The organism is Serratia sp. CY32780 (genome assembly GCF_052169135.1).
Classification (GTDB): domain Bacteria; phylum Pseudomonadota; class Gammaproteobacteria; order Enterobacterales; family Enterobacteriaceae; genus Serratia; species Serratia sarumanii.
The window spans coordinates 1010218-1120883 of record NZ_JBJNLI010000001.1; the positions used below are offsets into that span (position 1 = coordinate 1010218).

The following is a 110666-nucleotide window of genomic DNA, read 5'->3' on the forward strand; positions in this document are numbered from 1 at the left end:
CGTACATGGCGGCTTTGCCGCCACGGTATTGGACTCGGTGACCGGTTGCGCGGTGCACAGTACGCTGGGCGCAGGCGTAGGTTACGGCACCGTCGATCTGCAGGTAAAAATGCTGCGCCCTGTGCCGAAGGAGAGTGACCTGATCGCCGAGGGGCGTCTGGTCTATGCGGCGAAGAACGTCGCTTTCGCTGAAGGCACGCTCAAAACGGCGGAAGGGAAGCTGCTGGCTTCGGCAACCGCCACTTGTTTTATCATTCGCCCCACCGAACAAGCACCGCAATAACCTGCTCGTTATCGGGCTTCGGGCTATCAACCCGGGGCCCGATGCATTTCTCTTCGGCTGCATAGATTGCTACGCTACGATGACAGGCGCGATACGCCATTGTGGTCTAGTATTCTTGGGTAAAAATTTATCGGAGTGATTATGCAGCCGTATAAAGAGGTTGAGTTTGATCATGAGCTTTGTCTGGCGATCGGCAAAGCCGTATTAGACGTGGTGTCGCAGGGGGAGGAAACCAGCGCTCCGGCGGTGATGAACGCGATTGAGCGATCGGTGGAACAGGGGTTGAATGACGACGAAACGGCCATCGCCGACGACGCCCTGGATTTGATGGCTCGTCTCGTCCACGGCTTCAGCTTCATAAATCTAGCGGATGAAGAGGATACTTCCCATGCATTGGTTGAATTTCAAACGCTACAAGAGTGACGTTGCCAAACAGGCCGTGCCGCCGCATTTGAATGCGGCTGAATTTGCGCGGCATTACGCCGACAAGCCGCAAGCCGATACGGAAGAGTATCTTTCGCTGAGCGGGGAGATGTGCTGGGATGCGGTGGTGCTGTGCGCCCACCGTTCAGGCGCGCTTAGCAAGGCGAAATACAAGCAGCTGTGGCAGACGGTATTCGATAAGCAATACAAACATTTCGTCAGCCCTGACGATACCGAGATCCGCACCATGGCCGATATGTTGCGCGCGCCGCAGGGATGTTTTATCGGCATATTTTCCCTGCGTGACGCGACGGCGCCCCGTTTGCTGCATGCCATGATCGGCACCGGTGCAGGCTTTGCCGCCGGCAATAAAAATCTTTGCATCGGCGTGGGGGGCGCGGTCGGCTGGGAAAATCTCAATCTGGCGCGCGATCTGCGCTGGCAGCCGGAAGGCGGTTTTTTACGCCAGGGCGACAACGAAGTGCTGCGCATTTTTTACCGGCCTTTCCCCGCCTGAGCCGGTTCGCCCGCTTTTAGAGTAAAAAAAACCGCCGTCTGGCGGTTTTTTGTTGGCGGGTATCCCCCTTATTTGAACCCGCCGTTGCGAATGAATTCGAGACCGGCGGCAGTGATCCGCGTTTGATGCGGGTCGATATCATAGTTGTTCTCGTCGATGTCGCTCATCACATAGGCCTGTATCAGGCCCTTGGTTTTGAGATAGGCGAAGGGATCGGCGAAGGCGTGCGGGCTGGTGGCGTCTTGTTTCCACAGTTCATAGGTTTTTTCATCCAGCGTGCCGGGGTGATTGGCGGCCAGCCGGGTCAGGATCTGATTGTAGAACGCATAGTCGGTCATGATGCGGTCCTCTTTATCGCGAGCGACAGTCTCGGAAAATGGCGGTAAGGCCTTTCAATCATAGCCGATGTTTTCCGCCGTCGGCATGGGGTTAGCCGCGTTGGCTTTCAATCCAGTGGAACAGACGTGAAATGCTCAAGGTGATATCACCGATGTTGAAGAGTGCGCCAAGCCACAGGGCGAGCATAACCAGGATGCCGATGATGATGGAAAGGTCCATCGTGCTCATGATTATGTTCTTCATTAATAAAGGTGTGCGGCAAAGCGTGCCACCAATCCCGCTTGCCATAAAATGCGCTGCGCATTATTCCTTTTGAAATCAAAGTAAAAAAGCCACCCAAACGGGTGGCTTTTGTGTTTTCGCGCCGATCAATCCAGCTTGGGATGCTGGTCGATCAGGATCTGCTTTTTCTTTTCCAATTCGGCGATCTGCGCGTTGATGTCCTCGACTTTCTGTTCGATGTTGTCGTAGGTCTCCTGCAGCAGCTCTTTCGCTTCTGAGCGGTCCGAAGCGGCCGGCGTCGCGCCGCGCAGCGGCTTGTTGGCGGTTTCTTTCATGTACAGACCTGTGATAAGACCGATCACCGCCACAACCATCAGGTAGTAGGCCGGCATGTACAGGTTGCCGGTCGCTTCGACCAGCCAGGCGGCGGCGGTCGGCGTCGCACCGGCGATCAGCACCGAAATGTTGAACGAAATCGCCAGCGCGCTGTAACGGATGTGCGTCGGGAACATCGCCGGCAAAATCGAGGCCATCACCCCGGTGAAGGAGTTGAGCAGCACCGCCAGCACCAGCAGACCGACGAAGATCAGGCCAATCACGTTGCTGTTGATCAGAATGAAGCACGGGATCGCCAGCGCCAACAGGCCGATGCTGCCGCCGATAATGAACGGCTTACGGCCGATGCGGTCGCTGGTCAGGCCGATTACCGGCTGTACGAACAGCATGCCGATCATGATGGCGATGATGATCAGAACGCCGTGATCTTCCGAGTAGTGCAGGTTATGCGACAGGTAGCTCGGCATGTAGGTCAGCAGCATGTAATAGGTCACGTTGGTGGAGATGACGATACCGACGCACACCAGCAAACTTTTCCAGTGTTTGGCCGCGATCTCTTTGAACGAGGTTTTCGGCGGATTTTCGATGGCGTTGCGGTCATCTTTTTCCATCTTGTCCACGTGCTGCTGGAACGCCGGGGTTTCTTCCAGCGCATGGCGCAGATAGAGACCGATCAGGCCCAGCGGTGCGGCGATGAAGAACGGGATACGCCAGCCCCAGTCGAGGAAGTTGGCTTCGCCGACGATGCTGGAGATCAGCACCACCACGCCTGCGCCCATCACAAAGCCGGCGATGGAGCCGAAGTCCAGCCAGCTGCCCATAAAGCCGCGTTTGCGGTCCGGCGAGTATTCGGCGACGAAGATCGCCGCACCGGAATATTCACCGCCGACGGAGAAGCCCTGCGCCAGCTTGGCCAGCAGCAGCAGGATCGGTGCCCAGATACCGATCGACGCATAGGACGGGATCAGGCCGATACAGAAGGTGCTGACCGCCATGATGATAATGGTCACCGAGAGCACCTTTTGGCGACCGAACTTATCGCCCATGGCGCCGAAGAACAGGCCGCCGAGCGGACGCACCAGGAAGGGTACGGAGAAGGTCGCCAGCGCGGCGATCATTTGCACGCCGGGAGAGGCGCCGGGGAAGAAGACCTGGCCAAGCGCATAGGCGACAAAGCCGTATACGCCGAAGTCGAACCACTCCATCGCGTTGCCCAGGGCTGCTGCGGTGATCGCCTTCTTGAGTTTGCTGTCATCGATGATGGTGATGTCGCTAATGTGCATCGGTTTATGTCGTTTTTTTCTTAACTTCATATAATCATCCCTTAATGAATTATTCGTTGTTCGTGAAAGCGTAATCTCCGTTCACTGTTGTTTTCGAGTTATCAAATCGGCTAATCGAATCGCGGTTCAAGACGATTCATTATCCACATTTAAGATGGGATGTGGATCACAAAATATCGTCGTTTATGCCAAGGTTATGTCATTTAGGTGACTAATTATTTTGCATCTATAGCTTAACGTTATATCTTGCGCCGATCAAATCCAGCAGTTTAACTTAAGTGTTTGCACTGATTTGGTGCGAGAATGGTCTAATAATTGTGCAATTTGACGGTTTTTCGTCTGATTGACCATGTTTGAAGTATAGAGAGTGCGGGAGATAAAACAGGAAAAATTGATGTGTTTGCCGCTTAAAATCTACCTGGCCGGATGGCCAGGCAGTTTGGATTAGGGGGCCGATGAACCGCCGAATTCCAGATAGATTTTCGCCAGGTTCTGGTACTGCGCGAAGCGGTTTTCGTCCACCGCCAGCTCCGCCTGACGGCGCTGCTCCTGAGCATTCAGCCAATCGGTAATGGTGACAGCGCCCTGCCGGTAACGCACCTCGTTCAGCCGCTCCGATTTGCGCGCCAGCGCCAGCGAGGCCTGCAGCTGCGTCTCTTGCGCCAGCAGCTGCGCACGCAGCGACAGGGCGTTATTCACATCGCCCATCGCCTTGTACAGCGCCTGCCTGAATTCCAGCACCTGCTGTTCGTAGTCGTTACGGGCGATCTTGATATCCACCCCCATTTGCCGCCACTGCAGGAACGGCAGCGTCAGGCCGGCACCGAGGCTGCCCGTCGGGTTGCGCAGGAACTCCAGCAGTGCGCTGCTGCTGGCGCCCAGCGAGCCGGTCAGGCTGAACGCGGGATAGTACTGCAGACGTTTCTCGTCGACGTTGGCCAGGGCGGCGCGCAACCGCAGCTCTTTGGCGCTGAGATCCGGGCGCCGGCTCAAGACGCTGGCGGGAATGCCGGTGTTGATCTGCGGCATCGCCGTCGTCGGCAGGCGTGCGGGCGCGATAGTGGCCTGGCCTGTAGGCGCGCCCAGCAGCACCGCCTGTTCATTCAGCGCCTGTTGACGATCGTGTTGCAACGCCAGTAGCCGGCTTTCCTGCGTCAGCACGTTTTGTTCCGCGTTCACCACGTCCAGCGCCGAGATGCTGCCGGCCCGGTAGCGGGCGTTGGCCAGCCGCAGCGTCTGTTTGGCGTAGGCGATGCTCGCCTGGCTGACGCCGATCTGCTGATTGAGGAAGCCGATGCGCCAGTAATTCGTGGCGGCGTTGGCCAGCAGCGTCAGGCGCGCCGTCTGCAGATCCTGCTCGGAAGTCTGGCTGGCCCACTCGGCGGCATCGCGCTGGCGCGCCAGTTTGCCCCAAAGGTCGACTTCATAGCTCGTAGAGAGCGTCGCGCTGCTGGTTTTATTCCAGGCGGAGGACTCCGACAGCGGGCGATTGATGCCGCTGTTCAACGAGGCGTTGACGTCGGGCGCGGTGCTGATGCCGACGCGTTCCGCCTCGAGCCGCGCACGGTAGACGCGCAGCACGGCGACGGCTAGATCGTTGTTGCTGGCCATCACCTGTTGCAGCCAGCGATCGAGCTCGGGATCGTGGAAATCGCGCCAGTCGAACGGCGTCGGCGCGGCGTTGTTGGCGGCGTGCTGCCAGCTCGTCGGATAGTTGACCTGCGGCGCCCGGTAGTCGCTTTTCAGGGCATTGCCGCAGCCGGCGGTGAGCAGGGCGGCGAGGCTTAACGCCAGGGGAGATAAAATTTTCATGGGTTACTCGCTGGCCAATGAAACGACCGGATCCATCCTTGCCGCTTTGCGGGCGGGGAGATAACCGAAGATCATGCCGATTAAGGTTGAACAGAAAAACGCCGTCGCGGCGGCTTGCCAGGAATAGATGGCGGTGAACATGCCGCCCGCCAGCGAGGTGAACAGCGACCCGGCGGCGAACGACAGTGCGATGCCCAATGCGCCGCCGATCAAACAGACCAGCACCGCCTCGATCATGAACTGTTGCATGATGTCGCCGCGCCTTGCGCCGACCGCCATGCGCACGCCGATCTCATGGGTGCGCTCGGTCACCGAGACCAGCATGATGTTCATCACGCCCAGGCTGCCGATCACCAGCGAGATCGAGGCCACCATCAGGATCAGCAAACTGAGCGTCATCGAGGTGCGCTCGATCGATTTACGGAACTGATCGCGGTTGAACGTCATGAAATCTTTTACGCCATGGCGCTGAGTCAGCAACTGCGTGATGGCGCTGACGGCGGCTTCGCTGGCGACGTCATCCTTCAAGCGCACGGTGATGCCGCTGAGCGTGGTTTTGCCGACCATACGGTACATCACCGTGCTGTAGGGCATCCAGACGCTGATGCGGTTGGGCGCGTAGCTGTGTTCGCTTTTGGCGACGCCGACCACCCGTGCCGGCACCGAGCCGAGAAACACGATCTGTCCGAGCGGCTCGACGCCGAAATCGCCGAACAGCGCCTGGCGCGCATTGTCGTCGATGATCACTTCCTGCAGCGCGTTGCGATCGTCGCGGAAGGTGGCGCCTTGCACCAGCGTGATGCCGTTGACGCGGAAATAGTCGCGGCCGACGCCGGTGATTGACGCAGTGGCGGATTTGCTGCGAAAACGGATGCTGTCGGACGCGCTGACCTCCGGGCTGACGCTGTCGACGAAGCTTTGCTGCGCCAGCGCGTCGGCATCGGCCGGCACCAGGGTGCGGATGCTGTCGATGGCGTCGTCGAAGAAGTCACGCCCCGGATAGATGCTCACCACGTTGGTGCCGAGCCCCTTGATATTCTCCAGCGTGCGCTGTTTGGCGCCTTCGCCCAGCGCGACTACCGTGACCACGGCGGCGATGCCGAAGATAATGCCGGTCATGGTCAACGCGGTGCGCAGGCGGTGGGCGTTCATCGCCTTCAGCGCCATGTGCAGCGACTCGCGGGTGCGGTCGATAAGACTTTGCCAGCCGCTTTGCCGGCTGCGGTTCGGCGGCGGTAGCGCGACGGCGGGTGCCGATTGGCGGCCGCTGTCAGCGATGATTTTGCCGTCTTGCAGTTCGATGACGCGCTGCGCATGTTGCGCCACTTTCATATCGTGGGTGACGATCACCACGGTGTGGCCGCGTTGGTTCAGCTCGCTGAGGATCGCCAGCACTTCCTGGCCGGATTGGGTGTCCAGCGCGCCGGTCGGTTCGTCCGCCAGGATAATTTCGCCGCCGTTGATCAGCGAGCGCGCGATGCTGACGCGCTGCTGCTGGCCGCCGGAAAGCTGGCCGGGCTTGTGGTCTTCGCGCCCCTCCAGGCCCAACCGCGCCAGCAGTTGCGCCGCTCGCTGCCGCCGCTGATCGCGCCGGGCGTTGGCGTAGATGGCCGGAATTTCAACGTTGCCCAGCGCGCTGAGATCGGGCATCAGGTGGTAACGCTGGAAGATAAAGCCGATATGCTCGCGGCGCAGGCGGGCCAGTTCGTCCGGCGACAGGTGGGCGGCGTTCTGGCCGCTGATGTAGTAGTCGCCGCGATCCGGCACATCGAGGCAGCCCATGATGTTCATCAGCGTCGATTTGCCGGAACCGGAGGCGCCGATGATCGCCACCAGTTCGCCGGCGGCGATGGTCAAATCGATGTCTTTCAACACCGTCAGCGCCTGGCCGCCGTTGGTGTAGGTTCGGCTGATGCCTTTTAGCTCGATGATCGCGTTCACAGGAAGATGCCATCCTCAGCCGGCTTGGCGGCGGGCTGCGACAGCACCACGGTTTCACCGGCTTTCAGGCCGCTGAGGATCTGAATGTCGACGTTGTTGGTGATGCCGGTGGTCACTTTGCGCGTTTCCAGCCGCTGGTCTTGGGTCAGCACCTGCACCTGCTGCTCTTTGCCATCGATTTTATGCACTGCCTGGATCGGCACCAGCAGGGTGTGCTTCGCTTCGCCGAGCAGCAAGGACACCTGCGCGGTCATGGCGATGCGCAGGCGGTTTTCCGGGTTGGGCACGTCCAGCAGCGCGTTGTAATAGACCGACGCGTTCGAGGTGCCGGAACCGGAGGCGGAGCTGGTGCCGGCGAGCGAGTCGTCTTTCATTACCGATTCCGGTGCCAGTTCGATGGTGCGCAGCGTGGCGTCGTAGCGTTTATCCGGGTCGGAGAAAATGGTGAAGTACGCCTTTTGCCCCGGTGAAATGCGGGTGATGTCGGCTTCGGAGATCTGCGCCTTGATGGTCATCATATCCAGCCGCGCCAGCTTGACGATGGTCGGCGCGCTTTGGCTGGAGTTGACCGTTTGCCCCTGCTGCGTAACCACGGCGATTACGATTCCGTCCATCGGCGCGACCACGCGGGTATAGCCCAGATCGATTTTTTTCTTGTCGACTTCAATCTGCGCCTGCACCAGGCGGGCATTGAGCGAAAGCTGCTCGGCGCGGGTGGTGGCGAGCGTGGCTTCGGCGGTTTCGAAGTCCTCCCGCGAGCTGGCTTCGTCGTTCAGCATGCGGCGCTGGCGTTTGAAACGCGACTCGGCCTGTTTCAGCTGCGCCTGTTTGGCCTGCAGTTCGGCCTTGATGACGTTCAGCGCCGCCTCGGCGTTGCGCAGATCGTTGCGCTGTTGCAGATCGTCGATGTCGGCGATCGGTTGCCCTTTGGTGACGCGATCGCCCAGTTTGACCTTCAGCGATTTCACTTCACCGGAGACCCGCGCCCCGACGTTAACGCGTTCGACGGCATCCAGTCGCCCGGTGGCCAGCACGGCGTTCTCGATATCGCCCAGGCGGGCCGTTGCGGTAACGTAATCCTGCTGCGGCGGGCGTTGCCAATAGAGGGCCAGCGCGATGGCGACGCAGATGAAAATGATGACGGCGATCAGCGTCAGACGACGGGGTGTGAGTTTCAGTGAAGTCATGCCCAGGTTTTCCATAACGATAAAAGCGGCGGTTCCAGTCTGCCATCATGGCAGCGCCAGCTTGAACTGGCGCTAAACGTGAGGCGCTTTCCCGCTGGAAAGGGGATAGTAAAGGCTTTCCCGCTAAAGATCACGAGATCACGGCGAGTTATTATCCTTCGGGGTGCAACCGGCTGTGTGGCGCGTTATACTGGCTAAAAAACCAGTATTCATTCATCAGCAGGATAACGCCGCCGCCATGATGCCAAACCGCCTCGAGCCGGAACTCGACATTTACCAATACCCGGAGCACCTGCGCGCCTGTCTGGCGCCGTTGCCCAAGGGGCCGGGCGTCTATCTGTTCCACGGCGAGAGCGAAAGCCTGCCGCTTTACATCGGTAAAAGCGTCAACGTACGCAGCCGGGTGATGGCGCATTTTCGCGCGCAGGACGAGGCGAAAATGCTGCGCCAAACCCGGCGCATCAGCTTTATCGAGACCGCCGGCGAGTTGGGCGCATTGCTGCTGGAGGCGCAGTTGATCAAGCAGCAACAACCGTTGTTCAACAAACGCCTGCGGCGCTCGAAACAGCTGTGTGCGCTGCGTCTGCAGGCGGATACGGTGACGATTGCCCACGCCAAAGAGATCGATTTCGCCGTCACTCCCCACCTCTACGGGCTGTTTGCCAATCGCCATGCCGCGCTGGAAAAACTGCGCGCCATCGCCGACGAGCATCGTTTATGTTATGGCAAGCTGGGGATCGACAAGCTGCCCGCGGGGCGAGCCTGCTTCCGCTACAGCCTGCGCAAGTGCGCCGGCGCCTGCTGCGGCGTGGAGTCGGCGCAGGAACATGCGCAGCGGCTCGGTGCGGCGCTTGAACAGCTGCGCATCGCCTGTTGGCCATTCGCCGGGCGCGTGGCGTTGGAAGAACAGGGCGAGACGCTGCGTCAGTACCATGTGATTCACAATTGGTTTTATCTGGGCTCGGTCAGCAGCCTGGCGCAGGCGCAGCGGCTGCAGAGTGCGGCCAGCCATTTTGACAGCGATGGCTACAAGATTTTGTGCAAGCCGCTCATGGCCGGCGATTATCGGATTATTGAGCTGCCGTAATGCCATAACGCTGGCGATAGCCTAAGACTTATCTGTAAATTCAGCGCATTATGCTAAAAAAGCTTGAGTCCATAATGTTGTTATGGATAATGGCGCCCCGAAGCGAAGGAACGCGCTATTAACTCAGTTGGCAGAGTGATTGGTTTTATAATGGCTTGTTTTGGCTTGAAAATTGATAGACGCGGGTTCGAGTCCTGCATAGCGCGCCAGCTTTCTTCCCTTCATCTCACCGCGCTTACCGTAAAGCGCACCCGGGTTGATTTGCACTATCGGCTCCTCGTTGGGATTTTCGGGTGTGCTTTACCGTAACCGCTGGCTTTCCTTCCTCTTTCTCTTTCGATCCTTTGCTAAACTGTAATCAGGCAGGCTTGCTGCCCGGCAACAGGAGGTCGATATGTCTCACTCCGAGCAACTGCAGGAACTCTTGCACCGCGTCGCCGCCCTCGAGGCGAGAGAGAAAGCGCTGAGCGCCGCGTCCAACGCTTATCAGGCGATTATCACCACCATGTTGGGCAATATGGAGAAGACCGAACGCGATCGGATCATCGCGATGATCGATCAGGCCCATGAAATCGCCTACGCCCGCGCCATTCAACGCAGCAACGAACCGCAAAAGCAGAAAATCAAACAGGCCGACGATGTGGCCCAGCGCATGTTCATGTTTGCGCAAGGCAAGGCTGCCCAGCCGCGCTGAAACCGAACTATAACAGTTGCAGCCATTAAGTTGGCTAACTGATCTACCTGGCGAAACTGTACTTGTGTTACTTTTAGCGGTGAGATTTGATGGCAATGCTGTTTCCAGCATAAGGTTGTAACGATGGACGCGATTAAAAGCATCTTGGTTAAAGAGATTGAACAGATCAATCGGCGCGAAGGGCGTGACGGCAAGCCGCGCTTCAACAGCGAATTCGCTCGCACTCACCGCTATCTGTGCCTTGCCATGTTCGCCGGTTATTTCGCGGTGATCGCCGTGATGTACCAGGTGCCGTACATGGGGATATATGCTTTCCTGGGCTTCACCGCTTTTGTGCTGTTCATGTTCGCCATGCTGCTGATCGAGATCCGGCCGGTATACCGCTTCGAGGACATCGGGGTGCTCGATCTGCGGGTTTGCTACAACGGCGAGTGGTACTTTACCCGCGCGCTGTCGCCCTATGCGGTGCAGCAACTGCTGGAGGAGCCGTCCATCGGCGCCGCGCTGAAACAGAAGATGCGCGTGATCATCGGCAACAAGGGCGAAATCGACTTCTACGACGTGTACGACATGGCCTACGGAAAAAAGCCGCAGGATGAGCAGCCGCAGCTGGCGGCGGCAAACTGAAAGGTTTCCGGCCGGCGGCTTGTCGATTATACTCAGCGTTTGAACGCGAAGCAGAATGAGGATCAAGCGATGAGTGATGATATTTTCGATTTTGATATCGATGCCGAACTGGCGAAAGCCGAAGAAAAAGCGGCGCAGAAGGTAAAAGAGGTCCCTGAGTTCCTCGAAGACGAAGCGGACTGCGAAGGTTGCAAGATCTGATCGCCTGCCCCATAAAAAAAACCGCCGCGGCGGTTTTTTTTATGTCTGAGCGTCGTGGGGCGTCAATCCAGCACGAATCCCCAGATCAGCAACGTCGCCACCAGAATCAGGCAAAGCGCGGACACCGTCACCAGTATTTTCCCCAGAATGTCTTTTTCTTGTTCCTGCTGCGTCACGTTGAAATTATCCAATTAAAAGTCTATGGACCAAACCGGCGATGCTGAGATCGAGCGCCGCTACGCCCAGCGCCATAAGCATCATTACCGAAAGAAATCGAGTCTTGCCGTTCACGTCCTTAATCCCTGTGGACGCCGCTGTTAAGTTTTTATATCAAAGGGATATAATTCAGCGACGCCCTATTTCATGCATCATGATAGTGATTAAGAACGTTCTTAAGGCCAGAAGTTCCCTCGTCTGATAACGCAGCCGGTGCGGCAGCGTCAGTCGGTTACGATCCGCACGCCTATCTTGCTGACTTGATTGCCGTCCATTTCGGCGATGGTCCAGGTCAGGCCGTCCCATTCCACCTGGTCGCCGATCACCGGTTCGCCGCCGATCAGCTGAATGACGAACTGGCCCAGCGTCTGCTGCTCGTCCACGTCGTCTTGCAGATTGAGGCCATAAAGCTGCGAGATGTCGCTTAAACGGGCATCCGACTGCAGGATAAAGTCGCCGAAGAAGCGCTCGTCGAGCGTCACGGCCGGCGCCTGGCTGAACAGTTTGCCGAGGATGGGCAGGTCGTGCTCATGGCCGATAACGCACAGAATATCGTTCTCCCGCAGGCGGGTACTGCCGCTTGGGTGCAGCAGTTCTTTGCCGCGGAACAGGGCGGCGATGCGGGTATTGGGTGGCATTTTCAGCTCCCGCAGCGCCGCACCGACGCACCAGTTTTCCGCCGAAAGCTGATACACGAACTGTTCCCACTGGTTTTCCGGATGTACGTCCAGCCCAACGCGGGAGATCGGCGTCAGCGCCGGCGGCACGATCACCTTGGCTTTTTTGGCGGCAAACGACAGCGTGGTGCCTTGCAGCAGCAGGGAGACCAGCACCACGAAAAACGCCACGTTGAAAAACAGCTGGGCGTTGGGCAGCCCGGCCATCATCGGGAACACCGCCAGGATCACCGGCACCGCGCCGCGCAGGCCGACCCAAGAAATAAAGCCGCGCTCGCGCAGGGTAAAGCTGCGGAACGGCAGCAGGCCGATAAACACCGACAGCGGACGGGCGAACAGGATCATCCACAGCGACAGCAGCAGGGCAGGGATGGCGATCGGCAGCAGCTCGTGCGGGTTGAGCAGCAGGCCAAGCACCAGGAACATGCCGATCTGGCTGAGCCACGCCAGGCCGTCGAAGGTTTGTACGATGCCGTGCCGGTTGCGGATCGGCCGGTTGCCCAGCAGCAGGCCGCACAGATACACCGCCAGAATGCCGCTGCCGTCCAGCGCGGTGGTCAGCGCAAAAATAAGAATGCCGCCGCTCACCGCCAGCAGCGGATAGAGGCCGTCCGCCAGTTTGATGTGGTTGATCAGCGTCAGCAGCAGCCAGCCGCCGCCCAGACCGAAGACGATGCCCATGCCGAACTGCTGCATCAGATGCAGCGGGAAGGTCCAGCTCAGCGCGGTTTCTCCGGCGGCGATCATCGCAATCAGCGTGATGGTGAGAAACACCGCCATCGGATCGTTGCTGCCGGATTCTATCTCCAGCGTGGCGCTGACGCGTTCGTTCAACCCTTTGCCGCCCAGCAGCGAGAAGACCGCGGCGGCGTCGGTGGAACCGATGATGGCGCCGATCAGCAGCCCCTGTAGCAGATCGAGGTTGAACAGCCAGGCGGCTGCCATGCCGGTCAGACCGGCGGTGATCACCACGCCGATGGTGGCGAGAGACAGCGCCGGCCACAGGGCGACGCGGAAAGAGCTGACCCGGGTACGCATGCCGCCGTCGAGCAGGATCACCGCCAACGCGAGGTTGCTGACCAGATAAGCGACGGGGTAATTGCTGAAGACGATGCCGCCGGGGCCATCGACGCCGGCCAACATGCCGATCGCCAGGAAGATCACCAGGATCGGAATGCCGAGCCGGGAAGAAAATGAGCTGAGCAGAATGCTTGCCCCCACCAGCACGGCACCGATGACGAACAAACTGTTAATGGTGCTGGCATCCAAAATATCGCTCTCCTGAGGCTGGGGGATAGGGGGCACTGCGAGTGTGTCGATGATAACGTGTTTAGTGGGTAAAACGCCAAGGCTGATTGCGAAAACAACCGATCAATTATTGCCCTTTGGTGTGATTAAACGAAGAAAGTGAGGAGAAGAGGGAGACTCCTGCCTTTTATCCAACATTATCAGGCTGCTGTATTTCTGCTTCGGCAACAATGTTCGATCGTGGCTGAGGGAAAAACCATTAAGCCCGCGCAGGCAGGCTTAATGGTTTGCAGGCGCGGTAGGATTAATGATCGAGCGATTCCAGCGCCCGTTTGATCAGCTCGGAGGCCAGCTTGCTTTCCGCTTCGGAAATGCCGTCGAGATTGAAGTTGGAGAGCTCAGCGACCAGAATGCTGCGTTCTTTGCCGCTGATCGAAGCGTCCAGCGCGGACAGCAGCCTGCCGAGGATCTTCAGCAGGGTGGCGTTTTCCGCTATGGCTTCCTGAGCCGGGGTGTTCTTGTCGGTCATTCAAAATCCTCTCTGTCGTGACGGAAGGGAGATGCAGCTAACGCCATCGAATGAATTAAACGATCGCGCAGCCCTTCGGGGGTGTTGAGCCCAATCACTACCGTAAGGCAGGGATCCGGATTTCTACTTATGCATTGCAGTTATAACGGCTAGGTTATCTATGCAGCCGTATCACTTTGCCCTAACGGGCGACGTCAGGCTGAGCAATGTGTGCTCTGCATGGCAAGAGAGATGGCGCAACCGCAAGGTTGCGCCATCAAGTATAGCGTCGGGAGGAAAATGTGAAGGCGGCGGAACCGCCCTCAGGAGATTTTTTCTTTTCGCAGACGGTTATTGAAGCGAGGACGATCCAAGAGAAAAGTAAGGTGCAGACGCTGTATCAGCGCATAGGCGATAACAGGGGCGATCAGCCCGAATAGCGTGCCGGCGATCGCTTGTGTTGGCCAATGGCTGATATGCATAAATTTGGTCAGTATGATGCGTAAGCCGCTGGCCGCGAGGATATGCATCAAATAGATGACCATGCTCAATTCGCCGAGTCGTCTCAGCCAGGAAAGATTCGTCTTGGCCAGCAGAACCGACAGGCTGACGATCAAGAAGATGGCTTCAACCGCCAGTAACAGGGAGAAACTGCCGGTATCGGTATACAGCAAGCCAGAATAGCCGTGGAATCCCCACTGCAGCGCGATGAACGCGATCAAGGAGGCCAGCAGCGAACCGAAACCCAGATTGGCGATGAGGGAAGCGTAGCGAATGGCAAAAGCGCCAAGCAGGAAGAAGATCAAGAATCGGGTAATGTAATCAAAATGGAAGGCTTTGGTTAGGCTGTCTTGGTAGAGATACAGCCCCGCGCTGATAACGATCAATACCGGCAGGAGATAACGGTATTTTTCTTTGCTGTACAGCAAGGTGGCCAAAACAAAGACCATGAACAAGGCGTACAGGAACCAAAACTGCGCGCGTGGATGCGTAAACAGCGACAGGACATCGCCCAGGCTGGAAGGGTTATTGGTATAGCGCGACAACAGTACTTCCACCATGCCTTGCAGTAGCGACCAGACAACATAGGGATAAACGATGGTGTCTATCTTGCTGATCAAAAAGCTGGTTTTTCCCTTTTTATCCAAGGATTGCGTAAAAAATAGACCGGAAAGGAAGAAAAACAGCGGCATATGAAAACTGTAGATAATGCTGTCCGTCAGTAGATAGGATGAACCGGAAAGCTGAATGCCCGCGCTGTATAGACCCCGATTAACGTGGCCAAAAACCACGAGAATGATGCCGATTCCCTTGGCATAATCGACCCATGCTTCTCTCATATGTGTACCTAGCCCAGAAGTAACGCAACTGATTTATAAGTATGAATATGAGCGTAACAGGCAGTTGCCGTTTTGCAATGTATCCCGGGGATTAGGAATAATATTAGGAAAATGCTCAGGGCAGCTACCGCCGCGCCGAGGTAGTGAGGCGTATTATCATTGATGAGGTTAATTTCTGGATGAAAAATCATCACCCAGAAATGGGGTGGGAAGCCTAACGCGGCTTGCCGGAGAACAGGAAGCGCAGCAGCGGAACGCGTTTGTGCAGTTCATATAACGCGAAGGCCAGCGAGAACACAAACAGCAGGCCCAGCAAGAATCCCAACAGGTTGTTGCCGATATAAGGCGTCACGAAAGCGCCATATATCAGGGTCAACGGATGGTGCACCAGATATATAAACAGCGAAGCGTTGACCAGATAGGTGATGCGCGGCGAGTGATAATTCAGCAGGTTATGCCCGAAAGAGAACGCCACGTTGGTCATCAGGATCCCCATTAGGGTTTTGATCACCACTTCCAGCTCGAACATATAGCTGCTGTGCGCCAGCAGCTTTTGGTTCAGCATATATGCGATAAACAGCAGCAGCGAACCGAGCAGCGCCAGCGGTGAGCGGCGCAGAAAAATCTCCTTAAGCCACACATACTTAAACGCATAAGCGCCGAGGATGAAGAACGGCAGGTAGAACATCGTCTCCATCACCACGAAATTGAACAGGCCGTTGGATAATAGCTGCGGTACAAAAATTAAAATAATGCGGTGCGCGGCCGAATAGCATATCGCATAAATAAAGAAATACAGTGAGATGTTTCCTAATCCACGCATTCTGTTTATTAATGCAGGAATATGTTCACGGGGTTGACGCTTGATGTTGCGGAACAGATAAAAGCAGGCGCAGGTTAACAATGACAGGGTCAATAAGAACCAAAGATGAGACACCAATTCCCAAACTGTTACATTTATTTTCTGATAGAGAGAAAACTCATCCCAGCCGTTTAATTTATCGGTGAAATATTTCAGCATGAAAAACTGCGGCACCGTGATTAGCGGGATGGAACTCAACAGCGGGATCGCCACCCGCTCCAGCCTGACCTTCAGCCACTGGTGGCGCTCGTAGCGCTCGTAAAGCATGTAGGAGAAGTAGCCGGAGATCACGAAGAACACCTGCATGCGGAAGGCGTGGATGAAGTCGTTCAGCACCGTGAGCGAGAAAGAGGGCGACGGGCTGTTCACCGCCCAGGCGTGGCTGGAATAGATCAGTGAGAGGTGAAACGGGATGCCGAGCAACATCAAATAGGCTCTGATGGAGTCGAGAAAAAACTCGCGCTGTTTGCTGCCTTTAGTCATAGATTACCGCTGGTGATTTAATCGAGAGTTCATTAACACGCTTAACACGCTTAATAAGTCGTCAAACGTTAAATTGTTATCCGGAACCCTACTATAGCCCCCCGCATTTTTCCATAGCGTCTTGTTGCGCGGCTTGCTACGCTGGTGTTCCATCAGCTGCTTAAACAATGAGCCGTAAACATGAACCATCCATTTATCATGTTGTCGGAAAGCTGAGTAATCCATTAATATGGATTTAAATGATTTGAGCACACGAATAGGGGGGGATGTGCTAGTTAATATATTATCCGGACAACCACGCGCCGCGAGCGTTCGTTGGTTAGGTGCTACCGTATTGTTCACGCTGTTCAGTTCGCCGGCATGGGCCTTTTCTATTGATGATGTGGCCAAGCAGGCGCAGGACCTGGCGGCGAAAGGTTTCGAAGCCCCGAAGAGCAACCTTCCTTCTCAGTTCCGCGAGATGAAGTTCGCAGACTATCAGCAGATTCAGTTCAATCACGATAAAGCCTATTGGAGCAAGCTGAAAACCCCTTTCAAGCTTGAGTTTTATCATCAGGGGATGTACTTCGACACGCCGGTGAAAATCAATGAAGTCACCTCCACCAGCGTAAAACAGATCAAGTACAGCCCGGATTACTTCAACTTCGGTTCGGTCAAACACGACCCTGAATCGGTGAAAAATCTCGGTTTTGCCGGCTTTAAGGTGCTCTACCCGGTCAACAGCGCCGACAAAAACGATGAGATCATGAGCCTGCTTGGCGCGAGCTATTTCCGCGTGGTGGGTAAAGGGCAGGTTTACGGGCTTTCCGCTCGCGGCCTGGCCATCGATACCGCTTTGCCGTCCGGCGAAGAGTTCCCGCGTTTCCGCGAATTCTGGGTTGAGCGTCCGAAGCAGGGCGACAAGCACCTGGTGATCTATGCGCTGCTGGATTCCCCGCGCGCCACCGGCGCTTACCGTTTCACGGTGATCCCGGGCCGCGACACCACCGTGGACGTCGAGTCCAAAGTGTTCCTGCGCGACAAGGTGGGCAAACTGGGCCTGGCGCCGCTGACCAGCATGTTCCTGTTCGGGCCGAACCAGCCGTCGCCGACGTTGAACTACCGTCCGGCGTTGCACGACTCCAACGGCCTGTCTATCCATGCCGGCAACGGCGAGTGGATCTGGCGCCCGCTGAACAATCCTAAACACCTGTCCGTCAGCACCTATACCGTCGAGAATCCGAAAGGCTTCGGTCTGCTGCAGCGCGGCCGCAACTTCAAAGAATATGAAGATCTGGACGATCGTTACGATCTGCGCCCGAGCGCCTGGATTGAACCGAAGGGCGACTGGGGCAAAGGCAAGGTTGAGCTGGTGGAGATCCCGACGGCGGATGAAACCAACGACAACATCGTCGCGTTCTGGACGCCGGATACGCTGCCGGAAGCCAAAAAGCCGCTGACGCTGAGCTACCGGCTGAACTTCACCCGCGATGAAGACAAACTGCATTCGCAGGACATCGCCTATGTGGCCCGCACCATGCGTTCGACCGGTGACGTGAAGCAGTCCAACCTGATTCGCGAGCCAGACGGCAGCGTGGCCTTCCTGGTCGACTTCGTCGGCCCGGTGCTGAAAGGGCTGGACGCCAATACCCCGGTCGCCTCTCAGATCAGCATCGGCGACAACGGTGAAATGGTAGAAAACAACGTCCGCTATAACCCAGTGACCAAAGGCTGGCGCCTGACGGTGCGTCTGAAAGTGAAAGACGACAAGAAGCCGGTAGAAATGCGCGCGGCGCTGGTCAATGGCGATAAGACTCTGTCGGAAACCTGGAGCTATCAGCTACCTGCCAATGAATAAGCCTACTCAACCCGCCCAGGATTATCTTGCGGCGCTGCCTCTGACCGCCGAGCGGTCGGAGGCGCTCAACCCTCAAACGGCGGATGACGCTCAGGCACTGGAGGCGCTCCATCGGCAGATGGGCGCCGCCGACGCCAACGTCAATAGCCTGTCGGCGGATGACGTGGCGCTGGCCTCGGTCAAACCGCGTATCGAAAACGCCTGGCCGGATGCGGTCAGCGATGACGACTTCGATACCGACGCCGAAGGGCGCGCCATTCTGAAGGCGACGCCGCCGATCAAACGAACCACCATGTTCCCGGAAGCCTGGCGCACCAACCCGGTGGCGCGCTTCTGGGATTCTCTGCTGGGGCGTTCGCCGCACAACCGGCACGCCACCAAAGAGGAGGCCGAGGCCGAGAACCGCTGGCGTACCGTCGGCTCCATGCGCCGTTATGTGCTGCTGGTGCTGATGCTGGTGCAAACCGGCATCGCCACCTGGTACATGAAAACCATCTTGCCTTATCAGGGCTGGGCGCTGATCGATCCTATCGCCATGCTGGATCAGGATCTGATGCAGTCGGTGCTGCAGCTGCTGCCATATGTGCTGCAAACCGGCATTCTGATCCTGTTCGCCGTACTGTTCTGCTGGGTCTCGGCCGGTTTCTGGACCGCGCTGATGGGCTTCCTGCAGCTGCTGATCGGCAAGGACAAATACAGCATTTCCTCCACCATCAAGGGCGATGAGCCGATCAATCCGGCGCACCGCACCGCGCTGATCATGCCGATCTGCAACGAAGACGTCGAACGCGTTTTCGCCGGCCTGCGTGCGACCTATGAGTCCGTCGCCGCGACCGGTCAGCTGGAACACTTCGATATCTACGTCTTGAGCGACAGCTACGATCCGGACATCTGCGTGGCGGAGCAAAAGGCGTGGATGGAGCTGTGCCGCGATGTCGACGGCCACGGCCGCATCTTCTATCGCCGTCGCCGCCGCCGCGTCAAACGCAAGAGCGGCAACATCGACGACTTCTGCCGTCGTTGGGGCGGTGAGTACAGCTACATGGTGATCCTGGATGCCGACAGCGTGATGAGCGGCGAATGCCTCACCGGGCTGGTGCGTCTGATGGAAGCCAACCCGAACGCCGGCATCATCCAGTCCGCGCCGAAGGCGTCCGGCATGGATACCCTGTATGCGCGCGTGCAGCAGTTCGCTACCCGCGTTTACGGGCCGCTGTTTACCGCCGGCCTGCATTTCTGGCAGTTGGGCGAGTCGCACTACTGGGGCCATAACGCCATCATCCGCGTGAAGCCGTTTATCGAGCACTGTGCGCTGGCGCCGCTGCCGGGCGAGGGCTCCTTCGCCGGTTCAATCTTGTCGCATGACTTCGTTGAAGCGGCACTGATGCGCCGCGCTGGCTGGGGCGTGTGGATCGCTTACGATCTGCCGGGCAGTTACGAAGAGCTGCCGCCAAACCTGCTGGACGAGCTGAAACGCGACCGTCGCTGGTGCCACGGCAACCTGATGAACTTCCGCCTGTTCCTGGTGAAGGGCATGCACCCGGTGCACCGCGCGGTGTTCCTCACCGGCGTGATGTCCTACCTGTCGGCGCCGCTGTGGTTCATGTTCCTGGCGCTCTCCACCGCGTTGCAGGTGGTGCACACCCTGATGGAACCGCAATACTTCCTGCAGCCGCGGCAGTTGTTCCCGGTCTGGCCGCAGTGGCGGCCCGAGCTGGCGATAGCGCTGTTCTCCACCACGCTGGTGCTGTTGTTCCTGCCGAAGCTGCTCAGCATCGTGCTGATCTGGGCCAAGGGCGCGAAAGAGTACGGCGGGGCGTTCCGGCTGTTCATTTCGATGCTGATGGAAATGCTGTTCTCGGTGCTGCTGGCACCGGTGCGCATGCTGTTCCATACCGTGTTCGTGGTGAGCGCCTTCCTCGGTTGGGAAGTGGTGTGGAATTCGCCGCAGCGTGACGACGACGATACGCCGTGGGGCGAAGCCTTCCGCCGCCATGGCTCGCAGATGTTGCTGGGCCTGGTGTGGGCCGGCGGCATGGCGTGGTTGGATCTGCGCTTCCTGTGGTGGTTGGCGCCGATCGTGTTCTCGCTGATCCTGTCGCCGTTCGTGTCGGTGCTGTCGAGCCGCGCGACGCTGGGCATGAAGAGCAAACGCGCCAAGCTGTTCCTGATCCCGGAAGAGTACAACCCGCCGCGTGAGCTGTTGGCGACGGAAGAATACCTGCATCTCAACCGCAATCGCGCGCTGACCAACGGCTTTATGCATGCGGTGGTCAACCCGTCCTTCAACGCGCTGGCGACGGCGTTGGCGACGGCGCGTCACCATCTGCGCGCGACGCTCGATCGCAACCGCGAGGAGCGGGTGAACGAAGCGCTGCAGCTGGGGCCGGAGAAGCTGGCGAAGGGCAAACGTCTGGAGCTACTGAGCGATCCGGTCACGCTGGCTCGTTTGCACCAGCGCGTCTGGCTGTTGCCGGAAGGCGCCGCCTGGCGTGAGCACTATCAGCAGTTGCCGCACAACCCGCTGGCGCACCCAACGGGCCGGCGTTAATCGCTGAACGGCAACGCCCAGACGGGGAATGCGCATGGCGCATTCCCCGTTTTTTTTACCTTTTGCTTACGTGCGTCGGTGCCGGCGGAGAAAGGGAACTGTGGTAGACTGCGGCCGATGCGTTGTTCACTCGCGAAACAACCCCCTTGCTCAGAGTCAATGTCGTGAATCTCTCTTCCTACCTTCGGCTGGCCTGCGTGGCGGCCGGCGTGATGGCCCTGACCGGCTGCGGCAGCATTATCAGCCGCACCGTGCCCGGCGCGGGGCATGGCCACCAGTACTATCCCGGCGTGCAGTGGGATCTGCGCGATACGCCCTGGCGTTACGTCACGGTGATAGACGTGCCGCTGTCGATGGTGGTGGACACCTTTATGCTGCCGCTCGATGCCCAGCACGGCCCCTATGAATAAACCCGCTCAGCGGGTGGTGAACACCACCAACTGATAGCCTTTCTGCCCGCAATGGAAAGGCGCCAGCGCCGTCATGCCCAGCCCTTGCACGTGAGCGGCCAACGAATGCGGATTGTCGTCGTCGATAAACAGCGCGCCCACGTCGTAGTCATGGCTGGTGTGCGCTTTGACCGCGGCGTAAAGGCGCTTCAGCACGCCTTTGCCGCGCCAGGCGGCGGCGAGGCAGACCGGGCCGTAGAGAAACACCTGTAGTTCATTCAGCGCGCGTCCGGCGAAGGATTGCGTGGCGAGCGTCGCCAGCATCGCGTCCACCACCGGCGGGTGCGGTTGCACGTTGGCGGGCATCAGGCAAACAAAGCCTGCCAGTTGGTTTTCCTGTTCAGCCACTAGTATGCCGATGCCGCGGTTGATCGCCGCCAGCTGCGCCTCATTCATGCGCGATACGATAAATCCCTGCCGTTTTTGGCGCTCGTCGAGCGCTTCCGGCACGTTTTCCCCCTGCAGCTGCAAAATGGCGGGGTAGTCGGTGGGGCGAGCCCGGCGAATATTCATGCTGCCTCCTTGGCGATGAGTGCGTAGTGCGGGTTAACGTTCATCCCATTCATCGGCCGCGGCCTGGCCTTCTTCGGTATCCAGCGGCGGCTCGAGTTGGAAGTCGCCTTCTTCCCATTCGTACAGGGTGTTTTCATCTATCCACTCGGCGGTGATCTCCACCTCGTCGTAGTCACCGTCGAAGATTGCCTGCGCCGCCGCACCGCTGCGCAGCGGCAGGCACTCCACCGCTTCGCCTTCTTCCTCGAAGAACTCGGCCTGCCACATCGTGTCGCCATCCTGCATCACGTACTTTTGCAGATTGAACTGCTGCGGCACCGGCGGTTCGTCATCGCCGCCGCCTTCGGCGGTGTCGATAAACTCTTCGCGTGCGGCCTCGATGGCTTCTTCCAGGGTTGCATACAGGCTCATGTTCGCCTCCGTTGACAATGAGAGTAGAGCGCCCGGCGGCACTGCCGGTGCGGTGGGGGAAACGTCAAACCTAATTGTTGTCTCACTGGCGCAGGATGCAAATTTTTTTGTTGTCCGCATTGCGACGATGGTTGTCCGCAAAGCGGGAGAAGAGGCGGCGAGGGCGGGAAATAATGGCGTTATCGTTCATTCAGGCGTCAGGAGAAGCCCATGTTAATCGACCCTTCAAGCAAATATCGACCCTTCCCGCCGGTGGCGTTGCCGGACCGCCAATGGCCTGCGCGTACGCTGCGGCAGGCGCCGCGCTGGTGCTCCAGCGATCTGCGCGACGGTAACCAGGCGCTGGCGGAGCCGATGGATAACGCGCGCAAGCGCGAGTTCTATCAATTGCTGTTGCAGTGTGGTTTCAAAGAAATTGAAGTGGCTTTCCCTTCGGCGTCGCAAACGGATTTCGATTTTGTGCGCACGCTGATTGACGAGCAGCTGATCCCGGACGACGTCACGATTCAGGTGCTGACGCAGTCGCGCGACGATCTGATCGACCGCACCTTCGAGGCGCTGCAGGGGGCGCCACGGGCTATCGTGCATCTGTACAACGCCACGGCGCCGATGTTTCGCGACATCGTGTTCCGCCAGGATAAGGCCGCCACCGTGGCGCTGGCGGTGAACGGCGCGCGGCGCATTCGCCGGCAGTGCGAGGCACAGCCCGATACCGCCTGGTGCTTCGAGTATTCGCCGGAAACCTTCTGTTTTACTGAATTGGCGTTCGCGCTGGAGATCTGCGAAGCGGTGGCGGCGGTGTGGCAACCGGGGCCGCAGCGGCCGATGATCATCAATCTGCCGGCGACGGTGGAAGTGAGCACGCCCAACGTGTATGCCGATCAGATTGAATGGTTCTGTCGCCACTTCAGCCGCCGCGCCGATGTAACGATCAGCGTGCATCCGCATAACGATCGCGGCACCGGCGTGGCCTGCGCGGAGCTGGCGCTGTTGGCCGGCGCCGATCGGGTCGAAGGCTGCCTGTTCGGCAACGGAGAGCGCACCGGCAATGTCGATCTGGTTACGCTGGCGTTGAATCTCTATACCCAGGGCGTGGCGCCAGGCCTGGACTTCAGCCGCCTGAAGCAGGTGGTGGAGGTGGTGGAGCTGTGCAATCAGCTGCCGGTGCACCCTCGCCATCCTTATGCCGGCGAGTTGGTGTTTACCGCCTTCTCCGGTTCGCATCAGGATGCGATTAAAAAAGGCTTCGCCGCCCAGCGCCAGCGCCAGGATGGCTGGTGGCAGGTGCCTTACCTGCCGCTCGATCCCGCCGATGTCGGCTGCAGCTATGAGGCGGTGATCCGGGTCAACAGCCAGTCCGGCAAAAGCGGGGCCGCCTGGCTGTTGGAACAAAATCACGGGCTGGCGTTGCCGCGCGGTTTGCAGATTGATTTCAGCCAGGTGGTGCAGCGCGCGACCGACGGCAGCGGCAAGGAAATGAGCGGCGCGCAGCTGTGGCGCTTATTCCGCGACACCTACGGGCTGGTGGAGCAACCGCACTTGCAGCTGCTGAGCTACCAGACGGAAAGCCACGGCGTAGAGGCCTACAGCTTCAATGCGCGGGTTGCCTGTGAGGGAGAGCCGCTGCGGCTGCAGGGCGCCGGCAATGGCCTGCTTTCCAGCGCGGTGGATGCGCTGCGCCAGCGCTTCGGCTTGCCGCTGGCGATCGAGGATTACCACGAACATACGCTGGGGCACCAGAGCGACAGCCGGGCGGTGGCCTATATTCGCTGCTCGTTGCCGCAGGGTGAGGCGACCTACGGCGTTGGCATCGACGTCGACTCCGCCAGCGCCTCGCTGCAGGCGCTGCTCAACGTCGCCGGGCGCTATCTGGCGTCAACGTCGGCGCGGCCGGGCTGAAATAGTCGCTGGGCGCGACCCCCAGCACCCGGCGAAACATGGCGCTGAACGCGCTGGGGCTGTCATAGCCGAGATCCAGCGCCACTTCCAACACCGAGCGGCCGGTCGCCAGCGCGTTCAGCGCCGCCAGCAAACGGGCGCGTCGCACCCAATCGCTAAAATGCAGCCCGGTTTCGCGCTGGAAGCGCCGCGACAGGGTGCGTCCGCTGACGCTGAGATGAGCGGCCGCCTGTTCCAGCGTCCAGGGCTGCGCCAGCGTAGCCTGGATATGGTGGCACAGGGCGAGCAGCGATGCCTCACGCGGTTCAGGCAGGTGCAGCGGCAGGATCGGCAGCATCCGCAACTCATCCAGAATCAGTTCCATGACGCGCTCATCGCGTCCGCCGCTCGGGTAATCGGGCGCAATCTCCATCGCACAGATAATCAACTCGCGCAGCAGCGGAGAAACCTGCACCACCAGGCACTGGGCCGGCAGATCGGCGCGCGCCAGCGGATCGACGAACAGCGTCCTGGCCGCCACCTGGCCGGTAATGCGCAGACTGTGCACCACCTTAGCCGGCACCCAGACGCCGCGGCCGGGCGGCACCACCCAACTGCCGAGCCGGGTCGTGACCTGCACCACGCCGCTCAGGCTGTGAATCAGCTGCGCGCAGTGATGGTAGTGATCCGGCTCGCTGTCGCCGTGGCGATAATCCTTGGCCAACGGCCGGACAGGCTGGTCGGGCGGCAGAACGTCGTGAAACAACAGCATCGTAAGCAGGCTCCGCGCGGCAAAAGGGGGAAGACAGCATGCCATGCGGCGCTGTTTCACACCAGTCTGTGGCGCGGTACGGCGAAATGGTTTATAAAATAATATTATATAATTTTATAAATTGATGGGGGGCAATGGATATTGACGCGATGCGCAAGGCGGCGGCGCAGGCCGGTGCGATGCTGCGTACCTTGGGCAATGAAGATCGGCTGCTGCTGCTGTGCCGGCTCAGCCAGGGCGAGATGGCGGTGAGCGAGCTGGCGCAGGCACTGGATATCCGCCAGCCGACGCTGTCCCAGCAGCTTGGCGTGCTGCGCGAGGAGGGATTGGTCTCCACCCGACGCGCCGGCAAGCAGATTTACTATGCGGTGGCCGATGCCAAAGCGCTGGCGCTGCTCCATACCCTATATCAACTCTATTGCCCACAGCCGGAGAACCGCGATGACCATTGACTGGCAACACTTCACGCCGTATTCCGCGCTGGCGGGCGGAGCCATTATCGGCGCAGCGGTGGCGCTGCTGCTGCTGTTCAACGGCCGAATCGCCGGCATCAGCGGCATTACCGGCGGTTTATTGAGCGCGGGTGGCCGCGAGCGGGGCTGGCGCGCCGCATTTCTTGGCGGGTTACTGATTTCCCCCTGGCTGTATGCTGCCGCAGCGGCTTTGCCGTCTGCTGAGATCGCGGCCGGCAGCGGCGGGCTGGCGGTAGCTGGGCTGTTGGTGGGGGTGGGGACACGATTGGGCAGCGGTTGCACCAGCGGGCACGGCGTGTGCGGCGTCGCGCGGCTGGCGCCGCGTTCGCTGGCCGCCACGGCGGTGTTTATGCTGCTGGGTTTTATGACCGTGTGGCTGATGCGCCACCTGCTGGGAGGGTGAGATGTTTAAATCCCTGTTGGCGCTGCTGAGCGGCGTGATTTTCGGTCTGGGGCTGATCGTCGCCGGTATGGCCAATCCGGCCAAAGTGTTGGCGTTTCTCGACGTTACCGGCCAGTGGGATCCTTCGCTGGCGCTGGTGATGGTTGGGGCGATCGCGGTGGCGGCGCCGGCCTTCTTGTGGGCGCGGCGACGCGAGCGGAGCCTGTTGGGCGAACCGCTGCAGATCCCGGCCGCCGGGCGTGCGGATCGCCGTTTGCTGGCGGGCAGCGCGCTGTTCGGCGTCGGTTGGGGCATCGCGGGCATTTGCCCTGGCCCCGCCTGGGTGTTGGCGGGGGCGGAGATACAGCGGGTATGGCCGTTCCTGCTGGCGATGCTGGCGGGCATGGCGCTGTATGAGATTATCATGAGGCGGAGGCGTACATGTCGATAGCCAAGGCGGTGTTGCGCATCGCGCGCCCGACCGATCGGTTGCAAGAGATTGCCGCGCTGTATTGTCGCGGGCTGGGGTTCGAAAAGCTGAGCGAGTTTGTCGATCATCAGGGCTTTGACGGCATAATGATCGGCCATCCGCAGCATGCCTACCATCTGGAGTTCACGCAGCATCGCGGGGTGCGGGTCGGGCAGGCGCCGACGCAGGATCATCTGCTGGTGTTTTATCTGCCGGATGAGAACGCATGGCGAGCCGCGTGCGAGCGGATGCGGGCGGCGGGATTCCTGGCGGTCACCGCCTATAACCCCTATTGGGATAGGGTGGGGCAAACCTTTGAAGATCCTGACGGCTACCGGGTGGTCCTGCAACATCAGGCCTGGCAAGGATAAAAAAAACCGGCGCCTTGAGCGCCGGTTTGCGAGATAAAAAAGGGGTATCCGTCAGGCGCTGGTCGCCGGTTTCTGCGCGCTCTTGGTCTGGGTATTTTCCAGCATGCGGCGAATCGGCACGATCAGCACGATAAGCACGGCGGCGCAGATCAGCAGCGCGACTGAGCAGCGAGCGAACAGATCCGGCAGCATATCCAGTTGGTCGGCCTTGACGTGACCGCCGATCAGACCGGCCGCCAGGTTGCCCAGCGCGCTGGCGCAGAACCACAGCCCCATCATTTGCCCGCGCATTCTCTCCGGCGCCAGCAGCGTCATGGTGGCAAGGCCGATCGGGCTCAGGCACAGCTCACCCAGCGTCAGCATCAGGATACTGCCCACCAGCCACATCGGCGATACGCCGGCGCCGCCGTTGCTCAGCACATTTTGCGCGGCCAGCATCATCAGGCCGAAACCGCCGGCGGCGCACAGGATACCGATCACGAACTTGGTAATGCTGCTCGGGCGCACGTTATTGCGCGCCAGCGCAGGCCAGGCCCAGCTGAACACCGGCGCCAGCAGGATGATGAACAGGGCGTTGATCGACTGGAACCACACCGCCGGGATCTCGAAGCCGCCGACCATGCGATTGGTGTAATCGTTGGCGAACAGGTTGAACGAGGTCGGTTTCTGTTCAAACGCCGACCAGAAGAACGCGGCGGAGATCAGCAGGATAAAGCACACCAGCAGGCGAGCGCGCTCTTTGCGGCTCAGGCCGGCAAAGGCGAACAGATAGATGAAGTACAGGGTGACCGACGCGGCGATCACGTACACCAGCACGCTGGCTACTTCGACCGGGTTGATGACGATGGTGCCCTGAGCGATCAGCACGATGACCGCAGCCAGGCCTACCGCCAATGCCAGCAGCCAGGCGCCGACGCCTTTTTTCTTCGCGACCGGGCTGTTCCAGGTGGAATCCAGGCCCACTTCGCGGTCATAGCGTTTCATCGCCGGGACGGCGAACACGCGGAAGATCACCAGCGCCACCAGCATCCCGATACCGCCGATGCCGAAGCCCCAGTGCCAGCCGTGTGACTTGATCAGCCAGCCGGAGATCAACGGGGCGATGAACGAACCGATGTTGATGCCCATGTAGAACAGCGAGAAACCGCCGTCGCGGCGCGCATCGCCTTTCTTGTACAGCGTGCCGACCATCACCGAGATACAGGTCTTGAACAGGCCGGAACCGAGCACGATGAACATCAGGCCGATGAAGAACAGGTTGGTGCCCATCACCGCGGACAGGGCGATCGACAGGTGGCCGAGGGCGATCAGAATCGAACCGTACCAAACGGCCTTGCGTTGGCCGAGCCAGTTGTCCGCCAGCCAGCCGCCCGGCAGCGCCGCCAGGTACATGCTGCCGGCGAAGATGCCGACGATCGCCGACGCGTTCTCGCGCGCCAGACCCAGACCGCCGTCGTATACGGTGGCGGCCATAAACAGGATCAGCAGCGGACGGATGCCGTAGAACGAAAAGCGCTCCCACATTTCGGTGAAGAACAGAGAACCCAGCGGATAGGGATGGCCGAAGAAGGTCCGGCTTTCTGACTTATTGACAGAGGATTGCATAACGATTTCCCAATAAAAAGGCGCTGCATGGCTGCAGCCCGTACTGTGGTTGTATGTGTATTTAATGAAGGCGATCCGCCCAATGCGGATTACCTGACAAAACCGCGGCTGCAACGCTGATAAACCGTGGAAAGCGTGCTGACCTTTTCTTCACTTGGCCGATGGTTCACATCTGGCGTGATATTATTTAACCATTTGATAACTGGTCGTTGGTTTTGTCTAGTACCTGTATCCCATTTTTTAGACGAAAAGTCGACAAGCATCTCCTTTTCTGGTTTTTCTGTTGGTTGTGGCAGGAATATGATTGACAGCGGGTTTTATGCGCTGAAGGTTAATTAATTGTTGATAAACAAGATGTTGAAGTAAGAATGTTCCGAGTGGGGCGAAAATTCGCCGGCCCGCAGGAAGCATTATTAAAAGTAGGGGAAACGCGAGGTTGATCCGGCCAATCGCGGAAATTGGCGATAAATGCAGCTATTGCTCTTCCTGCAGGGTGTCTTCCCGCATGTAGCCCGGCCGCCGCCGCAGACACCACCAGGAATAACCGGCGTTGAACAGCACCACCAAAGCGGTGACGGCGAAGACCGCGCGAAAACCGTAGCCGGCGGAGACCGCGGCGCCGAGCAGCGGGCCGCTGACGTTGCCGACGTCGCGGAACGACTGGTTGTAGCTGAAAATTCGGCCGGCGACCTGATTGGTGCAGTTATAAATCAACAGCGTCTGTACCGCCGGCAGCAGCGCGCCGTCGGCTGCCCCCAGCAGAAAGCGCAGTACGCCGAGCTGCCACGGCGTTTGCACGAACGCCATCGGGATCAGCAGCAGCACCGAGACGATCAGCATAAAGACCAGAATGCGTTCCGGGCCGATGCGATCGCCCAGTTTGCCCAGCCGTGGGGCGCTCATCAATGCCGCGACGCCGGGCACCGAGGCGATCAGCCCGCTGATAAACGCCAGATTATGGGTCGCGCCGGCCAGATCGCGCACATACAGCGTCAGGATCGGGGCAATTGAGCCGGTGGCGATCTGGATGATCATGGTGGTGACGAACAGGCTGAGCACCAGCTTCGGGTTCTTCAGCGAGGCGAACACCTGTTTTGCGTGCAACATGTCGCGCTTTTGCACCGGGGTGAATTGCTCTTTGACATACAGCAGCGTCAGCACGAAGCAGACGAACAGCACCGCGGCGGTGATATAAAACACCGGACGCAGGCCGTACAGATCGGCCAGCAGGCCGCCGATCAGCGGGCCGACCAGCGCACCGCCGACGCCGCCGGTAGACAGGGTGCCGAGCGCCCAGCCGCTGCGGTTGCGCGGCACCTGGGTGGCGATCAGCGCGTTGGCGTTGGGTATGAACCCGCCAAGCAACCCCAGCACCGCCCGCAGCGCGAGAAACTGCCAGACCGTTTGCGCCATGCCCATCAGCACCATGACGATCGCCATGCCCAACGCCGAGCGCAGCAGCATCAGTTTACGGCCGCGTCGGTCGGCCAGGGCGCCCCAGAACGGCGCGGCGATAGCGGAAAACAGGAAGGTAATGCTGAACAGTAGACCGGACCATATGTTGAGCGCCTGATGGCCGGTTACGCCCAGGGTCTCGACGTACAGCGGCAGAAACGGCATCACCAGGCTGAAGGCGGCGCCGGTGAGAAAGCACCCTACCCAGGCGACGAAAAGGTTGCGTTTCCAGTTAACGGGTTCTGCTGCCGAAGCCATAAATGTCCATTGCCGAAAGGTGACGCGTTTTGCCGGCGGCAAAAAGATGAGGGGCAAAACGTGAAAGTTAGCCTGATAAGTATGCGCCGCCGGCGCGGCGACGGCAAACCAGAGGACGGGAATAGGGCAAAAAATGAAATAAAGTTTTAAAAATGACGCTTAAACCTTATTCCGCGCTTGGCGCGCGGAATTTTCAGCGTTTTATAGGCCGGCCAGCGCCTCGAAACCGGCGGCGGTGGTGGTGGCGCTAAAGTCAGTGACCTCGTAGTGAGCCACGGCGTTGAACGGATCTTCGGCCAGGATGGCGTCCAGCCGCGCGCGCTCAATGCCCTTGGCCAGGATCACGCCGCCGGTGCGGGGATTCTTGCGGCCGGAGGCGATGAAGGTGCCGTCCTGAAAATATTTCTTAAGCCAGGCGATGTGCCCGTCAAGGTGGCTGTCGACGTCGGCGATCGAGCGATGGTAGGTCAGGCTGACAATGTACATGGCGGCTCCGGGGTTGGTGGCAAAGGCTTTACCATCCCACCCTCGCCGTCGATTCTCAAGAGGCGCGCAATAAAAAACCCGCCGGCGGCGGGTTTGCTTTATCAGTAGAGCGAAGGCTCGCTTTCCGGGCGGGTCTTGAAGCGGCGATGCAGCCACATGTATTGATCCGGCGCCATCAGGATCTCTTTTTCCACCACTTTATTCATAAAGGCGGCGGCATCGAGTTCGTTATCCAGCGGGAAGTTTTCCACCGCCGGCTGCATGATCAGCTCATAGCCTTTGCCGTCCGGCAGGCGGCGCGGGGTGAACGGAATGATCGCCGGTTTGCCCATCCGCACCAGCACGTAACTACCGGTGGTGGTGGCGGCTTTGTCTACCGCGAACAGCGGCACGAATACGCTGCTGCGCGGGCCGTAGTCGTGATCCGGCGCATACCAGATGATATCGCCCTGTTTCAGGGCGCGGATCATGCCTTTGATGTCTTTGCGATCCAGCATCGATTTGTTGGAACGCATGCGGCCCCAGGTTTGCAGCCAGTCCATCAGCTTGTTGTCGTGCGGGCGGTAAACGCCGATGCCCGGGTTGTGAATGCCGAAGATGCGCGCGCCCAGCTCCAGCGTCAAAAAGTGCAGGCCAATCAGCAACACGCCCTGCTGGTTGTCACGCGCCTTTTGGATGTGCTCCAGGCCGCTGACCTTGAACCAGCGCTCGATGCGCCAGTTGGGCCAGAACCACGCCATGCCGGTTTCAAACAGCCCCATGCCGACCGATTCGAAATTCTTTACCACCAGCGCATCGCGTTCGGCCTGCGGCATGTCGGGAAAACAGAGCTCGAGGTTACGCTGGGCGATAGCGACGCGTCGCTTGAGAAAGCGCATGGAAAATCGCCCAATCGAGGTGCCGAGCCAGTAGATGACGGGATAAGGCAGCAACACCAGCAGATACAGCAAGCCGATGCCGACCCAGGTCAGCCAGTAGCGCGGGTGCAATAAGGAACGATTGAAAGTAGGAACTTGAGTCATGGGTTCTCTGTTTGAATACGGTTGTTTAAGTGTAATGACAGAGTCATAGCATGGTCTGGCAGCCGGGTGAGCTCGGCGGCAAGGTTCGTTTCTGCCGTTTGTTTGCGACTATTGTGGCATTTTTCTGGCGATCCGGGGAAACACAACGCATTAAAATCCCTTTTTGGGCGTTAAACATGCATCGAATGCCGAATTTTTCCACAATCTTTCCTGCCAAAGATAATGGCGATATTATTGCTGGTAATTATTCAGAGGGTAAATATGTTGGCACCATGGATCAGTGCGGGGCTGCTGGTTTTGGGCGCGGCGGTCGGCAGCGTCGGCGCGCATCTGCAGGTGAACGCGATATTGGCGCTCGCCGGCGTGATGATGGCGCTCGGTATGCTGGCTTCCGCGTTTACCGAAGGCGGCGGACGCTGAACGGGGCGTTTGCGCCAGGGCTGCGCGGCGGCGGTTTTTCGGGTATGATGTGCGCCGCGCGCGGGCCGGCAGGCTGCGCGCGATGATCAGTCACCTCCCGAAAGACAGGAAAGTACACCATGCCAGTGTTACATAACCGAATTTCTAATGAGGAACTGAAGGCGCGCATGCTGGCGGAAACCGAGCCGCGCACCACAGTTTCTTTTTACAAATATTTCTCCATCGACGATCCCAAAGCGTTTCGCGACAGCCTGTACGTTCAGTTCGAAAAATTGAAGGTGTTCGGCCGCATCTACGTGGCGAAAGAGGGCATCAACGCGCAGATCAGCGTGCCGCAGCATAACTTCGACGCGTTCAAAGCCGCGCTGTTCGCCTCGCACCCGGCGCTGGATCAGGTTCGCCTGAATATCGCGCTCGAAGACGACGGCAAATCCTTCTGGGTGCTGCGCCTCAAGGTGCGCGAGCGCATCGTGGCCGACGGCATCGATGACGAGAGCTTTGACCCAAGCAACGTCGGCGAATATCTGCAGGCCGATCGCGTCAATCAGATGATCGACGATCCGAATACGGTGTTCGTCGATATGCGCAACCACTATGAGTACGAAGTCGGTCACTTCGAAAACGCCATCGAGGTGCCGTCGGATACCTTCCGCGATCAGCTGCCGATGGCGGTGGAGATGCTGCAGGACAGCAAAGACAAAAACATCGTCATGTACTGCACCGGCGGCATTCGCTGTGAAAAAGCCAGCGCCTATATGCTGCACAACGGCTTTAAAAACATCTACCACGTGGAAGGCGGGATCATCGAGTACGCCCGCAAAGCGAAAGAGCAGGGGCTGCCGCTGAAGTTTATCGGCAAAAACTTCGTGTTCGATGAGCGCATGGGCGAGCGCATTTCCGACGATGTGATCGCCAACTGCCACCAGTGCGGGGCGCCGTGCGACACCCACACCAACTGCAAAAACGACGGCTGCCACCTGCTGTTCATTCAGTGCCCGAGCTGCGCCGCCAAGTTTGAAGGGTGCTGCAGTGAAATTTGCCGCGAAGAGCTGAAGCTGCCGCGCGAAGAGCAGCGCGCGCGCCGTGCCGGCCGTGAAAACGGCGTCAAGATCTTCAATAAGTCGAAAGGCCTGTTGCAGACTACGATGCACATTCCGGCACCGGAAGAAGAAGGCCCAGCCCGTTGAGCCGGAGGAAATGAGAAGCCCGGCCGCCAAGCCGGGCTTTTTTACTTATTTCTCGCGCACGCCTTCTACGGAGATGATCAGCTCAACGTCTTGCGATGCCGGGCCCAGATCGGTGGTGATGCCGAAATCTTTCAGCTTGATCTTGCCGTTGGCTTCAAAGCCGGCGCGGTAGCCGCCCCACGGATCGTTGCCCTGGCCAATCAGTTTGGCGTCCAGCGTAACCGGTTTGGTCACGCCGTTCAGCGTCAGGTTGCCGACCACTGCATAACCGTCGCCGCTTTTCTTCACTTCGGTGGATTCAAACTTGGCCTGCTTGTTCTTCTCCACGTTGAGGAACTCGGCGCTGCGCAGGTGCTTGTCGCGCTCGGCGTGGTTGGTGTCGACGCTGGCGGTATTGATGGTCACGTTGACTTTGTCCTTGGACGGATCTTTTTCGTCGAAGGTGAAGCCGCCGTCGAAGTCTTTAAAACTGCCGTACAGCCAGCTGTAACCCAGGTGCTGGATGCGGAACTCGATAAAGGCGTGCTGGCCCTGTTTGTCGATCTTGTAGTCCGCCGCCAGTGCGGAACCGGCGCTCAGCAGCAGGGCGCCTGCGGTCAGGCCCAATACGGTCTTTTTCAACATAGCAATCTCCATAAATCCAAAGGTTAATCGGCGCTGCTACCCAGCATCCGTTTCAAAGTGACATCACGATCGATAAAGTGATGTTTAAGCGCGGCCAGCCCGTGCAGTACCGAGAGCACTACCACGGCCCAGGCCAGGTAAAGGTGTATGGCGCCGGCGGTGTCGGCCTGTTCCGCCATGCCGGTCACGGTGGCGGGCACGTCGAACCAGCCGAATACGCTGATCGGTTGGCCGTCGGCGGTCGAGATCAGATAGCCGCTGATCAGAATGCCGAACAGCACGGCATACAGCGCCAGATGCGCGAGAATGGCGCTGACGCGAGTGAGGCGGCCATAGCTGGCCAGAGGCTTGGGCGGCGGCGAGACAAAGCGCCAGATCACGCGGATCACCATCACGATGAACAGCAGCGTGCCGATGCTTTTGTGGATCTCCGGCGCCTGGTGGTACCAGACGTCGTAATAGCCCAGCGTGACCATCCACAGGCCGAGGGCGAACATGCCGTACACCGTCAGCGCCACCAGCCAGTGGATCAACACTGACACATGGCCGAAACGATCGGCGGTATTTTTCCAGAGCATCCTGTTTCCTTCGATTACCGATTGGCTGGCTGCAATAATTAAACTTTAGGAAACATAAAATCAATAATAAATTTAACTATGTTACTTCTTAGAAATATTAGTCAGTGAATTTGTTTGAGATGTTCGGAGTTCATCAGATAAATCGTTGAAGATGATATGATTTCTTTCACGTGGCGATTATGCTAGTTGTTGAAAATTAGGCTTATTATCTATTAATGTCAGCTTTTGTTATTTTACGTAAACCGTTTATGGATTGCTGGGCGGGATTATTGGTTGGCAAAGGTTATGCCTATTTCTTGCGGCGAAGAGCAGGGCGGAAAGATTAAATTATTCGAACGGTTACGCTAAATCCTCTGCGGCGTGACGGCCGACTTTGCTACCATTAGCGCCAAGAGTCGGCTCTTTGTGGCCGGTTAACCCAGTGAAATAACAAGGAAACGTCATGGGCCGAACCCGAGTAACCGACAGCAGCCTGCGTTTGGCCGTCCTGTTGGCGATGTTGGTGATCATTTTGGCCGGGGTGAAAGCCGCCGCCGACATCGTGGTGCCGTTTCTACTGGCGGTATTCCTCGCCATGGTGCTGAACCCGCTGGTGACGATGCTGGAACGCCGCCGGGTGCCGCGCATCCTTGGGGTGACGCTGCTGGTGACGGCGGTGATCGTGGTCGTGATGCTGTTTATCGGCATGCTGGGCGCTTCGCTGAACGAGTTCGCCCGCTCGCTGCCGCAGTACCGCGGCATGATGATCGAGAAACTGCGCGAGCTGCAGCATTACGCCGATCGCTTCAATATCAGCCTCTCCAGCGAAGCGATGCTGCAGTATGTCGATCCCAGCGCGGCGATGAATCTGGTTACCCGCATGCTGGGGCACCTGTCTGGCGCCATGACCAACGTCTTCCTGCTGCTGATGACCGTGGTGTTTATGCTGTTTGAAGTGCAACTGCTGCCTTATAAGCTGCAGCAGGCGTTGGATAAGCCGAACGAAGGCCTCGCCGCGATGCGGCGGGCGCTGGACGGCGTGACGCGCTATCTGGTGATTAAAACCATCATCAGCCTGGCCACCGGCGTGATCGTCTGGATCTTCCTGGCGGCGGTCGGCGTGCGCTTCGCCTTTATCTGGGGGCTGCTGGCGTTTCTGCTCAACTATATCCCCAATATCGGCTCGGTATTGGCCGCCATTCCACCGTTGATTCAGGCGCTGCTGTTCAACGGATTGGGCGATGCGCTGGTGGTGGCGGGCGGCTTTATCGCTGTCAACATGGTGATCGGCAATATCCTCGAACCGCGGGTAATGGGGCGCGGGCTGGGGTTGTCGACGCTGGTGGTGTTCCTGTCGCTGATCTTTTGGGGTTGGCTGCTCGGCCCGGTGGGCATGTTGCTGTCGGTGCCGCTGACGATCGTGGCGCGCATCGCGCTGGAGACCACCGAGGGCGGCTATCGGCTGGCGGTTATCCTGGGGGACGGCCGCCCGCCGCGCCAGCCTCCGGCGGCGCCGGAGTAAGGAAGATTTTTCCGCTGACACCGGGCTGCGCGGCGTGTTGCAGCGCCGCTGCGTACTGATGCAGAGGGTAAATCGCGGCGGGCGGGCGCAGCGCCAGCTGGCCGCGGCGCAGCAGCTGGAATAGCTGATAAAACGCCGTTTGCCACTGCGCCGGCGCCGCCTGCGCATTCCATTTACGCAGGTGGAACAGCGAAGCGCGCAGCTTTAACTCATCCACTACGCGCCGCCAGTCCACCTGGCGCCCGCCTAAAAGGCCCAGCGCCACGAAATCGCCGCCGGAGCGAACCGCTCGTGCCAGCTGCAATCCGTCTTCTCCGCCGATGCAGTCGATGGCGGCGCGGGCGCCAAAATGGGGCATTTGCGCCAGCTGCGGCGCTTCGATAACGCGCCAGGCGCCGGCGGCCAGCAGCGCCTGGCGATGGGCGGCGTTGCGCACCACCACCGCCAGACGAATACCACGCAGCGCCGTCAGCTGCGCCAACAGCAGGCTAACGGCGGAGCCGCCGCCGTTGAGCAGCAGCACGTCGCCGGCGTTGAGCGGCAGCCATTGCGTCAGCAACACCCAGCAGGTGAGCGGGTTGATGTAAATCTGCGCCGCGTCGTTGTCGTCGATGTCGTCCGGCACCCACACCACCCGATCCTCAGGCAGCGTGACGAAGGTTTGCCAGCTGCCGTCACCCGCTACCGCCAGCGCGCGTCGGCCGGTCGAGCGCCCGCTCTGCGGATCGACGATGACGCCTGCGCCTTCATAGCCCGGCACCTGCGGCAGGGCGATACGGTGCGCGTATTGGCCGTGAATCGGGATCAGGTCGGAAGGATTGATCGGGGCATAGCGCATCTGCAGCAGCAGCCGGCCGGGGCGCAGCGGCGGCCTGTTCACCTGCTGCAGCGTCAGCACCTGGGCGGGATCGCCGAAGCGGTTGAAGCTCAATCGGGGAAATGACGACGGCATGGGTTACAGTACGAAGAAAAAGTAGACATCCAGCGCCAGCAGCACCAGCCACAGGCAAAGATACAGCACCAGGTGCTCACGCACGTTGTTGACGATAGCCGCCAGTATTCGGTTTAACATTTCAGCCGCCAGAAGAAAGAGACCTTTGATTATAGTCCTTTTCTCGGCGTCTTTTATAGCGCGCCGCGCATGAGCGCTGGAAGAATGGCGATAAAAAAGCCTGCGTTATCGCAGGCTTGATGTCATACCGCCAGCAGCGCCAACGGCGTCGAGTTCGTTGGTGTGTTCGGCGGGTAGAAATAACGCAGTACGTTATACAACGAGTAGAACTCCAGCCGGTTGCGCGCGTTGATCTTCTCCGTGATGTGCCGCTTGTGCACGTACACCGTATGCGAGCTAATTTGCAGTTTTTTCGCGATGCGGTAGTTGGGCATCTCCGCCATCCAATATTTCATCACCGTCAGTTCCTGCGGGCTGAACAGGGAACGCTCTTCGCCGTCATCGGCCAGCGCCAGCGGATTTTCGCGCAGCGTGCGTAAGGTGAGCGGCAGAATGCTTTTATTGAACAGAAACGCGTTATCGGCGATGCGCATTGGCGTTTCGCTATAAGGGTAAGGCGTATCGAGATAGATAAACATCAAGGCAGACTGGCTGGCCTCCATAAACGCCAGCAGCTGTGCGTCCGCTTCGTTATAGCGGCACTGATTGCTGAGGTTCACCAGAATGTGGCTCGGCTGAAAGCTGGCCAACAGCGGCGTAGCGTACTCAATGCTGTGGCAGCACTTGATCGTCGTAATCCCACTATCAGCAAAGTAGCTGGCTATACCGACCCGGGTGAAGCAGCATTCGTCCACGACAAGTAGTTTCATGGTGACGTCCTTGTTGAAAGCCGATGGAGCATATCTTCTGTAAAATAGGACTTACACTGCAAGTGTTCAATTCGGAAATTCAACTGCTGAATGCAAGAAATTTCCGTTATAAGAATTTTTACTTGGTATTTAAAAGAGTTAGCAGGTTAAGAAATTGTAACCGTCGGATTTCGCTGCCCAGGGCTCGACGGGAACCAGGACAGCGACAGCCTTCGCTTAGCTAAATCGTTTCAGACCAAAGCTGGAGACGTCGACCGGCGGCGCTTTGTCCTGCGCGAACAGCGCGGCAATCTCGCCCAGTGCGCTGGCGAACTTGAAGCCGTGGCCGCTCAATCCGCTGATGACCATCAGACGATCGCACTCCGGCAGGGTGTCGATAATAAAGTCTTCGTCGGGGCTCATGTCATAACTGCAGGCTTCGCCGTGTAAACATACGCCTACACCCGGCAAAAACTGCCGCAGGAAGGTGAAGACTTCGGTACCGTCGCTGGCGTGGCTGCCGAAAGGTTTACGCTGCTCGGGGGCATCCATCGGCTGGCCACCGTCGTGTTTGCCCACTTTCAGGCCGTCGTTATCCGCCGGGAAGCCGTAATAGTGCGTGCCGTCTTGCGCTTCAACGGTAAAGGCCGGGAAGCGATTGTTCACGCTGTAGCGGCCATCCGCCTGATGCCAGGAGAATACCTTGCGCAATGGCGCAACCGGCAGCTGCGGCAACAGCGCTTTCACCCAGGTGCCGGCGGTGACCACGGCTTTTCGCGCGGTGAAACGCCCTTCGCCGGTGACGACTGCAACGCCGCCATCGATAGGCTCCACCGCGCTGACCGGGCAGTTGAACAACTGGCTGCAGCCGGCCTCTTTCGCCAGCTTGATCAGGCTGGCCACCGCCAGTTCGGAACGCAGGAAGCCGGCGTCCGGCTCGAAAACGCCGACGTAACCTTCCGGCGTGCGGAATTCCGGCCAGCGTTGAGCGATTTGTTCGGCGCTGAGGGTTTGCGCGTTCAGGCGGAATTTCTGCGCGCTCTGCTGAGCATTGCGAATGAATTCGGAGTGCTGCGGCCCCAGGTTGAGTACGCCGCACGACTGGAACAGTTCCTCGCCGGATTGCTGAATCAGCGCATTCCACAACGCCTGCGCGCGCAGCACCAGCGGCACGTACTTTTCACCTTCGCCGTAAGCGTGACGGATGATGCGGGTATCGCCGTGATGGCTGCCGTTGCGGTGCGGGGGAATGGCGCTGTCGATCATCAGCACTTTCAAGCCGGCGCGGGTTGCGTAATACCCTGCCGCTGCGCCGACTGAACCGCTGCCCACCACAATCAAATCATATTCCACGTGCCGACCCTCTCTGATAGCGATTTCTTATCGCCCCATGATAAAAGGTTGGCGGGCGCAATGCACTGATTGAACGGCGAAGGGCAAAGAAAAAGGCGCCGGGAATGGGGCGCGGCGCCTTAGGGGTTAGGGGACGATGAATCAATGTTTTCTGCGATCAAGATCCTGATAATCCGTAGCTTCAATCTTGGCGATGCCGGCCTCTAAGATATTGATTAATTGACGGGCGACATCTGTGGTCAGCCAAAGCGTTCTGTCTACTTGGGCTTCTTCGGGCGTTTGGTCTAGTGAAGACAGGTAATGAAGGCGTATCATCATGGCGTCGTAAACGTCGACAGTACTGATATCCCAACCGACAAGCGGGTGCGTCTGAATTACTTCATCATTTCTGTCCATAAAGACCCCTTATTGAGTAGTAACTACCGTGAGTGACTAACGAGGATCAATGCGGCTCATCATCATGAGAGCAATTACAGTATACGCATCCGCTTTCATCGGTGGAGGGGGTTGTCACCAAAATTTGCAAAATAAATATTTATTTGAGCAATTATTCTACAAATTTGTATGTGTTGCAGTGGGTGAGTACAGCGCGGCGCGTTATTCCGCGTCGGCAGGTGGTGATGCACCATACAGACATTTTTCCAGCTCTTCGGCCAAATGGGCGAAATGCTTTTGCGTTTCGGCGTCGCGATTCTGGCTGTGCGATTCCAGCTTCAGGCTGTGGATCAGCCGCTGGTTGGCTTTGTCATCCAGGCTGAAGGCCAGATAAGAGAAAGCCACTTCCAGTACGTTCAAGCGCCTTTTCTGATCGGCAATCAACGCCAGCAGTTCGCCAAACGTCATTGCGTCTTCGGATTTCACCTTGTCCGGGGCCATGCTTACTCCTTTGCGTTAAATACAGCGCTGAGGCGGATTTTGTTCCAGAGTAAGGGTAAGCGATGAATGGGCTGGGCGCCAGAAACAAAAAAGCCGGAGAGCGACCCCCGGCAAAAACAGCATTGCAGTGTTATTCTGCGCTGAACCACTCGTCCGCGCTTTCCCAGGTTTCCTGAAGGATTTCCTCGATCAGATCCCGGTCGGTTTTGGCGCCCCCCAGCACGGAGAGCCCGTTGGCGCCGGCATAACGTACGTGCACGACGGCGTCTGGAAACTGGCGATTGACCCGTTTGCCCAGTTCACCGGTCAGCGCCTCAATGGCGCCCGACGGCAGCGGCCGGGTTTTATCTATAGTGACTTCAACACGCATAATTGCCCCCGAAGCGATTTACTGTTTATTTATACAGCTAGCCGACTGCGGGGGCAAGAGGGCGAAGAAAAAATATCAGTCTTTCAGCGACCAGTTCAGGGTTTCACCGGCCAGGAAGGGGATCACGGATTCATTGCCCAGGGCGATCTCTTCCGGCTGGGTGGTCGACACGCGCTGCAGCTCGATGAAGTCTTCGTTGAGCGGCAGGCCATAGAAACGCGGGCCGTTGAGCGAGCAGAAGGCCTCAAAGTGCGCCAGCGCGCCGAGCTGTTCGAACACCGCGGCGTAAGCCGGGATGGCATTCGGCGCGTTGAAACAGCCGGCGCAGCCGCAGCTGGACTCTTTGCGATGCTTGAGGTGCGGCGCGGAGTCGGTACCGAGGAAGAAACGATCCGAGCCGCTGGCGACCGCCTGACGCAGCGCTTCCTGATGGACATTGCGCTTGAGGATCGGCAGGCAGAACAGGTGTGGGCGAATGCCGCCGACCAGCATGTGGTTGCGGTTGAACATCAGGTGCTGCGGCGTGATGGTGGCGCCGAGGAAACGATTGCCTGCCTGCACATATTGCGCCGCTTCTTTGGTGGTGATGTGCTCGAAGACGATCTTCAGCTCCGGGAACTGCTGGCGGATCGGTTCCATCACCTGCTCGATAAAGCGCGCCTCGCGGTCGAAGATATCGACGGCAGGGTCGGTCACTTCGCCGTGGATCAGCAAAGGCATGCCGATTTTTTGCATCTGTTCGAACAGCGGGTAAATGCCGGTCACGTCGCTGACGCCGTGGCTGGAGTTGGTGGTGGCGTTGGCCGGATACAGCTTGGCGGCAGTAAACACCCCTTGCTCAAAGCCGTTGACCAGTTCACTGGCCGCCAGGGAGTTGGTCAGATAGCAGGTCATCAGCGGAGTGAAGTTGTGGCCCTGCGGGACCGCCGCCAAAATGCGATCGCGGTAGGCGCGCGCGGCGGCCACGGTCGTTACGGGCGGAACCAGGTTCGGCATCACGATCGCCCGGCCAAATACCTGGCTGGTATAGGGCACCACCGTTTTCAGCATCTCGTCGTCACGCAGGTGGATATGCCAGTCGTCTGGGCGGCGGATTTTCAGAACTTGAGGTTGTGCGGTCATCTAGCTAGGCTCCGGCGGTCAAATACGTCTAATGAAAAGCGAATAATGGGTTTATTCACGCCGGGGTGTAAGGATAAGCGGAAAGCGCCTGAGATGCATCTGTTTGTTGGCGACAAGTTGAAATCAATAGCGCGGCGGGCGCATAGTAACAGGGATTTCAACGATGCCGACGCCAATACCGTCGACCTTCATCAAGTGGAAAGGGAGAAAGCAATGGAAGTACGCGTTATCGCCACCCTGCAAGCGAAAGCGGGATTTGAAGACGCCGTCAGCGAAGCGGTGCACGACATTCTCGAGCCGAGCCGCCAGGAGTTGGGCAACCTGCAATATGATTTGCATCGCGATCTGGAAAAGCCGGGCGTTTTCGTGTTCTTTGAGCGTTGGGCCAGCAGCGAAGCGCTGGATAAGCATAATGAGACGGCGCATTTTCAGCAGTTCGTCAGCCGGCTTGACGGCAAGTTGGATGTTTTAGACATCAAAAAACTGAAAAAGATAGCCTGAGCCTTTTTGCAGGTAAGAAAAAACCCGCCGATGGCGGGTTTTTTTAGAGCTGCAGATTAACTTATTCGTTAACCGGCTGCGGCTTGGTGGCCGGCGCGGTGGCCTGGCTCACCGCCGAATGGCCGCCTGCCGAGCCTTTGCCTTCAAAGTTGAAGGAAGGGCGCTGCCAGTCGCTGTGCTTGCGTTCTTCCGGCACGTAGGCCGGCGCAGGCGCTTTGGTCATCGGCGCAGTGGCTATGTGTTTGTACAGTACGTCCTGCACGGCTTTCACCGGTGTCGGCTGCTGAGCAACCACTGGCGCAGGTTCTGCGGCGATTGGCGCCGGGGCTTTTTCGACCGGAGCGGCTTCCACGGCGGCTGGCGAAGGCGCTGCTTCTGCCACTGGCGTTTCTTCCGCTTGCGCAGCTTCTGCCGGCGCAGCGTCGACCACAGGCTCGTCTTCCACCGGCTTGGCTTCAACCACAGGTTCTGCCGCAACGGTTTCAGCTACCGGCTCGGCTTCCACTGCCGGGGCAGTCTCTTCCGCTTTCGGTTCTTCAACTGCGGCAGGTGCCGGCGCGGCTTCCACCGGCGCCGAGGTTTCCTCGGCCGGGGTGGCAACGACAGGCGCTACGGCTGCAGCCTCTTCCGTTACGGTAACGGCCGCAGTTTCAACGGTGGCTTCTGGTGCCGGCTCGTTGACGCTGGCCGCAGCCTGAGTTTCTTCCACGGCAATGCTGTGCTGTTCAACCGCTGCGGCGACAACCGGTGCCGCTGCCTGTTCTACTTCTACTACGGCTTCGGCCTGCACTTCGGCTTCTTCAACCTGAGCAACCGGGTAGCTTACCCAGACTTTGCCCGATGCCATTTCCGGCGAAGCGAACGCGCCCGCCAGCGGCATTGGGGACTGCAGCGGGTAACGCTCATCGCGGTAACGACGGCGACGCTGGCCGCTGACGCGCAGGTGGCGCGGTGAACGACGGGAACGGCGCGGCATGCCTTCGCCGTTGCCGCGGTTTTCGCCCTGGGCATCGTCTTCCGGCTGTGCGGCAACGGTTTCCGGCAGCAGCTTGACGCTGTCGTCGGCGGTCGGCTGCGCGACTTCGGCTTTCGCTACCGGCGCTTTCGGCGCCAACAGCTCTTCCGCTGCACGCTGCAGTTCTTCTTCCGCGGACAGGATGCGCACCTTCTGCGACAGAGGGCGGCGCTGGCGGCGCTGCATGTTCTGCTGCTGGCGTTCTTCCTGCTCTTCGTCGGTGCTCTCGACAGCTTCAACGCTTTCCAGCGCTTTCACTTCCTGCTGCGCCTGACGTTTTTCTTCCTGACGACGACGCTGGCGTTCAGCACGCTGCTCACGGCGTTGCTGCTGATCTTCGCGCGGCGCTTTAGCGCTGTCTTCCGAGGCGGTTTCCTCCGCTACCGGCGCGTTCTGCTGCTGGTTGCGGCGGTTACGGCGCTGTTCATCGCGGGATTCACGCGATTCACGGCCTTCGCGATTCTCACGCGGCTCACGGTTGTCGCGCTCGCGATTGTCACGGCCTTCACCGCGCTCTTTACGCTCGCCGCGTTCCGGACGGTCGCCACGCTCACCGCGCTCTTTACGGCCGGTGCCTTGGCGACGCTGACCGCGACGATCCTGACGACGGTTTTCACCGTTGCTTTCCGCCTTCGGCGTTTCGGCCGGTTTGGTTTCTTCGACGGCAGGTTGTTCCTCACCGGCGAACAGGCTCTTCAGACCACCGAACAGGCGGCCCAGGAAGCCCGGCTTGGCGGCGGCCGGCGCTGCGGCTTTAGCTTTGGCGGCGGCAGCGGCAGGCTTGGCCACGGCGACAGGTTCTTCAGCCGGCGGTGGCGCATCGGCGGACAGGGAGAAGGAAGCCAGGGCCGGTTGCTCCGGACGCTTGCGTTCCATCGGCGTGTCTTCCAGCGGGCGCTCCATGTCTTCTTCGTGCAGCTTCGGCAGCAGGTAGCTGAGGGTAGAGGTTTCCTCGCCCTTGCGCACGCGCAGCACCGAGTAGTGCGGGGTTTGCATTTCATCGTTAGGCACGATGACGGCTTTCACACCACCCTGACGTTTTTCGATCGCGCTGACGGATTCGCGCTTTTCATTCAGCAGGTACGAAGCAACCTGAACCGGCACGATAGCGTGAACTTCTTTGGTGTTTTCCTTCAGCGCTTCTTCTTCGATCAGGCGCAGGATGGACAGCGCCAGCGATTCGTTGTCGCGAATGGTGCCGGTGCCGTTACAGCGTGGGCACACGTGGTGGCTGGATTCGCCCAGCGACGGGCTGAGGCGCTGACGGGACATTTCCAGCAGGCCGAAACGGGAAATGCGGCCGATCTGGATGCGCGCGCGGTCTTGGCGCACGGCATCGCGCAGGCGGTTTTCCACTTCGCGCTGGTGGCGAACCGGCGTCATGTCGATGAAGTCGATGACGATCAGGCCGCCAAGGTCACGCAGGCGCAGCTGGCGAGCGATCTCGTCCGCCGCTTCCAGGTTGGTGTTGAACGCCGTCTCTTCGATGTCGCCGCCGCGGGTGGCGCGGGCGGAGTTGATGTCGATGGCGGTCAGCGCTTCGGTGCTGTCGATGACGATCGAGCCGCCGGACGGCAGGCGCACTTCACGCTGGAAGGCGGATTCGATCTGCGATTCGATCTGGTAGTGGCTGAACAGAGGGATTTCACCGCTGTACAGTTTGATTTTGCTGCTGAAATCCGGGCGGCCCAGCGCAGCGATGTGCTCTTTGGCCAGATCGAGAATTTTCGGGTTGTCGATCAGAATTTCGCCGATGTCCGGGCGCAGGTAATCGCGGAAGGCGCGCACGATAACGTTGCTTTCCTGGTGGATCAGGAACGGCGCGGGGCGGCCTTCGGCGGCTTTTTTAATCGCTTCCCAGTGCTTCAGGCGGAAGGAGAGATCCCACTGCAGCGCGTCGGCGGATTTGCCTACGCCCGCGGTGCGAACGATCAGGCCCATGCCGTCCGGCAGTTGCAGCGAGGAGAGCGCTTCTTTCAGCTCGGTGCGATCGTCACCCTCGATGCGGCGGGAAATACCGCCGGCGCGCGGGTTGTTCGGCATCAGCACAAGATAACTGCCCGCGAGACTGATGAAGGTGGTCAAGGCGGCGCCTTTGTTGCCACGTTCTTCTTTGTCTACCTGAACGATGACTTCCTGGCCTTCGCGCAGCACATCTTTGATGTTCGGGCGGCCATGGGAAGAGTAATTGCTAGGGAAGTATTCGCGGGCGATTTCTTTAAGAGGGAGGAAACCATGTCGTTCTGCGCCGTAGTCCACGAACGCTGCTTCAAGACTTGGTTCAATGCGGGTGATTTTGCCTTTGTAAATATTCGCTTTTTTCTGCTCATGACCCGGACTTTCGATATCCAAATCATACAGCCGCTGTCCATCTACGAGGGCAACACGCAACTCTTCCTGCTGAGTTGCGTTAATCAACATTCTTTTCATCTTAACTTACTCGTTATTTTTACATTATCGACAAAGCTGCGGGCAAAATAACCTCATGGCCGGAGTTAAACCGAAAGCCCCGTGTCTTCTCGCAAAGCCGTCAACCTCACGGTTGTCGCCTGCATAGGGGCGCATTATCTCGGTAAGCCTGCTTTTCTTTGTGAAAGACAGCACTTTTACTAGGGGAATAGCCTCTGATTTACGTCGACAGATCTGATTCCATTTGCCGGCCAAGCTGCAACCCGCAGCCCGCTAATTGTTTGATTTCGCATTACGTCTTACGCCATTGCTGCGTTTTTGCGCGATCAGACAAATTTTATAATTCCACCGTTTTCCCTGTTTAACGAGAATCAACGCGGAAAGTGACTGCATTATTCCACTGCTGATGCCGTTATAGCAAGGTGACTTTTCCTTAACTGCGGAAGAAATCGCAAACGTTCAAACCGGCTTGCTGCCTTATTGTCCGCTGGGGTTTCGCCCGCCGTCAGAGAGACAGTTAAGCACAGAAAAAGATGTGGCGCTATTCACGCGCTCTATTTAGAATCCCGCACCATGAAAACGAACAATCCAGCAGTACAATTCATCACGATTTCCGACGACGAAGCCGGTCAGAGAATCGACAACTTTCTGCTCGCTCGCCTGAAAGGCGTGCCGAAGAGCATGATTTACCGCATCGTGCGCAAAGGCGAGGTGCGGGTCAATAAAGGGCGCATCAAGGTCGAATACAAATTGGCGGCCGGCGACGTGGTGCGCGTGCCGCCGGTGCGGGTGGCCGAGCGCGAAGAGACGCCGGTGTCGGCCAAGCTGGATAAGGTAGCTGCGCTGGCCGATTGCATTCTGTATGAAGACGACCACCTGCTGATCCTCAACAAGCCTTCCGGCACCGCGGTGCACGGCGGCAGCGGCCTGAGCTTCGGCGTGATCGAAGGGCTGCGCGCGCTGCGCCCGGAAGCCCGTTTCCTCGAGCTGGTACACCGTCTGGATCGCGATACCTCCGGCGTGCTGCTGGTGGCCAAGAAGCGTTCCGCGCTGCGCTCGCTGCACGAGCAGCTGCGGCTGAAGGGCATGCAGAAGGATTATCTGGCGCTGGTGCGCGGCCAGTGGCAATCCCACTGCAAGACCGTACAGGCGCCGCTGCTGAAAAACATCCTGCAAAGCGGCGAACGCATCGTGCGCGTCAGCAGCGAAGGCAAGCCTTCGGAAACCCGCTTCAAGGTGGAAGAGCGTTACGAATTCGCCACGCTGGTGAAGGCCAGCCCGATCACTGGGCGCACTCACCAGATCCGCGTGCACACGCTGCATGCCGGGCATCCGATCGCCTTTGACGATCGCTATGGCGACCGCGAGTTCGATCGCCAGCTGGCGGGTACCGGCCTGAAGCGGTTGTTCCTGCACGCCGCGGCGCTGCGCTTCGAGCATCCGGCCACCGGCGAAACGATGCGCATCGAAGCGCCGATGGACCAAGAGCTGCGCCACTGCCTGCAGGTGCTGCGCCGGCAGGTGGCCAAGTAATCCGCGTCAGACCAGCGGGTTGATGCCTTCAGCCCGCAACATGTCCAACAGCGCGATCAACGGCAGGCCGATCAGGGCGTTCGGATCCCGGCCTTCCAACCTGTCGAACAGCGCGATCCCCAATCCCTCGCTCTTGAAACTGCCCGCGCAGTTCAGCGGTTGCTCCAGACGTACATAGGCGGCGATCTCCGCTTCGCTCAACGCGCGAAAATGCACGTGGAACGGCTCGCACAGGGCCTGCAGCTGCTTGCTGCGGCCGTTGTACAGCGCCAGGCCGGTATAGAAGGTCACGGCCTGGGCGCTGGCCTGGCGCAGCTGCGCCCGGGCGTTTTCCTCGGTATGGGGCTTGCCGGTGATGTTGCCATCGATCACGCAGACCTGATCGGAGCCGATGATCAGATGCTCGGGATAGGCGAGGGCCAGCGCCTGAGCCTTCGCCGCCGCCAGGCGCAGCACCAGCGCTTCAGCGCTTTCGCCCGGCAGTGGGGTTTCATCCACCTCGGGTGCGGCGCAGTCGAAGGGCAGCTGCAGCTTCTCCAGCAGCATTTTTCGATAGGGTGAGGTGGAGGCTAAAAGCAATCTCTGCATAATTTTTTTCGCAAACCGTAGCGTAAATGGGTATGGCATTTTAAACTGTCGGCCGCTGTGGAAGCGAATATTGGTGAAAGGAGCCGTTTTACGGCCTTTTTCTTTGACTCTATGTCGTTACAAAGTTAATATGCGCGCCCTATGCAAAAGGTAAAATTACCCTTGACCATTGATGCGGTACGTACCGCTCAGAAACGCCTGGACTATGCTGGTGTCTATGCGCCTGAGCAGGTTACTCGTGTTGCCGACTCCGTGGTCAGTGTGGACAGTGATGTCGAGGTGTCGTTGTCGTTCAATATCGACAATCAACGCCTCGCGGTGATAACAGGGCATGCGGACGTCACGGTAACGTTGATGTGCCAACGCTGTGGAGTCCCGTTCGAACATCAGGTTCACACAACATATTGTTTTAGCCCGGTCGTCAATGATGAGCAGGCTGAGGCATTACCGGAAGCGTACGAACCGATCGAAGTTGACGAGTTTGGCGAAGTCGATCTGTTGGCGATGATTGAAGACGAAATTATTCTTTCACTGCCTGTCGTTCCGGTACATGAATCTGAACACTGTGAAGTGTCCGAAGCGGACATGGTATTTGGCCAACTGCCTCCCGAGGCGGAGAAACCGAATCCGTTTGCCGTATTAGCCAGTTTAAAGCGTAAGTAATTGAGGAGTAAGGTCCATGGCCGTACAACAGAATAAACCAACCCGTTCCAAGCGTGGCATGCGTCGTTCTCACGATGCTCTGACCACGACTACTCTGTCTGTAGACAAAGTATCCGGTGAAACTCACCGTCGTCACCACATCACTGCCGACGGTTTCTACCGCGGTCGCAAGGTTATCGGCTAAGTAGCGATACCTTGACTCGTCTAACCCTGGCGTTAGATGCAATGGGCGGGGACTTCGGTCCCTGCGTCACAGTGCCTGCTTCGTTGCAGGCACTGGCCTCTAATTTACAGCTTCACCTCCTGCTGGTCGGCAATCCCGACGTCATCTCCCCTTTGCTTGCCCACGCCGATCCGGTTCTTCTGGAGCGTCTGCAAGTCGTGCCCGCCGAGTCCGTGATCGCCGGCGACGCCAAACCTTCACAAGCGATACGCGCCAGCCGCGGCACGTCGATGCGCATTGCGCTCGAGCAGCTCAGCAGCGGTAAAGCGCAGGGCTGCGTCAGCGCCGGCAATACCGGTGCGCTGATGGGATTGGCGAAGCTGTTGGTCAAGCCGTTGGAAGGCATCGAGCGCCCGGCGCTGATGACGGCGATCCCGAATCAGCAACGCAGTAAAACCGTGGTGCTGGATTTGGGGGCCAACGTCGAGTGCGACAGCACCATGCTGGTGCAGTTTGCCGTGATGGGCGCGGTGATGGCGGAAGAGGTGATCGGCATTGCGCAACCGCGGGTGGCGCTGCTGAATATTGGCGAAGAAGAGACCAAAGGCCTGGATAATATCCGCGAAGCGGCCGCTGTGCTAAAAAATACTCCGGCAATCAACTATATTGGTTACCTGGAAGGAAACGAGCTGCTCACCGGCAAGACCGACGTGTTGGTGTGCGATGGCTTCGTGGGCAACGTCACCCTGAAAACCATGGAAGGGGTGGTCAGGGTGTTCTTATCGCTGCTGAAATCGTCCGGCGACGGCAACAAGCGAGCGTGGTGGCTGAAATTGTTGGGCCGTTGGTTGCAAAAACGGGTGGTTAAGCGGTTCGGCCACCTGAACCCCGACCAGTATAATGGCGCATGTCTGTTAGGATTGCGCAGCACCGTAGTCAAGAGCCACGGCGCTGCGAACCCTCACGCGTTTGCAGTCGCAATCGAACAGGCTGTGCAGGCGGTGCAGCGGCAAGTCCCGGAAAGGATTGCTGCGCGCCTTGAGGCTGTATTACCTAAGAGTGACTGATCGTACATGTATACAAAGATTCTCGGTACGGGGAGTTATTTGCCCGTACAAGTGCGCACCAATGCTGATTTGGAAAAAATGGTGGATACCTCTGACGAATGGATCGTCACGCGTACCGGTATCCGCGAACGTCGCATCGCCGCTGCGGATGAAACCGTCGCGACGATGAGCTTCCAGGCCGCTGAGAAAGCGCTGGAAATGGCAGGTGTGGCTAAAGAAGACATTGGGCTGATCGTCGTGGCGACCACCACGACCACTCACGCGTTCCCGAGCGCGGCGTGCCTGGTGCAGCAAATGCTGGGCATCAAAGACTGCGCGGCGTTCGATCTGGCTGCGGCCTGCGCCGGCTTTACTTACGCGCTCAGCGTGGCCGATCAGTACGTGAAGAACGGCGCGGTCAAACATGCGCTGGTTATCGGCGCGGACGTCTTGTCGCGCACGCTGGATCCTGAAGATCGCGGCACCATCATTTTGTTTGGCGATGGCGCAGGGGCGGTGGTGCTGGGGGCTTCTGAAGCGCCGGGCATTCTGTCTACCCATCTGCACGCCGACGGCAGCTACGGCAACCTGCTGACGCTGCCGTACAAGGATCGTCAGAATCAAGACAAGCCGGCCTATGTCACCATGGCGGGCAACGAAGTCTTCAAGGTTGCGGTCACCGAACTGGCGCGCATCGTCGACGAGACGCTGCAGGCCAACAACCTGGACCGCAGCGAGCTGGATTGGCTGGTGCCGCACCAGGCCAACCTGCGCATCATCAGCGCAACGGCGAAAAAACTGGGCATGGGGATGGACAAAGTGGTGGTGACGCTCGATCGTCACGGCAACACTTCTGCCGCCTCGGTGCCTTCCGCACTGGACGAAGCGGTGCGCGACGGGCGAATTCAGCGTGGCCAACTGGTGCTGCTGGAGGCCTTCGGCGGCGGCTTTACCTGGGGCTCGGCGCTGGTTCGTTTCTGATTTGGACAGGAAGAAAAAATGACGCAATTTGCTTTTGTTTTCCCGGGCCAGGGGTCGCAGACCGTTGGCATGCTGGCCGAGTTGGCCGCACAGTTCCCGATCGTCGAGGAGACCTTCGGCGAGGCGTCTTCCGCCCTGGGTTACGACCTGTGGCAGCTGGTGCAGCAAGGCCCGGCGGAAGAGCTGAACAAAACCTGGCAGACCCAACCGGCTCTGCTGGCAGCCTCGGTGGCGATTTTCCGCGTTTGGCAACAGCAGGGCGGTAAATCGCCGGCGCTGATGGCGGGCCACAGCCTGGGCGAATACTCGGCGCTGGTCTGCGCCGGCGTGCTGGACTTCAAGGCGGCGATCCGTCTGGTTGAGCTGCGCGGCAAGCTGATGCAGGAAGCGGTGCCGGAAGGCACCGGCGCGATGTACGCCATCATCGGTCTGGACAACGACGCGATCGCCAAGGCGTGTGAAGAGTCTGCGCAGGGGCTGGTGGTTTCTCCGGTCAACTTCAACTCGCCGGGCCAGGTGGTCATCGCCGGCAACAAAGAAGCGGTTGAGCGCGCAGGCGTCGCCTGCAAAGCCGCAGGCGCCAAGCGCGCGCTGCCGCTGCCGGTGAGTGTGCCTTCGCACTGCGCGCTGATGAAACCGGCCGCCGACAAGCTGGCCGTGGCGCTGCAGAACATCACCTTCAACGCGCCGCAGGTGCCGGTGGTGAACAACGTCGACGTGCGCACCGAAAACGATCCGGAAGCGATCCGCAGCGCGCTGGTGCGTCAGCTGTACAGCCCGGTGCGTTGGACCGAGAGTGTAGAATTTATCGCAGCACAGGGAGTGACGTCGCTGCTGGAAGTGGGGCCGGGCAAAGTGCTGACCGGTCTGACTAAACGTATTGTTGACACCCTGACGGCTGCGGCGGTGAACGACACCGCCAGCCTGTCGGCGGCGCTTGAACAATAAAGAGGAAAATGATGAGCTTCGAAGGTAAAATCGTTCTGGTCACCGGCGCGAGCCGCGGTATTGGCCGAGCTATTGCAGAAACGTTTGTGGCACGCGGCGCCAAAGTGATCGGCACCGCGACCAGCGAGAGCGGCGCTGAAGCGATCAGCAGCTACCTGGGCACAAACGGCAAAGGGTTTATGTTGAACGTTGTTGATGCGCAATCTATCGACAGCGTGCTGGCATCGATTCGCGCCGAATTTGGCGAAATCGACATTTTAGTGAATAATGCCGGCATCACGCGTGATAACCTGCTGATGCGTATGAAGGATGATGAGTGGGAGGATATCCTCGACACCAACCTGACTTCCGTATTCCGCCTGTCAAAAGCGGTAATGCGCGCTATGATGAAAAAGCGGTTTGGCCGTATCATCACCATCGGTTCCGTTGTCGGCACCATGGGGAACGCAGGGCAGGCGAACTACGCGGCGGCTAAAGCCGGTCTGATTGGTTTTAGCAAATCTTTGGCACGTGAAGTTGCTTCGCGTGGCATTACGGTCAACGTCGTGGCACCTGGCTTTATTGAGACGGACATGACACGGGCGTTGACAGATGATCAACGCGCAGGCATTTTGTCATCAGTTCCAGCCAACCGGCTGGGCGATGCTAAAGAAATCGCCAGCGCTGTTGCATTTTTGGCCTCTGATGAGGCCGGCTATATCACCGGTGAAACGCTACATGTCAATGGCGGCATGTACATGATTTAAAAAATGTGAAAACCATTTGCGTTATTTGAGGCAAAAACCGCAAAATAGCGTAAAATCGTGGTTTGACCAGCCGGGATTTAGTTGCATCTTTTTCAGCATTTTATACACTACGAAAACCATCGCGAAAGCGAGTTTTGATAGGAAATTTAAGAGTATGAGCACTATCGAAGAACGCGTTAAGAAAATCATTGTTGAGCAACTGGGTGTTAAACAGGAAGAAGTTTTGAACAACGCTTCTTTCGTTGAAGATCTGGGCGCTGATTCTCTTGACACCGTTGAGCTGGTAATGGCACTGGAAGAAGAATTCGACACCGAGATTCCAGACGAAGAAGCTGAGAAGATCACTACTGTTCAGGCAGCTATTGATTTCATCAACGCTAGCCAGCAGTAAGAGAACATATCTAGGCGGTCGCTCGACCGCCTAAGTTTTTTCTATCCCTAGTGTCATATTTTTCCCTCCCTGGAGGACAAACGTGTCTAAGCGTCGAGTAGTTGTGACCGGACTGGGCATGTTGTCTCCTGTCGGCAATACGGTAGAGTCCACGTGGAACGCTCTTCTTGCCGGTCAGAGTGGCATCAGCCTGATCGACCATTTCGATACCACTGCCTATGCGACCAAGTTTGCTGGCCTGGTAAAGAATTTTAATTCCGAGGATTTCATCTCGCGCAAAGATGCGCGCAAGATGGACGCCTTTATCCAGTACGGTATCGCTGCCGGCATGCAAGCCATGCAGGATGCAGGCCTGGACATCACCGAGGCTAACGCCAGCCGCATTGGAGCCGCGATCGGTTCCGGCATCGGCGGCCTGGGTTTGATCGAAGAAAACCACAGTTCACTGGTTAACGGTGGCCCACGGAAAATCAGTCCGTTCTTTGTGCCATCCACCATCGTGAATATGATTGCCGGTCACCTGACAATCATGTACGGCATGCGTGGCCCAAGCATTTCCATCGCCACCGCCTGTACTTCAGGTGTGCACAACATCGGCCATGCGGCGCGTATCATTGCCTACAATGATGCGGACGTGATGCTGGCCGGTGGGGCAGAGAAAGCCAGCACCCCATTGGGCGTCGGCGGCTTTGGCGCAGCGCGCGCCCTGTCCACCCGTAATGATAACCCGCAGGCGGCAAGCCGTCCGTGGGATAAAGACCGCGACGGCTTTGTGCTGGGCGACGGCGCCGGCATGATGGTGCTGGAAGAGTACGAGCACGCGAAAAAGCGCGGCGCGAAAATCTACGCCGAAGTGGTGGGCTTTGGGATGAGCAGCGATGCTTATCACATGACGTCGCCACCGGAAAACGGCGCAGGCGCTGCGCTGGCGATGGAAAATGCCCTGCTTGACGCCGGTGTGACCCCGTCACAAATCGGCTACATCAACGCGCACGGCACCTCTACGCCGGCGGGCGACCAGGCGGAAGCGCAGGCGGTGAAATCCGTCTTCGGCGCCGATGCAGAGCGCGTGCTGGTGAGCTCGACCAAATCGATGACTGGCCACCTGTTGGGTGCGGCAGGCGCGATCGAGTCTATCTTCACCGTGCTGGCGCTGCGCGATCAGGCGGTACCGCCAACCATCAACCTGGATAACCCGGATGAAGGTTGCGATCTGGACTTCGTGCCTCACGAAGCGCGCCAGGTCAGCGATATGGAGTTCAGCCTGTGTAACTCCTTCGGCTTCGGCGGCACCAATGGCTCGCTGATCTTCCGCCGAGTGTAACTCGCGCTGTGGATAGCTGATGAAAGCCCGGTTTTTTAACCGGGCTTTTTTACGCCTATCGTCTGGACACCAACAGGGCTGCGTATCGCCTCGTCGCCTGCTATTCTGCGAGCGTAATGAAATCACCCGGCAACAGGAGGAAGCATGTACTGGATTAACGGACAACGCCACGATGCGCTGGCGCCGAGCGATCGCGGCCTGCAGTTCGGCGATGGCTGCTTTACTACCGCCCGGGTTATCGATGGTAAAATCGAGCTGCTGCCCTGGCATCTGGAGCGGCTGCAGCAAGCGGCGCAGCGGCTGATGCTGCCCGCCACCGATTGGCTGGCTTTCGAGCGGGAGATGGCGCTGGCGGCCGAATCAATTCCGCTCGGCGTGGTCAAAGCGATACTGACGCGCGGCAGCGGCGGGCGGGGTTACAGCCCGACGGGGTGCGAAAACCCGACGCGCATCGTGGCCCGCAGCAGCTACCCTGCGCACTATTTGCAGTGGCGCGAGCAGGGCATCACGCTTGCGCTCAGCCCGGTGGCGCTGGCGCGCAATCCGTTGCTGGCGGGGTTGAAGCATTTGAACCGCCTGGAGCAGGTGCTGATCCGCGCGCATCTTGACCAGACGGCCGCCGACGAGGCGCTGGTGCTTGACACTGCCGGTATGCTGGTGGAATGCTGTGCGGCTAATTTGTTCTGGCGTAAGGGAAAAGCGGTATTTACCCCGGATCTGAGCCAGGCAGGCGTCGCGGGCCTGATGCGGCGGCGGGTGATCGCGCTGCTGGCGGGCTCGGAATACCGTCTGCACTGCGTCAGTGAACCGCTGGAGACGCTGGCCGATGCCGACGAAGTCCTGGTGAGCAATGCGCTGATGCCGCTGCTGCCGGTAAACGCTGCGCAATCATGGCGCTATGCTTCGCGCCAGCTGTATGATTTTTTGCGTCCACACTGTTAACCATGGCTGATTGATGAAGAAAAGAAAGCTGAAGGTCCTGTCTATTATTGTTGTTCTGGTATTGGCGCTGCTGTTTTGGGGCTACCAGAAGATCGAACGCTTTGCCGATACGCCACTGGCTATCCAACAAGAAACCATCTTCAAACTGCCGGCCGGCACCGGTCGGGTAGCGCTGGAAGGGCTATTGGTGCGCGATAAGCTGGTGCGCAACGGCCGCTGGTTCCAGTGGCTGCTGAAGCTGGAGCCGGAGCTGGCGGAGTTTAAAGCCGGCACCTACCGGTTCACGCCGGGCATGACGGTGCGCCAGATGCTGAAACTGTTGGCCAGCGGCAAAGAGGCGCAGTTCACCGCACGCTTTATCGAAGGCTCACGCCTGCGTGACTGGCAGCAGGTGCTGCAGCAGTCCAAATACCTGAAACACACCCTGGCGGGCAAGAGCGAAGCGGAGATTGCCGCAGCGCTCGGCATTCCTGCGGGAGAAACGCCGGAAGGGCATTTGTACCCGGATACCTATCAGTATACCGCTGGCATGAGCGACATCGCGCTGCTCAAACGCGCACACGTGCGCATGAACAAAGCGCTGCAGGCCGCCTGGGCCGGCCGCGACACCAGCCTGCCGTATAAAACGCCGGAAGAGCTGCTGACCATGGCCTCGATCGTCGAGAAAGAGACCGCGGTGCCGGAAGAGCGCAGCAAGGTGGCGTCGGTGTTTGTCAACCGCTTGCGCATCGGCATGCGCCTGCAGACCGATCCGACGGTGATCTACGGCATGGGCGAAAGCTATAATGGCAACATCACGCGCAAGGATCTGGAGACGCCGACGCCGTACAACACCTATGTGATCGCCGGCCTGCCGCCAACGCCGATCGCCATGCCGGGCGAAGCCTCGCTGCAGGCGGCCGCCAATCCGGCCAAAACGCCTTATCTCTATTTTGTCGCCGACGGCAAGGGTGGGCATACCTTCACCACCAATCTGGCGAGCCATAACCAGGCGGTGCGCGTGTACCGTCAGGCGTTAAAGGAAAAGAATGAAAAGTAAATTCGTTGTTATCGAAGGGCTGGAAGGCGCGGGTAAAACCACCGCGCGCGATACGGTGGTCAATGTGCTGCGCGAACACGGCGTCAGCGACATCGTCTTCACCCGCGAGCCGGGCGGCACGCCGCTGGCGGAGAAGCTGCGCGATCTGTTCAAGCGCGGCATCGACGGCGAATTGCCGACCATCAAGGCCGAAGTATTGATGCTGTACGCCGCGCGCGTGCAACTGGTGGAAACCGTGATCAAACCGGCCCTGGCGCGCGGCGCCTGGGTGGTGGGCGATCGCCACGATCTCTCTTCACAGGCTTACCAGGGCGGCGGCCGCGGTGTGGATCCGCAGCTGATGAGCTCGCTGCGCGACACCGTGCTGGGGGATTTTCGCCCGGACTTGACGGTGTATCTCGATCTGCCGCCGCTGGTCGGCCTGCAACGCGCACAGGCGCGCGGTCAGCTGGATCGCATCGAACAGGAGGCGCTGCCGTTCTTCGAACGCACCCGCGCTCGCTATCTCGAGCTGGCGGCGCAGGATAAAACCATCGTCACCGTCGACGCCGCCCAGCCGCTGGAGCAGGTGACCACGGCGATCCGCGACTGTATCGGCCACTGGCTGCGGCAGCAGGAAGGCGCATAATGAACTGGTACCCGTGGCTGAACGGCCCTTATCGCCAGCTGATCGGGCAGTACGCCGACGGCCGAGGCCATCATGCGCTGCTGCTGCACGCGGCGGCGGGCAACGGTGACGATGCGCTGGCCTACGGCCTGAGCCGCTGGTTGATCTGCCAGCAGCGCAACGGTGAAAAAAGCTGCGGCGAGTGCCACAGCTGCCGGCTGATGCTGGCGGGAAACCACCCGGATTATCACGTGCTGGCGCCGGAAAAGGGCAAGAGCAGCCTGGGCATCGAGCCGATCCGCCAGGTGATTGAAACGCTGTACGCCCACGCGCAGCAGGGCGGCGCTAAAGTGATTTGGCTGCCGCAGGCGGAACAGCTGACCGAAGCGGCGGCCAACGCGCTGCTTAAAACGCTGGAAGAGCCGCCGGAGAAAACCTATTTTCTGCTGGGCTGCCGTGAGCCGTCGCGGCTGATGGCGACGCTGCGCAGCCGTTGCCTGTATTGGCATTTGGCCAGCCCGGATGAGCAGCTCAGCCTGCAGTGGTTGGGCCGGCAGGCGGCCGGCTCTCAGACGGACCGCCTCACGGCGCTGCGCCTGCACGACGGCGCGCCGCTGGCCGCTGAACAGCTGTTGCAGCCGCAGCAGTGGCAACAGCGCAGCGCCCTGTGCGCCGCGTTGAGCGCCGCGCTGCCGCAGCGCGATATGCTGTCGCTGCTGCCGGTGCTGAACCATGAAGACGTCGCCGAGCGCCTGCACTGGCTGTGCGCGCTGCTGGTGGACGCGATGAAGTGGCAGCAGGGCGCGCATCACTATGTATTGAATCAGGATCAGCAGCCGCTGGTGCATCAGCTGGCCAGCCTGCTGAGCAGCGCCTCGCTGCAGCAGATCGTGCAGCAGTGGCTGAACTGCCGCCATCAGCTGCTCAGCGTGGTGGGCGTCAATCGTGAGCTGCTGCTGACCGAACAGTTACTTCGCTGGGAACAGATGCTCGGCGCCGCCGGCTATTCCCACCCTCATTCGCTGTAAAGTAAAAGAGTTAAAAATTATGTTGTTAGTCGATTCTCATTGCCACCTTGACAGTCTGGATTATCAAACGCTGCACCAGAATGTGGACGATGCGCTGGCCAAAGCCAAGGCGCGCGACGTCGGCTATGTGCTGGCGGTCGCCACCACGCTGCCGGGTTACCGTTCCATGACCGAGCTGATCGGCGAGCGCAACGACGTGGCCTTCTCCTGCGGGGTGCATCCGCTCAATCTGGAAGAGGGGTATGATTACGCCGAACTGCGTCGCCTGGCGGCAGCGGAGCAGGTGGTGGCGCTGGGGGAGACCGGGCTCGATTACTTCTACCAGAAAGACAACCTTGAGCTGCAGCAGGACTCTTTCCGCGAACATATCCGCATCGGCCGGGATCTGAACAAGCCGGTGATCGTCCACACTCGCGATGCGCGCGCGGACACGCTGGCGATCCTGCGTGAAGAGAACGCACAAGACTGCGGCGGCGTACTCCACTGCTTCACTGAAGATCTGGCCACGGCCGAAGCTCTGCTGGATCTGGGCTTCTACATCTCCTTCTCGGGCATCGTCACCTTCCGCAACGCCGAACAGCTGCGCGAGGTGGCGCGCTATGTGCCGTTGGATCGCATTCTGGTGGAAACCGACTCGCCTTATCTGGCACCGGTGCCGCATCGCGGCAAAGAAAACCAACCCGCCTATGTGCGCGATGTGGCTGAATACATGGCGGTATTGAAGGGCGTCAGCCTGGAACAACTGGCCGAAGCCACCACCGCCAACTTTTCACGTTTATTTCACCTCGAACTGTGATCTTTGACCTAGGCTATAGCTGTAGATCATTGTCTGCGTAATTTTTTTTAAGCTCGTAATTAATCACTGAAACGGGTAAGGTTCCCTCCCGTTTCAGGGTGATTGATGCGTGTTTTTTGGTCTGTTTCGCCAAAAAACAGCCGGTTTATGCAAAGTTACCGCGGCTCGATCATCGAAACGTGATTGTCATCAAACATTGCGCAGGCTATTTATTTTACTCTGCGTAATAAATTCAAGGGGTGCTCAGACACCCTGAATTGCAGGGGTTTTTCTCCCCCCCTTGCAGCGCGAATCATCGCGACAAGAAGTAGCAAAGCATTATTACTCAGGAGCACACTCAACTATGTTCAAGAACGCATTTGCAAACCTGCAAAAAGTAGGTAAATCGCTCATGCTGCCGGTGTCCGTGTTGCCTATCGCAGGTATCCTGCTGGGCGTCGGCTCCGCCAACTTTAGCTGGCTACCTGCGGTAGTCTCCCACGTGATGGCGGAAGCGGGCGGTTCGGTCTTCGCCAACATGCCGCTGATTTTCGCCATCGGCGTCGCCCTGGGCTTCACCAACAACGACGGCGTTTCCGCGCTGGCGGCGGTGGTGGCCTACGGCATCATGGTGAAAACCATGGCGGTGGTTGCGCCGCTGGTGCTGCACCTGCCGGCTGAGGAGATTGCGGCCAAACACCTGGCGGATACCGGTGTGCTCGGGGGGATTATCTCCGGCGCCATCGCGGCCTATATGTTCAACCGCTTCTTCCGCATTCAACTGCCGGAATACCTGGGCTTCTTTGCCGGTAAGCGTTTCGTGCCGATCATTTCCGGTCTGGCGGCGATCGTTCTGGGCGTAGTGCTGTCCTTCATCTGGCCGCCGATCGGTACGGCTATCCAGACCTTCTCGCAGTGGGCGGCTTATCAGAACCCGGTCGTGGCCTTCGGCATTTACGGCGTGGTTGAGCGTGCTCTGGTGCCATTCGGTCTGCACCACATCTGGAACGTACCGTTCCAAATGCAAATCGGTGAATTCACCAACGCGGCGGGCCAGGTATTCCACGGCGACATCCCTCGCTACATGGCGGGCGACCCTACCGCGGGCAAACTGTCCGGCGGCTTCCTGTTCAAAATGTACGGTCTGCCTGCTGCGGCCATCGCCATCTGGCACTCGGCCAAGCCGGAAAACCGCGCGAAAGTCGGCGGCATCATGATCTCCGCCGCGCTGACCTCGTTCCTGACCGGTATCACCGAGCCGATCGAGTTCTCCTTCATGTTCGTCGCGCCGATCCTGTACGTGATCCACGCTATCCTGGCCGGCCTGGCGTTCCCAATCTGCATCCTGTTGGGCATGCGCGATGGCACCAGCTTCTCGCACGGCCTGATCGACTTTATCGTACTGAGCGGCAACAGCAGCAAAATCTGGCTGTTCCCAATCGTCGGCATCGTCTACGGTCTGGTGTACTACACCATCTTCCGCGTGCTGATCGCCAAGCTGGATCTGAAAACCCCGGGCCGTGAAGACACCGCTGCCGAGCAGACTGCGCAGGGCGGTTCCGAAATGTCCGCGGCGCTGGTTCAGGCCTTCGGCGGTAAAGAAAACATCACTAACCTGGATGCTTGCATCACCCGTCTGCGCGTCAGCGTGGCCGACGTGTCCAAAGTTGACCAGGCGGGCCTGAAGAAACTGGGCGCAGCCGGCGTAGTCGTCGCGGGCTCCGGCGTGCAGGCCATCTTCGGCACCAAGTCCGACAACCTGAAAACCGATATGGACGAATACATCCGTAATCACTGATTCAGGCAGGGGAGTTATCAAGGGAGGCGAAAGCCTCCCTTTTTTATTGCCTGCCGTCAGGCGCCCAGGCGCTGTTCGAGTTCGGCGAGAGAAGGGAGGAACCAGACCTGTTCGCCGCGGTTGGCCTCACGCACGAAATCTTGCAGCGCGTTGCTTTGCGCCAGCCAGGGGGAGATATCGCCCAGCAGCGCAACGCGCAGGCGGTAGTTGATGAATTTCTGCAATACGGCGCCGGCCACGCCGCTTCTGAGCTGGAAAAAGGCGGCGTCGAGGCGGTTGACGGGGAGGGCAATCATTCCGGCATCGTGCTCAAAGGCGGGCGCGATAAACAGGCTGACGTCGTTTTCGTCTTTCAATGGCGGCCCGGCTTCGGCGAACACCACCAGGCGCAGATCGTGGATTTGCTGCACGGCGTAGCTCATCGGCGCTCCGGGAGTCAGGGCTTGGCGTGCTTTTGCAGGTAATGCTCGAACACCGCCAGCGTTTCGTCCGAGATATGGTGCTCAATCCCTTCGCTGTCCAGCTCGGCGGTTTCGCTCGGCACCCCGACGCACATCAGCAGATCGACCACGATGCGGTGACGGCGGCGCACCTTCTGCGCCAGCAGCTCGCCTTCCTCGGTTAAAAACACCCCGCGATAAGGGCGCGATTCCACCAGTCCGGCGCTTTTCAGCCGCGCGATATTTTTGATCGCCGTCGGGTGAGACACGCCGAAGCGGCGCGCGATATCGGTGGTTCTGGCTTCGCGGGTGCTTTGCAGCAAATCGGCGATCAGCTCAACGTAATCTTCGATCAGCGCATTGGACTGCGCTTCGCGGGCGCGGCTAAAACGCAGGGCGTGCTCGGCCTCGTCCGGCATGTCGGTCTGGGCGTGGCGATCGGCGTTATCTGGCGCGCGGGTAACCATAGCGTGGGGCGTCCTGTAAGCATAAAAATGGCGTCTCCCGGCAATGCGGGGAGGGTTGCCCTAAGTTAGTCCAAATAGCACACATTATCAATTCGATGCCACGCATTGTGGTAGTTAGAAATATCTCTACACAAAGCCAATGAATTTCGCCTGTTGCATAAAGTGTAGCCGATGCTACATTGTCGGCATGGTAGGTGGAAAAATAACCAGTGAAAGATTGAGGGTAATTCATGCGTGACGCGGCAACCACTCCATCGTTAACCGAACGGACCAACATCGCGATTGGCGCCGCCCTTGCCGGACGCAAGCGCGGCGCCTTTACGCCGTTGCTGTTCGCCGGCCCGGCGGTGATTGCCTCTATTGCCTATATGGATCCCGGCAACTTCGCCACCAATATTCAGGCCGGGGCGAAATACGGCTACAGCCTGCTGTGGGTGGTGGTGATGGCCAACCTGATCGCCATGCTGTTCCAGGCGCTGTCGGCCAAGCTCGGCATCGTCACCAACCGCAATCTGGCGGAGATGTGCCGCGACCAGTTTTCACGGCCGGTAGTGATCGGCATGTGGCTGCTCAGCGAAGTGGCGGCGATGGCCACCGATCTGGCGGAGTTTCTCGGCGGGGCGATCGCGCTGGCGCTGCTGTTCCATATGCCGCTGCTGGCGGGGATGGGGGTGACGGCGGTGATCACCTATGCGCTGTTGATGGTGGAAAAGAAAGGTTTCCGCCCGGTCGAGCTGATGATCGGCGGCCTGGTGGGCATCATCGCGCTGTGCTATCTGGTGGAGATGTTCATCGTACCGGTGGACTGGCAAGCGGCCGGCCTCGGCATGGTGACGCCGCAGTTGCCGGACGCGCAAGCGCTGACCATCGCCGTCGGCATTATCGGCGCCACCGTGATGCCGCACGCCATTTTCCTGCACTCGGGGCTGACCCAGCACCGCAGCCCGGCCAGCGACAACGGCGAGCGGCGCAAGCTGCTGCGTTTTTCCAATATTGAAGTGGTGATCGCGCTGGCGCTCGCCGGGCTGGTGAATATTGCGATGGTGATCATGGCCTCGAGCGCCTTCCACGCCGGTAATAGCGACGTGGCCGAAATTGGCACCGCCTACCATACGTTGACGCCGCTGTTCGGCGCGGCGGCCGCCGGCATCTTCCTCGCTTCGTTGATCGCCTCCGGCATTTCCAGCTCGGTGGTGGGCACCATGGCCGGGCAAATGATCATGCAGGGCTTCGTTGGCTTCCGCATCCCGGTGTGGGTGCGCCGCCTGGTCACCATGGTGCCGGCGTTTATCGTGGTGGCGATGGGCGTCAACGCCACCGACGCGCTGGTCTATAGCCAGGTGGTACTAAGCCTGGCGCTGCCGGCGCCGATGATTGCGCTGGTGATGTTCACCCGCCGCCGCGACATCATGGGCGAGTTCGCCAACGGCCGCTGGACCAGCCTGGCGGCGGTGGTCGGCACGGTGGTGATCGTGCTGCTCAACGTGGTGCTGTTGTTGCAGACCTTCGGCGTCGATATTCCCGGTTTGGGGTGATCTTGCGGGCCGCGCGGGGCGCGGCCGCGTCGCTAAATTATAAATTTCCCACACCACCGTCCATCTGCAGCTCGGCGCCGACCATAAAGGCCGACTCGTCCGCCGCCAGAAACACCGCCGCTTTGGCCAGCTCCAGCGCGCTGCCCATGCGGCCGATCGGTACCAGCGCGCGGATATCGTCGCGTAATGCCTGTTCATCCGCTTCCGCCAACCCCAGCTTACCCAACGCCGGGGTTTCGGTCGGGCCGGGGCTGAGGCCGTTAAGGCGAATGCCGCGCGCGTGCAGCTCGCCGGACAGCGTTCTGGCCAGCGACAGCAAGCCGGCTTTGCTGGCGGCGTAGGCGCTGCTCTGCGGCAGGCCGATATGGGCGCTGACCGAACCGCACAGGATCACCGAAGAAGGGTTGGCCAGCAGCGGCAGCAGCGCCTGGATCAGAAAAAACGGCCCCTTCAGGTTGATGTCCATCAGCCGCTGATAGCTCTGCTCATCCCACTCCTGCAGCGGGCGATGCGTAACGTCGCCGGCGTTGATGTACAGCACGTCCAGCCGCGGCCACCGTTGCCCCAGCCGCTGCGCCAGTTCGCGCTGCTGCGGAATATCGCCGGCGTCGCTCAGCAGCAACAGCGCCTTGCCACCCAATGCCTGGCCCGCCGCGTCCAGGGCGCTTTGGCTGCGCCCGGTGATCGCCACCGTTGCGCCCTCGGCGATGAACTGGCGGGCGGTTTCCAACCCGATGCCGCTGGTGCCGCCGGTAATCAATGCGTATTTGCCTTGCAGTCGTGCCATAACCGATTCCTCTTTAGCGTCAGTTGCGGCATTATTTGCGCTATAGTTACTTTTGCATAGTAGGCACCTTTTGGATACTAAAGGGCGAGGTGGAATGAAATGACGGCACAAGCGCCATTAGCGGCGGAAAATAATTTGGCGGCGTTGCCGCCGGCGGGCGAACCCTGCCCGATGGTGGACTTCGTCAATCTGGTGTCGGGCAAGTGGGCGATACCGATCCTGTACCGGCTGATAATGATCGACGGCCCGGTGCGATTCAGCGAGCTGCAGCGGGCGGTGGCGCCCATTGCGCAAAAAGAGCTGACGCGTCAGCTGCGGCTGTTCGAGCAGCGTGGCCTGGTGACGCGGCAGGTGTTTCCCGAAGTGCCGCCGCGGGTGGAGTATCAGGTCACCGCGCTCGGTAAATCGCTGCGGCCGACGCTGGATTCGCTGGCCGAGTGGATGCGTCGGCACGCGCCGCAGCTGATCGGCGGCTAGTCGCCGATGCCCGGCGGATTGATGGCGGAGCGCTCGACCTTTTCGTCGCCTTCGCCCCAGCGCTCCAGCACCTGCGCGTATTCGCCGCTGACGATGACGCCGTTGATGGCGGCGTTGACGGCGTTCACCAAACCGTTGCCTTTTTTGGTGGTGACCGCGACGTAGGCCACGCTGGGGCCGATGCCGACCATTTTGGTCTTGCCGGTCAGCGCCGCCTTGTAGGCGCCGGTGGAGTGGGGGCCGAAGAACGCATCGGCGCGCCCGGACTGAATGCTCAGGTTGGTGGCGGCGTCGTCGGTCACGTAGATCGGCTGCACCGGCGGCAACCCGGCGGCGCGGTTTTGCTTATCCCATCCCAACAGTATGTTTTCCTGATTGGTGCCGGATCCGACGATGACCCGCAGCCCGGCGACGTCCTGCGGCCGGTTGATCGAGGTGATGTGGCTGGTGGATTTGACGTAAAAGCCCAGCGTGTCCACCCGATAAGTGGCGAAGTCGAATTTGGTCTTGCGCAGTTTGGTGACGGCGATGTTGAAGATCGCCGCGTCGTATTTGCCGGTGCTGATGCCCAGCGGCCAATCTTCCCACGAGGTAGGCACCAGATTCAGCGCCAGCCCAAGGCTGTCGGCCACCAGGCGGGCGATGTCCGGATCGCTGCCGATCAGCGTTTTATTGTCCTCGGCGAACAGCGCCAGCGGCGGAGAGTTCTCGAACGCCACCGCCACCGTCAGCTTGCCGGGCACCGCGAAGTGAAAGTTTGCCGGAATCAGTGCGATAGCGGCCGGGTTTTTCTCCGCGCGTATCGGCTCTCGGTTAGCCTGCAGATCGATACCGCCCGCCGTGGCCGCCTGCACGGCGGCGCTCAGCAACAGCGCGCACAGCGCCGAAATCCTCAGTGGCATAGCACCCTCTATCCTTTGTTAATCATGGGGTTACTATTGGCGGCGGCGCGGGGCAAGTAAAGCAACAATAGTGAATAACCAAAGTGAAAAGATGCACAAGCGCGGCGCCGGGCTGCGCGAATCTGCAGCACTCGACGTGGAAAGTGCGCAATCAGGTTGAAAGCAGTAGAATTTGTCACTCATACTGCGTACAGCTAATTGTGTAAAACAAGGAACGCCAGATGGCCGAAGAAACGATTTTCAGTAAAATTATCCGCCGCGAAATCCCTGCTGATGTGGTTTATCAGGACGAACTGGTCACCGCTTTCCGTGACATCTCTCCCCAGGCACCCACCCATGTGCTGATCGTTCCCAACGTGCTGATCCCAACCGTCAACGACGTGACCGTGGAGCATGAAGCCGCGCTGGGCCGCATGATCACCGCCGCGGCGAAGATCGCCGAACAGGAAGGCATCGCCGAGGACGGCTACCGCCTGATCGTCAACTGCAACCGCCACGCCGGTCAGGAGGTCTATCATATTCACATGCACCTGGTCGGTGGCCGCTCGCTGGGGCCGCTGCTGTCACGTTAAGCGAGGAAATCATGCGCGGTAAAAAAACTCTCCGTGGTCTGATGGCGTTGGCGCTGCCCGCCGCGTTGCTGATGGGATGCAGTTCATCGCCCGGCATCGCGGTCAACCAAGGGCAGACGGTTGTGATGGATCCTTCGGTGCTGACCGCCGGCATTTTGGCCGATACGCCCTCGATTTCGAACGCCTCCGGGCGGGTGATGGCGACCTCGGTGCTCAACAACAGCCAAATGACGCCGGTCACCGTACATTACCGCTTCTATTGGTACGACGCGCAGGGGCTGGATATTCGCCCCTTCGAGAAACCGCGCGAGATCGTGGTGGCGCCCGACTCGGACGCCAAAATTTACTCGATTAACGGCAATCTGGACGCTAAAAGCGCGCGTCTGTATCTGTACCTGTAAGCGCTTGCCAGGTTTGGAGAAAAAGCATGAAAAAGTACGTCTTAGTGGCGCTGGCCGCATTAACCCTCAGCGGCTGTCTGTCGCGCCCGCCTGAGCCGGAACAACCGTTGCCGCCGGTCACCGTCGAACCGGAACAGCCGACGCCGCCGGTCGAGCAGCCACAGCCGCCAACCACCGAGCCGGTGCCGCAGCCGCCGAAAATCCAGCAGCTTGACTGGCTGGGCAGCGTTCAGCCGCTGGTGGGGCAGATGCTGAAGGCCGATGGCGTCACGGCCGGCAGCGTGCTGCTGCTGGACAGCGTCAAGAACAACACTAACGGTTCGCTGCAGATGGGCAAAGCTACCGCGGCGCTGTACAAGGCGCTGGCGTCGAACTCCACCTTCAGCGTGGTGCCGGAAGCGAAGCTGACCAGCGCCAGACAAACGCTGGGCCTGTCGGCGGATGACAGCTTCGGTTCGCGCAGCAAGGCGATTGGCCTGGCGCGCATCGTCGGCGCGCAGTACGTGCTGTACAGCGACGTCAGCGGCGACGTGAAGTCGCCGGCGTTGGATATGCAGCTGATGCTGGTGCAAACCGGCGAGATCGTCTGGTCGGGCAATGGCGCCGTTAAACGCTGAGGCCGCGCTGCGACGATTGATGGAAACCAGACTGCCGGCGGTGAATACCGCCGGTTGTCATTTCAGCCCGGTGCAGGGGCTGACCGGCGAGAGCTGGCGCATCGACGGCGCGGGCATCACGCTGTTGGCGCGCCAGCACAGTGCGGAAAAACGCGCGCTGGGCGTGAGCCGACGGCGCGAAGCGCGGGTCTTGCGCCGCTGCGCGCCGGGGCTGGGGCCGCGGGTTTTCGCACAGAATAATCAGTGGCTTATCCTTGAATGGCTCGAAGGTGACGTCGTCACAGATGCCGAGTTTGCGGCGCTGAATCAGCGCGGCGAGCTGGCGGCGATGGCGGCGGAACTGCATCGGCGGCCGCTCAGCGGTTACCGGCTGGATCTGCGGCGGCAGTTCCTCCGCTACTGGCCGCAGCTGGATACGCGGCGTGTAACCCCCGCCTGGCTGCGCCTGCAGCGCCATTTTTTGCTAAGTGTGCCGCCACGGCCGCTGCGCCTGGCGCCGCTGCACATGGACATCCACCCGGGCAATTTGCTCGCCACCGGTGAGGGGCTGCGATTGATCGACTGGGAGTATGCCGCCGACGGCGACGTGGCGCTGGATATCGCCGCGCTGTTTCGCGGCAATGGTTGGTCGGCCGGGCAGCAGCAGCGCTTTTTGCAGCACTACGCGCGCCAGGGCTATCACGACGCCGCCCGGCTGCAGGCCCAGGTGCGGGGCTGGCTGCCGTGGGTGGATTATCTGATGCTGCTGTGGTTTGAAGTGCGCTGGCAACAGAGCGGCGACGCCGAATTTTTACGCTGGGGCGCTGCAGTGCGCCGGCGATTCTGTTTATCATCATCCGAATTCTGAACGAACAATAATGAAGTGAGGTGCCCGTGGGCCCAGTAATGCTAGATGTCGCCGGCTATGAGCTGGATGCAGAAGAACGCGAGATTTTGAAACACCCGCTGGTTGGCGGATTGATCCTGTTTACCCGCAACTTCCACGATGCGGAGCAGCTGCGTGAGCTGGTGCGCCAGATCCGCGCCGCCTCGCACGATCGGCTGGTGGTGGCGGTAGACCAGGAGGGCGGGCGCGTGCAGCGCTTCCGCGAGGGCTTCACCCGCCTGCCGGCGGCGCAGTCGTTCGCCGCGTTGCACAATGCGCAGGAAGGCGGCCGGCTGGCGCAGGAGGCCGGCTGGCTGATGGCGGCGGAAATGATCGCGCAGGATATCGACATCAGCTTCGCGCCGGTGCTGGACATCGGCCACGGCAGCGCGGCGATCGGCGAACGTTCGTTCCACAGCGATCCGCAGCAGGCGCTGGCGATGGCCGAACGCTTTATCCTCGGCATGCACAGCGCCGGCATGAAAACCACCGGCAAACACTTCCCTGGGCACGGCGCCGTCAGCGCCGATTCGCACAAGGAAACCCCGCGCGATCCGCGGCCGCTGGCGCAGATCCGCGAGCATGACATGGCGATCTTCCGCGAGCTGATCAACCGCCAACTGTTGGACGCCGTCATGCCGGCCCACGTCATCTATACTGAAGCGGACCCGCGCCCGGCCAGCGGCTCGCCTTACTGGCTGCAGCAGATCCTGCGTCAGGAGCTGGGCTTCGACGGCGTGATTTTCTCCGACGATCTGTCGATGGAAGGCGCCGCCATCATGGGCAGCTACGCCGAGCGCGGCCAGGCGGCGCTGGATGCCGGGTGCGACATGATCCTGGTGTGCAACCACCGCGAAGGCGCGGTCAGCGTGTTGGATAACCTGTCCCCGGTCAAAGCAGAGAAGGTGAAGCGGTTATATCATCGCGGTCAGTTCACCCGTCAGGAACTGCGCGACTCCGAGCGCTGGCAGCAGGCGCACAAGGCGCTCAGCGCGCTGAGCGAACGCTGGGAGGAGCACAAGCAGCGTTCGCAAGGGTGAATCCAGGCGCCGCATCGCGGCGCAGAGCGGAAATGATGAGGGCCGCGCCCGCGGCCCTTGGCTTGTTGCGAGGATCCACATGATTATCTATTTGCACGGCTTCGATTCCACCAGTCCCGGCAATCATGAAAAGGTGTTACAGCTGCAGTTTATCGATCCGGACGTGCGCTTCATCAGCTACAGCACGCTGCATCCGCGTCACGACATGCAGCATCTGTTGAAAGAGGTGGACAAGGCGGTGCAGCAGGGCGGCGACGCGCACCCGTTGATCTGCGGGGTCGGCCTCGGCGGCTTCTGGGCGGAGCGCATCGGCTTCCTGTGCGGCATTCGCCAGGCGATGTTCAACCCGAACCTGTATCCAGAAGAGCACATGCACGGCAAGATAGACCGGCCGGAAGAGTATCGCGATATCGCCACCAAGTGCGTGGAGGATTTCCGCGAGAAAAATCGCGACCGCTGTCTGGTGGTGCTGTCGCGGCACGACGAGGTGCTGGATAACCGGCGCAGCGCCGAATTGCTGCATCACTACTACGAGATCGTGTGGGATGAACAGCAGACGCACAAGTTCAAAAACATCTCCCCCCATCTGCAGCGGCTCAAGGCGTTCAAGGCGCTGGGTTAACAGTTTCATAACGCTGCCGTGAGCCGCGCTTCCCGTTTTTCACCGGCGGAAAGTGCGGCTTTTTTGTGCGCCCAGGCAAGATCTTGCGTGGCAATCGGCAAAATTTAAAACTGTGACTCAGCGCTAACTATTTGAATCACAATCGCCAAAAAATCCCCTCGTCCAGCCTTTAACCAAAAAAATTTGATGTACGTCAATTTTGGTATGACCAAATAACCTCACATGTTATTCTGGCCTCAGAGAGCCGATTTATTTTAAGCGAACCCTATGTATTCTAAGGATATTATTTATTTACCCTGGAATAACAAATGGTTCACATTTAGGGGGTTATTTTGACAACGCCAAAGAAGAAAATCGTTATTGTTGGCGGCGGCGCCGGTGGCTTGGAGCTGGCGACCAGCCTGGGCCATAAACTTGGCCGCAAGAACAAAGCGGAGATCACGCTGGTGGATCGCAACCACAGCCATTTGTGGAAACCGCTGTTGCACGAAGTGGCGACCGGTTCCCTCGATGACGGCGTGGATGCGCTCAGCTACCTGGCGCACGCGCGCAACCACCATTTCAGCTTCCAACTGGGGTCGTTGACCAACATCAACCGCGAGACGCAAACGCTGCAGCTGGCGCAGATCTGCGACGAGCAGGGCGGTGAGCTGGTGCCGGCGCGCGAATTGCCGTACGACATTCTGGTGATGGCGCTGGGCAGCACCTCGAACGATTTCGGTACGCCGGGCGTGAAAGAGCACTGCATCTTCCTGGATAACCCGCATCAGGCGCGTCGTTTCCACAACGAAATGCTCAATCTGTTCCTGAAATTCTCGGCGCAGCCGGGGCAAAAAGAGCGGGTCAACATCGCCATCGTCGGCGGCGGCGCCACCGGCGTCGAGCTGTCCGCCGAGCTGCACAACGCGGTGAAGCAGCTGCACAGCTACGGTTTCGAAGGCCTGGACAACAGCGCGTTGAACGTGACGCTGGTGGAGGCCGGCGAGCGCATTCTGCCGGCGCTGCCGCCGCGCATTTCCGCTGCGGCGCACCAGGAGCTGATTAAACTGGGCGTGCGCGTGCTGACCAACACCATGGTGACCAGCGCGGACGCCAAAGGCCTGAACACCAAGGGCGGCGAGTTCATCGACGCCGATCTGATGGTGTGGGCGGCCGGCATCAAGGCGCCGGACTTCATGAAGGATATAGGCGGCCTGGAAACCAACCGCATCAACCAGCTGGTGGTGGAGCCGACGCTGCAGACCACGCGCGATCCGAACATCTTCGCCATCGGCGACTGCGCCTCCTGCCCGAAAGAGGGCGGCGGTTTCGTGCCGCCGCGCGCTCAGTCGGCGCACCAGATGGCCTCGCGCTGCGCCACCAATATCCTGGCGCTGATGAACGGCCAGACGCTGAAGCTATACGTGTATAAAGACCACGGCTCGCTGGTGTCGCTGTCGCGCTTCAGCACCGTCGGCAGCCTGATGGGCAACCTGATGCGCGGCTCGATGATGGTGGAAGGGCGCATCGCGCGCTTCGTCTACATCTCGCTGTACCGCATGCACCAGGTGGCGTTGCACGGTTACATCAAAACCGGCCTGATGATGCTGGTGGGCGGCATCAACCGGGTGATCCGCCCACGTCTGAAAATGCACTGATACCGCCTTTGTCGACCAACCCGCGCCGGTTCGCCCGCGCGGGTTTTTTTATGGCGGCGCGAGGCGATCGGCGGCGGTTGCTTGATTCTTCAGCATAAGCTGTCGTCGGTATGGGTAAAACTCTTAAGATTCCTCCTAAACAGCGGAAAAACGGCCGTTTTCCCGCATTTTTGGTCCCCTTGTCTTATTGCGGGGCTTCAGATCATTGTGCAGACTTTACCTCGTTTACAGACGGCGCGTCGCGCACGCCGTAAACCGGGATACCGCAAGCCGCCCATGCGCAAAATAATAAGCGCGGTGCCATGCCGGTAACAGACCCCGGAAAAAATGCGTGGTAACACTTTCAGGAGGTTTCCTGTGAACAAGTCAATGTTAGCCGGTGTTGGGATTGGTATCGCTGCCGCTCTGGGGATTGCCGCGGTAGCCAGCCTGGACGTCTTTTCTGCCGGTCCGCAATATGCGCAGGTGCTCGCCGCAACGCCGATTAAAGAAACCATCAAAACGCCGCGTCAGGAATGCCGCAACGTCACCGTTACGCACCGTGCGCCGGTGCAGGATGAAAACCGCATCGCCGGTTCTGTGCTGGGCGCAGTGGCGGGCGGCGTGATCGGCCACCAGTTCGGCGGCGGCCGCGGGCGCGACGTGGCGACCGTGGTCGGCGCGCTGGGCGGCGGCTATGCCGGCAACCAGGTGCAAGGGGCGATGCAGAATAATGACGTCACCACCAGCGTGCAGCAGCGTTGCAAAACGGTCTATGACAAGTCTCAGAAAATGCTGGGCTATGACGTGACCTACAAGATCGGCAATCAGCAGGGCAAGATCCGCATGGATCACGATCCGGGCACGCAAATCCCGTTGGATAAAAACGGCCAGCTGGTGCTGAACAGAGCCTGATCGCCACATTCGAATTAAGCCCGCGGGCAGTGTTAGTTCTGATCGTTTAACCCGGTTAAGCGAGCGGCGTTAACATTGACGCGGGTTTCTGTTTTCTGCCCGCCCAACAATTTGCGATCGTTCTAATGTCTGCGTGCGATATCACTGGGCAAAACTTCAAAAAAGCCCCCGCGTTTGTTATATTATTGTGCAATTAAGCGGTGTTATCGGCGCCAATCGCCACACCGGCCAAACCTGAGTATTTCGTCTCGCAGAGATAACGACATGTTAGATTTTCGCTTTCCGACAGCGTTGCAAATGGTCCTTAGCGTCGCCGTAGCTGAGAAGCAGGGCATGCGTTCGACGAGCGCCACCCTTGCCGCCGCTCTGGAAGCCAACCCCAGCTTTATCCGCAAACTGATGGTGCCGCTGACCAAAGACGGCATCATCGTTTCCACCCTGGGCCGCAACGGCTCTATCCACCTCGGCCGCCCGGCGGAAGAGATCACCCTGCGGGACATCTATCTGGCGGTGATCGACGACAAGCGCATCTGGGCTTCCCGTCCTGAAGTGCCGGCCCGTTGCCTGGTGAGCGCCAACGCCTGCTGGTATTTCAAATCGGTGGTGAACGAAGCCGAACAGGCTTCGCTTGCGGTGCTGGCGCGCCATACCGTGGCCGATTCGCTGGCCGAACTGGAGCGGGGCGACAAGCGTGCCTGCGCGGAGTACGCCGCCGCGCAAGAGGCTGAAACCGCCGACAAATAATCGCGGTTCGCATGCATAAAAAAAGGTCGGGCAATGCCCGACCTTTTTGCATTTTAACGCTGCGTTCAGACGGTCTGCGGCTGCGCTTTGCGCGCCACCAGGCGCCGCAGCGTGACGTAGAACACCGGCGTCAGGAACAGCCCGAACAGGGTGACCCCCAACATGCCGGAGAACACCGTGATGCCGGTGACGCCGCGCACCTCGGCGCCGGCGCCGTGGCCGAGGATCAGCGGGATGGTGCCGGCGATGAAGGCGATGGAGGTCATCACGATCGGCCGCAACCGCAGGCGACAGGCCTCCAGCGCCGCCTCGACGATGCCTTTGCCCTGCATTTCCAGCTCACGGGCGAACTCGACGATCAGAATGGCGTTCTTGCAGGCCAGCCCCATCAGAACGACCAGCCCGACCTGCACGAACACGTTGTTGTCGCCGCCGGTAAGCCACACGCCGAACAGCGCCGACAGCATGGTCATCGGCACGATCAGGATCACCGCCAGCGGCAGCGTCCAGCTTTCGTACAGCGCCGCCAGCGCGAGGAACGCCAGCAGCACCGCCACCGGGAACACCACCAGCGCGGCGTTGCCCTGGGTCGATTGTTGGTAGCTCAGATCGGTCCACTGGATGTTCATGCCGTTCGGCAACAGTTTGCCGGCCATCTGCGTCAGCGCGCCCATCGCCTGGGTAGAGGAAAGCACGCGCGGATCGGCGTCGCCGATCAGATCCGCCGCCGGGAAGCCGTTATAGCGGATCACCGGATCCGGGCCGTAGGTGGTGCCGATGTTGACCATGCTGCCGATCGGCACCATTTCACCCTTGTCGTTGCGGGTGCGCAGGTTGGCGATGTCTTCCACGCTGTCGCGGAACTGGCCGTCTGCCTGCGCCATCACTTTCCAGGTGCGGCCATAGCGGTTGAAGTCGTTGATGTAAGACGAACCGAGGTAGGTCTGCAGCGTGCTGAACAGCGCATTGAGCGGCACCCCCTGCGCCTTGGCCTTGTCGCGATCGATTTTGGCGTCCAGCTGCGGCACGTTGGCCTGATACGAGGAGATCGGGAACCCCATCCCCGGCGTTTGCATAATGGCACCGGACATGGTGTTGATCGCCGTTTGCAACGCGCCGTAGCCCAGCCCGGCGCGATCCTGCACGTACAGCGAATAGCCGGAGCCCTGGCCGATGCCGAGGATCGGCGGCGGCATGATTGAGAAGGCGAAGCCTTCCTGGATCTGTGAAATGCGCGCGTTGATCTCGGCGTTGATCTGCGCCGCGGTACGGGTACGGGTGCTCAACGACTCCAGCGCGAAGAACACCGTGCCGGTATTCGGCGTATTGGTGAACTGCAGCGCGTTCAGGCCGGGGAAAGCCACCGCATCGGTGACGCCGTCCACGCTCAGGCCGATGGCGCTCATCTTGCGGATCACCGCATCGGTGCGTTCCAGCGAGGCGCCTTCCGGCATTTTCACGCCGCCGATCAGGTACAGCTTGTCCTGCGTCGGGATAAAGCCGCCGGGCACGGTCTTGAACATCACCCCGGCGGCGGCCAGCAGCAGCAGGTAGACGACGAACACCGCGCCGCGCCGGCCCAGCACGCGGGAGACGCCGCGCTGGTAGCGTTGCGAACTGCTGGCGAAGAAGCGGTTGAACGGCCGGAACAGCCAGCCGAACAGCCGGTCGATCAGGCGCGACGGCAGGTCTTTCGGCGCGCCGTGCGGTTTGAGCAAGCGTGCCGCCAGCGCCGGCGACAGGGTCAGCGAGTTGATGGCGGAGATCACCGTCGAGATGGCGATGGTGACGGCGAACTGCTTATAGAACTGGCCGGTAACGCCGGAGAGGAACGCCATCGGCACGAACACCGCACATAGCACCACGGCGATGGCGATGATCGGGCCGGAGACCTCGCGCATCGCCTGGTGCGCCGCCGCCAGCGGCGACAGCCCCTCTTCGATATTACGCTCGACGTTTTCCACTACCACGATGGCGTCATCCACCACGATGCCGATCGCCAGCACCAGCCCGAACAGGCTGAGGGTATTGAGCGAGAAGCCCAGCAGATACAGCGCGGCGAAAGTGCCGACCACGGAGATCGGAACCGCCAGCAGCGGAATGATCGAGGCGCGCCAGGTCTGCAGGAACAGTATGACCACCAGCACCACCAGGATCACCGCTTCCAGCAGCGTATCCACCACCGCGCGGATCGAATCGCGCACGAACACCGTCGGATCGTAAGGCGATTTCCAGCTCATGCCGTCCGGGAAGCGGGTCGCCAGCTCGGCCATCTTGCCGCGCACCGCGTCCGACAGCTCGATGGCGTTGGCGCCCGGCGACTGGAAGATACCGATACCGACCGCATCCTTGTTATTGAGCTGGGCGCGCAGCGCGTAGCTGCCGGAGCCCATTTCGATGCGCGCCACGTCGCGCAGCCGCACGATCTCGCCGTTGTCGCCGCTCTTGAGGATGATATTGCCGAACTCTTCTTCGGTTTGCAGGCGACCCTGGGCATTGATCGACAGCAGATAGTCGCTGCGCGTCGGCATCGGCTCCGCGCCGAGCTGGCCGGCGGAGACCTGCACGTTTTGCTCCTGCATGGCGCTCACCACGTCGGAGGCGGTCAGCCCACGCGCGGCGACCTTGTTCGGATCGAGCCAGATGCGCATCGCATACTCACCGGCGCCGAAGATCTGCACCTGGCCGACGCCCGGCAGGCGGGCCAGCTCATCCTTGACCTTCAGGGTGGCGTAGTTGCGCAGGTACAGCGAATCGTACTTGCCGGAAGGCGAGACCAGATGCACCACCAGCGTCAGCGCCGGGGACTGTTTCTGGGTGGTGATGCCCTGGCGGCGCACGTCTTCCGGCAGGCGCGCTTCGGCCTGCGCCACGCGGTTTTGCACCTGCACCTGGGCCTGATCGGGATCGGTGCCGGGGCGGAAGGTGACGGTGGTCACCAGCACGCCGTCGGAACCGGCGACCGATTTCATGTACATCATGTTTTCGACGCCGTTGATCGCTTCTTCCAGCGGCGTTGCCACCGTTTCAGCGATCTCTTTCGGGTTGGCGCCCGGGTATTCTGCGCGCACCTGCACGCTGGGCGGCACCACGTCCGGGTACTCGCTGATCGGCAGCAGCGGGATGGCTATCACCCCGGCGACAAAAATCAGTATCGACAGCACCGCGGCAAAGATCGGTCGGTCGATGAAAAAGCGGGAAAAGTCCATGGGTCAGAAGTCTCTGCTGGGAGCTTAGTTAAGTGCGGAGGCGATAGGGTTCATGGCGACGGTTTTCGCGTCGACCGGCATGCCCGGCATAAATACTTTCTGCATGCCGTCGACGATCACCCGATCGCCGTTTGCCAACCCTTTCTGCACGATGCGCAATCCTTCGGCCATGCGGCCCACGTCGATATCGCGGCGCTGCGCCTTGCCGTCTTTATCGACGATGTAAACGAACTTGCGGTTCTGGTCGGTCATCACCGCTTTATCGTCGATCAGCATGGCGTTGAACTCGGCGCTGCCGGGCATCTGTACCCGGGCGAACAGCCCCGGCGTGAAGCGGCGATCGCGGTTGTCGAGCAGGGCGCGCATGCGGATGGTGCCGGTCCCGGCGTTCAGCTGGTTATCGGTGAAATCCACCAGCCCCTGATGCGGGGTGCCGTCTTCGCCTACCAGGCCGACTTTCACCGGCAGGCGCGCGTCGTGCCGGCCCTGCTGCTGATAGCGCAGGAAGGTGGCTTCATCCACGTCGAAATAGACGTAGACCTTGTCGAGCGACACCAGCGTCGTCAGCACGCTGGCGCTGTCGCCGGCGGTGACCAGGTTGCCGGCGGTGATCATTGCGCGGCTGGCGCGCCCGTCAATCGGCGCGGTAACACGGGTAAAGTCGAGGTTCAGCTGCGCCATGTCGAGCTGAGCCTGCGCTGCCAGCACGTTGCTTTGCGCCTGCGCGGCGGATGACCGGCGCTGTTCCCAGACTTCCTGAGAGATGGCCTGAGTGCCGATCAGTTTCTCGGTGCGCGAGGATTCGCTGCGCGCCAGGGCGGCCTGGTTGCGAGCCCGCACCAGCTCGGCCTGCGCCTGTTCGCGTGCGGCGCGGTAGGTGCGATCGTCGATGGTGAACAGCACCTGGCCTTTTTTCACCTCGTCGCCTTCGGTGTAGTTGACCCGTTCGATGTAGCCGGAGACCCGTGGGCGCAGCTGCACGCTCTGCACCGCTTCGACCCGGCCGTTGAAGGCATCCCACTGGCTGATCGGTTTGACCACCACGCTGGCGGCGCTGACCACCGGCGGCGGTGGCGGGGCGTTGTGCGCGACGCTGTTGTCGCACCCGGCGAGCAGGGCGGCCAGCAGCGCCACCCCGGAGAGCCGCTGGCCCAGAGCGACGGCGCGCGAGCGGCCGCCGGCGTTGAACGATGAGTTTGGTTGATTTGCCATTATTTTTATTCCGATGAGTAAGTGCGGTCAGGCCCCATACCCGGCCCTGTTCTCCGGGATTCGCCCCGCGCCGGCGTGCGGTGAGGGGGCGGCTGTGCCGTGCAGCGGCGCAACGTTAGGTTTTGAAACACATTGGTGTCACATTAATGTATCAATATCGGTTACATTAATTGGGTGGAGTATAGTGGCGGCTTTCCTGTAAATGCAATAATAAAAATTGCATTTAAAGCGAAACTGTTGCAACGTATGTGCATCGGGCAGAGGGGAACCCTGCCAAATGATGGGAGCATCAGCATGAACACTACGGGCTTTATTACCGATTTGAAGGCGTGGATCGACAACAATCTGGAAGAGAAACTGGATATCAACACCGTGGCGGATCGCGCGGGCTATTCCAAATGGCACCTGCAGCGCATGTTCAAACGCCAGACCGGCTACGCGCTGGGGGAGTATATCCGCATGCAAAAACTGAAAGTGTCGGCGGAGCGCCTGGCCAACAGCGGCGAGCCTATCGTCAGCGTGGCGATTTCGCTCGGCTTCGACTCACAGCAGTCGTTCAACCGCAGCTTCAAACGCCAGTTCGGCCAAACGCCGGGCGACTGGCGCCGCGCGTTGGCGCAGCCGGCGTCTATGGGGCGCACGCATCACTGAGCGGTTGGGCAGTGGGGATAAAAAAGCCTGAATTTGCGTTCGGGCTTTTTTGTCTATGTGGAAGGAGGGATAGATTCGCTGCGCTCACCCTGCGGGCCGCCGTTGGCGGTCCAAAACGCAGGCGTTTTGTCGAACCCAGTCGAGGGTTCTCACCCTCCCGGCCGGTGCGCTATGCATACAAAAAAGCCTGAACGTGAGTTCAGGCTTCTTCGTAGAATATGGCGGTGAGGGAGGGATAGATTCGCTGCGCTCACCCTGCGGGCCGCCGTTGGCGGTCCAAAACGCAGGCGTTTTGTCGAACCCAGTCGAGGGTTCTCACCCTCCCGGTCGGTGCGCTATGCATACAAAAAAGCCTGAACGTGAGTTCAGGCTTTCTCGTTAGAATATGGCGGTGAGGGAGGGATAGATTCGCTGCGCTCACCCTGCGGGCCGCCGTTGGCGGTCCAAAACGCAGGCGTTTTGTCGAACCCAGTCGAGGGTTCTCACCCTCCCGGTCGGTGCGCTATGCATACAAAAAAGCCTGAACGTGAGTTCAGGCTTCTTCGTAGAATATGGCGGTGAGGGAGGGATTCGAACCCTCGATACACTTTCGCGTATACACACTTTCCAGGCGTGCTCCTTCAGCCACTCGGACACCTCACCATATTTTTTGTTGCGGAATCATCGCTGCAACGGGGCGCTACTATAGGGAGTGGGGCCGATCCGGTCAAGAATAATTTCTGTGTTTTTGTTCGTCCGCTCAAGCCGTGCGCACTTTGCTGAAAACTGCGGCGAACGATAGGGCAGAAGTCATGAAAGGATGAGAAAATCAAAGGTAAGGTTCAGGGATAACCGGCGGAAATGGGGAGCGCGGTCGCAGAGGGTGGGGAGATGCGCAGTGCACCATGCAAAAAAAAGCCTGGACGTGAATCCAGGCTTTCCTTTTGAATTTGGCGGTGAGAGAGGGATAGATTCGCTGCGCTCACCCTGCGGGCCGCCGTTGGCGGTCCAAAACGCAGGCGTTTTGTCGAACCCTGTCGAGGCTTCTCGCCCCTCTCGGCGGTGCGCCATGCAAAAAAAAGCCTGGACGCGAATCCAGGCTTTCTCTTTAAATTTGGCGGTGAGAGAGGGGTTCGAACCCTCGATACACTTTCGCGTATACACACTTTCCAGGCGTGCTCCTTCAGCCACTCAGACACCTCACCGTTTTGTTGTCGAAAACGCTTTGCGCTGTCGACGGGCGCTAATGTAGGAGAATCTGATCTCAGCGTCAACCCTCTTATTTCATTCTCATGACTGTTTAGCCAAACTTGCAGCAATTTGCTGATTTACCGAACGATATTCCCACTCGCGGCCGCCAGCGGGCAGGGCTGGCAGCGGTAAGAATCCATGAAAGACGATCGCTTGACCTTTTTTTGTGCAGATAGCTCAATATATCGCCATTGAGGTTGGGTTGTTTGCTGTTATATGCATTAATACTGGATTATTAGTCAGATGTGTCGCTAAATGGAATCATGTCGGCGCGGCGTTTTTGGCAAGGAACATCACGTCGCCGCGCAGATTGCCGGGTGACAGGCCGGCGATATCGCAGACAGGGACAGACTCATTACATAATAATGCAGTAGAGGTTCGTTGTGACTCCTTCAGATGCCATACCGGCGCCGCAAGCGCGCCATGCCATTCCCCCCGGTGCGGGGGCGCTGTTCTTCATCCAAATCTTCGCCACGCTAGGCTTCGCCGTGCTCTACTCCACGCTGGTGCTGTACGCCACCAAGCGATTGGGTTTCAACGAAAGCAGCGCCAACGCCATGATGGGCGTGTTCGGCGCCTTCAACTATGGCCTGCACATGTTCGGCGGTTACCTCGGCGGCCGATTCCTCAGTAACCGCAATCTGTTCGTGCTCGGCATGGTGCTGCAGGTGATCGGCTGCGCGCTGATTGCCGTCGCGGGCGTGTGGGGGCTGTACTGGGGGCTGGCGATGTTCCTGACCGGCAGCGGCCTCAACGTTACCTGCATCAATATGATGCTCACCCAGCGTTTCAAGCCGGACGATGATCGGCGCGAATCGGCGTTCCTGTGGAACTACGCCGGTATGAACCTCGGGTTCTTCGTCGGCTTTACCGTCGCCGGGTATTTCCAACTGACGGAAAACTACCGCGCGCTGTTCCTGTTCGCCACGCTGGGCAACGCGGCGGCGATCGTCGTCGCCGTCTGCCGCTGGCGCATTCTGGCGGATCTCAATACGCCGCTGCGCGACGCCAGCCGCAGCCAATACCGTTGGCGCATGCTGGTCGGGCTGGCGGTGCTGGTGGCGCTGGTGCCGATCATCCGCGTGATGCTGACCCACGCCGAGTTCAGCGGCCACTTCGTGATCGTGCTCGGCGCGCTGATCTTCCTGATGCTGTGCGTGGTGACGCTGCGCCACCATCCGCGCGATGAGCGCCGCAGAATGGCGGCCTATCTGATCCTGGCGCTGGGCTCGCTGGTGTTCTGGGCGCTGTACCAGCTGGCGCCGATGGGGCTGATGCTGTTCTCCGAGCACAACATCAACCTGAACGTTTACGGCATTCAGGTGGCGCCGCAGTGGATCCAGAACATCAACACGCTGGTGATCGTGGTGGGCGGCCCGCTGCTGGCCTGGTGGTTCAACCGCTTGCGCGCTCGCGGTTGCAACATCGACATTCCGCTGCAGTTCTCCGGATCGCTGTTCTGTATCGGGCTCGGCATGCTGGTGCTGCCGCTGGGCATCAGCATGGCGGGCGGCGATGGGCTGGTGGCGTTTAAATGGATCGTCATCAGCTATGTGCTGCAAAGCGTCGGTGAATTGATGATCTCGCCGATCGGTTACGCCATGATCGGCAAGTTGGCGCCGCCGCGCTATCAGGGCGTGATGATGGGCTGCTGGATGATGGTGACCGGCGTCGCCTCGGTGCTGGCGGGCTACGTCTCCGGCCTGATGCCGGAAAACAGCGGCAGCACGCCGCTGCAGACCAACCCCGGCTACAGCGAAATCTTCAGCGCGCTGGGCTGGGGGGCGACGGGCGTCGGCGTGGCGATGCTGATTCTCATTCCGCTGCTGCGGCGCCTTATCCGGCGCGACGGCCCGTCTGCCGCCTGATTGGCTAACATGCACAACAGCCCCACTGGTCGGGGCTGTTTTTATTTTGGGCTTTAACGCTTGCATCCGGCGGCGAATCGCGGAAGGCTGGAGGTAAACCAATAAAAACAAACGGGAGCCCGCAGTATGAACATCATTTATTACCACCCCTTGTTTAACGCCCAGGAATGGCTGGCCGGCATCAAGCAACGCCTGCCGCAGGCCGAGGTCCGCGAGTGGCAGCGCGGCGACGAACGGCCGGCCGATTACGCGCTGGTGTGGCGCCCGCCGCACGAGATGCTGGCCAACCGCCGCGATCTGAAAGCGGTGTTCGCCCTCGGCGCCGGCGTTGACGCGATCCTCGATCAGGAGCGCAAACACCCCGGCACGCTGCCTGCCGGCGTGCCGCTGCTGCGGCTGGAGGATACCGGCATGGCGCAGCAGATGCAGGAATACGCGCTGAGCTATGTGCTGCGCTATTTCCGCCGTTTCGACGAGTATCAGGCGCTGCAGCAGCGGCAGGAGTGGCAGCCGCTCGATCCGCACTCGCTGGATGATTTCACCATCGGCATCCTCGGCGCCGGCGTGCTGGGGCAGAGCGTGGCGCGCAAGCTGACCGAGTTTGGCTTCAGCGTGCGCTGCTGGAGCCGCAGCGCCAAACAGATCGATGGCGTGCAAAGCTTCGCCGGAGAGGCGCAGCGCGCCGCCTTCCTCGACGGCGTCAAATTGGTGATCAACCTGCTGCCCAATACGCCGGAGACCGTCGGCATTCTCAACCGCGAGCTGTTCGCGCAGCTGAGTTCGGGCGCCTATCTCATCAACATCGCGCGCGGCGCGCACCTGGTGGAAGCCGATCTGCTGGCGGCGCTGGAGCAGGGGCAGCTGGCCGCCGCCACGCTGGACGTGTTCGCCCGCGAGCCGCTGCCGCAGGATCACCCGTTCTGGCGTCATCCGCGTGTCACCATTACCCCGCATATTGCTGCCATCACGTTGCCGCAGCAGGCGATGGATCAGATCGCCGCCAACATCCGCGCGTTGGAGGCGGGGCATGCCCCGGCCGGCGTGGTCGACAGGCAACGGGGGTACTGATCCTTCTGCCGCCGTTCGGTAGCTGATAAGCTGTTATCGTCATCGCGCCTGCCCGTGCCTTTGCGGGCGGCCCTCTGGAAGGAGAAACAATGTACCCCGTTGATTTGCATATGCACACCGTCGCCAGCACCCACGCTTACAGCACGCTGCACGATTACATCGCCGAAGCCCAGCAGAAGGGCATCAAGCTGTTCGCCATCACCGATCACGGCCCGGACATGGCCGATGCGCCGCACTACTGGCACTTTATGAACATGCACGTCTGGCCGCGCCTGGTGAACGGCGTGGGCATCTTGCGCGGCATCGAAGCCAACATCAAAAACCTGCAGGGCGACATCGACTGCACCGGCCCGATGTTGACCGCCACCGACGTGATCATCGCCGGTTTCCATGAGCCGGTGTTTGCGCCGCAGGATAAAGCGTCCAATACTGAAGCGATGATCGCCGCGATGGCGCAGGGGGACGTGCATATCATCAGCCACCCCGGCAACCCGCGCTACCCGATCGACATTCCCGCCGTCGCGGCGGCGGCGGCCAAATACGAGGTGGCGCTGGAGCTGAATAACTCGTCGTTCACCCACTCCCGCAAGGGCAGCGAGGCCAACTGTCGGGCGATTGCCGCCGCGGTGCGCGATGCTGGCGGTTGGCTGGCGCTGGGCTCGGATTCACACGTCGCCTTTTCGCTGGGTAACTTTGAGCACTGCGAGCGCATTATCGAAGAGGTGGGCTTCCCGCAGGCGCGTATTCTCAACGTCAGCCCGCGCCGGTTGCTGGACTTTCTCGAGCGGCGCGGCAAGCCGGCGATTGCGGAATTGGCCGATTTGTGACATCGTCCCGGCAAAATTTTCCGTATTGTATAAGGCATTATCATGAATGAGTTTTCCATTGTCTGCCGCGTGCTGGGTACGCTGTTCTACCGTCAGCCGCAGGATCCGCTGCTGGTGCCGCTGTTCGCGCTGATCAAAGAGGGCAAGCTGCAGCAGCACTGGCCGCTGGAGCAGGATGATCTGTTGAAGCGCCTGCAGCAGGGCTGCGACGTCAACCAGCTGGCGACCGACTTCAACGCGATGTTCGTCGGCAGCGAGTGCAGCGTGTCGCCGTTCCGCTCCGACTACGTCGAAGGCGCCAGCGAAGCGGACGTGCGCACCTTCCTGCAGCAGCGCGGCATGCCGCTGGCGGAGGCGCCGGCCGACCATTTCGGCCAGCTGCTGCTGGCAGCGTCCTGGCTGGAAGATCAATCGCAGGAAGATGAAGCGCAGGCGCAGATCGCCCTGTTCGACGAGTTCCTGCTGCCGTGGTGCGGCCGCTTCCTCGGCAAAGTGGAAGCCCACGCCACCACCGGTTTTTACCGCACGCTGGCGCTGATGACCCGCGACGCTATCCAGGCGATGCGCGACGAGCTGGCGGAGTACGAGCAGGACGACGAAGCGGGCGACGAAGAAGCGTAACGCCGCAGCTTACCCAGGCGGGCCGCCCGGCCCGCTAAACACAGGTTTGCATCCCCCAGACGTAAATTGACAAAAGATCCCTTAATCTGGCGGTTTACCGTCGGCTCGGCCGCGCCTGCGCGCCGCGCTTTTTCACGCAAGGGGCAGATGATGAAAAGTAACTGGATGCAGCAGATTCAAACGTTGATCGGGCAGAAGGCCGGCGCGATGGGCGGGGCGGAAGGCATCGGCAAGCTGCTGGCGCCGACGGCGCTGGGCGGCCTGGTCGGCGTGCTGTTGGCCAACAAGTCCTCGCGCAAGCTGGTGGGCAAGTTCGGCAAGAATGCGCTGATCATCGGCGGCAGCGCGGCGGTGGGCGCGGTGCTGTGGAACAAGTATAAGCAGCGGGTGAAAGAGACCCATCAGGACGAACCGCAGTTCGGCCTGCAAACCACGCCGGTGGATCTGCGCGCCAAACGCCTGGTGCAGGCGCTGGTGTTCGCGGCCAAGAGCGACGGCCATATCGATGCCGACGAGCAGCGCGCCATCGATCACAGCCTGGCGCAGCTGCAGGTGGGGGAAGAGGCGCAGGGCTGGGTGCAGGAAGCGATCGAGCAGCCGCTCAACCCGGAATTGATCGCCCGCAGCGTGCAAAACGAAGACGAGGCGCTGGAGGTTTACTATCTGAGCTGCCTGGTGATCGACGTCGATCACTTTATGGAGCGCGGCTACCTCGACGCGCTGGCGCAGGCGCTGAAGATCCCGGCGGACGTCAAGCAGGGCATCGAGAGCGACGTCAACGAGAAAAAGCGCGAGCTGGCGTAGCGCCGCTTGGCAAGCCGGGGGGAATCGTGTCACTCTTGCCGCAATCTATGTAAGCGGATGATTTAGCAATGATGACCCCACCGAAAGCGGAAAAACGCCCTTATCCCATCACCATCCACGGCGACACGCGCGTGGATGACTATTACTGGCTGCGCGACGACGAGCGCGCAGACCGCCAGGTGCTGGACTACCTGCAGGCGGAGAACGCCTACACCGATGCGATGCTGAAACCGCAGCAGGCGCTGCGCGAAACCCTGTATGAAGAGATGGTGGCGCGCATTCCGCAGCAGGAACATTCGGTGCCTTACGTGCGCCACGGCTATCGCTATCAGACGCGCTATGAGCCGGGCAATGAATACGCGATTTCCGTGCGCCAACCGCAGGCCGAGAGCGAGCGCTGGGAGGTGCTTATCGACGGCAACCAGCGCGCCGAGAATCACGAGTTTTACACCCTGGGCGGGCTGGACGTCAGCCCCGACAACCAGCGGCTGGGGGTGGCGGAGGATTTCCTGTCGCGCCGCCAGTATGACATTCGCTTCAAGAACCTTGCCGACGGCAGTTGGGCGGACGAAGTGCTGGAGAACACCTCCGGCAGCTTCGAGTGGGCCAACGACTCCTCGACGGTGTACTACGTGCGCAAGCACGCCAAGACGCTGTTGCCGTATCAGGTTTATCGCCACGTGGTGGGCAGCGATCCGCAGCAGGACGAGCTGATTTACGAAGAGCTGGACGATACCTTCTACGTCGGGCTGGAGAAGACCACCTCTGAGCGCTTTATCCTGATCCACCTGAGCAGCACCACCACCTCGGAGATCCTGCTGCTGGACGCCGACCGTGCGGACGCCAAGCCGCAGCTGTTCGTGCCGCGCCGCAAGGATCACGAATACGCCATCGATCACTATCACCAGCATTTCTACATCCGCTCCAACAAGGACGGCAAGAACTTCGGCCTGTACCAGAGCGAACAGGCGGACGAAGCGCAGTGGCAGACGCTGATCGCCCCGCGCGCCGATGTGATGCTGGAGGGCTTCAGCCTGTTCCGCGACTGGCTGGTGGTGGAGGAGCGCAGCGCCGGCCTGACGCTGCTGCGCCAGATCCACTGGCAGACTGGCGAAGAGAAGCGCATCGCCTTCGACGATCCGACTTACACCACCTGGCTGGCGTACAACCCGGATCCGGAAACCCCGCTGCTGCGCTACGGCTATTCGTCGATGACCACCCCGACCACGCTGTACGAGCTGAATATGGACAGCGGCGAGCGGACGATGCTCAAACAGCAGGAAGTGAAGAACTTCACGCCGGAAAACTACCGCAGCGAGCGAGTCTGGGTGAAGGCGCGCGACGGCGTCGAGGTGCCGGTCTCGCTGGTGTATCGCCAGGACAGCTTCCAGCGCGGCGCCAACCCGTTGATGGTGTACGGCTACGGCTCCTACGGCAGCAGCATGGATCCGGCGTTCAGCGCCAGCCGCCTGAGCCTGCTGGATCGCGGTTTCGTGTTCGCGCTGGCGCACATTCGCGGCGGCGGCGAGCTGGGGCAGCTGTGGTATGAAGACGGCAAGCTGTTCAACAAGCAGAACACCTTCAACGATTTTATCGACGTGACCGAAACGCTGATCGCCCAGGGTTACGGCGACGGCAAGCGGGTGTTCGCCATGGGCGGCAGCGCCGGCGGCCTGCTGATGGGCGCGGTGATCAACCAGGCGCCGCAGTTGTTCCACGGCGTGGTGGCGCAGGTGCCGTTCGTCGACGTGGTGACCACCATGCTGGACGAGTCTATCCCGCTGACCACCGGCGAATATGACGAGTGGGGCAACCCGAACGAGCAGGCCTATTACGACTACATCAAGCAGTACAGCCCGTACGATCAGGTGAAGGCGCAGGCATACCCGCATCTGCTGGTGACCACCGGCCTGCACGATTCGCAGGTGCAGTATTGGGAGCCGGCCAAGTGGGTGGCCAAGCTGCGCGAGCTGAAAACCGACGATCGGCAGCTGCTGCTGTATACCGACATGGATGCCGGCCACGGCGGCAAGTCCGGGCGCTTCAAGGCCTATGAGGATATTGCGCTGGAGTACGCCTTCATTCTGGCGCTGGCGGAGTAACGGCATTCGGCGGGCGGCCTGCGCCGCCCGCCGTGTTAGCCAATCAGATAGTATTTCAGCGTGTGTTTCATGTCCGGGCTCAGATCGTCGATGGATTTCAGCATCCAGCGCAGATAGCCGGGATCTTCCTGGGCGATGCGATCGATCTCCTGCCCGCGATACTTGCCGAATTTGAACTTCTTCAGCAGCACCGGTTGTTCGGTGATCTGCACCATTTGCTCCGGCGTCCAGCCCGAATCCTTGATGATGCGTTGCAGCAGCGCGGCGGTGACGTAGCAGTCGTACAGCGCGCGGTGCGGGTACAGCGTGGCGTCTGCCGGCAGCTGCACGTCCAGGTTCAGCGCGTAGCGCAAATACTGGTTGCCGTACTTGATGTCCGGATACAGCGTGCGCGCCAGCTTGAGCGTGCAGATCCAGGCGCCGTTCATCTCCGGCAGCACGCCGCGATCGAAAGCGGCGTTGTGCGCCACATAGTAGGGGCTGCCCTGATAGCGGCCGATCGCCACCGCAATGCGCGGTTTGCCTTCCACCATCTGTTCGGTGATGTGATGAATCGCCATCGCGTCGAGGCTGATGGGGCGATCCGGGCTGACCAGATCGCTCATCGGGTTGGTCAATTGGCCGTCGAGCAGATCGAGGGAGGCCACTTCCACCACGCCGCCGTCCAGCCCGCAGGTCTCGGTATCTATTACGCGTAACGTCATGCTTTCCTCCGCGTTGCCGTCAGGCCTCAGCTTAACCGGCACAGGCGGCCGTGCCAACCGTCGGAAGTCTTGTCGGCGATGATCAGTCCAGGAGTGTCATCCGGCGCGGCAACCAGGAGCTCTCCCGTGTTATCCCAGATGGCACTGCGGCCTGCCGGGATCCAGCCACCGGTCGGTGCCGCATGGTTGGCCATCAGCGTGACCATGCCATAACGTCGGGCATAGCCTGCCAGCGCGGCGCTGTCTTTCGCGTAGCCGGCTTCAGATACCAACACGCTAGCGGCATAAATGTGCGCACCCGCCAGCGCGGCGGCGCTTGCGTGGCCGGGCTCTGAAGTATCGGCACAGATAGCCAGTGCGATGTTGTGGTGATGGAGTTCCAGCAACGAGCCGCCCTCACCGGGCGAGAAGTATTGCTGTTCCGCGCCGTGCAGATGCTGTTTGGTATAGCTACTCAATGCGCCGTTGGGGCGAAAGATTAAGGCGGCGATATGCAATGCCGTGCCACTGCGCAAAGGCGCGCCGACGATGATTGTCATCTGCCGCGATTGTGCCGCCGCACTGAGTGGTTGCAGACGGGGATCGCCCAACGTGAGCGCCAGTTCGGCAGCATCGGTCAACTCATAGCCGCTTAGCGACAGTTCGGGAAACACCAACAGTTGTACCTGCTGATCTGCTGCCTGCGCAACGAATTCAAGGTGACGTTCAAGGTTGCAGGCGATATTGGCCGCCGCAGCGGGGTATTGGGCGGCGGCAAGGGTGAGGCAGGACATCGGCCATCTCTCCTGTGAGGCAATAAAAAACCCGCCTTGGCGGGTTTAATGACGGATGGAAGGGCGCTTACTCACCAGACGGATGCGCTTTTTTGGCGCGTTTCTCCGCACGTTTCTCAGCTGGGGTTTTCAACGGCTTCTTCTTCGCATTCTTTTTGCTATCCATTCCCTTACTCATGATGGCCTCTCGTTACCTATGATTGGGTGGCTTGCTCAGTCATTAACCGCCTAAAGCCGGCAGGATGCAAGCGACAAAGTGCGAATTGTGTTTAACCGGCTGTTTGTGCGTGAAATTTTGTTTTTGGATGACCGGGTGCTAAAAATAAATATTATGTTATAATGTTACACTTTTGGTGTTGGGAGAGCGCAATGACAGTCATGACGTTACCGGATGCGCAGCAACTGCTGGCCATGCCGGATTCTGATTATATGAACTCGGTTCAACGGGCGTTTTTCCGCCAGCTGCTGCAGGATGAGCGGCAAAAGCTGCTGCTGCACATCGATGAGCTGAAAAAAGAGATCGATGGCGGCGAAGCGACGGGCGATGAAGCCGACAAGGCGGCGCGCGAAGAGGAGCTGCGCCTGCTGTTCCGCCAGTTGGATCGCGAAAGCCGCCTGCTGCCGAAAATCGATGCGGCGCTGGCAAGGTTGCAGAACGGCGAGTACGGCTACTGCCGGGAAACCGGCGAACCTATCGGGCTGGCGCGCCTGCTGCTGCGCCCGACGGCGGAACTGAGCATCGAGGCGAAAACCGCGCAGGAGATGCGCGAGCCGCATATGCGCAAAGGTGGCTAACTGAGTTCCCGGGGGGCGAATGCGCCCCTCAACCGATAGGGCCTGTGGGCATTTTGCAGGCAGGTCGTTGTGATTTTGAGCAAACGCGCGCCGAGTTCTCGGCGCGCGTTCTAGTTTTCGGGTTTTACCGTTGACCTACCGGGCGGCTTCCGCTTTGATGAAAGCATGACTCACAGAGAGACGGAAAGCGCCATGGAACAATTACGAGGTTTGTACCCGCCGTTAGCGGCATACGACAGCGGTTGGCTGGACACTGGGGATGGCCACCGGATCTACTGGGAGCTGAGCGGCAACCCGAACGGTAAGCCGGCGGTCTTCATTCATGGCGGACCGGGCGGCGGCATCTCCCCGCATCATCGCCAGTTGTTCGATCCCGAACGCTACAAGGTGCTGCTGTTCGATCAGCGCGGCTGTGGCCGCTCCCGTCCGCATGCCAGCCTGGACAACAACACCACCTGGCATTTGGTGGCCGATATCGAGCGGCTGCGCGAAATGGCCGGCGTCGATCAATGGCTGGTGTTTGGCGGTTCCTGGGGGTCGACGCTGGCGCTCGCCTATGCGCAGACCCACCCGGAGCGCGTCAGTGAAATGGTGCTGCGCGGCATCTTCACCCTGCGCAAACAGGAGCTGCATTGGTATTACCAGGACGGCGCGTCACGCTTCTTCCCGGACAAATGGGAGCGCGTGCTGTCCATTCTGTCGGATGAAGAGCGTAAAGATGTGATCGCCGCCTACCGGCAGCGGCTGACCTCGGCCGATCCGCAGGTGCAACTCGAAGCGGCCAAGTTGTGGAGCGTGTGGGAAGGGGAGACGGTCACGCTGTTGCCGAGCCGCGAATCCGCTTCGTTCGGCGAGGATGATTTCGCGCTGGCGTTCGCCCGCATTGAAAACCACTATTTCACCCATCTGGGCTTCCTGGAGAGCGATGACCAGCTGCTGCGCAACGTGCCGCTGATCCGCCATATCCCGGCGGTGATCGTCCACGGCCGCTATGATATGGCCTGCCAGGTGCAGAACGCCTGGGATCTGGCCAAGGCCTGGCCGGAAGCGGAATTGCATATCGTGGAAGGGGCGGGGCATTCGTATGACGAGCCGGGCATCTTGCACCAGCTGATGATCGCCACCGACCGGTTCGCCGGCAAGTGACGCAAAAAACCCGCCGTAACGGCGGGTTTTGTTATTTGGCCTTCGGCTCGTACGGCAGGCGCGAAAACTTGTGGGATTCCGCGCGGTAGTGCGCCACACGCTCGCGAAAATAGTCGCGCAGCGGTTCCGGCTGCTCGCGCTCCACCACTTCCGGGATCACCGGCATGTTGTAGCGCTCTTTGTACGCCACGCCTGAGGCGGCGAGATCCACGTTCACCCTGTCCATCTCTTCTTTGGACAGCTCGGCCAGATTGTAACCCACGCTATGCTCCTTACTTACTTTGCCGCATTGAACCTGCGCAGAAGGTAATCCACCCGGCGACGCTTGGCAAGCCCGTAGCGCCGCCGCGGCGGGCGATATTTTCCAAAGAGTAATGCAATCTATTTATTCTTTTAAATAAGAATGATTCGCTTTTTGATTAAAATAAAAGATGGGAATAATTATCATAATAATTAGCGTGAATTTCTATATGATTTTATGTGTTTGATTTTAAGTAAATAAATAATTAATATTGATCGGGTGTAAATAAGGTGTTTTTATTTTTACGGCAGCAGGGCATAATGCGCGGAAATTAAATTCATGACCTGCAAAATAAAAGGAATCATTATGCTGACGCAAGAAATGACTCAAAAGCTGAATGAGCAACTGAATCTGGAGTTCTACTCCGCCAACCTGTACCTGCAAATGAGCGCATGGTGCAGCGATAAAGGCTTTGAAGGCGCCGCCGCATTTCTTAAAGAGCACTCTCAGGAAGAGATGCAGCATATGCAACGCCTGTTCGACTACCTGAGCGACACCGGCTCTTTGCCGCTGCTGGGCAGCATCGCCGCGCCGCCGGTGGCGTTCGAATCGCTGGCGGACGTGTTCCAGCAGACCTACGAACACGAACAGCTGATCACCCGTCAGATCAACGAACTGGCGCACGCCGCCATGACCGCACACGATTATTCCACCTTCAACTTCCTGCAGTGGTACGTGGCGGAGCAGCACGAAGAAGAGAAACTGTTCAAATCCGTGCTGGATAAGCTGGCGCTGGTGGGCACCAGCGGCAAAGGCCTGTTCTTCATCGACAAAGATCTGAAGAAAATGGGCGCGATGGGCCAGGGCGGCAACGGCCAGGCTTAATTCGCACCAGAATATCGAAAAACCGCGCGCGGGCGAGCCTGACGCGCGGTTTTTTTTACCCTGCGTTTATCGCGGTTATGCGGCGATACGTGCTGCCGGATCGCAAAATGCCAGTGATGCGCTCGACTTGCCGCAGCGCGGTCGTTATGATTTACCGCGATACGCTACAGGGATGGTAGAGTCAAAACAGCGGGTTAGCCGATACAACCCGTTTTTCTGTTTACCCGTGGCGCAATCATTTGCGGTGGGTTGGGGCCGCTGATACATCGCCTTGGCTGTGGCCTTAACCCTTATGACCCTCTTTTACTGTTAAGGGATACCACTGTGATCGGTAAAATTCGTTCCTCTTGTCGCCTGCTTTCCACCGTTTTCGTCCTGTTCGTCGGCCTGTCTTCGCAGCAAGCGCTGGCGCACGCCCACCTGAAAGTGGAAACGCCGAAGGCCGACGCCAGCGTCAGCCCGGCGCCGAAGGCGCTGACCCTCAGCTTCTCCGAAGGCATCGAACCGAACTTCAGCGGCGTGAAAATCACCGGCCCGGACAACGCCGTGGTGAAAACCGGCAAACTGCAGCTCGATCCGAACAACAACACCCAGGTCAATGTGCCGATCGAAGGTGAGTTGAGCGCGGGCAAATACAACGTCAGCTGGCATGTGGTTTCGGTCGACGGGCATAAAACCAAAGGCCAGTACAGCTTCACCGTAAACTGATCGTGAGTCTGGCGACCCTGTTCGTTCTGTGTCGCTTGGTGCACTTTGCGGCGGTGATGCTGATGTTCGGCATCAGTCTGTTCACCGCCTTACTGTCACCGCAGCGCCTCTCCCCGATCCTCTCCCGCGATGTGCGCCCGCTGCTGCTTGCCGGCACCTGGATTGCCGGGCTTTCCGCCGTGGCGCTGCTGGCCATTCAGGCTGGGCAAATGGGCGACGGTTGGGAAGACGCCTGGCGGCTGGAGGTTTGGTGGGCGGTGCTCGGCACCACCTTCGGCGAAGTGTGGCGCTGGCATCTGGGCCTGTCGCTGCTGGCGATCCTGAGCCTGCTGCTGCCGGAACGGCCGCGCGCGCAGGCGTTGGCGCTGTGTTCGGCGCTGCTGCTGGTCAGCCTGGCGTTCATCGGCCACGCGGCGATGCACGAAGGCACGCTGGGCGCGCTGCACCGCGCCAACCATGCGGTACACCTGCTGGCCGCCGGCTACTGGTTCGGCAGCCTGGCGCCGCTGCTGGTTTGCCTGCGCTATCTGCAGCCGCCGCAGTGGCGCAGCGACGCCATCACCACGCTGATCCGTTTTTCGCGCTGGGGGCACCTGGCGGTGGCGGCGGTGATCGTCACCGGTATCGTCAACAGCCTGATCATTCTCGGCGATTGGCCGCTCAACCTCGGTTCGCCTTATCAGCGCCTGCTGCTGATTAAAACCGCGCTGGTGGCGCTGATGGTGATGGTGGCGCTGGCCAATCGCTACGCCATCGTGCCGGCGATGAGCCGCGTGCCGGCGCTGGCGCAGCGCGGCGTGGTGCTGGCCTGCTGGCTCGAAGTCGGGCTGGGGGTGGCGGTGCTGCTGCTGGTCAGTTTATTTGCAACCTATGCGCCGGTTTGACATTTCGGCTTGCCGCAACCGGGCAAGCTGCGGGAAAATCGACGTGAATAGCAACCTTAAGGCCAACACATGAAATCGGTATTACTCGGCATTACGCTGCTGGCAACCGCGACCGGCGCGCTGGCGGCAGACAAACTGGTGAACATCACCAAACTGGAATACGGCAAACAGTGGGCGTTCACCAAGGAAGAAGTGACGCTGCAGTGCCGCAGCGGCGGCGCGCTGTTCGTGCTGAATAACAGCACCCTGATGCAATACCCGCTCAACGACGCAGCGGAGCAGCAGGTGAAGAAGGGCCATCAGCGCGCGCAGCCGCTGGAGGTGCTCCTGCTGGACGACCCTGCCGAACCGGGGAAAAAAATGAGCCTGGCGCCGTTTATCGAACGCGCCGAGAAGCTGTGCGCTGACTAACCGCTTGTTTGCCAACGCCTTGCCCAGCGCGCGCGGATTGATGCGCATTTGCCGCATAGTTATTTCGTCACGAAACTATCACGCGGCCGCCGGGCGGCTGGCAAAACTGGCGCGGTAGGCTACTCTTAAAGTGCACGGCTGAACAAGCCCTGCATTAAATGCCAACTTTTAGCGCACGGCTCTCTCCCAAGAGCCATTTCCCTAGACCGAATATAGGAATCGTATTCGGTCTTTTTTTGTGTGCTTGATTTATAAGGAAATTCCACTTAAAGCGCCAATAAAACTTTGGTTTCTCTTTCCAGTCGTAACACCTCAGCTCCGCACTCCCCACCCGCACATATCGCTAATTTAGCCGCACCAAAAGTCATTACGTCATTTATGGCGCTGATAAGCTCCGGTCATTGCTCCCATCACCGGTTAAACGAGAGTGACATTATGGGGAATATCAAGGCATTGGGCGTTGTAAAAGGAAACCTGTGTTGAACGATCGGCTGAGCCAGTTGAAGAGAGCGCTGCCAGGTTATCTCGAGGCGTGGCGTGAGGGCGCTTTACCCTCTGACTGGGGGCAGGTGGCTAATCCTGAAGTGGTTGCCGCCCTGTTGGCGGAGTGGGAGACGCTGAGCGAATTGGCGTCGCTGTTCGAAACCGCGACTGAAACCCCAACCGATCCCGCCGCGTTTTGGCAGGCGCGCGCCGAGCTGATGGCGCAGCGCAATCATGAGCTCAATGACCAACTGGCGACGCCAATCCGTTTGCCCGGCGCACGGGTAGCCTTCTTTGGCTATGTGAAAACGGCGGTGATGGACGCCAGGCAGGTGAAGGCGGCAATTCGCGATGCCGGTTTTACCATTGCGGGCGACAGCCAAAATGAGAACACGGCTTAACGCGGCTTCTTCTCAAATTTCTCGGCAAAAAAGAACCGCAGCAATTTATGGGTCCACAGCAGGATGGCGCCGACCACCACCAGCGAGACGACGAAATGCGACAGGTTTTTCGGCGCGGCGTAGCCGTGAGTAAAAGAAATCCCGGCGCCGCTGAGCAGCAGGGTGGCGATCCAAAAGCCGAGTAGCAGGCACAAGGTACGGAACAGTTTAAACATTGTTATCACCGAAATGCTGAAAGCGCCGACTGAACGGAAAGACTCAGCCGGTGCTTTGATTAATTAAAACCGCTTAGCGAGAGCAGGTGTTGCCACCCTTGTTGCTATTGTTATTGCAGTTGCTCTTGTTGCCGCTTTGCCCCATGCCGATGTTGCCGCCACCTTTGCTGGCCTCTTTGAAACAGCCGCCGTTGAGCGCGCCCAGCGCCAGACCGCCAAGCCCCCCTAGTGAGCCGGTGATGATGCCGTTAATGCAGTCCGGGGAGGTGTGTTTCTGGTACATATTGCCGTCCGACGATTTACCGCCCCCGTTCTTGTTGCCACCGTTGTTGTTGACGCGGCCGTTGCTGCCGCGGTTGTTGGCAAAGTTACCTGCGCCGGCGATCAGGTGAAAATATTTAGCCTCGATCTCTTGCATAAAACTCCCTCTTTATCGATTCGGTTAATGGCGTATAGCTTGCGCAAGCCAGCTGTTTTTAACAGAAAAAACGGCGGGGATAATTACCGGTTCGGATAAGAACAGGGGATTTATTTGCAGGTATTTACCAGGCTGATAAGCGTGCCGGAGATTGATATTCCTGCGTGAGTCATTTCGCTTAACAAGACGTTCTTTACGATGAATGGCGCCGCCACCGGCACGCAGCAAGGTTCAATTCACCCAGCCAATTTGTTAGGATCGCCCGACCTACATGACTATTGGTGCAGTACATTGAAAATTAAAGCGTTGTTATTTGTTGCGTTGGCCGCACTGGCCGGCTGCAGCCAGGAGAGAACCTCGATGAATCAGCCCGCAAACGAGAAAGGCGGCCAAACGGAAGTGTTGCTGGTGAACAGTGCGCTGGTGGACTGCGTGGGCGTCGCCCCGATGAAGTGCATGCAGGTGCGCCGCTCCGCGCAGCAGCCGTGGGAGTTGTTCTATACCGGCATCGAAGGTTTCACCTTCGAACCGGGCTATCAGTATCGGCTGAAAGTGCGCGTTACTCCGGTAGAGAACGTGCCGGCCGATGCCTCATCGCTGCGTTACACGCTGATTGAGCAGTTGGAAAAGAACAAGGCGTGACCCTCGACAGGCCGGGTAATCGCAATCCGGCCTGCCATGATTATCCCTTTACCATCATGACATGCCTCGGCGGCGGGCTTGCCGACTGGTCTGTTCACTGCGCTTGTTTTCGCACTTTCTTAAGTATATTGAGAAAATCAGGTATATTGTCCTTCGGTTTTTAGCTACCAAGAAAAAATTACTATGATTATCAAACCTAAAATTCGTGGTTTTATCTGCACCACCGCTCACCCGGCAGGCTGTGAAGCTAACGTCCGTGAGCAAATCGCCTACGTTAAGTCGCGCGGCGAACTGAAAAACGGGCCTAAAAAGGTGCTGGTCATTGGTGCATCCACCGGTTACGGTCTGGCCTCGCGCATCAATGCCGCTTTCGGCAGCGGTGCGGCCACCATCGGCGTATTTTTCGAGAAGCCTGGCAGCGAAGGCAAAACCGGTTCCGCCGGTTGGTACAACTCCGCCGGTTTCGACAAGGCAGCTAAAGAAGAAGGCCTGTACGCGAAAAGCATCAACGGCGACGCATTCTCCAACGAGTGCCGCCAGACCGTGATCGATCTGATCAAAAAAGACCTGGGTCAGGTTGACCTGGTGGTTTACTCGCTGGCTTCGCCGGTGCGTAAGATGCCGGAAACCGGCGAAGTGGTGCGTTCCGCACTGAAGCCGATCGGCGAACCGTACAAATCCGTCGCGCTGGACACCAACAAAGACGTGCTGGTTGAAGCCGTGGTCGAGCCGGCCAACGAGCAAGAAATCGCCGACACCGTGAAGGTGATGGGCGGCCAGGACTGGCAGCTGTGGATGGACGCGCTGGACGAAGCGGGCGTGCTGGCGGATAACGCACAGTCTGTCGCTTACTCCTACATCGGCACCGATCTGACCTGGCCAATCTACTGGCATGGTACGCTGGGCAAGGCGAAAGAAGATCTGGATCGCGCGGCGCACGCCATCAACCAGAAGCTGCAGGCCAAAGGCGGCGCGGCTTACGTTGCGGTGCTCAAGTCGGTGGTGACTCAGGCTTCCTCTGCCATTCCGGTGATGCCGCTGTATATCTCCATCGTGTTCAAAATCATGAAGGAGCAGGGCATTCACGAAGGCTGCATCGAGCAGATCCAGCGTCTGTTCGCCACCAAGCTGTACAGCGGCGCGGCGCCGGACACCGACGAGAAACACCGCCTGCGTCTGGATGACTGGGAACTGCGCGACGAAGTGCAGGAAACCTGCCGTGCCATCTGGCAGCAGTTGAACGACAGCAACATCAACGAACTGACCGATTATCAGGGCTACAAGGCGGAGTTCCTGCGCCTGTTCGGCTTTGGCCTGCAGGGCGTTGACTACGACGCCGATCTGAGCGGCGAAGCCAACTTCGATGTGATCGAGCTGGTCTAAACGCGTCGAGCGGTCAAACAAGGTCGGGTTAGCCCGGCCTTTTTTATTGCCTGCGAATTATCGGGTGGCTAAGCGAAAATGTTTATTTTGGGTTAACAGACGAACCGGGTGATTAACATCGGCAGTCGGATGGTGAAATAACGGCGGTTATTAAACTAAAGAAAGTCATTTTTTTATTTACCCTTGCCGCCGGCTGCGGGTATTTTATTTCCTTTAAGGAGGAAATTATGACATGGCGTTATTGTGCCACGGTATCGTTGTTTTTGTTGAGCGGCTGCAGCGCGATTCAGCCGACGTCGACGTCCCCAGACTGGTCTCAGCCGCAGCCTGCCACGCGGGAGCAGCGGCAACGCATCATGGCGGGTGAGTCCGCCTCCTCGGTATTACATGAAGGAAACGTCGGCATTGGCGGCACCTTTGATGGGGCGAAAATATTCGATCGTTAAGCCGCTAAATATATTCAGCCAAATTAATGCGCGCATTCTGCCGATATTGTCGGAGGGTTTACCTTTCCTGCGTTATTCTGCCGTGGCCCAACCATTCATTGCGTTAACAGACAATTCGTTTTCCTTATAGGGAACCGCCGGTTTATTTCGGCGTAATCAAAGGAGTTGCCCATGGCGAAGGAGATGGCCGCGATCTTTCTCTTGCTGTTGCTGCCGTTAAGCCAAAGCGCCGGCGCGGCGCGTTACGACAGGCCGTGCGAAGGCGTGTCGCCGGTGCTGTTTCAAAAGCGCCTGAAAGCGTTGGCGCAGGATTTGCGGCAGGAAATGAGTGAGGAAGCGACGCCGACAGAGCGCGATGCGGAGGAGCTGGCGCGCTTGGCGGAGTGCGGTATCGAGCCCGGCAAAGCGCCCGTCACCGGTGGGCAGCGAGCGCCGCATTCCGAGGAAAAACCGCCGGCATCGCCAAACGGTTGTTGAGCCGGCGTGCGCGCAGAGTCAAGGGATCTAAAAGGAGTCATTGATGAAAAGGATTGTGTTGGCCGGCGTGGCCTTGTGTAGCTGCTGCTTCGTGCAGGCGCGGGTGGATTTGGAATACCATGCGGCGCCGCCGAAGGACAGTAAGGTCACCGAGGAGTACCAGAAAAAGCGCGACGCATTGCGCCACAAGGTGTGGAATGTCGATAACCTGACGCTGGCCAACGAGCAGGCGATTGCGCGCGAACAGCAGCGCGAGGCGGCAGAGACCGCCGAGCGGCAGCAGCGGAACCTGGAGCAGCAGCAGAAAAAGCAGCGCTGCCTGCGGAGACACTCGAAAGATCCTCACCGCGAGGCGAAGTGTTACACGCACAGCTTCTAACATTAATCGTCCGGGCGCCATCAGCGCCCGGCGTCGTTTAGGCCGGGCGGCAATGCTCCTTCAGCATGGCGATCGCGTCCGGTTTCAGCTGATACAGATAGACCGGGCGGCCGGTGGCGCCGTACAGAATACGGGTGCCGAGAATGCCGCTCTCCGCCAGATAGATGAGGTACTTGCGGCAGGACACCCGCGAAATGCCGATGGCGTTGGCCAGATTGTCGGTGGAAAACTCGTTATCGTGCTGCTGTTCGATCCACTCGCAGACCGTGCTCAGGGTGATGCTGGTCAGCCCCTTCGGCAGCTTTTTGCTCTCCTGGCCGCCGGGCTGGCGGCGCAGCAGGCTGTCGACGTCGGCCTGCGAAAACTCGCGCTGCGCCAACAGCTGCGACTGCTGCCGGTAGTGGCTCAGCGCCTCCTTGAAGCGGCTGAACTGGAACGGTTTGATCAGATAATCCACCACCCCGTAGTGCAGCGCTTTTTGCACCGTGTTCACGTCGCTGGCGGAGGAGATGATGATCACGTCGGTCTTCTCGCCGAGCTCGCGCAGGCCGGGCAGCAGATCCAGCCCGTTCTCTTGCTGCATGTAGATATCCAACAGCACCAAATCGATGCTGACGCCGGCATCGGCCAGCAGCGCGCGCGCCTGGCTCAGAGTGGCGACCGTCGCCTGGCAGTGAAAACCGCCGACCTGGCTCAGGTAGTATTTGTTCAGCTCCGCCACCATCGGGTCGTCGTCGACAATCAGTACGTTAATCATGGGTTCTGCTCTTGGCCTGATAGGGAAGGTGCACGAAAAATTGGGTCAGCTCGCCCGGTTCGGACTCGAAATCGATGCTGCCGCCCAGTTTCTCCAGATGGCTGCGGATCAGCGCCAGGCCGATGCCACGTCCGGTTCCCTTGGTGGAAAATCCGTGTTCGAAGATGCGCGCGCCGATCGCCGGATCGATGCCGGGGCCATCGTCGCTGACGATACAGTGTAATTGATCGTCGTGATGATGGAAGCTCAGGCCGATCTCGTGGCCCTCAACGCCGTCGATGGCGTCGATGGCGTTTTCGATCAGGTTGCCGAGCACGCTGATCAGCACGTGGGTGGTTTCCGCATCGTCGGTTTCCGGCAGCAGGCTGGTTTCCTCGATGGTCAGCTCAACACCGGCTTCGTGGGCGCGGCTGATTTTGCCGATGAAGAAGCCCGCCACTTCCGGCGAGTGGATCTTGCGCAGCAGCGCGCCGATCTCTTCCTGATAGTTGCTGGCGGTGTTGATGATGTAGTTTTCCAACTGCTGATAGGCCTTCATGTGCAGCATGCCGAGTATCACATGCAGCTTGTTCATAAATTCGTGCGACTGCACCCGCAGCGCATCGGCGTAGTGCGCCATGCCGCTCAGCCGCTGCAGCAGGCGGCTGACCTCGGTCTTGTCGCGGAAGGTGGCGATGGCGCCGGTCACCTGGCCGTTGACGATCACCGGCACGGTATTGGTCAGCAGTTCGCTGCCGTTGAAGCCGATCTGCCGATCGCGCAGCGGCTTGCCGTCGGCCAGCACCTCCGCCAGATGCAGCTGCGCCGGCCAATGCTTGCTGGCGGCGTCCAGCAACAGATTTTCCACCGGGCCGCTTTGGCGCAGCAGGCGCTTGGCTTCGTCGTTGACGATGGTGATGCGGGATTCAGTATCGACCGCGATCACGCCTTCTTTAATCGACTGCAGCATGGCGTTGCGCTGTTCGAACAGGTTGGAGATTTCGTAAGGCTCGAAACCCAGCATGATGCGCTTGAGCGCGGAGACCAGGAAGAAGGTGCCCAGGCTGCCGACCAGGGCGGCGAAGGCGATGGTCCAATAGATGATCCAGCGGCTCTCCGCCACCACCCGCTGCACGGTGTCCAGCGCGATGCCGAGCGCCACCACGCCGATTTGTTGTTTCTGCGCGTCATACACCGGCACGAACACCCGCAGCGCCGGGGCCAGCGTGCCGCGGTTGATGGCACTGTTGACGTTGCCTTGCAGCGCGGGCGCCAGATCGTCGCCGATAAAATGCTTGCCGATCAGCCAGGGTTTGGGGTGCGAATAGCGGATACCCTGCATATCTACCACCACCACGAACAGCAGCTCGTTTTGATGGCGCACCTGCTCGGCGAAGCGCTGAATGGCGCCGCTTTGCTCGCGCCGCTGCAGGCCGTCAACTACGGTGCTGGAGAGCGCCAGCGTATTGGCGACGGCGATGGCTTTCTGCTGCAGCTGATCTTGCCCCTCGCGGCTCATCTGCACGAAAAACAGCGCGAACACCACCAGCAGCACCGAAGCGATGATGGCGGACACCATCAGCGTGATGGAGGTGCTCAGCTTGAGCGGCACCCGTTGTTTTGGCATGGCGGTTCTCCGAATGGCGATATCACGGCGTATTCTAGCGAGGAATGAGGCAAGCTGCAGTTACCGGCAGCAGGTTATAGCATGCTGCCGGGGAGCGGGGGGCTTATTTTAGTTACAAAAGCGGGTCACTGCTGGTGGTAGATCTCCAGCGCCTGTTGGCCGCTGGCGCCCTGATGGATGATTGCCATCAACGCGCGCACCACCTGCGACGGATTGCTGTGTTGATAGACGTTGCGGCCGTAAACCATGCCGGAGGCACCCTGGGCCATCAGCGCGGCGGATTTCTCCAGCACCGGCCCCAGCTCCCCCTTGCCGCCGCCGCGCACCAGCGTCGGGCAGCGCGCCGCTTCCACCACGCGGTGAAAATCTTCCACCCGCTCGGTTGGATCGGCCTTGATGATGTCGGCACCCAGCTCGCGCGCCAGCCGCACCAGCGGCACGATCTTCTCCACGTCGCCGAGCGAGCCGTAGGCGGCGCCCTGGCCGGCCGGCGCCATCACCAGCGGTTCGATCATCAGCGGCATGGCGTAGCGATCGCAGGCGTGGCGCAGGCGGCCGATGTTCTCCACGCACTGGCGGAAAATGCCGGGCTCATCCGGGATCATATACAGATTGACCACCACCGCGGCGGCGTCCATTTGCAGCGCCGCCAGGATTGGCGCCTCCGGATTGTGCAGCACCGCCCACATCTCGCGGTGGCGGGCGGCGTTATAGGCGTTGCCGACGTCGGTGCGCATCACCAGCGCCGGTTTTTCGCGCTGCGGCGCGCGCTGCAGCAGATCCGCCTGGCCGTAGTTGACCTGAATGGCGTCGGGGCGCGCGGCGATCAGGTTGCCCATCACCCGTTCGATATCTTCCAGGCCGATCAAGAAATCCGGTTCGTTGGCGATGCCGTGATCGATCGCCACGTCCAGGCACTTGCCGTTGTTGAACAGGCGGTTCATCCGCACCTTGCTGCTGAGCTGCATGTCAGGTCCTCCTGAGATAGGGATATGTCCATTATTGCCGAGTAAGGATGGTCGGGAAACGCGGAAACCGCAAACTGCGCGGCCGCTCGCAGTTTTTGCCGGCGCACGAAAGGAGCACGCTCGCCGGCGGCTTGCACTTCATTTGTTAGATCCGTGTCATGTTTTTGTTAATAAGCCATTCCAAAATGCATGTTTCGCTTGTTTGGGTTAAAAAGTTTCAATAACCTAAATTATGAAATAAACATTTAATAAAACGGTAAAGACGCCGTTTGTTGTGCCAGGGGTTTATTTCAATTGGTTGTTTTTAATCTATTTTGAGACATCGATCACCATTTTTACAACGGCCTTGATACGGCGATAACGCGGTAAATTCGCCGTATCAAAGGGATAACTCCGACCGTATTGTTGTTTGAATGTAAAAAATATTTTTCATTAGCTGTCAACCAACAGACCTCTTCATTCTAACGATTAAAGGGTAACGAACATGAAGCTGAAGAAACTGATCGCCGCCTCGGTACTGATGTGCATGCTGCCGGCCAGCGTGCTGGCGAAAGACATCAAGATCGGCGTTTCCATGGCTTACTTCGATGACAACTTCCTCACCATTCTGCGCCAGTCGATGCAAAACAAAATGAAGGCCGACGGCAACGTCAGCGGCCAGTTCGAAGACGCCAAGGGCGACATCGCGCAGCAAATTCAACAAATCGAAAACTTCGTCAGCCAGGGCGTCGACGCCATCATCCTCAACCCGGTGGATACCCAGGGCGTCAAGCCGATGATCAAGCTGGCCGAGAAGGCCAAGATCCCACTGGTGTTCGTCAACCGCAAGCCGGAAGTGGCGCTGCCGGCCGGCATGGCCTACGTCGGCTCCGACTCCAAGCTGGCCGGCAAGCTGCAGATGGAGGAACTGGCCAAGCTGATGAACGGCAAGGGCAACGTGATGATCCTGATGGGCGAGCTGTCGAGCGAAGCCACGCGCGACCGCACCCGCGGCGTGGAAGAGGTGGCGGCCAACTACCCCGGCATCAAGATTATCGATAAGCAAACCGCCAAATTCTTCCGCAAAGAGGCGGTAGACGTCACCACCGACTGGATTTTGTCCGGCCAGCAGATCGACGCCATCGCCTCCAACAACGACGAAATGGCCATCGGCGCTATTTTGGCGCTGAAGCAGGCCAAGAAATCCGGCGTGCTGGTGGCCGGCGTTGACGGCACGCCGGACGCGCTGGAGTTCATCAAGAAGGGCGATCTGGCGCTGAGCGTGTTCCAGGACGCTAAAGGCCAGGGCGAAGGCGCGGTGCAGACCGCCGTTCAACTGGTGAAAGGCGAGAAAGTGGAGAGCAACGTGCTGATCCCTTACCAGCTGATCACCCAGGCCAATTACCAGCAATTCGCCGATAAAAACAAGAAATAAGCCTTGAAGCCCGCCGCGGGCGCCGGTGTGGGGCGAGCGCGGCGGAAAACGTGGGTCAGTGCGGAGGTAAGCGGTATGTACCCTTATGTTCTTGAGGCCGAAGGCATCAGCAAGCAGTTCCCCGGCGTCAAAGCGCTGGATAAGGTCTCGATTAAAATCAAACCCGGCAGCGTGCACGCGCTGATGGGGGAAAACGGCGCGGGCAAATCGACGCTGATGAAATGCCTGATCGGCATCTACCACCCGGACGAAGGCTCGATCAAAATCAAAGGCCGGCCGGTCACCTTCAGCGACACGCTGCAGGCGCTGCATTCGGGCATTTCCATGATCCACCAGGAGCTGAACCTGGTGCCCTACATGACGGTGGCGGAAAACATCTGGCTGGGGCGCGAGCCGGCGCGGCTGGGGTTCGTCAACCACGAACAGCTGAACGAACAAACCCGCGAGCTGCTGGCGCGGCTGAACATCAAACTGCGGCCGGACACGCTGGTGGGCGAGCTGAGCATCGCCAATCAGCAGATGGTGGAGATCGCCAAGGCGGTGTCCTATAACGCCGACGTGCTGATCATGGACGAACCGACCTCGGCGCTGACCGAAGGCGAAGTGGTGCACCTGTTCGCCATCATCCGCGAGCTGCGCGAGCAGGGCAAAGGCATCATCTATATCAGCCACAAGATGGACGAAATCTTCGCCATTACCGACGAAGTGAGCATTTTCCGCGACGGTACCTTCATCGCCTGCGACAAAACCGAAAACCTGACCAAACAGTCGCTGATCACCATGATGGTGGGGCGCGAACTGACGCAGATGTTCCCCAAATTCAACAACAATATCGGCGAGGAAGTGCTGCGGGTGGCGGGGCTGCGCCGCAGCGGCTGGTTCCATGACGTGTCGTTCAGCGTCAAGCGCGGCGAGATCCTCGGCGTCGCCGGGCTGGTGGGCGCCGGGCGCAGCGAAGTGATGGAAAGCCTGTTCGGCATGCACCCTGCGGACGGCGGCGAGATCTTTATCGAAGGCCAGGCGGTGAAGGTGGATTCCCCGGCGAAGGCGATCGAGAGCGGGCTGGCGTTCCTCACCGAAGACCGCAAGAAATCCGGCCTGTTTCTGGTGCTGTCGGTGGTCGAGAACATGAGCATCGTCAACCTGTCGGAATACATCGGCAAGAACGGTTTCGTCAGCCATGTGCAGATGGCCAAAGACTGCATGGAGCAGATTAAAAAGCTCAACATCAAAACGCCGACCATGGATCAGATCATCAATAACCTCAGCGGCGGCAACCAGCAGAAGGTGCTGATCGCGCGCTGGCTGCTGGCGCAGCCGAAAATCCTGATCCTCGACGAACCGACGCGCGGCATCGACGTGGGGGCGAAAGCGGAAATCTACCGCCTGATCAGCGAGCTGGCCAACCGCGGCGTCGCCATCATTTTGGTCTCCTCCGAGCTGCCGGAGATCCTCGGCATGAGCGACCGGGTAATGGTGATGCACGGCGGCCGCATCACCGGCATTTTGGACAAAGACGACGCGGACCAGGAGAAGATCCTGGCGCTGGCCTCAGAATAACGAAGGGTGAACATCATGAGTAACGTAAAGATTGAGAAGCCGCTCTCCGCCGATTCAACGGGCAAGGGAACGCTGTTCTCCGGGCTGAGCGGCAAAATGCCGAAGGATACCGGCATCTTCATCGTGATGATCGGCATCGCGCTGATCTTCGAAATCCTCGGCTGGTACATGCGCGATCAGTCGTTCCTGCTGAATCCGAACCGCCTGCTGCTGATCGTGCTGCAGGTGGCGATCATCGGCATCATCGCGGTGGGCGTCACCCAGGTGATCATCACCACCGGCATCGATCTCTCCTCCGGCTCGCTGATTGCGCTGACCGCGGTGGTGGCGGCCAGCCTGGCGCAGACCTCGGACAGCATCTCGCCGATGTATCCGGGGCTGCTCGATCTGCCGGCGGCGATCCCGATCGGCGCGGGGATCGGGGTGGGCATCGTCTGCGGTTTTATCAACGGCTTCCTGATCACCCGCACCGGCATTCCGCCGTTCATCGCCACGCTGGGGATGATGGTGTCGGCGCGCGGCCTGGCGCAGTACTACACCAAGGGTAACCCGGTCAGCTTCCTGTCGGACGGCTTCACGTCAATCGGCCAGGGGGCGATGCCGGTGATCATCTTCCTGGTGATTGCGGTGATCTTCCATATCGCGCTCAAGCATACCCGCTACGGCAAATACATCTACGCCATCGGCGGCAACATGACCTCGGCGCGGGTTTCCGGCATCAACGTCAATAAGTACCTGGTGACGGTTTACACCATCGCCGGCGGCCTGGCGGGGTTGGCGGGCGTGGTGCTGGCGGCGCGCGTCAGCAGCGGCCAGTCGAGCATGGGGATGTCGTATGAGCTGGACGCCATCGCCGCAGCGGTGATCGGCGGCAGCAGCCTGATGGGCGGCGTCGGGCGCATCACCGGCACGCTGATCGGCGCGGTGATCCTGGGCCTTATCAAAAGCGGCTTCACCTTTATCGGCGTCGACTCTTACATTCAGGACATCATCAAGGGCGTGATTATCGTCGCCGCCGTGTCGATCGACATGCGGCGCAACCGCAAAAAACACTGATTGCCGTGAATTGCCGCCGGCGCCAGGGTTGGCCGGCGGCTTTTTTTTACCTGGGGGGCACATCATGAACTACCTGAAAGGGCTGTGGCTGGCGGTGGCGCTGTGCGCGTCTACCCCGGCATGGGCGCAAACCATCGGCGTGTCGATGGCCTATTTCGACCAGAACTTCCTCACCATCATCCGCCAGGCGATCGACAAGGAAGCCAAGGCGCGCGGCATCACCGTGCAGTTCGAGGACGCGCGCGGCGACGTCGGCCGCCAGACCGATCAGGTGCAGAGCTTTATCAGCGCCGGGGTGGACGCGATTATCGTCGATCCGGTCAACTCGGCCAGCACGCCGGTGATGACCAAAATGGTGCAGGCCGCCGGCGTGCCGCTGGTGTACGTGAACCGCACGCCGGGCGATGCCAAACTGCCGCAGGGCGTGGTGTTCGTCGGCTCCGACGAGCGTGAATCCGGCACGCTGCAGATGGAAGAGCTGGCGCGGCTGGCCGGCTATCAGGGCAACGTGGCGGTGATGATCGGCAACCTGACCGACGCCGGCGCGCTGCAGCGCACCAAAGACGTGGAGCAGGTGGTGAGCAAGTACCCGAAAATGAAGGTGGTGCAGAAGCAGAGCGCCAACTATTCACGCAGTGAAGGTATGGATCTGATGATGAACTGGCTGACCAACGGTGAAGCGATCGACATCGTCGCCGCCAACAACGACGAGATGGCGATCGGCGCAATCATGGCGCTGCAGCAGGCGGGCAAGGCGGACAGGAAAGTGCTGATCGGCGGCATCGACGCCACGCCGGACGGCCTCAAGGCGCTGGCCTCCGGCAAGATGCAGGTCACGGTGTTCCAGGACGCGGTCGGCCAGGGCAAAGCCTCGGTCGATGTGGCGCAGCGCATGATCAACGGGGAAAAACTCGAACCGTATTACTGGATCCCGTTCGAGCTGGTGACGCCGGCCACGATGCAGAAGTATGCGGCCAGGCCGTGAGTTAACCGTCAGATTCGCGTTGCCGGGGCGCTGCTTGCAGCGCCTTTTTTATTGGCGTCAGTTACATGTCCGCTTGCGGCCAGCGCGGCGCCGGATCTTGCTTCACACTGAGGATCTTTAGACCGTGTGAGGATGAGCGATGAACGCATTAAACGGCAAGGTGGCGGTGATCGGCGGCGCCAGTTCGGGGATCGGCAAAGCGGCGGCGCTGCTGTTCGCCCGCCAGGGCGCAGCGCTGGTGTTGGGCGCGCGGCGCGAGCCGCTGTTGGCGGAGCTGGTGGAGGACATTCGGCGCGAGGGTGGCCGGGCGCTTGCGGTGGTGGGCGACGTGCGCGACGAAGCCTTCGCCGAACGGCTGACGGCGACGGCGGTCGACGAATTCGGCGGGCTGGATATCGCCTTCAACAACGCCGGCACCTTGGGGCCGCTGGGGCCGTCGCTGGCGTTGAGTGCCTCAGAGTGGCGCGAGGTGCTGGAAACCAACCTGTCCAGCGCCTACTACGGCGCCAAATATCAAATCCCCGCCATGCTGGCGCGCGGCGCGGGCTCGGTGATTTTCACCTCCACCTTCGTCGGCCACACCGCGGCGTTTCCCGGTACGGCGGCCTATGCGGCCGGCAAGTCGGGGCTGATCGGCCTGACGCAGGCGCTGGCGGTGGAGTTCGGCGGGCGCGGCATTCGGGTGAACGCGCTGCTGCCGGGCGGCACCGATACGGCGATGGGCCGGCAGATGAGCAATACCCCGGAGGCATTGGCACAGGTGGCCGAACTGCACGCGCTGAAGCGGCTGGCGGTGCCGGAGGAGATCGCGCAGGCGGCGCTGTATCTGGCGTCTGACGCTTCTTCATTCGTCACCGGCACCGCGATGCTGGTGGATGGCGGGGTGTCCATCCAGCGCGGCTAAGGCCACGGGCGCCGTGGCCTCAACGGGCGTCAGAAAGCGGACAGGTGGCGGCGCACGATCTCGCGGCCGATCTCCAGCGAGGCGGTCGCTGCCGGAGAGGGGGCATTGCATACGTGCAGCGAGCGTTGGCCCTGCACGAAGTGGAAGTCGTCCACCAGCTTGCCGTCGGCGGTCAGCGCCTGGGCGCGCACGCCGGCCGGGCCGGGGCGAATATCCTGCTCCTGCAGCGCCGGGATCAGCCGACGGGCGTTCTCGGCAAAGCGGCGGCGCGACAGCGAACGGCGCATTTCCGCCAGCCCTTCGCCGAGGTAGTTGCCGGCGATTTTCCAAAAGCCGCGATAGCCGAGCACCTCGCTCAGATCGCGCAGGCTGAAGTCGCATTTGCGGTAGCCTTCGCGTTTGAAGGCCAGCACCGCATTGGGGCCGACGTCGCGCTTGCCGTTATACATACGGGTAAAATGCACGCCGAGGAAAGGGAAATCCGGGTTGGGCACCGGGTAGATCAGATGGTTGACCAGGTGGTTTTTCGCGTCGTCCAGCACATAGTATTCACCGCGGAACGGCACGATCTTCATGCCGGTTTCGTAACCGGCCAGTTTGGCGATGCGATCGCTGAACAGCCCCGCGCAGTTGATCAGCAGTTTTCCCTCGAAGGAGTCGCCGGCGGCGGTGACGGTGACGCCGGCGGCGTGTTCGTGGATGGCCTCAACCTGATGGCCGTAGGCGATCTCGCCGCCGCGCCGCACGATGATCTCCGCCAGCTTGGCGGCCACCTCCGCGTAGTTGACGATACCGGCGTCGGGCACCAGCAGCGCTTCAAGGCCATTGACGTGCGGTTCGCGCTCCCGCAGCTGCGCCTGCGACAGCCGGGTGACCTGCAGGCCGTTTTGCAGGCCGCGCTGATAGATGTTCTCCAGCCGATCCAGTTCGTTTAGCTGGGTGGCGACAATCACCTTGCCGCATTGGTCGTGATACAGGTCGTGTTCGCGGCAGAAGGCGAACATGCTGCGGTTGCCCTGTTTTGCCAACTGCGCTTTCAGGCTGCCGGGCGTGTAGTAGATGCCGGAATGCACCACGTTGCTGTTGTGGCCGCTTTGGTGCGCCGCCGGGCCGCGCTCTTTTTCCAGGATCAGAATGCGCCGCTGCGGATCCGCTTCCTGCAGCGCATTCACCACGCCGAGCCCCACCAGGCCGGCACCGATAACGATCGCGTCGTACATCACGGCTCTTGCTCCTCGTTTTCCAGGCGGCGTAATTTGCCGCGTACGTTGTTCAGATGGCTTTGCATGGCGGCGGTGGCCGCCGCCGCATCGCCGTCGCGAATGGCGATAAATACCCGCTCATGTTCGTCGATCACCCGCTGGCGCTCGGCCTGCCGCCCTAGGTTTTTGCTGAGCGAGTACACCAGCACCCCCAGATACAGCTCGTGCATGTTATCGAGGATCTGCACGAAAAACGGGTTATGCGAAGCCTGCATGATGGCGCGGTGGAACAGGTAGTCCTGCCGATAGCCGATCTGGCCGTCGTTGAGCGTACAGTCACGAAAGGCGAGGTGCGCCTGTTCGATCGCCTGCAACTCCTGTTCGGTGCGGCGCTCGGCGGCCATGCGCGCCGCCTGCTGTTCCATGACTTCGCGCATTTCCAGCAGCGCTTCCACCTCGCGGCGATCGGCTACCTCCATCACCAGCGGTTCGTATTTGCTCAGCAGCGAATGCTGTTCCACCCGGTGGCCGCCGCCCTGGCGTGAGGAGATGATGCCGCTGACCTCCAGCACGCCGAGCGCCTCGCGCACCGGCACCCGGCTGACGCCGAACGCGTCCGCCAACACGTTTTCCGACGGCAGCTTCTCGCCGACCGGAAAGGTGCCGTCGTTGATGCCGGCTTTCAACTGCGCCAGCACCTGATGAGAGGCTTTCTGGCGCGTGACCTTGCGGATCATGACGCGCCTCCCGGCAGCGCGGCGCGCTGTTTATAGCGCAGCAGGTGCATGGCGGCGGCGGCGGCGATCAGGGCCGCGCCGCCCAGATCGGTCATCAGGCCCGGTTTGATCAGTAAAATCGCCGCCGCGGTAAACAGCACCCGCTCCAGCCAGTGGGTCTTCATCAGCCAGAAATTGGCGCTGGCGATCGACAGGGCGTAGATCCCCACCAGCGCGCTGATCACCATATGCAGCACCGACAGCGGGTTGAGATCGTCGCCCTGCATCAACAGCATCGGGTTGTAGACCAGAATGAACGGGATGATAAAGCCCGGCAGCGCCAGGCGCACCGCGTCCCACGAGGTTTGCATCGGATCGGCGCGGGCGATGCTGGCGGCGGTGTAGCTGGCCAGCGCCACCGGCGGCGTGATGTTGGACAACGCGCCGAACCAGAACACGAAGAAATGCGCCGCCAGCGGCAGCACGCCGGCTTTGATCAGGATCGGCGACACGGTGACCGCCACCACGATGTAGAGCGCGGTGGAGGGTAGCCCCATGCTGAGCACGATGCACACCAGCATCACCACCAGCAGGATCATCCACAGGGTGTTGTCGGTCATGGCGACGATGTTGAACGCCAGCGTGGAGCCGATGCCGGTCATGGTCACCACGCAGATGATCACGCCGATGGCGGCGCAGGCGATGGTGACCTGGATCGAGCCGCGCGCCGCGTCGTTCAAGGCCAGCGCGATTTTTTTCGGCGTCATGCGCACCGAACTGTCGGGGGTGAGCCAGCTGGCGACGATGATAGAAATGATGCCGAGGAAGCCGGCATAGATCGGCGTTTTGCCCAGCAGCAGCGTGCCGATGACGATGACGAGCGGCAGCAGCAGCAGCCCGCGCGCCTTCAGCACCGCGCGCACCTGAGGGATGTTCTCCTTGTTGATGCCCTTCAGGCCCTGTTTCTTGGCCTCCAGGTCGATAGCCATGATCAGCGCGGCGTAATAGAGCAGCGCCGGCACGATGGCGGCGATGACGATGGTGGTGTATGAGATGCCGAGGAAGCCGGCCATGATAAACGCCGCCGCGCCCATGATGGGGGGCATGATCATGCCGCCGGTGGAGGCGGTGGCTTCCACGGCGCCGGCGAAGCGGGACGACAGCCCGATGCTTTTCATCAGCGGAATGGTGAAGGTGCCGGTGGTGGCGACGTTGGCCACCGCGCTGCCGCTCAACGAGCCGGTCAGTGCCGACGAGATCACCGCCACCTGGGCCGGGCCGCCGCGGCGGCGTCCGGCGGCGGCCAGCGCCAGATCGTTGAACAGCGCGGTTGCGCCGCTGACGCTGAGAAAGGCGCCGAACAGAATAAACACCACGATGGCCGTGGAGGCGGTGGACAGGGTGATGCCGAAAATCCCCTCGCTGGTCATGAACAGCCGATACAGCAGGCGTTCCACCGAGAAGCCACCGTGGCCGAAAATGCCCATGAAGTACTGCCCGAACAGCGCATAGAGGATGGCGAAGCTCGCCAGGCCGGGGATGAAATAGCCGGTGGTGCGCCGCGCGGCTTCGAACAGCACGCCGATACCGATCGCCGCCATCACATAATCGGTGGCGTTGGGGATGCTCTTGCGCACCACGTGCAGATCGACGTAGTTAACGTAGAAATAGCCGTAGCTGACCAGCGTCAGGATGATGAACAGATAGTCCCAGCGGTTGAAACTGCGGGTGGCGTGCCGGGCCGAGAAGGGGAACAGGATAAAGCCCAGGATCAGAATGCCGCTCAGGAACGTGGTGTTGCGGTAGAACTCCTGCGTGTTGGACAGCGCGTTGGCGTAGATGGCATAGGCGGAAATGGCGATCGCCAGGACGGTTGCCAGCTGCAAATAGATGCCGCTCAGCGGCCGGTTGCCGGCGCCGGCTTCCTTGTCCAGATCGACGGCGGGCTGCGGTGAAGAAGGGTGAGTGCTCATACGTCCTCCTGGATTAAGGGTTGGCGGCCAGCGCGGCGGCTTCCGGCGGGATCAGATAATCGGGTATCTCGACGCCGGCTTCGCGGTAGTAGCGATAGGCGCCGAGGTGCAGCGGCACGGAAACGCCTTTCAGCGCATTCTCCAGCGAGATGTATTTGGCCGAGCTGTGCACCTGGTGCACTTCCGGCAGGTTCTCGAACATCGTTTTGGTCAGGTCGTACACCAGCTTTTCATCGAGCCGGCTGAGGGCCACCAGAATATTGGGCTGCGCGATGGTGGCGATCGCCTTGGGCTGGCGCGGGTAGGTCTCCGCCTTGATGTCGAAGCGGAACCAGGAATTGGCGATAGCGTTGATGCTGGCCAGCTGTTCGTCGGTGACTTCCAGGATGCGTGCCGGCACGCCGCTGGCATACATGTCGGTGACGGCGGCGGCCGGCACCCCGGCGGGCAGGGCGCCGCCGTCCAGGCGCCCGTCGCGCATTGCGGAAACCGTATCGCCGTAGCCGAGGTATTCCGCCGACAGCGACTTTTTGGTCAGGGTAACGCCCTGCAGGATGATCATCGTCGACTGTTCGGTGCCGCTGGCCTGCGGCCCGACGGAAAAGCGCGTGCCGGCGATATCGTTCAGCGTGCCGTCTTTCACCCGGCTTTCCAGCATCACGAAGTGTTCGACGTTGGGCCACAGCATGGAGATGGAGCGCAGATCGCCGTAGGCGCGGCCGTCGAAGTTGCGCACGCCCTGATAGGCTTCGACGGCGATCAGGCTCTGCAAAATCGCCAGCTGCGCCTCGTCTTTTTGCAGCAGGTCGATATTCTCGATCGAACCGGCGGAGGATTGGCCGGTGACCTGTATCCCCTGGCGTTTCAGCCGGTTGCTCCAGACGTTGGCCAACCCGACGCCCATCGGGTAGTAGGTGCCGCCGGTGGAGGCGGTGGCGACGGAGAGGAAGGTTTTATCGGCGTTTTCCGCTTTACCGGCGATGGCCAGCAACGCGG

At 59.9% G+C, this 110666-nt stretch carries 117 protein-coding genes, 3 tRNA genes and 2 other RNA genes (2 of these 122 only partly in view); 70 read left to right on the top strand and 52 right to left on the bottom strand.

The annotated features are described in order from the left end of the window. From ACJ8HH_RS04915 to ACJ8HH_RS04925, 3 genes are all read left to right on the top strand, one after another. Nucleotides 1–283 carry the 3' portion of a PaaI family thioesterase gene (locus ACJ8HH_RS04915; RefSeq protein ID WP_033654150.1) on the top strand. It extends 170 nt beyond the left edge of the window, so 283 of the gene's 453 nt are visible here — the last part of the coding sequence; its start codon lies beyond the left edge, outside the window; its stop codon occupies nt 281–283. 141 nt (nt 284–424) lie between these two features. Next, entirely contained in the window at nt 425–706 is a 282-nt protein-coding gene (locus ACJ8HH_RS04920) for a hypothetical protein (protein WP_060387559.1), read from the top strand. Then, nucleotides 672–1223 (top strand): hypothetical protein, encoded by a 552-nt coding sequence (locus tag ACJ8HH_RS04925; RefSeq protein WP_033638004.1) that lies wholly within the window; start codon nt 672–674, stop codon nt 1221–1223. The genes ACJ8HH_RS04920 and ACJ8HH_RS04925 overlap by 35 nt, the downstream gene beginning before the upstream one ends. Nucleotides 1224–1291: 68 nt before the next feature. Here the strand turns inward: ACJ8HH_RS04925 and ACJ8HH_RS04930 are convergent, their stop codons facing one another. The 6 genes from ACJ8HH_RS04930 to ACJ8HH_RS04955 form a co-directional block, all read right to left on the bottom strand. Further along, on the bottom strand, nt 1292–1561 hold the full coding sequence (locus ACJ8HH_RS04930) for a hypothetical protein (RefSeq protein ID WP_033646469.1): 270 nt from the start codon (nt 1559–1561) through the stop codon (nt 1292–1294). A 91-nt stretch (nt 1562–1652) separates the two neighbouring features. Further along, nucleotides 1653–1790: a hypothetical protein gene (locus ACJ8HH_RS04935; protein ID WP_162062229.1), complete on the bottom strand. Its 138-nt coding sequence runs from the start codon at nt 1788–1790 to the stop codon at nt 1653–1655. 140 nt (nt 1791–1930) lie between these two features. Then, nucleotides 1931–3433 carry a glycine betaine/L-proline transporter ProP gene (gene proP / locus ACJ8HH_RS04940; protein WP_033646468.1) on the bottom strand — a complete coding sequence of 501 codons (1503 nt, stop codon included), beginning with the start codon at nt 3431–3433 and terminating at the stop codon, nt 1931–1933. Between the two features lie 414 nt (nt 3434–3847). Then, complete coding sequence (locus ACJ8HH_RS04945) at nt 3848–5215, bottom strand: TolC family protein (protein ID WP_442520216.1); 1368 nt, start codon at nt 5213–5215, stop codon at nt 3848–3850. A gap of 3 nt (nt 5216–5218) precedes the next feature. Then, complete coding sequence (locus ACJ8HH_RS04950) at nt 5219–7156, bottom strand: MacB family efflux pump subunit (RefSeq protein ID WP_033646466.1); 1938 nt, start codon at nt 7154–7156, stop codon at nt 5219–5221. Continuing rightward, nucleotides 7153–8334 (bottom strand): efflux RND transporter periplasmic adaptor subunit, encoded by a 1182-nt coding sequence (locus ACJ8HH_RS04955; RefSeq protein ID WP_060418754.1) that lies wholly within the window; start codon nt 8332–8334, stop codon nt 7153–7155. Before ACJ8HH_RS04955 ends, ACJ8HH_RS04950 begins: the two co-directional genes overlap by 4 nt. A 247-nt stretch (nt 8335–8581) precedes the next feature. On the opposite strand from ACJ8HH_RS04955, the gene cho reads away from it, so the two are divergent. From cho to ACJ8HH_RS04980, 5 genes are all read left to right on the top strand, one after another. Then, complete coding sequence (cho, locus tag ACJ8HH_RS04960; RefSeq protein ID WP_039567115.1) at nt 8582–9430, top strand: excinuclease Cho; 849 nt, start codon at nt 8582–8584, stop codon at nt 9428–9430. A gap of 112 nt (nt 9431–9542) precedes the next feature. After that, a tRNA-OTHER gene (locus ACJ8HH_RS04965) sits at nt 9543–9639 on the top strand. A gap of 185 nt (nt 9640–9824) precedes the next feature. Further along, nucleotides 9825–10124, top strand: coding sequence for a sigma-S stabilization anti-adapter protein IraP (locus ACJ8HH_RS04970; RefSeq protein WP_049195113.1), 300 nt, complete (start codon nt 9825–9827; stop codon nt 10122–10124). A gap of 123 nt (nt 10125–10247) precedes the next feature. Beyond that, entirely contained in the window at nt 10248–10751 is a 504-nt protein-coding gene (locus ACJ8HH_RS04975; protein ID WP_033638009.1) for a YlaC family protein, read from the top strand. Nucleotides 10752–10820: 69 nt separating this feature from the next. Beyond that, nucleotides 10821–10952 (top strand): hypothetical protein, encoded by a 132-nt coding sequence (locus tag ACJ8HH_RS04980; RefSeq protein ID WP_015377413.1) that lies wholly within the window; start codon nt 10821–10823, stop codon nt 10950–10952. Nucleotides 10953–11014: 62 nt separating this feature from the next. Here ACJ8HH_RS04980 and ACJ8HH_RS04985 read toward each other — a convergent pair whose 3' ends face one another. From ACJ8HH_RS04985 to mdoC, 5 genes are all read right to left on the bottom strand, one after another. Then, nucleotides 11015–11143, bottom strand: coding sequence for a hypothetical protein (locus ACJ8HH_RS04985; RefSeq protein WP_033638010.1), 129 nt, complete (start codon nt 11141–11143; stop codon nt 11015–11017). A gap of 249 nt (nt 11144–11392) precedes the next feature. Next, complete coding sequence (locus ACJ8HH_RS04990; RefSeq protein WP_060387562.1) at nt 11393–13114, bottom strand: potassium/proton antiporter; 1722 nt, start codon at nt 13112–13114, stop codon at nt 11393–11395. A gap of 283 nt (nt 13115–13397) precedes the next feature. Continuing rightward, nucleotides 13398–13622, bottom strand: coding sequence for a hypothetical protein (locus ACJ8HH_RS04995; RefSeq protein ID WP_033638012.1), 225 nt, complete (start codon nt 13620–13622; stop codon nt 13398–13400). A 302-nt stretch (nt 13623–13924) separates the two neighbouring features. Beyond that, the gene (locus tag ACJ8HH_RS05000) at nt 13925–14941 is read right to left on the bottom strand and encodes an acyltransferase family protein (RefSeq protein WP_060428474.1); all 1017 of its coding nucleotides are present in this window, start codon (nt 14939–14941) and stop codon (nt 13925–13927) included. Between the two features lie 214 nt (nt 14942–15155). Beyond that, nucleotides 15156–16286: a glucans biosynthesis protein MdoC gene (mdoC, locus tag ACJ8HH_RS05005; protein WP_060428476.1), complete on the bottom strand. Its 1131-nt coding sequence runs from the start codon at nt 16284–16286 to the stop codon at nt 15156–15158. Between the two features lie 268 nt (nt 16287–16554). On the opposite strand from mdoC, the gene mdoG reads away from it, so the two are divergent. The 3 genes from mdoG (at nt 16555) to ACJ8HH_RS05020 (ending at nt 21084) form a co-directional block, all read left to right on the top strand. Beyond that, entirely contained in the window at nt 16555–18123 is a 1569-nt protein-coding gene (mdoG, locus tag ACJ8HH_RS05010) for a glucans biosynthesis protein MdoG (RefSeq protein ID WP_170310366.1), read from the top strand. Then, nucleotides 18116–20674 carry a glucans biosynthesis glucosyltransferase MdoH gene (gene mdoH, locus ACJ8HH_RS05015; RefSeq protein ID WP_033638017.1) on the top strand — a complete coding sequence of 853 codons (2559 nt, stop codon included), beginning with the start codon at nt 18116–18118 and terminating at the stop codon, nt 20672–20674. Before mdoG ends, mdoH begins: the two co-directional genes overlap by 8 nt. Nucleotides 20675–20838: 164 nt before the next feature. Beyond that, complete coding sequence (locus ACJ8HH_RS05020; protein ID WP_072264917.1) at nt 20839–21084, top strand: YceK/YidQ family lipoprotein; 246 nt, start codon at nt 20839–20841, stop codon at nt 21082–21084. 6 nt (nt 21085–21090) lie between these two features. Here the strand turns inward: ACJ8HH_RS05020 and ACJ8HH_RS05025 are convergent, their stop codons facing one another. Beyond that, nucleotides 21091–21636 carry a GNAT family N-acetyltransferase gene (locus ACJ8HH_RS05025; RefSeq protein WP_060451460.1) on the bottom strand — a complete coding sequence of 182 codons (546 nt, stop codon included), beginning with the start codon at nt 21634–21636 and terminating at the stop codon, nt 21091–21093. A 33-nt stretch (nt 21637–21669) separates the two neighbouring features. After that, nucleotides 21670–22047, bottom strand: a complete 378-nt coding sequence (locus ACJ8HH_RS05030) for a MysB family protein (protein WP_033638020.1) — start codon at nt 22045–22047, stop codon at nt 21670–21672. Between the two features lie 210 nt (nt 22048–22257). Here ACJ8HH_RS05030 and leuA point away from each other — a divergent pair, with 210 nt between their 5' ends. Then, nucleotides 22258–23946 (top strand): 2-isopropylmalate synthase, encoded by a 1689-nt coding sequence (leuA, locus tag ACJ8HH_RS05035; RefSeq protein WP_060428479.1) that lies wholly within the window; start codon nt 22258–22260, stop codon nt 23944–23946. Here the strand turns inward: leuA and ACJ8HH_RS05040 are convergent. Then, on the bottom strand, nt 23897–24697 hold the full coding sequence (locus ACJ8HH_RS05040) for an AraC family transcriptional regulator (protein WP_060451461.1): 801 nt from the start codon (nt 24695–24697) through the stop codon (nt 23897–23899). The genes leuA and ACJ8HH_RS05040 overlap by 50 nt on opposite strands. 134 nt (nt 24698–24831) lie before the next feature. On the opposite strand from ACJ8HH_RS05040, the gene ACJ8HH_RS05045 reads away from it, so the two are divergent. Genes ACJ8HH_RS05045 through ACJ8HH_RS05060 form a run of 4 tightly spaced genes read left to right on the top strand, consistent with a single transcriptional unit; the run spans nt 24832 to nt 26392 of the window. Next, nucleotides 24832–25149: an ArsR/SmtB family transcription factor gene (locus tag ACJ8HH_RS05045; RefSeq protein WP_033638023.1), complete on the top strand. Its 318-nt coding sequence runs from the start codon at nt 24832–24834 to the stop codon at nt 25147–25149. Beyond that, entirely contained in the window at nt 25139–25573 is a 435-nt protein-coding gene (locus tag ACJ8HH_RS05050; protein ID WP_047568091.1) for a YeeE/YedE family protein, read from the top strand. The genes ACJ8HH_RS05045 and ACJ8HH_RS05050 overlap by 11 nt, the downstream gene beginning before the upstream one ends. A 1-nt stretch (nt 25574) precedes the next feature. Beyond that, the gene (locus ACJ8HH_RS05055; protein ID WP_049195120.1) at nt 25575–26003 is read left to right on the top strand and encodes a YeeE/YedE family protein; all 429 of its coding nucleotides are present in this window, start codon (nt 25575–25577) and stop codon (nt 26001–26003) included. Continuing rightward, complete coding sequence (locus tag ACJ8HH_RS05060) at nt 25994–26392, top strand: VOC family protein (protein ID WP_060451462.1); 399 nt, start codon at nt 25994–25996, stop codon at nt 26390–26392. The genes ACJ8HH_RS05055 and ACJ8HH_RS05060 overlap by 10 nt, the downstream gene beginning before the upstream one ends. A 51-nt stretch (nt 26393–26443) precedes the next feature. Here the strand turns inward: ACJ8HH_RS05060 and ACJ8HH_RS05065 are convergent, their stop codons facing one another. The 4 genes from ACJ8HH_RS05065 to ACJ8HH_RS05080 all read right to left on the bottom strand — a co-directional run bounded on the left by ACJ8HH_RS05065 (nt 26444) and on the right by ACJ8HH_RS05080 (nt 31218). Next, nucleotides 26444–27997 carry a peptide MFS transporter gene (locus ACJ8HH_RS05065; protein WP_033638027.1) on the bottom strand — a complete coding sequence of 518 codons (1554 nt, stop codon included), beginning with the start codon at nt 27995–27997 and terminating at the stop codon, nt 26444–26446. 474 nt (nt 27998–28471) lie between these two features. Further along, nucleotides 28472–29710, bottom strand: coding sequence for a multidrug efflux MFS transporter MdtG (gene mdtG, locus ACJ8HH_RS05070; protein ID WP_060426377.1), 1239 nt, complete (start codon nt 29708–29710; stop codon nt 28472–28474). Nucleotides 29711–29911: 201 nt separating this feature from the next. Then, nucleotides 29912–30196, bottom strand: coding sequence for a YciI family protein (locus tag ACJ8HH_RS05075; RefSeq protein WP_060451463.1), 285 nt, complete (start codon nt 30194–30196; stop codon nt 29912–29914). Between the two features lie 101 nt (nt 30197–30297). Beyond that, the gene (locus ACJ8HH_RS05080) at nt 30298–31218 is read right to left on the bottom strand and encodes a Kdo(2)-lipid IV(A) acyltransferase (protein ID WP_060451464.1); all 921 of its coding nucleotides are present in this window, start codon (nt 31216–31218) and stop codon (nt 30298–30300) included. Between the two features lie 261 nt (nt 31219–31479). Between ACJ8HH_RS05080 and ACJ8HH_RS05085 the strand changes: the two genes are divergently transcribed. Both ACJ8HH_RS05085 and trhO read left to right on the top strand, forming a co-directional pair. Beyond that, nucleotides 31480–31638 carry a hypothetical protein gene (locus tag ACJ8HH_RS05085; protein ID WP_033638031.1) on the top strand — a complete coding sequence of 53 codons (159 nt, stop codon included), beginning with the start codon at nt 31480–31482 and terminating at the stop codon, nt 31636–31638. Nucleotides 31639–31757: 119 nt separating this feature from the next. Next, complete coding sequence (gene trhO / locus ACJ8HH_RS05090; RefSeq protein ID WP_033646457.1) at nt 31758–32825, top strand: oxygen-dependent tRNA uridine(34) hydroxylase TrhO; 1068 nt, start codon at nt 31758–31760, stop codon at nt 32823–32825. A gap of 45 nt (nt 32826–32870) precedes the next feature. On the opposite strand, the gene ACJ8HH_RS05095 is transcribed toward trhO, so the two are convergent. Then, nucleotides 32871–33449: a YceI family protein gene (locus ACJ8HH_RS05095; RefSeq protein WP_016928208.1), complete on the bottom strand. Its 579-nt coding sequence runs from the start codon at nt 33447–33449 to the stop codon at nt 32871–32873. A 23-nt stretch (nt 33450–33472) separates the two neighbouring features. Then, entirely contained in the window at nt 33473–34027 is a 555-nt protein-coding gene (locus ACJ8HH_RS05100) for a cytochrome b (protein WP_004927830.1), read from the bottom strand. Between the two features lie 442 nt (nt 34028–34469). On the opposite strand from ACJ8HH_RS05100, the gene ACJ8HH_RS05105 reads away from it, so the two are divergent. Next, nucleotides 34470–35528, top strand: a complete 1059-nt coding sequence (locus ACJ8HH_RS05105) for an AI-2E family transporter (protein WP_033646455.1) — start codon at nt 34470–34472, stop codon at nt 35526–35528. On the opposite strand, the gene ACJ8HH_RS05110 is transcribed toward ACJ8HH_RS05105, so the two are convergent. The 8 genes from ACJ8HH_RS05110 to pyrC form a co-directional block, all read right to left on the bottom strand. Continuing rightward, complete coding sequence (locus ACJ8HH_RS05110) at nt 35476–36480, bottom strand: zinc-dependent alcohol dehydrogenase family protein (protein WP_033646454.1); 1005 nt, start codon at nt 36478–36480, stop codon at nt 35476–35478. The two genes, ACJ8HH_RS05105 and ACJ8HH_RS05110, sit on opposite strands and share 53 nt — an antisense overlap. Before the next feature lie 3 nt (nt 36481–36483). Beyond that, the gene (locus ACJ8HH_RS05115; protein WP_033638034.1) at nt 36484–36600 is read right to left on the bottom strand and encodes a DUF2770 family protein; all 117 of its coding nucleotides are present in this window, start codon (nt 36598–36600) and stop codon (nt 36484–36486) included. Between the two features lie 122 nt (nt 36601–36722). Beyond that, complete coding sequence (locus tag ACJ8HH_RS05120) at nt 36723–37349, bottom strand: LuxR C-terminal-related transcriptional regulator (RefSeq protein WP_033655066.1); 627 nt, start codon at nt 37347–37349, stop codon at nt 36723–36725. 216 nt (nt 37350–37565) lie between these two features. Continuing rightward, nucleotides 37566–38681: an N-methyl-L-tryptophan oxidase gene (gene solA, locus ACJ8HH_RS05125; RefSeq protein WP_060443334.1), complete on the bottom strand. Its 1116-nt coding sequence runs from the start codon at nt 38679–38681 to the stop codon at nt 37566–37568. Between the two features lie 141 nt (nt 38682–38822). Next, nucleotides 38823–39077, bottom strand: coding sequence for a biofilm formation regulator BssS (gene bssS, locus ACJ8HH_RS05130; protein WP_004927812.1), 255 nt, complete (start codon nt 39075–39077; stop codon nt 38823–38825). A 201-nt stretch (nt 39078–39278) separates the two neighbouring features. Then, nucleotides 39279–39557 (bottom strand): hypothetical protein, encoded by a 279-nt coding sequence (locus tag ACJ8HH_RS05135; protein ID WP_033646451.1) that lies wholly within the window; start codon nt 39555–39557, stop codon nt 39279–39281. A 130-nt stretch (nt 39558–39687) separates the two neighbouring features. After that, nucleotides 39688–39927: a DNA damage-inducible protein I gene (dinI, locus tag ACJ8HH_RS05140; protein WP_033638037.1), complete on the bottom strand. Its 240-nt coding sequence runs from the start codon at nt 39925–39927 to the stop codon at nt 39688–39690. 75 nt (nt 39928–40002) lie between these two features. Then, nucleotides 40003–41049 (bottom strand): dihydroorotase, encoded by a 1047-nt coding sequence (gene pyrC / locus ACJ8HH_RS05145; protein ID WP_033655064.1) that lies wholly within the window; start codon nt 41047–41049, stop codon nt 40003–40005. Nucleotides 41050–41262: 213 nt separating this feature from the next. Here pyrC and ACJ8HH_RS05150 point away from each other — a divergent pair, with 213 nt between their 5' ends. Further along, on the top strand, nt 41263–41550 hold the full coding sequence (locus tag ACJ8HH_RS05150; protein WP_033647446.1) for a putative quinol monooxygenase: 288 nt from the start codon (nt 41263–41265) through the stop codon (nt 41548–41550). Nucleotides 41551–41611: 61 nt separating this feature from the next. Here the strand turns inward: ACJ8HH_RS05150 and rne are convergent, their stop codons facing one another. After that, nucleotides 41612–44995, bottom strand: a complete 3384-nt coding sequence (gene rne, locus ACJ8HH_RS05155) for a ribonuclease E (protein ID WP_072274554.1) — start codon at nt 44993–44995, stop codon at nt 41612–41614. A gap of 552 nt (nt 44996–45547) precedes the next feature. Here rne and rluC point away from each other — a divergent pair. Then, nucleotides 45548–46507 (top strand): 23S rRNA pseudouridine(955/2504/2580) synthase RluC, encoded by a 960-nt coding sequence (rluC, locus tag ACJ8HH_RS05160; RefSeq protein WP_060451466.1) that lies wholly within the window; start codon nt 45548–45550, stop codon nt 46505–46507. A 6-nt stretch (nt 46508–46513) separates the two neighbouring features. On the opposite strand, the gene ACJ8HH_RS05165 is transcribed toward rluC, so the two are convergent. Next, entirely contained in the window at nt 46514–47095 is a 582-nt protein-coding gene (locus ACJ8HH_RS05165; protein ID WP_060436215.1) for a Maf family protein, read from the bottom strand. Nucleotides 47096–47236: 141 nt separating this feature from the next. Between ACJ8HH_RS05165 and yceD the strand changes: the two genes are divergently transcribed. From yceD to ptsG, 14 genes are all read left to right on the top strand, one after another. Then, the gene (yceD, locus tag ACJ8HH_RS05170; RefSeq protein WP_004927780.1) at nt 47237–47758 is read left to right on the top strand and encodes a 23S rRNA accumulation protein YceD; all 522 of its coding nucleotides are present in this window, start codon (nt 47237–47239) and stop codon (nt 47756–47758) included. A gap of 16 nt (nt 47759–47774) precedes the next feature. Then, nucleotides 47775–47942, top strand: coding sequence for a 50S ribosomal protein L32 (gene rpmF, locus ACJ8HH_RS05175; RefSeq protein WP_004927778.1), 168 nt, complete (start codon nt 47775–47777; stop codon nt 47940–47942). A gap of 11 nt (nt 47943–47953) precedes the next feature. Continuing rightward, nucleotides 47954–48988 (top strand): phosphate acyltransferase PlsX, encoded by a 1035-nt coding sequence (plsX, locus tag ACJ8HH_RS05180; RefSeq protein ID WP_071883797.1) that lies wholly within the window; start codon nt 47954–47956, stop codon nt 48986–48988. A gap of 6 nt (nt 48989–48994) precedes the next feature. Beyond that, nucleotides 48995–49948 (top strand): beta-ketoacyl-ACP synthase III, encoded by a 954-nt coding sequence (locus tag ACJ8HH_RS05185; protein WP_060418432.1) that lies wholly within the window; start codon nt 48995–48997, stop codon nt 49946–49948. Between the two features lie 18 nt (nt 49949–49966). Continuing rightward, nucleotides 49967–50896: an ACP S-malonyltransferase gene (fabD, locus tag ACJ8HH_RS05190; protein ID WP_060436216.1), complete on the top strand. Its 930-nt coding sequence runs from the start codon at nt 49967–49969 to the stop codon at nt 50894–50896. An 11-nt stretch (nt 50897–50907) separates the two neighbouring features. Beyond that, complete coding sequence (fabG, locus tag ACJ8HH_RS05195) at nt 50908–51642, top strand: 3-oxoacyl-ACP reductase FabG (RefSeq protein WP_049213155.1); 735 nt, start codon at nt 50908–50910, stop codon at nt 51640–51642. Between the two features lie 154 nt (nt 51643–51796). Continuing rightward, nucleotides 51797–52033, top strand: a complete 237-nt coding sequence (acpP, locus tag ACJ8HH_RS05200; protein WP_004719003.1) for an acyl carrier protein — start codon at nt 51797–51799, stop codon at nt 52031–52033. An 82-nt stretch (nt 52034–52115) separates the two neighbouring features. Then, a complete protein-coding gene (gene fabF / locus ACJ8HH_RS05205) occupies nt 52116–53357 on the top strand; it encodes a beta-ketoacyl-ACP synthase II (protein WP_033638042.1) in 1242 nt (413 codons plus the stop codon). A gap of 144 nt (nt 53358–53501) precedes the next feature. After that, complete coding sequence (gene pabC, locus ACJ8HH_RS05210) at nt 53502–54299, top strand: aminodeoxychorismate lyase (protein ID WP_015377453.1); 798 nt, start codon at nt 53502–53504, stop codon at nt 54297–54299. A gap of 13 nt (nt 54300–54312) precedes the next feature. After that, the gene (mltG, locus tag ACJ8HH_RS05215) at nt 54313–55338 is read left to right on the top strand and encodes an endolytic transglycosylase MltG (protein WP_033646443.1); all 1026 of its coding nucleotides are present in this window, start codon (nt 54313–54315) and stop codon (nt 55336–55338) included. Further along, the gene (gene tmk, locus ACJ8HH_RS05220) at nt 55328–55966 is read left to right on the top strand and encodes a dTMP kinase (protein WP_060451468.1); all 639 of its coding nucleotides are present in this window, start codon (nt 55328–55330) and stop codon (nt 55964–55966) included. The genes mltG and tmk overlap by 11 nt, the downstream gene beginning before the upstream one ends. Beyond that, a complete protein-coding gene (gene holB / locus ACJ8HH_RS05225; RefSeq protein ID WP_033646441.1) occupies nt 55966–56973 on the top strand; it encodes a DNA polymerase III subunit delta' in 1008 nt (335 codons plus the stop codon). The genes tmk and holB overlap by 1 nt, the downstream gene beginning before the upstream one ends. 19 nt (nt 56974–56992) lie before the next feature. Continuing rightward, nucleotides 56993–57769: a metal-dependent hydrolase gene (locus ACJ8HH_RS05230; RefSeq protein WP_016928186.1), complete on the top strand. Its 777-nt coding sequence runs from the start codon at nt 56993–56995 to the stop codon at nt 57767–57769. A gap of 343 nt (nt 57770–58112) precedes the next feature. Then, nucleotides 58113–59546, top strand: a complete 1434-nt coding sequence (ptsG, locus tag ACJ8HH_RS05235; RefSeq protein ID WP_016928184.1) for a PTS glucose transporter subunit IIBC — start codon at nt 58113–58115, stop codon at nt 59544–59546. 56 nt (nt 59547–59602) lie between these two features. Here the strand turns inward: ptsG and ACJ8HH_RS05240 are convergent, their stop codons facing one another. Then, nucleotides 59603–59968 (bottom strand): DUF4180 domain-containing protein, encoded by a 366-nt coding sequence (locus ACJ8HH_RS05240; RefSeq protein WP_060420596.1) that lies wholly within the window; start codon nt 59966–59968, stop codon nt 59603–59605. 14 nt (nt 59969–59982) lie between these two features. Continuing rightward, complete coding sequence (gene mntR / locus ACJ8HH_RS05245; protein WP_033638048.1) at nt 59983–60453, bottom strand: manganese-binding transcriptional regulator MntR; 471 nt, start codon at nt 60451–60453, stop codon at nt 59983–59985. A gap of 230 nt (nt 60454–60683) precedes the next feature. On the opposite strand from mntR, the gene ACJ8HH_RS05250 reads away from it, so the two are divergent. After that, nucleotides 60684–61988 (top strand): Nramp family divalent metal transporter, encoded by a 1305-nt coding sequence (locus ACJ8HH_RS05250; RefSeq protein ID WP_004928764.1) that lies wholly within the window; start codon nt 60684–60686, stop codon nt 61986–61988. Nucleotides 61989–62025: 37 nt separating this feature from the next. Here the strand turns inward: ACJ8HH_RS05250 and ACJ8HH_RS05255 are convergent, their stop codons facing one another. Beyond that, nucleotides 62026–62775 carry an SDR family oxidoreductase gene (locus tag ACJ8HH_RS05255; RefSeq protein WP_033655057.1) on the bottom strand — a complete coding sequence of 250 codons (750 nt, stop codon included), beginning with the start codon at nt 62773–62775 and terminating at the stop codon, nt 62026–62028. 99 nt (nt 62776–62874) lie between these two features. On the opposite strand from ACJ8HH_RS05255, the gene ACJ8HH_RS05260 reads away from it, so the two are divergent. Further along, nucleotides 62875–63252, top strand: a complete 378-nt coding sequence (locus tag ACJ8HH_RS05260) for a winged helix-turn-helix transcriptional regulator (protein WP_072264913.1) — start codon at nt 62875–62877, stop codon at nt 63250–63252. On the opposite strand, the gene ACJ8HH_RS05265 is transcribed toward ACJ8HH_RS05260, so the two are convergent. After that, nucleotides 63249–64154: a transporter substrate-binding domain-containing protein gene (locus ACJ8HH_RS05265; RefSeq protein ID WP_060425622.1), complete on the bottom strand. Its 906-nt coding sequence runs from the start codon at nt 64152–64154 to the stop codon at nt 63249–63251. The genes ACJ8HH_RS05260 and ACJ8HH_RS05265 overlap by 4 nt on opposite strands. 221 nt (nt 64155–64375) lie before the next feature. Here ACJ8HH_RS05265 and hinT point away from each other — a divergent pair, with 221 nt between their 5' ends. From hinT to ACJ8HH_RS05310, 9 genes are all read left to right on the top strand, one after another. Further along, entirely contained in the window at nt 64376–64726 is a 351-nt protein-coding gene (hinT, locus tag ACJ8HH_RS05270; RefSeq protein WP_004928776.1) for a purine nucleoside phosphoramidase, read from the top strand. Nucleotides 64727–64737: 11 nt separating this feature from the next. Continuing rightward, nucleotides 64738–65127 (top strand): YcfL family protein, encoded by a 390-nt coding sequence (locus ACJ8HH_RS05275; protein WP_033646437.1) that lies wholly within the window; start codon nt 64738–64740, stop codon nt 65125–65127. A 26-nt stretch (nt 65128–65153) separates the two neighbouring features. Further along, nucleotides 65154–65744, top strand: coding sequence for a penicillin-binding protein activator LpoB (gene lpoB / locus ACJ8HH_RS05280; protein ID WP_033646436.1), 591 nt, complete (start codon nt 65154–65156; stop codon nt 65742–65744). Next, on the top strand, nt 65725–66591 hold the full coding sequence (gene thiK / locus ACJ8HH_RS05285) for a thiamine kinase (RefSeq protein WP_060425623.1): 867 nt from the start codon (nt 65725–65727) through the stop codon (nt 66589–66591). The genes lpoB and thiK overlap by 20 nt, the downstream gene beginning before the upstream one ends. A gap of 38 nt (nt 66592–66629) precedes the next feature. Then, nucleotides 66630–67649, top strand: a complete 1020-nt coding sequence (nagZ, locus tag ACJ8HH_RS05290) for a beta-N-acetylhexosaminidase (RefSeq protein ID WP_060426344.1) — start codon at nt 66630–66632, stop codon at nt 67647–67649. A 79-nt stretch (nt 67650–67728) separates the two neighbouring features. After that, the gene (gene ycfP / locus ACJ8HH_RS05295; protein ID WP_015377468.1) at nt 67729–68271 is read left to right on the top strand and encodes an alpha/beta hydrolase YcfP; all 543 of its coding nucleotides are present in this window, start codon (nt 67729–67731) and stop codon (nt 68269–68271) included. A gap of 332 nt (nt 68272–68603) precedes the next feature. Next, nucleotides 68604–69908: an NAD(P)/FAD-dependent oxidoreductase gene (locus ACJ8HH_RS05300; protein WP_039566584.1), complete on the top strand. Its 1305-nt coding sequence runs from the start codon at nt 68604–68606 to the stop codon at nt 69906–69908. Between the two features lie 357 nt (nt 69909–70265). After that, the gene (locus ACJ8HH_RS05305; protein ID WP_004928798.1) at nt 70266–70802 is read left to right on the top strand and encodes a glycine zipper 2TM domain-containing protein; all 537 of its coding nucleotides are present in this window, start codon (nt 70266–70268) and stop codon (nt 70800–70802) included. A 264-nt stretch (nt 70803–71066) separates the two neighbouring features. Next, on the top strand, nt 71067–71546 hold the full coding sequence (locus tag ACJ8HH_RS05310) for an RrF2 family transcriptional regulator (RefSeq protein WP_025302433.1): 480 nt from the start codon (nt 71067–71069) through the stop codon (nt 71544–71546). A gap of 65 nt (nt 71547–71611) precedes the next feature. On the opposite strand, the gene sdeB is transcribed toward ACJ8HH_RS05310, so the two are convergent. Further along, nucleotides 71612–74755: a multidrug efflux RND transporter permease subunit SdeB gene (gene sdeB, locus ACJ8HH_RS05315; RefSeq protein ID WP_039566581.1), complete on the bottom strand. Its 3144-nt coding sequence runs from the start codon at nt 74753–74755 to the stop codon at nt 71612–71614. A gap of 24 nt (nt 74756–74779) precedes the next feature. After that, nucleotides 74780–75967, bottom strand: a complete 1188-nt coding sequence (sdeA, locus tag ACJ8HH_RS05320) for a multidrug efflux RND transporter periplasmic adaptor subunit SdeA (protein WP_039566579.1) — start codon at nt 75965–75967, stop codon at nt 74780–74782. Between the two features lie 294 nt (nt 75968–76261). Here sdeA and ACJ8HH_RS05325 point away from each other — a divergent pair, with 294 nt between their 5' ends. Beyond that, complete coding sequence (locus tag ACJ8HH_RS05325) at nt 76262–76618, top strand: helix-turn-helix domain-containing protein (protein WP_004928813.1); 357 nt, start codon at nt 76262–76264, stop codon at nt 76616–76618. A 219-nt stretch (nt 76619–76837) separates the two neighbouring features. Here ACJ8HH_RS05325 and ACJ8HH_RS05330 read toward each other — a convergent pair. The 4 genes from ACJ8HH_RS05330 to ACJ8HH_RS05345 form a co-directional block, all read right to left on the bottom strand. Continuing rightward, nucleotides 76838–76957: non-coding RNA, RtT sRNA (locus ACJ8HH_RS05330), on the bottom strand. A 47-nt stretch (nt 76958–77004) separates the two neighbouring features. After that, a non-coding RNA gene (locus tag ACJ8HH_RS05335) (RtT sRNA) lies at nt 77005–77124 on the bottom strand. 46 nt (nt 77125–77170) lie between these two features. Further along, nucleotides 77171–77260: transfer RNA gene (locus tag ACJ8HH_RS05340), tRNA-Ser, on the bottom strand. Nucleotides 77261–77712: 452 nt separating this feature from the next. Continuing rightward, nucleotides 77713–77802: transfer RNA gene (locus ACJ8HH_RS05345), tRNA-Ser, on the bottom strand. A 447-nt stretch (nt 77803–78249) separates the two neighbouring features. Between ACJ8HH_RS05345 and ACJ8HH_RS05350 the strand changes: the two genes are divergently transcribed. The 6 genes from ACJ8HH_RS05350 (at nt 78250) to ACJ8HH_RS05375 (ending at nt 85138) form a co-directional block, all read left to right on the top strand. Next, nucleotides 78250–79716, top strand: a complete 1467-nt coding sequence (locus ACJ8HH_RS05350; protein ID WP_039567114.1) for a peptide MFS transporter — start codon at nt 78250–78252, stop codon at nt 79714–79716. 126 nt (nt 79717–79842) lie between these two features. Then, nucleotides 79843–80784: a glyoxylate/hydroxypyruvate reductase GhrA gene (gene ghrA / locus ACJ8HH_RS05355; protein WP_060451469.1), complete on the top strand. Its 942-nt coding sequence runs from the start codon at nt 79843–79845 to the stop codon at nt 80782–80784. Between the two features lie 89 nt (nt 80785–80873). After that, entirely contained in the window at nt 80874–81611 is a 738-nt protein-coding gene (locus tag ACJ8HH_RS05360) for a phosphatase (RefSeq protein WP_033638063.1), read from the top strand. Nucleotides 81612–81653: 42 nt separating this feature from the next. Further along, the gene (locus ACJ8HH_RS05365; RefSeq protein ID WP_033646428.1) at nt 81654–82232 is read left to right on the top strand and encodes a TorD/DmsD family molecular chaperone; all 579 of its coding nucleotides are present in this window, start codon (nt 81654–81656) and stop codon (nt 82230–82232) included. Between the two features lie 150 nt (nt 82233–82382). Then, nucleotides 82383–83036, top strand: coding sequence for a tellurite resistance TerB family protein (locus tag ACJ8HH_RS05370; RefSeq protein ID WP_033638740.1), 654 nt, complete (start codon nt 82383–82385; stop codon nt 83034–83036). A gap of 68 nt (nt 83037–83104) precedes the next feature. Beyond that, the gene (locus tag ACJ8HH_RS05375; protein WP_049235587.1) at nt 83105–85138 is read left to right on the top strand and encodes a S9 family peptidase; all 2034 of its coding nucleotides are present in this window, start codon (nt 83105–83107) and stop codon (nt 85136–85138) included. A gap of 35 nt (nt 85139–85173) precedes the next feature. On the opposite strand, the gene exoX is transcribed toward ACJ8HH_RS05375, so the two are convergent. Both exoX and ACJ8HH_RS05385 read right to left on the bottom strand, forming a co-directional pair. Continuing rightward, nucleotides 85174–85842 carry an exodeoxyribonuclease X gene (gene exoX, locus ACJ8HH_RS05380; protein WP_004928833.1) on the bottom strand — a complete coding sequence of 223 codons (669 nt, stop codon included), beginning with the start codon at nt 85840–85842 and terminating at the stop codon, nt 85174–85176. A gap of 26 nt (nt 85843–85868) precedes the next feature. Further along, nucleotides 85869–86615 carry a carbon-nitrogen hydrolase family protein gene (locus ACJ8HH_RS05385; RefSeq protein WP_060425629.1) on the bottom strand — a complete coding sequence of 249 codons (747 nt, stop codon included), beginning with the start codon at nt 86613–86615 and terminating at the stop codon, nt 85869–85871. Between the two features lie 369 nt (nt 86616–86984). On the opposite strand from ACJ8HH_RS05385, the gene dksA reads away from it, so the two are divergent. Further along, nucleotides 86985–87410, top strand: coding sequence for an RNA polymerase-binding protein DksA (dksA, locus tag ACJ8HH_RS05390; RefSeq protein WP_033638066.1), 426 nt, complete (start codon nt 86985–86987; stop codon nt 87408–87410). A gap of 192 nt (nt 87411–87602) precedes the next feature. Then, nucleotides 87603–88556, top strand: a complete 954-nt coding sequence (gene pip / locus ACJ8HH_RS05395) for a prolyl aminopeptidase (RefSeq protein ID WP_033646426.1) — start codon at nt 87603–87605, stop codon at nt 88554–88556. A gap of 31 nt (nt 88557–88587) precedes the next feature. Here pip and ACJ8HH_RS05400 read toward each other — a convergent pair whose 3' ends face one another. Next, entirely contained in the window at nt 88588–88818 is a 231-nt protein-coding gene (locus ACJ8HH_RS05400; RefSeq protein ID WP_033642715.1) for a DNA polymerase III subunit theta, read from the bottom strand. 345 nt (nt 88819–89163) lie between these two features. Here ACJ8HH_RS05400 and ftnA point away from each other — a divergent pair, with 345 nt between their 5' ends. From ftnA to ACJ8HH_RS05425, 5 genes are all read left to right on the top strand, one after another. Beyond that, on the top strand, nt 89164–89682 hold the full coding sequence (gene ftnA / locus ACJ8HH_RS05405; RefSeq protein WP_025302449.1) for a non-heme ferritin: 519 nt from the start codon (nt 89164–89166) through the stop codon (nt 89680–89682). A 324-nt stretch (nt 89683–90006) separates the two neighbouring features. After that, nucleotides 90007–90390 carry a CopC domain-containing protein YobA gene (gene yobA, locus ACJ8HH_RS05410; protein WP_004940886.1) on the top strand — a complete coding sequence of 128 codons (384 nt, stop codon included), beginning with the start codon at nt 90007–90009 and terminating at the stop codon, nt 90388–90390. Nucleotides 90391–90392: 2 nt separating this feature from the next. Then, nucleotides 90393–91274, top strand: a complete 882-nt coding sequence (gene copD / locus ACJ8HH_RS05415; RefSeq protein WP_060451470.1) for a copper homeostasis membrane protein CopD — start codon at nt 90393–90395, stop codon at nt 91272–91274. A 69-nt stretch (nt 91275–91343) separates the two neighbouring features. Continuing rightward, nucleotides 91344–91685, top strand: coding sequence for a YebY family protein (locus ACJ8HH_RS05420; RefSeq protein WP_025302452.1), 342 nt, complete (start codon nt 91344–91346; stop codon nt 91683–91685). 476 nt (nt 91686–92161) lie between these two features. Then, complete coding sequence (locus tag ACJ8HH_RS05425) at nt 92162–92569, top strand: hypothetical protein (protein ID WP_230298426.1); 408 nt, start codon at nt 92162–92164, stop codon at nt 92567–92569. On the opposite strand, the gene ACJ8HH_RS05430 is transcribed toward ACJ8HH_RS05425, so the two are convergent. Next, nucleotides 92566–92784, bottom strand: coding sequence for a hypothetical protein (locus ACJ8HH_RS05430; protein WP_197766173.1), 219 nt, complete (start codon nt 92782–92784; stop codon nt 92566–92568). The genes ACJ8HH_RS05425 and ACJ8HH_RS05430 overlap by 4 nt on opposite strands. 73 nt (nt 92785–92857) lie before the next feature. Further along, nucleotides 92858–93202 carry a hypothetical protein gene (locus ACJ8HH_RS05435; RefSeq protein ID WP_060451472.1) on the bottom strand — a complete coding sequence of 115 codons (345 nt, stop codon included), beginning with the start codon at nt 93200–93202 and terminating at the stop codon, nt 92858–92860. 291 nt (nt 93203–93493) lie between these two features. Between ACJ8HH_RS05435 and ACJ8HH_RS05440 the strand changes: the two genes are divergently transcribed. The 5 genes from ACJ8HH_RS05440 to ACJ8HH_RS05460 all read left to right on the top strand — a co-directional run bounded on the left by ACJ8HH_RS05440 (nt 93494) and on the right by ACJ8HH_RS05460 (nt 96529). Continuing rightward, nucleotides 93494–93844: a DUF4377 domain-containing protein gene (locus ACJ8HH_RS05440; protein ID WP_060451473.1), complete on the top strand. Its 351-nt coding sequence runs from the start codon at nt 93494–93496 to the stop codon at nt 93842–93844. Nucleotides 93845–94027: 183 nt separating this feature from the next. Beyond that, complete coding sequence (gene fabV, locus ACJ8HH_RS05445; protein ID WP_060451474.1) at nt 94028–95227, top strand: enoyl-ACP reductase FabV; 1200 nt, start codon at nt 94028–94030, stop codon at nt 95225–95227. Nucleotides 95228–95454: 227 nt separating this feature from the next. Further along, complete coding sequence (locus ACJ8HH_RS05450) at nt 95455–95673, top strand: hypothetical protein (protein WP_033646423.1); 219 nt, start codon at nt 95455–95457, stop codon at nt 95671–95673. 171 nt (nt 95674–95844) lie between these two features. Further along, complete coding sequence (locus ACJ8HH_RS05455) at nt 95845–96150, top strand: hypothetical protein (protein ID WP_033646422.1); 306 nt, start codon at nt 95845–95847, stop codon at nt 96148–96150. A gap of 43 nt (nt 96151–96193) precedes the next feature. Next, nucleotides 96194–96529 (top strand): hypothetical protein, encoded by a 336-nt coding sequence (locus tag ACJ8HH_RS05460; protein ID WP_049235095.1) that lies wholly within the window; start codon nt 96194–96196, stop codon nt 96527–96529. 37 nt (nt 96530–96566) lie between these two features. On the opposite strand, the gene dcuR is transcribed toward ACJ8HH_RS05460, so the two are convergent. The 3 genes from dcuR to ACJ8HH_RS05475 all read right to left on the bottom strand — a co-directional run bounded on the left by dcuR (nt 96567) and on the right by ACJ8HH_RS05475 (nt 99860). Next, entirely contained in the window at nt 96567–97286 is a 720-nt protein-coding gene (gene dcuR, locus ACJ8HH_RS05465) for a two-component system response regulator DcuR (protein WP_033638121.1), read from the bottom strand. Continuing rightward, a complete protein-coding gene (locus ACJ8HH_RS05470; RefSeq protein ID WP_060428505.1) occupies nt 97279–98892 on the bottom strand; it encodes a sensor histidine kinase in 1614 nt (537 codons plus the stop codon). Before ACJ8HH_RS05470 ends, dcuR begins: the two co-directional genes overlap by 8 nt. A gap of 125 nt (nt 98893–99017) precedes the next feature. Continuing rightward, the gene (locus tag ACJ8HH_RS05475) at nt 99018–99860 is read right to left on the bottom strand and encodes a class I fructose-bisphosphate aldolase (protein ID WP_041034690.1); all 843 of its coding nucleotides are present in this window, start codon (nt 99858–99860) and stop codon (nt 99018–99020) included. A gap of 484 nt (nt 99861–100344) precedes the next feature. Here ACJ8HH_RS05475 and ACJ8HH_RS05480 point away from each other — a divergent pair, with 484 nt between their 5' ends. The 5 genes from ACJ8HH_RS05480 to ACJ8HH_RS05500 all read left to right on the top strand — a co-directional run bounded on the left by ACJ8HH_RS05480 (nt 100345) and on the right by ACJ8HH_RS05500 (nt 105779). Further along, nucleotides 100345–101274: a sugar ABC transporter substrate-binding protein gene (locus tag ACJ8HH_RS05480; protein WP_033638124.1), complete on the top strand. Its 930-nt coding sequence runs from the start codon at nt 100345–100347 to the stop codon at nt 101272–101274. Between the two features lie 75 nt (nt 101275–101349). Then, the gene (locus ACJ8HH_RS05485; protein WP_060456910.1) at nt 101350–102834 is read left to right on the top strand and encodes a sugar ABC transporter ATP-binding protein; all 1485 of its coding nucleotides are present in this window, start codon (nt 101350–101352) and stop codon (nt 102832–102834) included. 15 nt (nt 102835–102849) lie between these two features. Beyond that, nucleotides 102850–103890, top strand: coding sequence for an ABC transporter permease (locus ACJ8HH_RS05490; RefSeq protein WP_025160279.1), 1041 nt, complete (start codon nt 102850–102852; stop codon nt 103888–103890). Between the two features lie 64 nt (nt 103891–103954). Then, nucleotides 103955–104875: a sugar ABC transporter substrate-binding protein gene (locus tag ACJ8HH_RS05495; protein WP_033653836.1), complete on the top strand. Its 921-nt coding sequence runs from the start codon at nt 103955–103957 to the stop codon at nt 104873–104875. Nucleotides 104876–105014: 139 nt separating this feature from the next. Next, a complete protein-coding gene (locus ACJ8HH_RS05500; protein ID WP_162091360.1) occupies nt 105015–105779 on the top strand; it encodes an SDR family oxidoreductase in 765 nt (254 codons plus the stop codon). Between the two features lie 29 nt (nt 105780–105808). Here ACJ8HH_RS05500 and lhgO read toward each other — a convergent pair whose 3' ends face one another. The 4 genes in view from lhgO to ACJ8HH_RS05520 are tightly spaced (at most 13 nt apart) and all read right to left on the bottom strand, a layout consistent with a single transcriptional unit that may run on beyond the window. Further along, on the bottom strand, nt 105809–106999 hold the full coding sequence (gene lhgO, locus ACJ8HH_RS05505; protein WP_162091380.1) for an L-2-hydroxyglutarate oxidase: 1191 nt from the start codon (nt 106997–106999) through the stop codon (nt 105809–105811). Beyond that, nucleotides 106999–107718 carry a FadR/GntR family transcriptional regulator gene (locus ACJ8HH_RS05510; protein WP_033638129.1) on the bottom strand — a complete coding sequence of 240 codons (720 nt, stop codon included), beginning with the start codon at nt 107716–107718 and terminating at the stop codon, nt 106999–107001. Before ACJ8HH_RS05510 ends, lhgO begins: the two co-directional genes overlap by 1 nt. Beyond that, complete coding sequence (locus tag ACJ8HH_RS05515) at nt 107715–109670, bottom strand: TRAP transporter permease (protein ID WP_033653839.1); 1956 nt, start codon at nt 109668–109670, stop codon at nt 107715–107717. Before ACJ8HH_RS05515 ends, ACJ8HH_RS05510 begins: the two co-directional genes overlap by 4 nt. Nucleotides 109671–109683: 13 nt before the next feature. Beyond that, a protein-coding gene (locus tag ACJ8HH_RS05520) for a TAXI family TRAP transporter solute-binding subunit (protein WP_049211475.1) crosses the window boundary here: on the bottom strand, nt 109684–110666 show its 3' portion. It continues 52 nt past the right edge of the window; only the last 983 of its 1035 coding nucleotides appear in the window; its start codon lies off the right edge, out of view — the gene reads right to left on this strand; it ends in the stop codon at nt 109684–109686.

Coding starts and splice junctions, on each gene's coding strand:
- fabV (WP_060451474.1), top strand. CDS start 94,028: ATGATTATCAAACCTAAAATTCGTGGTTTTATCTGCACCACCGCTCAC.
- ACJ8HH_RS05045 (WP_033638023.1), top strand. CDS start 24,832: ATGGATATTGACGCGATGCGCAAGGCGGCGGCGCAGGCCGGTGCGATG.
- rne (WP_072274554.1), bottom strand. CDS start 44,995: ATGAAAAGAATGTTGATTAACGCAACTCAGCAGGAAGAGTTGCGTGTT.
- mdoH (WP_033638017.1), top strand. CDS start 18,116: ATGAATAAGCCTACTCAACCCGCCCAGGATTATCTTGCGGCGCTGCCT.
- ACJ8HH_RS05310 (WP_025302433.1), top strand. CDS start 71,067: ATGTTAGATTTTCGCTTTCCGACAGCGTTGCAAATGGTCCTTAGCGTC.
- ACJ8HH_RS05275 (WP_033646437.1), top strand. CDS start 64,738: ATGCGCGGTAAAAAAACTCTCCGTGGTCTGATGGCGTTGGCGCTGCCC.
- lpoB (WP_033646436.1), top strand. CDS start 65,154: ATGAAAAAGTACGTCTTAGTGGCGCTGGCCGCATTAACCCTCAGCGGC.
- ACJ8HH_RS05325 (WP_004928813.1), top strand. CDS start 76,262: ATGAACACTACGGGCTTTATTACCGATTTGAAGGCGTGGATCGACAAC.
- dcuR (WP_033638121.1), bottom strand. CDS start 97,286: ATGATTAACGTACTGATTGTCGACGACGACCCGATGGTGGCGGAGCTG.
- ACJ8HH_RS05500 (WP_162091360.1), top strand. CDS start 105,015: ATGAACGCATTAAACGGCAAGGTGGCGGTGATCGGCGGCGCCAGTTCG.
- ACJ8HH_RS05515 (WP_033653839.1), bottom strand. CDS start 109,670: ATGAGCACTCACCCTTCTTCACCGCAGCCCGCCGTCGATCTGGACAAG.
- ACJ8HH_RS05430 (WP_197766173.1), bottom strand. CDS start 92,784: ATGTTTAAACTGTTCCGTACCTTGTGCCTGCTACTCGGCTTTTGGATC.
- ACJ8HH_RS05255 (WP_033655057.1), bottom strand. CDS start 62,775: ATGGCACGACTGCAAGGCAAATACGCATTGATTACCGGCGGCACCAGC.
- ACJ8HH_RS05475 (WP_041034690.1), bottom strand. CDS start 99,860: ATGCAGCTCAGCAGCAAGGTGCGGATGAACCGCCTGTTCAACAACGGC.
- thiK (WP_060425623.1), top strand. CDS start 65,725: ATGGCGCCGTTAAACGCTGAGGCCGCGCTGCGACGATTGATGGAAACC.
- dinI (WP_033638037.1), bottom strand. CDS start 39,927: ATGCGTGTTGAAGTCACTATAGATAAAACCCGGCCGCTGCCGTCGGGC.
- acpP (WP_004719003.1), top strand. CDS start 51,797: ATGAGCACTATCGAAGAACGCGTTAAGAAAATCATTGTTGAGCAACTG.
- ACJ8HH_RS05075 (WP_060451463.1), bottom strand. CDS start 30,196: ATGTACATTGTCAGCCTGACCTACCATCGCTCGATCGCCGACGTCGAC.
- ycfP (WP_015377468.1), top strand. CDS start 67,729: ATGATTATCTATTTGCACGGCTTCGATTCCACCAGTCCCGGCAATCAT.
- ACJ8HH_RS05025 (WP_060451460.1), bottom strand. CDS start 21,636: ATGAATATTCGCCGGGCTCGCCCCACCGACTACCCCGCCATTTTGCAG.
- ACJ8HH_RS05000 (WP_060428474.1), bottom strand. CDS start 14,941: ATGAGAGAAGCATGGGTCGATTATGCCAAGGGAATCGGCATCATTCTC.
- ACJ8HH_RS05460 (WP_049235095.1), top strand. CDS start 96,194: ATGAAAAGGATTGTGTTGGCCGGCGTGGCCTTGTGTAGCTGCTGCTTC.
- ACJ8HH_RS05495 (WP_033653836.1), top strand. CDS start 103,955: ATGAACTACCTGAAAGGGCTGTGGCTGGCGGTGGCGCTGTGCGCGTCT.
- mntR (WP_033638048.1), bottom strand. CDS start 60,453: ATGGTTACCCGCGCGCCAGATAACGCCGATCGCCACGCCCAGACCGAC.
- ACJ8HH_RS05105 (WP_033646455.1), top strand. CDS start 34,470: ATGGGCCGAACCCGAGTAACCGACAGCAGCCTGCGTTTGGCCGTCCTG.
- ACJ8HH_RS05100 (WP_004927830.1), bottom strand. CDS start 34,027: ATGCTCTGGAAAAATACCGCCGATCGTTTCGGCCATGTGTCAGTGTTG.
- ACJ8HH_RS04925 (WP_033638004.1), top strand. CDS start 672: ATGCATTGGTTGAATTTCAAACGCTACAAGAGTGACGTTGCCAAACAG.
- nagZ (WP_060426344.1), top strand. CDS start 66,630: ATGCTAGATGTCGCCGGCTATGAGCTGGATGCAGAAGAACGCGAGATT.
- sdeA (WP_039566579.1), bottom strand. CDS start 75,967: ATGGCAAATCAACCAAACTCATCGTTCAACGCCGGCGGCCGCTCGCGC.
- ftnA (WP_025302449.1), top strand. CDS start 89,164: ATGCTGACGCAAGAAATGACTCAAAAGCTGAATGAGCAACTGAATCTG.
- ACJ8HH_RS04980 (WP_015377413.1), top strand. CDS start 10,821: ATGAGTGATGATATTTTCGATTTTGATATCGATGCCGAACTGGCGAAA.
- yceD (WP_004927780.1), top strand. CDS start 47,237: ATGCAAAAGGTAAAATTACCCTTGACCATTGATGCGGTACGTACCGCT.
- lhgO (WP_162091380.1), bottom strand. CDS start 106,999: ATGTACGACGCGATCGTTATCGGTGCCGGCCTGGTGGGGCTCGGCGTG.
- ACJ8HH_RS05185 (WP_060418432.1), top strand. CDS start 48,995: ATGTATACAAAGATTCTCGGTACGGGGAGTTATTTGCCCGTACAAGTG.
- ACJ8HH_RS05055 (WP_049195120.1), top strand. CDS start 25,575: ATGTTTAAATCCCTGTTGGCGCTGCTGAGCGGCGTGATTTTCGGTCTG.
- ACJ8HH_RS04935 (WP_162062229.1), bottom strand. CDS start 1,790: ATGAGCACGATGGACCTTTCCATCATCATCGGCATCCTGGTTATGCTC.
- ACJ8HH_RS05240 (WP_060420596.1), bottom strand. CDS start 59,968: ATGAGCTACGCCGTGCAGCAAATCCACGATCTGCGCCTGGTGGTGTTC.
- ACJ8HH_RS05450 (WP_033646423.1), top strand. CDS start 95,455: ATGACATGGCGTTATTGTGCCACGGTATCGTTGTTTTTGTTGAGCGGC.
- ACJ8HH_RS05080 (WP_060451464.1), bottom strand. CDS start 31,218: ATGACTCAAGTTCCTACTTTCAATCGTTCCTTATTGCACCCGCGCTAC.
- ACJ8HH_RS05150 (WP_033647446.1), top strand. CDS start 41,263: ATGGAAGTACGCGTTATCGCCACCCTGCAAGCGAAAGCGGGATTTGAA.
- pyrC (WP_033655064.1), bottom strand. CDS start 41,049: ATGACCGCACAACCTCAAGTTCTGAAAATCCGCCGCCCAGACGACTGG.
- ACJ8HH_RS05435 (WP_060451472.1), bottom strand. CDS start 93,202: ATGCAAGAGATCGAGGCTAAATATTTTCACCTGATCGCCGGCGCAGGT.
- dksA (WP_033638066.1), top strand. CDS start 86,985: ATGACAGTCATGACGTTACCGGATGCGCAGCAACTGCTGGCCATGCCG.
- ghrA (WP_060451469.1), top strand. CDS start 79,843: ATGAACATCATTTATTACCACCCCTTGTTTAACGCCCAGGAATGGCTG.
- ACJ8HH_RS05375 (WP_049235587.1), top strand. CDS start 83,105: ATGATGACCCCACCGAAAGCGGAAAAACGCCCTTATCCCATCACCATC.
- mdoC (WP_060428476.1), bottom strand. CDS start 16,286: ATGACTAAAGGCAGCAAACAGCGCGAGTTTTTTCTCGACTCCATCAGA.
- ACJ8HH_RS05230 (WP_016928186.1), top strand. CDS start 56,993: ATGTTGTTAGTCGATTCTCATTGCCACCTTGACAGTCTGGATTATCAA.
- ACJ8HH_RS05385 (WP_060425629.1), bottom strand. CDS start 86,615: ATGTCCTGCCTCACCCTTGCCGCCGCCCAATACCCCGCTGCGGCGGCC.
- ACJ8HH_RS05490 (WP_025160279.1), top strand. CDS start 102,850: ATGAGTAACGTAAAGATTGAGAAGCCGCTCTCCGCCGATTCAACGGGC.
- fabD (WP_060436216.1), top strand. CDS start 49,967: ATGACGCAATTTGCTTTTGTTTTCCCGGGCCAGGGGTCGCAGACCGTT.
- ACJ8HH_RS05455 (WP_033646422.1), top strand. CDS start 95,845: ATGGCGAAGGAGATGGCCGCGATCTTTCTCTTGCTGTTGCTGCCGTTA.
- ACJ8HH_RS05050 (WP_047568091.1), top strand. CDS start 25,139: ATGACCATTGACTGGCAACACTTCACGCCGTATTCCGCGCTGGCGGGC.
- holB (WP_033646441.1), top strand. CDS start 55,966: ATGAACTGGTACCCGTGGCTGAACGGCCCTTATCGCCAGCTGATCGGG.
- exoX (WP_004928833.1), bottom strand. CDS start 85,842: ATGACGTTACGCGTAATAGATACCGAGACCTGCGGGCTGGACGGCGGC.
- ACJ8HH_RS04945 (WP_442520216.1), bottom strand. CDS start 5,215: ATGAAAATTTTATCTCCCCTGGCGTTAAGCCTCGCCGCCCTGCTCACC.
- hinT (WP_004928776.1), top strand. CDS start 64,376: ATGGCCGAAGAAACGATTTTCAGTAAAATTATCCGCCGCGAAATCCCT.
- ACJ8HH_RS05030 (WP_033638020.1), bottom strand. CDS start 22,047: ATGAGCCTGTATGCAACCCTGGAAGAAGCCATCGAGGCCGCACGCGAA.
- ACJ8HH_RS05040 (WP_060451461.1), bottom strand. CDS start 24,697: ATGCTGTTGTTTCACGACGTTCTGCCGCCCGACCAGCCTGTCCGGCCG.
- proP (WP_033646468.1), bottom strand. CDS start 3,433: ATGAAGTTAAGAAAAAAACGACATAAACCGATGCACATTAGCGACATC.
- ACJ8HH_RS04975 (WP_033638009.1), top strand. CDS start 10,248: ATGGACGCGATTAAAAGCATCTTGGTTAAAGAGATTGAACAGATCAAT.
- ACJ8HH_RS04995 (WP_033638012.1), bottom strand. CDS start 13,622: ATGACCGACAAGAACACCCCGGCTCAGGAAGCCATAGCGGAAAACGCC.
- bssS (WP_004927812.1), bottom strand. CDS start 39,077: ATGGACAGAAATGATGAAGTAATTCAGACGCACCCGCTTGTCGGTTGG.
- ACJ8HH_RS05060 (WP_060451462.1), top strand. CDS start 25,994: ATGTCGATAGCCAAGGCGGTGTTGCGCATCGCGCGCCCGACCGATCGG.
- ACJ8HH_RS05165 (WP_060436215.1), bottom strand. CDS start 47,095: ATGCAGAGATTGCTTTTAGCCTCCACCTCACCCTATCGAAAAATGCTG.
- ACJ8HH_RS05360 (WP_033638063.1), top strand. CDS start 80,874: ATGTACCCCGTTGATTTGCATATGCACACCGTCGCCAGCACCCACGCT.
- ACJ8HH_RS05110 (WP_033646454.1), bottom strand. CDS start 36,480: ATGCCGTCGTCATTTCCCCGATTGAGCTTCAACCGCTTCGGCGATCCC.
- ACJ8HH_RS05250 (WP_004928764.1), top strand. CDS start 60,684: ATGCGTGACGCGGCAACCACTCCATCGTTAACCGAACGGACCAACATC.
- trhO (WP_033646457.1), top strand. CDS start 31,758: ATGCCAGTGTTACATAACCGAATTTCTAATGAGGAACTGAAGGCGCGC.
- ACJ8HH_RS05485 (WP_060456910.1), top strand. CDS start 101,350: ATGTACCCTTATGTTCTTGAGGCCGAAGGCATCAGCAAGCAGTTCCCC.
- sdeB (WP_039566581.1), bottom strand. CDS start 74,755: ATGGACTTTTCCCGCTTTTTCATCGACCGACCGATCTTTGCCGCGGTG.
- rluC (WP_060451466.1), top strand. CDS start 45,548: ATGAAAACGAACAATCCAGCAGTACAATTCATCACGATTTCCGACGAC.
- ACJ8HH_RS05470 (WP_060428505.1), bottom strand. CDS start 98,892: ATGCCAAAACAACGGGTGCCGCTCAAGCTGAGCACCTCCATCACGCTG.
- ACJ8HH_RS05260 (WP_072264913.1), top strand. CDS start 62,875: ATGACGGCACAAGCGCCATTAGCGGCGGAAAATAATTTGGCGGCGTTG.
- ptsG (WP_016928184.1), top strand. CDS start 58,113: ATGTTCAAGAACGCATTTGCAAACCTGCAAAAAGTAGGTAAATCGCTC.
- ACJ8HH_RS05120 (WP_033655066.1), bottom strand. CDS start 37,349: ATGAAACTACTTGTCGTGGACGAATGCTGCTTCACCCGGGTCGGTATA.
- tmk (WP_060451468.1), top strand. CDS start 55,328: ATGAAAAGTAAATTCGTTGTTATCGAAGGGCTGGAAGGCGCGGGTAAA.
- ACJ8HH_RS04920 (WP_060387559.1), top strand. CDS start 425: ATGCAGCCGTATAAAGAGGTTGAGTTTGATCATGAGCTTTGTCTGGCG.
- ACJ8HH_RS05085 (WP_033638031.1), top strand. CDS start 31,480: ATGTTGGCACCATGGATCAGTGCGGGGCTGCTGGTTTTGGGCGCGGCG.
- ACJ8HH_RS05265 (WP_060425622.1), bottom strand. CDS start 64,154: ATGCCACTGAGGATTTCGGCGCTGTGCGCGCTGTTGCTGAGCGCCGCC.
- ACJ8HH_RS05135 (WP_033646451.1), bottom strand. CDS start 39,557: ATGGCCCCGGACAAGGTGAAATCCGAAGACGCAATGACGTTTGGCGAA.
- ACJ8HH_RS05115 (WP_033638034.1), bottom strand. CDS start 36,600: ATGTTAAACCGAATACTGGCGGCTATCGTCAACAACGTGCGTGAGCAC.
- ACJ8HH_RS05510 (WP_033638129.1), bottom strand. CDS start 107,718: ATGATCCGCAAGGTCACGCGCCAGAAAGCCTCTCATCAGGTGCTGGCG.
- ACJ8HH_RS05065 (WP_033638027.1), bottom strand. CDS start 27,997: ATGCAATCCTCTGTCAATAAGTCAGAAAGCCGGACCTTCTTCGGCCAT.
- ACJ8HH_RS05370 (WP_033638740.1), top strand. CDS start 82,383: ATGAAAAGTAACTGGATGCAGCAGATTCAAACGTTGATCGGGCAGAAG.
- ACJ8HH_RS05365 (WP_033646428.1), top strand. CDS start 81,654: ATGAATGAGTTTTCCATTGTCTGCCGCGTGCTGGGTACGCTGTTCTAC.
- ACJ8HH_RS05095 (WP_016928208.1), bottom strand. CDS start 33,449: ATGTTGAAAAAGACCGTATTGGGCCTGACCGCAGGCGCCCTGCTGCTG.
- rpmF (WP_004927778.1), top strand. CDS start 47,775: ATGGCCGTACAACAGAATAAACCAACCCGTTCCAAGCGTGGCATGCGT.
- ACJ8HH_RS04930 (WP_033646469.1), bottom strand. CDS start 1,561: ATGACCGACTATGCGTTCTACAATCAGATCCTGACCCGGCTGGCCGCC.
- leuA (WP_060428479.1), top strand. CDS start 22,258: ATGTTAATCGACCCTTCAAGCAAATATCGACCCTTCCCGCCGGTGGCG.
- ACJ8HH_RS05420 (WP_025302452.1), top strand. CDS start 91,344: ATGAAATCGGTATTACTCGGCATTACGCTGCTGGCAACCGCGACCGGC.
- cho (WP_039567115.1), top strand. CDS start 8,582: ATGATGCCAAACCGCCTCGAGCCGGAACTCGACATTTACCAATACCCG.
- ACJ8HH_RS04970 (WP_049195113.1), top strand. CDS start 9,825: ATGTCTCACTCCGAGCAACTGCAGGAACTCTTGCACCGCGTCGCCGCC.
- fabG (WP_049213155.1), top strand. CDS start 50,908: ATGAGCTTCGAAGGTAAAATCGTTCTGGTCACCGGCGCGAGCCGCGGT.
- mltG (WP_033646443.1), top strand. CDS start 54,313: ATGAAGAAAAGAAAGCTGAAGGTCCTGTCTATTATTGTTGTTCTGGTA.
- pip (WP_033646426.1), top strand. CDS start 87,603: ATGGAACAATTACGAGGTTTGTACCCGCCGTTAGCGGCATACGACAGC.
- mdtG (WP_060426377.1), bottom strand. CDS start 29,710: ATGGCTTCGGCAGCAGAACCCGTTAACTGGAAACGCAACCTTTTCGTC.
- pabC (WP_015377453.1), top strand. CDS start 53,502: ATGTACTGGATTAACGGACAACGCCACGATGCGCTGGCGCCGAGCGAT.
- ACJ8HH_RS05480 (WP_033638124.1), top strand. CDS start 100,345: ATGAAGCTGAAGAAACTGATCGCCGCCTCGGTACTGATGTGCATGCTG.